Source organism: Alteromonas sp. R7, from assembly GCF_055755235.1.
Genome location: NZ_JBVTQX010000005.1, coordinates 230,687 through 346,029, shown reverse-complemented (window position 1 = coordinate 346,029; position 115,343 = coordinate 230,687). Strand labels below are relative to the sequence as shown.

Annotated in this window: 97 protein-coding genes and 1 pseudogene (2 of these 98 running past the window's edge); 63 read left to right on the top strand and 35 right to left on the bottom strand. The window is 45.4% G+C overall.

All coding sequences use genetic code 11. The features are described from left to right. From AC0J2X_RS10780 to AC0J2X_RS10760, 5 genes are all read left to right on the top strand, one after another. On the top strand, positions 1–178 hold the final stretch of the coding sequence (locus AC0J2X_RS10780; protein WP_069945142.1) for a cytochrome ubiquinol oxidase subunit I. Its footprint begins 1,403 nt before the window's first position; 178 of the gene's 1,581 nt are visible here — the last part of the coding sequence; its start codon lies off the left edge, out of view; its stop codon occupies positions 176–178. Next, positions 175–1,311, top strand: coding sequence for a cytochrome d ubiquinol oxidase subunit II (cydB, locus tag AC0J2X_RS10775; RefSeq protein ID WP_014951150.1), 1,137 nt, complete (start codon positions 175–177; stop codon positions 1,309–1,311). The genes AC0J2X_RS10780 and cydB overlap by 4 nt, the downstream gene beginning before the upstream one ends. Before the next feature lie 10 nt (positions 1,312–1,321). After that, a complete protein-coding gene (gene cydX / locus AC0J2X_RS10770) occupies positions 1,322–1,429 on the top strand; it encodes a cytochrome bd-I oxidase subunit CydX (RefSeq protein WP_061096111.1) in 108 nt (35 codons plus the stop codon). Between the two features lie 231 nt (positions 1,430–1,660). After that, entirely contained in the window at positions 1,661–3,538 is a 1,878-nt protein-coding gene (locus tag AC0J2X_RS10765) for an ATP-binding cassette domain-containing protein (protein ID WP_472996020.1), read from the top strand. Further along, positions 3,528–5,129, top strand: a complete 1,602-nt coding sequence (locus tag AC0J2X_RS10760) for an ATP-binding cassette domain-containing protein (protein ID WP_472996019.1) — start codon at positions 3,528–3,530, stop codon at positions 5,127–5,129. Before AC0J2X_RS10765 ends, AC0J2X_RS10760 begins: the two co-directional genes overlap by 11 nt. 6 nt (positions 5,130–5,135) lie before the next feature. Here AC0J2X_RS10760 and AC0J2X_RS10755 read toward each other — a convergent pair whose 3' ends face one another. From AC0J2X_RS10755 to AC0J2X_RS10745, 3 genes are read right to left on the bottom strand one after another with little or no spacing between them, the layout of a single operon-like run. Then, positions 5,136–6,704, bottom strand: coding sequence for a sugar porter family MFS transporter (locus AC0J2X_RS10755; RefSeq protein ID WP_334038749.1), 1,569 nt, complete (start codon positions 6,702–6,704; stop codon positions 5,136–5,138). Between the two features lies 1 nt (position 6,705). After that, positions 6,706–7,707 carry a LacI family DNA-binding transcriptional regulator gene (locus AC0J2X_RS10750; RefSeq protein WP_472996018.1) on the bottom strand — a complete coding sequence of 334 codons (1,002 nt, stop codon included), beginning with the start codon at positions 7,705–7,707 and terminating at the stop codon, positions 6,706–6,708. Positions 7,708–7,725: 18 nt separating this feature from the next. Next, positions 7,726–9,084 carry a GH1 family beta-glucosidase gene (locus AC0J2X_RS10745; protein WP_472996017.1) on the bottom strand — a complete coding sequence of 453 codons (1,359 nt, stop codon included), beginning with the start codon at positions 9,082–9,084 and terminating at the stop codon, positions 7,726–7,728. Between the two features lie 205 nt (positions 9,085–9,289). Here AC0J2X_RS10745 and AC0J2X_RS10740 point away from each other — a divergent pair, with 205 nt between their 5' ends. From AC0J2X_RS10740 to nhaC, 3 genes are all read left to right on the top strand, one after another. Next, positions 9,290–10,552 carry a sugar MFS transporter gene (locus tag AC0J2X_RS10740; protein WP_334038752.1) on the top strand — a complete coding sequence of 421 codons (1,263 nt, stop codon included), beginning with the start codon at positions 9,290–9,292 and terminating at the stop codon, positions 10,550–10,552. Positions 10,553–10,564: 12 nt separating this feature from the next. After that, on the top strand, positions 10,565–13,117 hold the full coding sequence (locus AC0J2X_RS10735; protein WP_334038753.1) for a glycoside hydrolase family 3 protein: 2,553 nt from the start codon (positions 10,565–10,567) through the stop codon (positions 13,115–13,117). 230 nt (positions 13,118–13,347) lie between these two features. Next, on the top strand, positions 13,348–14,835 hold the full coding sequence (gene nhaC / locus AC0J2X_RS10730; RefSeq protein WP_472996016.1) for a Na+/H+ antiporter NhaC: 1,488 nt from the start codon (positions 13,348–13,350) through the stop codon (positions 14,833–14,835). Between the two features lie 91 nt (positions 14,836–14,926). On the opposite strand, the gene AC0J2X_RS10725 is transcribed toward nhaC, so the two are convergent. After that, entirely contained in the window at positions 14,927–17,872 is a 2,946-nt protein-coding gene (locus AC0J2X_RS10725) for a TonB-dependent receptor (protein ID WP_472996015.1), read from the bottom strand. A 66-nt stretch (positions 17,873–17,938) separates the two neighbouring features. After that, positions 17,939–20,332 (bottom strand): glycoside hydrolase family 16 protein, encoded by a 2,394-nt coding sequence (locus tag AC0J2X_RS10720; protein WP_472996014.1) that lies wholly within the window; start codon positions 20,330–20,332, stop codon positions 17,939–17,941. Between the two features lie 75 nt (positions 20,333–20,407). Between AC0J2X_RS10720 and AC0J2X_RS10715 the strand changes: the two genes are divergently transcribed. Next, positions 20,408–23,413 carry a Tn3 family transposase gene (locus AC0J2X_RS10715; protein ID WP_088941599.1) on the top strand — a complete coding sequence of 1,002 codons (3,006 nt, stop codon included), beginning with the start codon at positions 20,408–20,410 and terminating at the stop codon, positions 23,411–23,413. A 26-nt stretch (positions 23,414–23,439) separates the two neighbouring features. Here AC0J2X_RS10715 and AC0J2X_RS10710 read toward each other — a convergent pair whose 3' ends face one another. Then, entirely contained in the window at positions 23,440–24,006 is a 567-nt protein-coding gene (locus AC0J2X_RS10710; RefSeq protein WP_015068652.1) for a recombinase family protein, read from the bottom strand. A 917-nt stretch (positions 24,007–24,923) separates the two neighbouring features. On the opposite strand from AC0J2X_RS10710, the gene AC0J2X_RS10705 reads away from it, so the two are divergent. From AC0J2X_RS10705 to AC0J2X_RS10690, 4 genes are read left to right on the top strand one after another with little or no spacing between them, the layout of a single operon-like run. Then, on the top strand, positions 24,924–25,676 hold the full coding sequence (locus AC0J2X_RS10705) for a Phenylacetic acid catabolic protein (RefSeq protein WP_015068650.1): 753 nt from the start codon (positions 24,924–24,926) through the stop codon (positions 25,674–25,676). A 23-nt stretch (positions 25,677–25,699) separates the two neighbouring features. Next, positions 25,700–26,833 (top strand): radical SAM protein, encoded by a 1,134-nt coding sequence (locus AC0J2X_RS10700; protein WP_015068649.1) that lies wholly within the window; start codon positions 25,700–25,702, stop codon positions 26,831–26,833. Continuing rightward, entirely contained in the window at positions 26,833–27,279 is a 447-nt protein-coding gene (locus AC0J2X_RS10695; RefSeq protein WP_015068648.1) for a MaoC family dehydratase, read from the top strand. Before AC0J2X_RS10700 ends, AC0J2X_RS10695 begins: the two co-directional genes overlap by 1 nt. 21 nt (positions 27,280–27,300) lie before the next feature. Then, positions 27,301–27,453, top strand: coding sequence for a hypothetical protein (locus AC0J2X_RS10690; RefSeq protein ID WP_020742482.1), 153 nt, complete (start codon positions 27,301–27,303; stop codon positions 27,451–27,453). A gap of 86 nt (positions 27,454–27,539) precedes the next feature. Here the strand turns inward: AC0J2X_RS10690 and AC0J2X_RS10685 are convergent, their stop codons facing one another. Both AC0J2X_RS10685 and AC0J2X_RS10680 read right to left on the bottom strand, forming a co-directional pair. Continuing rightward, the gene (locus AC0J2X_RS10685) at positions 27,540–27,809 is read right to left on the bottom strand and encodes a response regulator (RefSeq protein ID WP_015068647.1); all 270 of its coding nucleotides are present in this window, start codon (positions 27,807–27,809) and stop codon (positions 27,540–27,542) included. A gap of 243 nt (positions 27,810–28,052) precedes the next feature. Further along, positions 28,053–28,376, bottom strand: a pseudogene (locus AC0J2X_RS10680) (glycoside hydrolase family 16 protein); the annotation flags it as partial. Positions 28,377–28,770: 394 nt separating this feature from the next. Between AC0J2X_RS10680 and AC0J2X_RS10675 the strand changes: the two are divergent. Next, positions 28,771–29,766, top strand: coding sequence for a cation diffusion facilitator family transporter (locus AC0J2X_RS10675; RefSeq protein WP_472996013.1), 996 nt, complete (start codon positions 28,771–28,773; stop codon positions 29,764–29,766). A 122-nt stretch (positions 29,767–29,888) separates the two neighbouring features. On the opposite strand, the gene AC0J2X_RS10670 is transcribed toward AC0J2X_RS10675, so the two are convergent. The 4 genes from AC0J2X_RS10670 to AC0J2X_RS10655 form a co-directional block, all read right to left on the bottom strand. Further along, entirely contained in the window at positions 29,889–32,297 is a 2,409-nt protein-coding gene (locus AC0J2X_RS10670; RefSeq protein WP_014951136.1) for a TonB-dependent receptor, read from the bottom strand. 307 nt (positions 32,298–32,604) lie between these two features. Beyond that, positions 32,605–34,332 carry a solute:sodium symporter family transporter gene (locus AC0J2X_RS10665; protein WP_472996012.1) on the bottom strand — a complete coding sequence of 576 codons (1,728 nt, stop codon included), beginning with the start codon at positions 34,330–34,332 and terminating at the stop codon, positions 32,605–32,607. A 16-nt stretch (positions 34,333–34,348) separates the two neighbouring features. Further along, on the bottom strand, positions 34,349–36,415 hold the full coding sequence (locus tag AC0J2X_RS10660; RefSeq protein WP_472996011.1) for a glycoside hydrolase family 31 protein: 2,067 nt from the start codon (positions 36,413–36,415) through the stop codon (positions 34,349–34,351). A 116-nt stretch (positions 36,416–36,531) separates the two neighbouring features. Continuing rightward, entirely contained in the window at positions 36,532–37,284 is a 753-nt protein-coding gene (locus AC0J2X_RS10655; protein WP_014977677.1) for a TSUP family transporter, read from the bottom strand. Positions 37,285–37,383: 99 nt separating this feature from the next. Between AC0J2X_RS10655 and AC0J2X_RS10650 the strand changes: the two genes are divergently transcribed. The 9 genes from AC0J2X_RS10650 to AC0J2X_RS10610 all read left to right on the top strand — a co-directional run bounded on the left by AC0J2X_RS10650 (position 37,384) and on the right by AC0J2X_RS10610 (position 47,862). After that, positions 37,384–38,133: a GntR family transcriptional regulator gene (locus AC0J2X_RS10650; protein ID WP_014951132.1), complete on the top strand. Its 750-nt coding sequence runs from the start codon at positions 37,384–37,386 to the stop codon at positions 38,131–38,133. A 354-nt stretch (positions 38,134–38,487) separates the two neighbouring features. Continuing rightward, positions 38,488–39,441 carry an aldo/keto reductase gene (locus AC0J2X_RS10645; protein ID WP_472996010.1) on the top strand — a complete coding sequence of 318 codons (954 nt, stop codon included), beginning with the start codon at positions 38,488–38,490 and terminating at the stop codon, positions 39,439–39,441. 9 nt (positions 39,442–39,450) lie between these two features. Continuing rightward, on the top strand, positions 39,451–40,458 hold the full coding sequence (locus AC0J2X_RS10640) for a TauD/TfdA family dioxygenase (RefSeq protein WP_014951130.1): 1,008 nt from the start codon (positions 39,451–39,453) through the stop codon (positions 40,456–40,458). A gap of 6 nt (positions 40,459–40,464) precedes the next feature. Next, positions 40,465–41,469 (top strand): YeiH family protein, encoded by a 1,005-nt coding sequence (locus AC0J2X_RS10635; RefSeq protein WP_472996009.1) that lies wholly within the window; start codon positions 40,465–40,467, stop codon positions 41,467–41,469. Continuing rightward, complete coding sequence (locus AC0J2X_RS10630) at positions 41,469–42,848, top strand: sulfite oxidase (RefSeq protein ID WP_069945129.1); 1,380 nt, start codon at positions 41,469–41,471, stop codon at positions 42,846–42,848. The genes AC0J2X_RS10635 and AC0J2X_RS10630 overlap by 1 nt, the downstream gene beginning before the upstream one ends. A 44-nt stretch (positions 42,849–42,892) precedes the next feature. Then, entirely contained in the window at positions 42,893–43,294 is a 402-nt protein-coding gene (locus AC0J2X_RS10625; RefSeq protein WP_069945128.1) for a hypothetical protein, read from the top strand. A gap of 152 nt (positions 43,295–43,446) precedes the next feature. Beyond that, entirely contained in the window at positions 43,447–44,529 is a 1,083-nt protein-coding gene (locus AC0J2X_RS10620) for a methyl-accepting chemotaxis protein (RefSeq protein WP_014951126.1), read from the top strand. 87 nt (positions 44,530–44,616) lie between these two features. Then, on the top strand, positions 44,617–46,122 hold the full coding sequence (locus AC0J2X_RS10615) for a sensor histidine kinase (protein ID WP_069945259.1): 1,506 nt from the start codon (positions 44,617–44,619) through the stop codon (positions 46,120–46,122). 156 nt (positions 46,123–46,278) lie between these two features. Next, positions 46,279–47,862, top strand: a complete 1,584-nt coding sequence (locus tag AC0J2X_RS10610) for a methyl-accepting chemotaxis protein (RefSeq protein ID WP_039229218.1) — start codon at positions 46,279–46,281, stop codon at positions 47,860–47,862. 117 nt (positions 47,863–47,979) lie between these two features. Here AC0J2X_RS10610 and AC0J2X_RS10605 read toward each other — a convergent pair whose 3' ends face one another. The 3 genes from AC0J2X_RS10605 to AC0J2X_RS10595 form a co-directional block, all read right to left on the bottom strand. After that, a complete protein-coding gene (locus tag AC0J2X_RS10605; RefSeq protein WP_061096104.1) occupies positions 47,980–49,311 on the bottom strand; it encodes an ABC transporter permease in 1,332 nt (443 codons plus the stop codon). Continuing rightward, the gene (locus AC0J2X_RS10600) at positions 49,311–50,114 is read right to left on the bottom strand and encodes an ABC transporter ATP-binding protein (RefSeq protein ID WP_069945126.1); all 804 of its coding nucleotides are present in this window, start codon (positions 50,112–50,114) and stop codon (positions 49,311–49,313) included. Before AC0J2X_RS10600 ends, AC0J2X_RS10605 begins: the two co-directional genes overlap by 1 nt. Before the next feature lie 222 nt (positions 50,115–50,336). Next, the gene (locus AC0J2X_RS10595) at positions 50,337–50,624 is read right to left on the bottom strand and encodes a YebG family protein (protein WP_014951121.1); all 288 of its coding nucleotides are present in this window, start codon (positions 50,622–50,624) and stop codon (positions 50,337–50,339) included. 246 nt (positions 50,625–50,870) lie between these two features. Between AC0J2X_RS10595 and rpsF the strand changes: the two genes are divergently transcribed. From rpsF to AC0J2X_RS10560, 7 genes are all read left to right on the top strand, one after another. Further along, complete coding sequence (rpsF, locus tag AC0J2X_RS10590) at positions 50,871–51,272, top strand: 30S ribosomal protein S6 (protein WP_014951120.1); 402 nt, start codon at positions 50,871–50,873, stop codon at positions 51,270–51,272. Positions 51,273–51,283: 11 nt separating this feature from the next. Continuing rightward, positions 51,284–51,511: a 30S ribosomal protein S18 gene (gene rpsR / locus AC0J2X_RS10585; protein ID WP_012519954.1), complete on the top strand. Its 228-nt coding sequence runs from the start codon at positions 51,284–51,286 to the stop codon at positions 51,509–51,511. 26 nt (positions 51,512–51,537) lie between these two features. Beyond that, positions 51,538–51,990 (top strand): 50S ribosomal protein L9, encoded by a 453-nt coding sequence (rplI, locus tag AC0J2X_RS10580; protein WP_012519953.1) that lies wholly within the window; start codon positions 51,538–51,540, stop codon positions 51,988–51,990. 459 nt (positions 51,991–52,449) lie between these two features. Beyond that, positions 52,450–55,635: an efflux RND transporter permease subunit gene (locus AC0J2X_RS10575; RefSeq protein ID WP_069945125.1), complete on the top strand. Its 3,186-nt coding sequence runs from the start codon at positions 52,450–52,452 to the stop codon at positions 55,633–55,635. 13 nt (positions 55,636–55,648) lie between these two features. Beyond that, complete coding sequence (locus AC0J2X_RS10570; protein ID WP_069945124.1) at positions 55,649–56,737, top strand: efflux RND transporter periplasmic adaptor subunit; 1,089 nt, start codon at positions 55,649–55,651, stop codon at positions 56,735–56,737. Between the two features lie 96 nt (positions 56,738–56,833). Next, positions 56,834–58,879: a TonB-dependent receptor gene (locus tag AC0J2X_RS10565; protein WP_061096100.1), complete on the top strand. Its 2,046-nt coding sequence runs from the start codon at positions 56,834–56,836 to the stop codon at positions 58,877–58,879. Positions 58,880–58,892: 13 nt separating this feature from the next. Beyond that, positions 58,893–60,023 carry a PepSY-associated TM helix domain-containing protein gene (locus AC0J2X_RS10560; RefSeq protein ID WP_069945123.1) on the top strand — a complete coding sequence of 377 codons (1,131 nt, stop codon included), beginning with the start codon at positions 58,893–58,895 and terminating at the stop codon, positions 60,021–60,023. Here the strand turns inward: AC0J2X_RS10560 and AC0J2X_RS10555 are convergent. Further along, a complete protein-coding gene (locus tag AC0J2X_RS10555; RefSeq protein WP_069945122.1) occupies positions 60,001–61,431 on the bottom strand; it encodes a sensor histidine kinase in 1,431 nt (476 codons plus the stop codon). The two genes, AC0J2X_RS10560 and AC0J2X_RS10555, sit on opposite strands and share 23 nt — an antisense overlap. Beyond that, a complete protein-coding gene (locus tag AC0J2X_RS10550; RefSeq protein ID WP_014977663.1) occupies positions 61,428–62,117 on the bottom strand; it encodes a response regulator transcription factor in 690 nt (229 codons plus the stop codon). Before AC0J2X_RS10550 ends, AC0J2X_RS10555 begins: the two co-directional genes overlap by 4 nt. A gap of 289 nt (positions 62,118–62,406) precedes the next feature. Between AC0J2X_RS10550 and AC0J2X_RS10545 the strand changes: the two genes are divergently transcribed. Continuing rightward, entirely contained in the window at positions 62,407–63,519 is a 1,113-nt protein-coding gene (locus tag AC0J2X_RS10545) for an MBL fold metallo-hydrolase (protein ID WP_069945121.1), read from the top strand. A gap of 21 nt (positions 63,520–63,540) precedes the next feature. On the opposite strand, the gene AC0J2X_RS10540 is transcribed toward AC0J2X_RS10545, so the two are convergent. After that, positions 63,541–64,191, bottom strand: a complete 651-nt coding sequence (locus AC0J2X_RS10540) for an MOSC domain-containing protein (RefSeq protein ID WP_069945120.1) — start codon at positions 64,189–64,191, stop codon at positions 63,541–63,543. A 117-nt stretch (positions 64,192–64,308) separates the two neighbouring features. Between AC0J2X_RS10540 and AC0J2X_RS10535 the strand changes: the two genes are divergently transcribed. From AC0J2X_RS10535 to dnaB, 5 genes are all read left to right on the top strand, one after another. Beyond that, complete coding sequence (locus AC0J2X_RS10535) at positions 64,309–64,884, top strand: RNA polymerase sigma factor (RefSeq protein WP_014951111.1); 576 nt, start codon at positions 64,309–64,311, stop codon at positions 64,882–64,884. Beyond that, a complete protein-coding gene (locus AC0J2X_RS10530) occupies positions 64,877–65,389 on the top strand; it encodes a hypothetical protein (protein WP_069945119.1) in 513 nt (170 codons plus the stop codon). Before AC0J2X_RS10535 ends, AC0J2X_RS10530 begins: the two co-directional genes overlap by 8 nt. Positions 65,390–65,402: 13 nt before the next feature. Further along, a complete protein-coding gene (locus AC0J2X_RS10525) occupies positions 65,403–66,404 on the top strand; it encodes a DUF4097 family beta strand repeat-containing protein (protein WP_069945118.1) in 1,002 nt (333 codons plus the stop codon). Between the two features lie 254 nt (positions 66,405–66,658). Further along, entirely contained in the window at positions 66,659–67,129 is a 471-nt protein-coding gene (locus tag AC0J2X_RS10520; RefSeq protein WP_014951108.1) for a hypothetical protein, read from the top strand. Between the two features lie 115 nt (positions 67,130–67,244). Continuing rightward, positions 67,245–68,630, top strand: a complete 1,386-nt coding sequence (gene dnaB, locus AC0J2X_RS10515; RefSeq protein WP_014951107.1) for a replicative DNA helicase — start codon at positions 67,245–67,247, stop codon at positions 68,628–68,630. Between the two features lie 126 nt (positions 68,631–68,756). Here the strand turns inward: dnaB and AC0J2X_RS10510 are convergent, their stop codons facing one another. The 5 genes from AC0J2X_RS10510 to AC0J2X_RS10490 all read right to left on the bottom strand — a co-directional run bounded on the left by AC0J2X_RS10510 (position 68,757) and on the right by AC0J2X_RS10490 (position 71,909). Next, positions 68,757–69,953 carry an OmpA family protein gene (locus AC0J2X_RS10510; protein WP_014951106.1) on the bottom strand — a complete coding sequence of 399 codons (1,197 nt, stop codon included), beginning with the start codon at positions 69,951–69,953 and terminating at the stop codon, positions 68,757–68,759. A 101-nt stretch (positions 69,954–70,054) separates the two neighbouring features. Continuing rightward, positions 70,055–70,492, bottom strand: coding sequence for a secondary thiamine-phosphate synthase enzyme YjbQ (locus AC0J2X_RS10505; RefSeq protein ID WP_472996008.1), 438 nt, complete (start codon positions 70,490–70,492; stop codon positions 70,055–70,057). Next, positions 70,482–70,946, bottom strand: coding sequence for a chemotaxis protein CheX (locus AC0J2X_RS10500; RefSeq protein ID WP_014951104.1), 465 nt, complete (start codon positions 70,944–70,946; stop codon positions 70,482–70,484). The genes AC0J2X_RS10505 and AC0J2X_RS10500 overlap by 11 nt, the downstream gene beginning before the upstream one ends. After that, the gene (locus tag AC0J2X_RS10495; RefSeq protein WP_014951103.1) at positions 70,936–71,409 is read right to left on the bottom strand and encodes a transcriptional repressor; all 474 of its coding nucleotides are present in this window, start codon (positions 71,407–71,409) and stop codon (positions 70,936–70,938) included. Before AC0J2X_RS10495 ends, AC0J2X_RS10500 begins: the two co-directional genes overlap by 11 nt. Before the next feature lie 35 nt (positions 71,410–71,444). Further along, positions 71,445–71,909, bottom strand: a complete 465-nt coding sequence (locus tag AC0J2X_RS10490; protein WP_014951102.1) for an Rsd/AlgQ family anti-sigma factor — start codon at positions 71,907–71,909, stop codon at positions 71,445–71,447. A gap of 161 nt (positions 71,910–72,070) precedes the next feature. On the opposite strand from AC0J2X_RS10490, the gene nudC reads away from it, so the two are divergent. The 3 genes from nudC to AC0J2X_RS10475 all read left to right on the top strand — a co-directional run bounded on the left by nudC (position 72,071) and on the right by AC0J2X_RS10475 (position 74,911). Then, positions 72,071–72,904 carry an NAD(+) diphosphatase gene (gene nudC, locus AC0J2X_RS10485; protein WP_156087087.1) on the top strand — a complete coding sequence of 278 codons (834 nt, stop codon included), beginning with the start codon at positions 72,071–72,073 and terminating at the stop codon, positions 72,902–72,904. A 268-nt stretch (positions 72,905–73,172) separates the two neighbouring features. Next, positions 73,173–74,264 carry a uroporphyrinogen decarboxylase gene (gene hemE / locus AC0J2X_RS10480; protein ID WP_014951100.1) on the top strand — a complete coding sequence of 364 codons (1,092 nt, stop codon included), beginning with the start codon at positions 73,173–73,175 and terminating at the stop codon, positions 74,262–74,264. Between the two features lie 23 nt (positions 74,265–74,287). Then, complete coding sequence (locus AC0J2X_RS10475) at positions 74,288–74,911, top strand: hypothetical protein (protein WP_472996007.1); 624 nt, start codon at positions 74,288–74,290, stop codon at positions 74,909–74,911. Between the two features lie 62 nt (positions 74,912–74,973). Here AC0J2X_RS10475 and queG read toward each other — a convergent pair whose 3' ends face one another. Continuing rightward, positions 74,974–76,116: a tRNA epoxyqueuosine(34) reductase QueG gene (queG, locus tag AC0J2X_RS10470; RefSeq protein WP_014980562.1), complete on the bottom strand. Its 1,143-nt coding sequence runs from the start codon at positions 76,114–76,116 to the stop codon at positions 74,974–74,976. Between the two features lie 6 nt (positions 76,117–76,122). On the opposite strand from queG, the gene AC0J2X_RS10465 reads away from it, so the two are divergent. The 15 genes from AC0J2X_RS10465 to AC0J2X_RS10395 all read left to right on the top strand — a co-directional run bounded on the left by AC0J2X_RS10465 (position 76,123) and on the right by AC0J2X_RS10395 (position 94,214). Further along, positions 76,123–77,622: a bifunctional ADP-dependent NAD(P)H-hydrate dehydratase/NAD(P)H-hydrate epimerase gene (locus AC0J2X_RS10465; RefSeq protein ID WP_014977653.1), complete on the top strand. Its 1,500-nt coding sequence runs from the start codon at positions 76,123–76,125 to the stop codon at positions 77,620–77,622. Between the two features lie 74 nt (positions 77,623–77,696). Beyond that, positions 77,697–78,179, top strand: a complete 483-nt coding sequence (tsaE, locus tag AC0J2X_RS10460; protein WP_014951096.1) for a tRNA (adenosine(37)-N6)-threonylcarbamoyltransferase complex ATPase subunit type 1 TsaE — start codon at positions 77,697–77,699, stop codon at positions 78,177–78,179. Between the two features lie 85 nt (positions 78,180–78,264). Continuing rightward, the gene (locus AC0J2X_RS10455) at positions 78,265–79,614 is read left to right on the top strand and encodes an N-acetylmuramoyl-L-alanine amidase (protein ID WP_014951095.1); all 1,350 of its coding nucleotides are present in this window, start codon (positions 78,265–78,267) and stop codon (positions 79,612–79,614) included. Between the two features lie 94 nt (positions 79,615–79,708). Next, positions 79,709–81,568 carry a DNA mismatch repair endonuclease MutL gene (gene mutL / locus AC0J2X_RS10450; RefSeq protein ID WP_069945114.1) on the top strand — a complete coding sequence of 620 codons (1,860 nt, stop codon included), beginning with the start codon at positions 79,709–79,711 and terminating at the stop codon, positions 81,566–81,568. A 43-nt stretch (positions 81,569–81,611) separates the two neighbouring features. Next, positions 81,612–82,505 (top strand): tRNA (adenosine(37)-N6)-dimethylallyltransferase MiaA, encoded by an 894-nt coding sequence (gene miaA, locus AC0J2X_RS10445; RefSeq protein WP_051129072.1) that lies wholly within the window; start codon positions 81,612–81,614, stop codon positions 82,503–82,505. A gap of 78 nt (positions 82,506–82,583) precedes the next feature. Further along, entirely contained in the window at positions 82,584–82,832 is a 249-nt protein-coding gene (gene hfq / locus AC0J2X_RS10440) for an RNA chaperone Hfq (protein ID WP_472996006.1), read from the top strand. A 17-nt stretch (positions 82,833–82,849) separates the two neighbouring features. Further along, positions 82,850–84,139: a ribosome rescue GTPase HflX gene (hflX, locus tag AC0J2X_RS10435; RefSeq protein ID WP_014951091.1), complete on the top strand. Its 1,290-nt coding sequence runs from the start codon at positions 82,850–82,852 to the stop codon at positions 84,137–84,139. Positions 84,140–84,206: 67 nt separating this feature from the next. Next, positions 84,207–85,358: an FtsH protease activity modulator HflK gene (gene hflK, locus AC0J2X_RS10430; protein ID WP_014951090.1), complete on the top strand. Its 1,152-nt coding sequence runs from the start codon at positions 84,207–84,209 to the stop codon at positions 85,356–85,358. Between the two features lie 5 nt (positions 85,359–85,363). After that, the gene (gene hflC / locus AC0J2X_RS10425; RefSeq protein WP_014951089.1) at positions 85,364–86,245 is read left to right on the top strand and encodes a protease modulator HflC; all 882 of its coding nucleotides are present in this window, start codon (positions 85,364–85,366) and stop codon (positions 86,243–86,245) included. A gap of 295 nt (positions 86,246–86,540) precedes the next feature. Continuing rightward, positions 86,541–88,142, top strand: coding sequence for an AbgT family transporter (locus AC0J2X_RS10420; RefSeq protein ID WP_207198752.1), 1,602 nt, complete (start codon positions 86,541–86,543; stop codon positions 88,140–88,142). Positions 88,143–88,354: 212 nt separating this feature from the next. Then, the gene (hemH, locus tag AC0J2X_RS10415) at positions 88,355–89,434 is read left to right on the top strand and encodes a ferrochelatase (protein WP_014951087.1); all 1,080 of its coding nucleotides are present in this window, start codon (positions 88,355–88,357) and stop codon (positions 89,432–89,434) included. A 93-nt stretch (positions 89,435–89,527) separates the two neighbouring features. Continuing rightward, positions 89,528–89,929 (top strand): DUF4112 domain-containing protein, encoded by a 402-nt coding sequence (locus AC0J2X_RS10410; RefSeq protein ID WP_014977648.1) that lies wholly within the window; start codon positions 89,528–89,530, stop codon positions 89,927–89,929. Positions 89,930–90,071: 142 nt separating this feature from the next. After that, positions 90,072–90,956 carry a dioxygenase family protein gene (locus AC0J2X_RS10405; RefSeq protein ID WP_069945113.1) on the top strand — a complete coding sequence of 295 codons (885 nt, stop codon included), beginning with the start codon at positions 90,072–90,074 and terminating at the stop codon, positions 90,954–90,956. A 151-nt stretch (positions 90,957–91,107) separates the two neighbouring features. After that, the gene (locus AC0J2X_RS10400) at positions 91,108–92,748 is read left to right on the top strand and encodes an acetolactate synthase large subunit (protein WP_014951084.1); all 1,641 of its coding nucleotides are present in this window, start codon (positions 91,108–91,110) and stop codon (positions 92,746–92,748) included. A gap of 32 nt (positions 92,749–92,780) precedes the next feature. Then, the gene (locus AC0J2X_RS10395) at positions 92,781–94,214 is read left to right on the top strand and encodes an aldehyde dehydrogenase family protein (protein WP_014977646.1); all 1,434 of its coding nucleotides are present in this window, start codon (positions 92,781–92,783) and stop codon (positions 94,212–94,214) included. An 81-nt stretch (positions 94,215–94,295) separates the two neighbouring features. Here AC0J2X_RS10395 and AC0J2X_RS10390 read toward each other — a convergent pair whose 3' ends face one another. Then, positions 94,296–94,655: a DUF2237 family protein gene (locus tag AC0J2X_RS10390; protein ID WP_014951082.1), complete on the bottom strand. Its 360-nt coding sequence runs from the start codon at positions 94,653–94,655 to the stop codon at positions 94,296–94,298. 164 nt (positions 94,656–94,819) lie between these two features. On the opposite strand from AC0J2X_RS10390, the gene ubiG reads away from it, so the two are divergent. The 5 genes from ubiG to AC0J2X_RS10365 all read left to right on the top strand — a co-directional run bounded on the left by ubiG (position 94,820) and on the right by AC0J2X_RS10365 (position 99,266). Further along, a complete protein-coding gene (gene ubiG / locus AC0J2X_RS10385; protein ID WP_278711738.1) occupies positions 94,820–95,572 on the top strand; it encodes a bifunctional 2-polyprenyl-6-hydroxyphenol methylase/3-demethylubiquinol 3-O-methyltransferase UbiG in 753 nt (250 codons plus the stop codon). Between the two features lie 249 nt (positions 95,573–95,821). Continuing rightward, complete coding sequence (locus AC0J2X_RS10380) at positions 95,822–96,811, top strand: esterase/lipase family protein (RefSeq protein ID WP_278711739.1); 990 nt, start codon at positions 95,822–95,824, stop codon at positions 96,809–96,811. Continuing rightward, a complete protein-coding gene (locus tag AC0J2X_RS10375; RefSeq protein ID WP_278711740.1) occupies positions 96,811–97,809 on the top strand; it encodes a lipase secretion chaperone in 999 nt (332 codons plus the stop codon). Before AC0J2X_RS10380 ends, AC0J2X_RS10375 begins: the two co-directional genes overlap by 1 nt. A gap of 189 nt (positions 97,810–97,998) precedes the next feature. Further along, positions 97,999–98,607: a glutathione S-transferase family protein gene (locus AC0J2X_RS10370; RefSeq protein ID WP_278711741.1), complete on the top strand. Its 609-nt coding sequence runs from the start codon at positions 97,999–98,001 to the stop codon at positions 98,605–98,607. Beyond that, positions 98,607–99,266: a glutathione S-transferase family protein gene (locus AC0J2X_RS10365; protein WP_278711742.1), complete on the top strand. Its 660-nt coding sequence runs from the start codon at positions 98,607–98,609 to the stop codon at positions 99,264–99,266. Before AC0J2X_RS10370 ends, AC0J2X_RS10365 begins: the two co-directional genes overlap by 1 nt. Here AC0J2X_RS10365 and AC0J2X_RS10360 read toward each other — a convergent pair. Further along, positions 99,256–100,158: a LysR family transcriptional regulator gene (locus tag AC0J2X_RS10360; RefSeq protein ID WP_278711743.1), complete on the bottom strand. Its 903-nt coding sequence runs from the start codon at positions 100,156–100,158 to the stop codon at positions 99,256–99,258. The two genes, AC0J2X_RS10365 and AC0J2X_RS10360, sit on opposite strands and share 11 nt — an antisense overlap. A 118-nt stretch (positions 100,159–100,276) precedes the next feature. On the opposite strand from AC0J2X_RS10360, the gene AC0J2X_RS10355 reads away from it, so the two are divergent. Further along, a complete protein-coding gene (locus AC0J2X_RS10355) occupies positions 100,277–101,023 on the top strand; it encodes a hypothetical protein (RefSeq protein ID WP_278711744.1) in 747 nt (248 codons plus the stop codon). Positions 101,024–101,039: 16 nt separating this feature from the next. On the opposite strand, the gene AC0J2X_RS10350 is transcribed toward AC0J2X_RS10355, so the two are convergent. Both AC0J2X_RS10350 and AC0J2X_RS10345 read right to left on the bottom strand, forming a co-directional pair. After that, positions 101,040–101,945 carry a homocysteine S-methyltransferase family protein gene (locus AC0J2X_RS10350; protein WP_472996004.1) on the bottom strand — a complete coding sequence of 302 codons (906 nt, stop codon included), beginning with the start codon at positions 101,943–101,945 and terminating at the stop codon, positions 101,040–101,042. A gap of 48 nt (positions 101,946–101,993) precedes the next feature. Further along, positions 101,994–103,166, bottom strand: a complete 1,173-nt coding sequence (locus AC0J2X_RS10345) for an ROK family transcriptional regulator (protein WP_278711746.1) — start codon at positions 103,164–103,166, stop codon at positions 101,994–101,996. A 285-nt stretch (positions 103,167–103,451) separates the two neighbouring features. Between AC0J2X_RS10345 and AC0J2X_RS10340 the strand changes: the two genes are divergently transcribed. Next, positions 103,452–104,420 carry a carbohydrate kinase family protein gene (locus AC0J2X_RS10340; protein ID WP_014951072.1) on the top strand — a complete coding sequence of 323 codons (969 nt, stop codon included), beginning with the start codon at positions 103,452–103,454 and terminating at the stop codon, positions 104,418–104,420. Between the two features lie 101 nt (positions 104,421–104,521). On the opposite strand, the gene efpL is transcribed toward AC0J2X_RS10340, so the two are convergent. From efpL to AC0J2X_RS10315, 5 genes are all read right to left on the bottom strand, one after another. Beyond that, on the bottom strand, positions 104,522–105,097 hold the full coding sequence (gene efpL, locus AC0J2X_RS10335) for an elongation factor P-like protein EfpL (protein WP_278711747.1): 576 nt from the start codon (positions 105,095–105,097) through the stop codon (positions 104,522–104,524). 102 nt (positions 105,098–105,199) lie between these two features. Further along, positions 105,200–106,885 (bottom strand): cisplatin damage response ATP-dependent DNA ligase, encoded by a 1,686-nt coding sequence (locus tag AC0J2X_RS10330; RefSeq protein WP_278711748.1) that lies wholly within the window; start codon positions 106,883–106,885, stop codon positions 105,200–105,202. Beyond that, positions 106,885–107,901: a ligase-associated DNA damage response exonuclease gene (locus tag AC0J2X_RS10325; RefSeq protein ID WP_069945257.1), complete on the bottom strand. Its 1,017-nt coding sequence runs from the start codon at positions 107,899–107,901 to the stop codon at positions 106,885–106,887. The genes AC0J2X_RS10330 and AC0J2X_RS10325 overlap by 1 nt, the downstream gene beginning before the upstream one ends. Positions 107,902–108,175: 274 nt before the next feature. Further along, the gene (locus AC0J2X_RS10320; protein WP_232375966.1) at positions 108,176–109,117 is read right to left on the bottom strand and encodes a transporter substrate-binding domain-containing protein; all 942 of its coding nucleotides are present in this window, start codon (positions 109,115–109,117) and stop codon (positions 108,176–108,178) included. Between the two features lie 140 nt (positions 109,118–109,257). Continuing rightward, positions 109,258–110,436 carry a DUF418 domain-containing protein gene (locus tag AC0J2X_RS10315; protein ID WP_061486722.1) on the bottom strand — a complete coding sequence of 393 codons (1,179 nt, stop codon included), beginning with the start codon at positions 110,434–110,436 and terminating at the stop codon, positions 109,258–109,260. Between the two features lie 223 nt (positions 110,437–110,659). Here AC0J2X_RS10315 and AC0J2X_RS10310 point away from each other — a divergent pair, with 223 nt between their 5' ends. Together AC0J2X_RS10310 and pdeM are read left to right on the top strand one after the other, a co-directional pair. Beyond that, a complete protein-coding gene (locus AC0J2X_RS10310; protein ID WP_278711749.1) occupies positions 110,660–113,293 on the top strand; it encodes a ligase-associated DNA damage response DEXH box helicase in 2,634 nt (877 codons plus the stop codon). Between the two features lie 185 nt (positions 113,294–113,478). Next, positions 113,479–114,183: a ligase-associated DNA damage response endonuclease PdeM gene (gene pdeM / locus AC0J2X_RS10305; RefSeq protein ID WP_069945103.1), complete on the top strand. Its 705-nt coding sequence runs from the start codon at positions 113,479–113,481 to the stop codon at positions 114,181–114,183. Between the two features lie 144 nt (positions 114,184–114,327). On the opposite strand, the gene AC0J2X_RS10300 is transcribed toward pdeM, so the two are convergent. Next, the gene (locus AC0J2X_RS10300; RefSeq protein WP_039229281.1) at positions 114,328–115,221 is read right to left on the bottom strand and encodes a carbon-nitrogen hydrolase; all 894 of its coding nucleotides are present in this window, start codon (positions 115,219–115,221) and stop codon (positions 114,328–114,330) included. Then, a protein-coding gene (locus AC0J2X_RS10295) for an agmatine deiminase family protein (protein ID WP_069945102.1) crosses the window boundary here: on the bottom strand, positions 115,208–115,343 show its 3' end. Its footprint extends 929 nt past the window's final position; only the last 136 of its 1,065 coding nucleotides appear in the window; its start codon lies off the right edge, out of view; the stop codon is at positions 115,208–115,210. Before AC0J2X_RS10295 ends, AC0J2X_RS10300 begins: the two co-directional genes overlap by 14 nt.

The window sequence follows — 115,343 nt, the reverse complement described above, 5'->3', positions numbered from 1 at the left end:
CGTAAGCGACGTGGTAATAACCCTTGTAGCCTACAGTGCTTTCTACACCGGCATGTTCATTATTGGTTTTTACTTAATGAAGAAGTTTGCCAAAAAAGGGCCGATTCCCCCTGCAGATAAGCAGCCTGACACTGAATTTGATCTTATTGACCTTGATGAGCAAGGAGCAAAAGCATGATTGATTATGAATTACTAAGAGTCATTTGGTGGTGCTTGGTTGGCGTTCTGCTAATTGGCTTCGCGGTTACTGATGGCTTCGATTTGGGCGTTGGAGCTCTGCTCACGCTTATTGGTAAAAATGACAAAGAACGTCGCGTAATGATAAATACAGTAGGACCGCATTGGGATGGCAACCAAGTTTGGTTTATCACCGCAGGTGGCGCTATTTTCGCCGCGTGGCCGATGATTTACGCCACTGCGTTTTCTGGGTTTTACCTAGCATTGGCCCTTACCTTAATTGCCCTTTGGATGCGCCCGATAGGCTTTGACTACCGCAGTAAACTACCAAACCCTCAGTGGCGTAAAGCGTGGGATTGGGCGCTATTTGCTGGCGGTATTATCCCAGCCCTTATCTTTGGTGTGGCGTTTGGTAACCTGCTGTTGGGCGTACCGTTTGAAATGGACAGCACGCTTAAATCAACCTACACAGGCTCGTTCTTTGGCCTTTTAACACCGTTTGCGCTGGTGGCAGGATTGCTTTCTGTGGCTATGTTGCTGAATCACGGTGCAACCTGGCTACAAATGAAAACCGATGGCTTTATTGAAGTTCGCGCACGTGCAGTATCGGTTGTGTTAAGCCTGGCTGGTGTCACGCTATTTGTACTTGCAGGTCTTTGGGTAGCATTTGGATTAGATGGCTTCGTGATTACGTCGGCAGTCGACACTATTGCAACGTCAAATCCACTTAAGAAAGAGGTTGCCATTGAAGCTGGAGCTTGGATGAGCAACTACAGCAAATACCCCCTTATGATGGCAGCACCTGTGCTGGGTATTATTGCGGGTCTGGCCTGTGCGCTTTTCTCTAAGAAAGGTAATGCAGGCATGGCGTTTGTATCGAGCGCGCTATTTATCGCAGGCGTTATCTTAACGGCTGGCTTTTCTATGTTCCCATTCTTAATGCCAAGCATCACCATGCCAGAAGCGAGCTTAACCGTATGGGACGCTACGTCTAGCCATATGACGCTAAACGTAATGTTTATCGTTGCCTGCATCTTTGTGCCTATTGTACTTAGCTACACGGCCTATAGCTTTTACGTAATGCGCGGACGCATTAAAAACGAAGACCTCGACCAGTCTCACACCATTTATTAAGGAGAACGCTATGTGGTATTTCGCTTGGATTTTAGGAGTTTTGCTGGCGTGCTCTTTTGGCATTATCAACGCCATGTGGTTGGAGTCGACGGAAAATATGGATAGACCCGAAGACTAGGTGTTTTAAATAGCGCGGAGTTCATCCGTTTTCAAACACGCCGTAAACCCATCCATGGGGGCTCTTCAGCAGCGTCCCTGCTGCTGAAGGTTTGAAAACGGATGAACACCGCGCTATCAGTTTAATTGGCAGGTTCTTGCAGCCAGCCCACCACCACTTGGAAAAGAATGAAAAAGAAATGCGAGATTTGCTCTCGTTACTAAGTAACGAAAAAGATGAGTCAAAACCACAGTGATCAAAGAAAAAGTTCCCAACCGGCAAACGCTGAACGCGTGGTCCAATAAGATAGATAAGGCGCAGTCGCTTGGCTTGCGTACCTCTCTTACGGCCCAAGTAATGGTTAAGTGTTTGTCGCTTTTTTCTTTGATTATTGGGTTCTATTATTTTTCACATATTGCTCATGACTGGGTAGTAAACCAGACTCCTGCAACAGCGAGTGATGTCACAGGACTTGCCGTTTCTCTGGGAATGAGTTGGCTGCTTCAAGGCGCATTCAATGCCTTATCTAGTAGTGCAAGAATGCAGGTATTAAACAAGCTCGAACAGCACCTACAACACGTATTCATTGAGCGTCAATATGCGCTTATTCGACAGCACTCGGTTTACTATTGGCAAACGGTGTGGCTGCAGCACTTACAGGCTTTTGCTGACTGGGCACTTGAATATCGAGTGCAGCAATTGATTGCAGTTGTTGTCCCCTTGTTTGCTTTAGCCGTTATCTTTTATGTGAACCCCGTTATAGGGATTGGCCTATTACTAACATTACCTGTAGTGCCGCTTTTTATGATCATTGTGGGCAAGGGAGCCGCTGCCCTACATCGAAAGCATTTTATCGCCCTTGAACGTTTGGGAAGTTTATTTACTGATAGGTTAGCCGCGCTGCCGATGCTGGCAAATTATCAGGCGCATCAAAAACAAACAGCCCTGCTTAAAGATGCCAGTGAAAATTTGAATGCGCGTACTATGAAAGTAGTGAGCGTAGCGTTTTTGTCCAACAGCGTGCTCGACTTCTTCGCAACACTCGCGGTTGCACTTACGGCAGTATTTATTGGTTTTTCACTGTTAGGTGAATTGAGTATTGGGCCGGAAATAACGCTCCAGCAAGGCTTATGGATATTGCTGACTGTGCCATTGTTACTCAGTGAAATGAAAAAGTTGGGGCAGGTATACCATCAGAAGGCGCAAGCAGAAGCCGCCAAAGCTGAACTCGCGCCGTTATTCTCGCGCTTCACACAAAATCTTGATGGTAGTGCAATGAACCCGGTCAAAGCTGACACAACCCACCATTATTCATCAGAACACGAGGTATTGCTTGCGGCTAAAAACCTTAAGGTTTTTGACATAAACGCCCCGCAACCTCGCTTGCCGAGCGGTAAGGATAAATCGGCTGTTGATGATCCTCCTGCACTTTTGCACACTGAATCCCTTGCAGTATTAAAGGGCGATAAAATACTCATTAGCGGGCGCTCTGGTTCAGGTAAAACACTATTATTAGAAGCCTTAGGCGGTCAAAGACCTAGCACACATACATTCAGTGAACCGGTAATTTGGATTACCCAGCACCCCGTGATCACGCCAGGTACCGTGCGTGAAAATTTGTGCTTAAACGACACCTATACAGACGACGCGCTTATGAAAGCACTAGAAACAGTAGAACTTGACGCGTGGCTGTCGTTATTGCCTTGCGGGCTTGATACGGTAATGACTGATTATCCGCTGCTTTCAGGTGGAGAAGCGCAACGGCTGTCGCTAGCGAGAGCGCTGTTGCGCAAAGACGATATATGGTTACTAGACGAGCCTACAGCCCATTTGCCAGATTCCCAGCATGCAAGATTGGCACAGTTAATTGAACGTTTGGGTAGAGACAAAACACTGATTTGGGCTTCTCACAAAGCACTCCCTGCAAACTGGTTTAACCGCTTTTGGACGGTATCGCGAAGTACGAATGAACAAGACGCCATTTCCAACTCAATGTCAAAATCAGAGGCAGGGCTTAAAAGTAAAATAGGCGCAGTACAAGACGGGCACCTACAAGGCTGTAGCAGCGTGACGGAAACGAGCTTTAAGATGAATGCCAATCAAAAGGAACGTAGCCTTGATGAAAAGTAAACCGGCTTATCTCACGCTGCTGCTTGCTCTTTTACACGGTGTGGCAGGAATAACCATTCTTGTTATTTCTTCGTGGTTTATTGCTATCAGCGCTATTGCACCAATAGGTTTTAATTACGTTATTCCCGCGGTGGTTATTCGCGCGCTAGCACTACTTCGCATTGCTTCGGGATATGCAAGTATGTGGGTGGGTCATAACGATTTGCTTACCCGTATCGCAGAGGGTCGCTTGCTTGTATTCAGTCAACTTGAAAACAGTAAAATTACCGACAAAGCGTTCACCACAGAAGCATTAGCCCAGCATACCGAAACGCTTGCCAGTCGGTGGATTGCTTGGATAGCTCCGCTTTCTAACATCACATTTATATTCACTAACCTTTGCGTTGCTGCGGTATGGTTTGACCTTCCCGGCACCTCGTTTTTACTTACACTTTTTGTTATTTGGCTCATCATCGTTGTGCTGCAAGGCTTTAGTGGTTTAAACGTTGCGAAAAAAGCGACAAAGGAAAACAAAGTGTTTCGCCAAGAGTCAGCCTACTTTCTTAACTGCAGCGCTTTATGGCACTTAAATAAAGCAATGACAGATAAGCCAAAGGAAGAGGGTAGGCATGTGATCAATAGTGTGCCGAGTGCTGACAAAGTGTGGCGACAACAAACTACGCAGAAAGACAAAGCGCTACGCGCGAGCTGGTGGTTTCAAGGCGCGGCGTTTTTTGCGGTAGTGTTAGTTATGTCGGGCGCAGTTAGCCCAATATCTGACTTTTCGTATATGCCTATTGCTATTGTAGTGCCCATGATATTGATGGCTGCGCCTGATTGGGCTGGCGCGGCTTTTCACAGCATTACCAAGTTTGCACAGCACAAACAAAGCGCGAAGGCCCTTAAAAAGCTCAAAACCTCACCCATTAAAGTACTTGAACGCACCGAACTGCACCATTCACTCACGTTATCTGGCTATACTGCCAAAAATAGACGCTTACCTTTGGTCAATGCTACATTCCCAGCCACTGGCATCGTATGTATATCCGGGCCGTCAGGCTGTGGTAAGTCATCTTTGCTTCAGTCAATTGCGGGGGTTGTGCCTTCTACTGGACTTAAAGAAGTGGATGGCATGCGTATATCCGATGGCTTAATTAAAAACTGGCGCTATGTAGAACAAGAGCCAATAGTGCTTTCTGGCAGTGTCTCTTCAAATTTAGACCCTGCCGGAATGGGTATTCCCCTCGATGACATGACTAACCTGTTGGCTCAATTAGGGCTAGAGGCACTGTTGCCGTTGTCTATGTGGGTTGGCAAGGCGGGAAGGGCACTTTCTGGGGGAGAGCGTAAGCGACTAGCCTTAGCGCGCGCTATTTTATCTCACGCAAAAGTGTTGCTTGTTGATGAACCCTTCGAGGGCTTGGATGTAACTACTCAGCATAAAGTGTGTGAGGTATTAAATCGCTATGCTGCCAACCATCTCATCCTTGTTGCTTCTCACGTTACGCCAAGCGCGTTAAATGTATCATCAACACTACTATTAGAAGAGGCGAGAATGGATAACCTTTGTGCAGTCAGCACGCTATCAAGTAGCCTTAATATACAGGATTGACCTCAGCTAAGCGCAACGCTCAAACTCTTCTGTGATTTCCTCCAAGGTTCTTCCTTTTGTTTCTGGGAAGAGCTTGGCAACTAAGATCAGACTGACTAAGGCAAACCCGCCGTAGATTGCAAACGTGGCCGCGGCTCCCAAGTTAGCCAACTCCCAAGGAAAGATGACCTGGACAAGAAAGCTGGTGAGTGAATTCACCATACCCACTAATGAAATAGCCAAAGCACGGGTTTGATTCGGAAAAATTTCAGCAAGCATTGCCCACATCACAGGGCCAAGAGACATCGCAAACGAAGCAACAAACGCAATAATGCCAAACAACACTAAAGGCGCATTCATGTTAATACTGCTTGTAAGCAATGGTTGCTGGTAAGTATCGTATTCTTCGCTGGTTAGTGCGGTTTTAAGCGCGCGCTTAAACTCGACGTCTGAATAATAAGTATCGTTGGTTAATGATGTTAGCTTTATTGCCACACTCGGCGCATCTTGCTGTATTTCGTTTATGGCCGTTTGCTGTACTTGATATGTCGCCTGTTTAAAGCCATAGGTACAAATAGACATGCTGATCACTACGCCAGCTAAGCCAATCAGTAGCAGCGGTTTTCTTCCCCATTTATCAATAGTTAGCATAGCGACTACGGTAAATGCTACGTTAACCAAGCCAATCCATACAGCCTGCATAAATGCCGCATTGGTACCTACACCGCTTTGTTCAAAAATCGTGGGCGCGTAAAAAAAGATAACGTTAATGCCGGTAATTTGCTGAGCAATGGCAATAATAATGCCGACCATTAACGGAAATCGCATGGCCTTTGCCTTTAGAAAGCCCAGGCGTTCACGAAAAGGCCACGACTTTTCTTTAAGTGAGGACGCTATATCTTCAACAAGAGCGCTGGCTTGGGCTTTGTCGAATAAGCGGTTTATAACCTGTTCGGCTTCCTCGTGTTTGCCTTTGAGTACCAGCCACCTGGGGCTACGCGGAATAGTAAACAGGAAACCAAACCATAGTGCTGCGGGGATAACCTCCAAGCCCAGCATGTAGCGCCACAAATGCGTATCTATACCCCATTCAGCAACCCAACCTGCACCGCTGTTACTCAGCTGCAACAGGTAATAGTTGGTGAAATAGGATAGGGCGAAGCCAAATACAATGTTTAGCTGGTTCACCGACACCATTTTGCCTCGGTTTTCTGGTGCGCTTATTTCCGAAATATACAGCGGGGCAATGATCAGCGAACAAAAGGCAATGCCGCCAATAAAGCGAGAAAGCACTAATAGTTCGAAATTAGGGGCTAAGGCTGAGCCGACAGAAGAAAGCAGGTAAAGGAAAGCGACAAGAATAAGTGCTTTGCGCCTGCCAATAGCGTCGCTAACGCCGCCGGCAAATAGCATGGCTATTAGCGCGCCTAGTGTCGGTGAGCTTACGACGAAGCCTTGCTGCCAATCGCTTAGGTTAAATTCGGCATCGATAAAGCCATTGGCTCCTGCTATTACACTGGCATCGAAACCAAAAATAAACCCTCCAAGAGAGACAATGAGTGTGTAATACAGCGACGGAGACAGGGCTTTATTCATTTTATAATTTGCCTAATGTGTCCCTATTTACTACTTCGGGTTCAAATAAGTGCTCAATAGGAATAGGGCTTTTTATGTCATAAACATGTTGTAGCACCCAATAAGCAGCCATTTCTCCCATAGCGTGAATAGGGTTATTAATGGTAGTGAGTTTTGGATAAAGGTAGCGCGAAAACAGCACATTATCGAAACCGATTATGGAAAGCTGTGAAGGGATATCAAAACCCGCTTCTCTTGCGGCGGTCATTGCACCAGAGGCCATTTCGTCGTTAGCACATACCAAAGCTGTAAAATGAGGGAATGCCTTTTGAAGATGCTGCATACCCTCTTGGCCTGACGACTCATGAAAGTCGCCTTCAAAAACACTGTTTTCACTAAAGGTAACCCCTGCTTCCTGAAGGGCTCTTTTGTGACCTGCCAGACGATCGCTCGCATCTTTTTTAAATAGCGGGCCGCTGATGTACGCAATCTTTTTGTGGCCTGCATCAATAGCAGCTTTCGTTGCCATGTAGCCGCCTCTTTCGTTGTCCACAACAAAGCAGTTCTCGTCGAGAGCGTCCACTTTTCGGTTTATCACAACAACGGGGATTTTACTGTCTACTAATGTTTTTAAGTACTCATCAGATACCGCTTCAGCGTGCAGAATTAACGCATCGCAACGGCGGCTTTTTAAAAACTCAATAGCTTCGTGCTCGCGCTTTTCATCCACATGACCGGCGGTAATAATAACGTGCTTACCATTTTGTTTTAGCACATGTTCTACCGTACTCATCAGGTCGCCAAAGTAAGAGCCGTGAAGTTCTGATACGAGCAAACCTACGCTGTTAGTGCGATTTGACGCAAGAGATTGAGCAATGGCATTGGGTTGATATCCCAACGACGCCATAGCATCCTCTACTTTTTTGCGGGTGCGTTCACTTACCTTCGCGTTGCCATTCATAACGCGAGAAACGGTAGCTAACGAAACACCTGCGGCCTCTGATACTTGGTAAATTGTTGCCATACGGTTTGGTACTTGTCCTTATTTGATACCGGTAATGTACCCATTTATCCGGCTCTTAACCAGTTTTGAATAAGCCAAAGCACTTTGTTTTAGCGTACGTTTTTGGGTTTCGTAGTCGACATAAACTATGCCGAAACGCTTTGAATAGCCCAGTGCCCACTCAAAGTTGTCCATTAGGCTCCATGCAAAATATCCGCGTATGTCTACGCCTTTTTCTATTGCCTCATTTACCGCATTTAAATGTGTGTGAAAGTAGGTGGTACGCCCATTGTCCAACACTTCCCCATCTATGAGCTCATCATCCATTGCTGCTCCGTTTTCAGTAATATAAATAGGCGGTAAGTCGTAGCGTTGGTGCAAATCAACAAGCAGCTCGGTAAAGGCATCAGGAGTAATTTCCCAGCCCATTGCGGTTAATTCGGTTGTGGCTGGAGGCACAATTTCAAACCAACCGTTGCCATCGCTTTGATACACAGTGCGGGTGTAGTAATTAATGCCTAAGTAATCGATTGGTTGGCAAATAAGAGCCATATCACCGTCCAATATGTCAGGTTTTGCGTCGGCATCAAGCTTATCGATAATGTCAGGGTACTTACCTTCTATAATAGGCTTTAGATACCATTGATTGTGGTAGTCATCGGCGAGTTTGGCGGCGTGTATGTCTTCCTGTGAATCACTTTTTGTATGGCAGTTGCTAAAGTTAAGTACGATACCGTTTTGGCTTTTTGGGCAAATTCGGTTAAGCACCTTCAACGCTAAACCGTGAGCAAGCAATAAGTGATGCGCTGCCTTTCGACCATTTGCCATGCCTGTCTTTCCAGGTGCATGAATGCCTGCCTCATAACCCAAATAGGCTGAACAAAATGGCTCATTTAATGTCGCGTAGGAGTGGACTTTTTCGCCCAACGCGTTTGCTACGGCTTCAGCATATTTTTCGAATGCATAGGCTGTATTGCGATTAAGCCAGCCACCGTTGTCTTCAAGGTGTTGCGGTAAATCCCAGTGATAAAGCGTCACGAACACTTTCATGCCGCGCTTGATAACTTCATTGACTAAGTTTACGTAAAAGCGCATGCCCACTTCGTTTACGCTACCGTCCTGTTTCATCACTCGTGGCCACGAGATAGACAGTCTATAAGCGTCAACATCAAGAGAATCAATTAGCTCTACATCTTGTTTCCACAAATCTATGTGGTTACAGGCAATGTCACCATTAGTGGCATCAGTAATGGCATTTTTCTTTTCGCAGAACGTGTCCCAAATACAATCTAATCTTCCTTTTCTGTCTCCCTCTATTTGGAAACTTGATGTAGCCACACCAAACAAAAAGTCTTTCGACAACATCATTGAATTGGATGGAAGGTTAATTTCTTGCATCGTGGGTATGTCCTGACTATAACAATTTTTTCATATTAACCCTGCGCTAGACAGGGCAAATAACATCATATTTACATTGAATTCGATTACGCTTCGTGTAATTATCTCTTCAATGTAAGCGCTTACAAAATTGCTTGCAGTTAGATGTAAGCGCTTTCAAATGTAAATTTATCATTAAATAGAAAAATAGCAACAGAGGTTATTCGTGGACACACCAGTGCAGCCTAATATTTCAAGCGCCCAAGAGGCAGAGGCAAACGGTGGATACCGTTTTGCGCTTATCTCACTCACCACGCTGTTCTTCATGTGGGGTTTTATTACCTGTCTGAATGACATCCTTATTCCTTACTTAAAAGGTGCATTCAACCTTAGCTTCACACAAGCAATGCTGATTCAGTTTTGCTTTTTTAGTGCCTATTTCATTGTGTCACTGCCTGCAGGCATGGTGGTGTCGCGCATTGGTTACCAGAAAGGTATTGTACTTGGGCTCGCCATAGCCTGCGTGGGGTGCTTGCTGTTCTTCCCCGCTGCATCAAGTCAAATATACGGTATTTTTCTGTTAGCTCTTTTTGTCCTAGCGTCTGGAATCACTGTACTTCAGGTCTCTGCCAACCCTTATGTAACGGCGCTTGGTGACCCTAAAACTGCCTCGTCACGACTCACCATGACCCAAGCATTTAACGCTTTTGGTACGACTGTGGCTCCCTTCTTTGGCTCTTATCTTATTTACGGAGCAACGGGCGAGCACGGGGGCGGCACGCCAAGCGCATCAGACGTGCAAGTGCCTTACCTAATTCTTGCTGCGTCACTTTTTCTTCTGGCTCTTATTTTTATGTATTTAAAGCTGCCGAAGTTAAATCACACCAGCGCAAGCACTGGAGTGTTTAAAGGCGGAGCATGGCACCACAAGCACCTTGTTTTAGGCGCTGTTGGCATTTTTATGTACGTCGGCGCGGAAGTGGCTATTGGCAGCATGCTAGTGAATTATCTAGCGAGTCCGGCGGTTGGCGGATTAAGTGAGGCAGGGGCGGCCAAGCTACTTGCTTACTACTGGGGAGGCGCGATGGTAGGGCGCTTTATCGGTGCTGTGGTCATGCAAAAAATCTCGGGTGGCTACGTGCTGGCGTTTAACGCTTGTATGGCTATTGCGCTTATTTTGCTATCACTTTCAAGCACAGGAGACATCGCGCTATGGAGCATTTTGGGAGTAGGTTTGTTTAACTCAATCATGTTCCCTACCATTTTTAGTCTTGCACTTCACCAGCTAGGAAAAGACACCCCACAAGGTTCTGGCATTCTTTGTTTAGCCATAGTTGGCGGCGCCATTATTCCACTTCTACAGGGCATGCTGGCAGACACTATCGGCGTCACGCTGTCATTTTTACTACCCGCTTCTTGCTACCTTTACATTGCCTACTATGGCCTTGTAGGAAGTCGCGTATCTCACATTAATACCACTGAAAAGTAACGAGGATTAAGAATGCGAAAAAGTATAATCGCGAAAGTTGTTACCGGTGCATTGGTTGGCGTTTTAGTTAGTGCATGTTCTGCTGAAAAAGATGCTGCTTCAGTTGAAAGCGTTGAGCCGACGCCAAGCAAAGCGAGCGCTGTGTGGCCTAAGCTTGATATTGAAGTTAAATCAAACCCTGCTGTCGAAACCAAGGTTGAAGAAATTCTGTCTACCATGACTGTCGAGCAAAAGATTGCGCAGATGATCCAGCCTGAAATTCGCAATATCACGGTAGAAGATATGCGCAAATACGGATTTGGTTCTTATCTTAATGGCGGTGGTGCATTCCCTAATAACGACAAGCACGCCACACCAGAAGACTGGGTAGCGCTTGCAGAAAAGCTTTATCAAGCTTCCATTGACGACAGTTTGGATGGCTCGACAATTCCTACAATGTGGGGGACAGACGCTGTTCACGGTCATAACAATGTTATAGGTGCAACCTTGTTTCCTCACAACATTGGTCTAGGTGCTACGAACAACCCTGAACTGGTTGAGAAGATTGCACACATTACGGCTAAAGAGGTCATGGCGACGGGCATCGATTGGGTATTTGCGCCTACCGTTGCTGTGGTACGCGACGACCGATGGGGCAGAACCTACGAGAGCTATTCTGAAGACCCAGCCATTGTTAGAGAGTATGCCGCTTCAGTGGTTAAAGGTCTTCAAGGCGCAGCTGACAAAGACTTTTTAAGCGATCAGCGTGTAATTAGTACAGTTAAGCACTTTGTAGGTGACGGCGGTACGGTTGGCGGTGATGACCAAGGTGACAATGTTGCCAGCGAACAAGCGTTATTTGATATTCACGCCCAAGGCTATGTGGGCGGATTAACGGCGGGCGCACAGTCTGTTATGGCGTCGTTCAATAGCTGGAATGGCGAGAAACTTCATGGTCATAAGTACTTACTAACCGACGTACTTAAAGAGCAAATGGGCTTTGACGGGTTTGTAGTCGGTGACTGGAACGGTCATGGGCAAGTTAAAGGTTGCAACAACGAAGATTGTGCGCAGGCCATTAACGCAGGTTTGGATATTTTTATGGTGCCCAACGATTGGAAGGTGCTGTATGACAACACTCTTGCTCAAGTAAACGACGGCACCATCCCTATGTCGCGTATTGACGATGCGGTACGCCGAATTCTTCGAGTGAAAGTACGCGCTGGGCTTTTCGAAAAGCTAAGCCCGGCAAACCGCCCGTTATCTGGTGACCGTTCGCTTATAGGTAAGGCAGAGCATAGAGAAGTGGCGGCGCAAGCGGTGCGAGAGTCTCTGGTGCTGCTGAAAAATAAGAATAAAACTCTCCCGATTTCTGCAAGCAAACGCATACTGGTAGCGGGCGATGGTGCAGATAACATCGGCAAGCAATCTGGGGGGTGGAGCATCACGTGGCAAGGAACAAATAATACCAATGATGATTTCCCTGGCGGCAGCTCTATTTATGACGGTATTAAAGCGCATGTAGAAAATGCAGGTGGCAACGTACAGCTATCAGTTGACGGTAGCTTTGAAACTAAACCTGATGTAGCCATAGTGGTGTTCGGTGAAGAGCCTTATGCAGAAGGTCATGGCGATAGAGAAACCTTAATTTATCAACACGGTAGCAAGACGGATCTAGCGTTGCTCGAAAAATTGAAATCTCAGGGCATTCCCGTGGTGTCGGTATTTATCAGCGGCCGTCCGATGTGGGTTAATGCAGAGCTAAATGCATCTGATGCATTTGTTGCAGCTTGGCTTCCTGGCTCTGAAGGTGCAGCGGTGGCAGACGTTTTGTTTGGTGAGCAGGACTTTAAAGGCAAGCTGTCTTTCTCGTGGCCGTCAGAGCCTCAGCAGATCGTTAACAAGGGCGATGAAACCTATGAACCTTTGCTGCCTTATGGCTTCGGCTTAACGTACAGCGATGACAACGTGCTAAGCGATACCCTAAATACTGAAATTAGAGTCAGTACTGACAGCAACAAGCCGATGGAAATTCTAAAGGGCTCGGTTGAGGCACCTTGGGTATTATGGCTTTACTCTGGTGATGATTCTCTGGCAGTGAACGCTAGCACGCATACTGTTGGAGCAATTACTTATCGTACGGTTGATAAGGAAGTGCAGGAAGATGCGCGTAAAATCACTTTCGATGGCACTGAGTTCGCCGCTATGCGTTTTGCAAGCAAGAGCTTTTTCCGTGAAGATTTAAGTGCGCAACTACTTACGCATGGTGCCTTAAGCTTTAACGTTAGTCGTCACTCAGACATAAATGCACCTGTAACGGTAGGCATGAACTGTGAAGGCGAGGGAGACGCAGCAGGCAGCTGTTCAACTCAAATTGATATTAGCGAGCAGCTAAAGGCGATGCCAGCTGACACATGGACAAACATAAGTATTGACCTACAGTGCTTCGTTGATGAGGGTATCGATTTTACCGGCCTTGTTGTGCCGTTTGAGCTGGGAAGTTCAGGGAAGGCTAGCTTGAGTGTGGCAGATATTCAGTTTACCCCTGAGGCTGACAAATCGGCGAGTATAAGTTGCCAAAACTAAACAGTCAGTAGCTCTCAACGCTACTAGAAAAAACAACGCCGCCAACCTCAAAAACTGGCGGCTTTTTTATTTACACCGACCTTGAGCCTTCCGTTTATCGATCTATTATGCAGTTCATCCCGTAGCCAACCTGTAATATAAATAACAATCGTTGGTGAGATGAAAGTAGGTAAGACGTGTTTCCGTCCTGCATTCATTCTTGTAATTCGGGAAAATTACAGGGTAGTAAAATGACAGATGAACAGCGTGCAACACCAAGTCTCTTACTTGCGTTAACACCTGTTGTATTGACGCTTTTAATCCTCGGCACCCAGATATTTTACTTCGGCGTGTTTGAGCCTCATATACCGCTTGCCATTGGCATAGCATTAACAAGTTTTGTTGGTACTTATCTTGGTCTAACGTGGGAAGAAGTGCGGGCAGGAATCTTTAAAGTTATTCATGTTGCCTTGCCGTCGGTAAGTGTACTAATTGTTGTAGGGATAATCATAGGTATTTGGATAGCCAGCGGTACGGTACCCACCATTATTTACTATGGGTTAAAGACCCTGTCTCCCCAAATTTTTCTGGCCGCGGGTATGGTTATCTGTGCAGTCGTTTCAGTTTCTTTAGGTACAAGTTGGGGCAGTGTAGGCACCGTTGGTTTAGCATTAATGGGTATCGGTGAAGGATTCGATATCCCCATGTACTGGACGGCGGGAGCAGTAGTTTCAGGCGCCTTTTTTGGAGACAAGGTATCGCCGCTGTCGGATACCACAAACCTTGCTCCAGCGGTTACAGGTACCGATGTGTTTTCACATATCAAGAATATGATGGCAACGACAATCCCTGCCATGGTGCTCGCATTTCTGATTTACCTTGGCGTCGGCTTCTTCGTTATCGATGCTCAGAGCGTCTCATTTGCAAAAATTGCAGGTATCACCAGTGCATTAGAAGATAACTTTACCGTTACGGGGTGGGCGTTATTGCCAGCGCTTGTTGTTATGGGGTTAGCCTTAAAGAAAATTCCACCACTTCCTGCGTTATTTGCAGGAGCGGTTGTGGGAGGAGCTTTCGCCATGTTTATGCAAGGTCAGAGTCTGCAAGCCGTTTTCAATTATGCAAATAACGGATATGCCATCCAAACGAATATTGTTGAAATAGATAGTTTGCTTAATCGCGGCGGCGTTCAGTCAATGATGTGGACTATTTCATTGGTATTGATTGCGCTTGGTTTTGGTGGGGCGTTAGAAACGACAGGCTGCCTAAGAAGCATTATCAATGCAATAAAGAGTAAGGCGAAAACCTTTGCTGGTACACAGATAGCAGCGGTTGGTACGGCGTTTTCTACTAATCTGGTGGCTGGCGACCCGTACTTGTCGGTAGCCTTGCCGGGAAGAATGTATTCACCCGTTTATAGAGGCATGGGTTATTCCACGCTTAACCTGTCCCGTGGCATTGAAGAAGGGGGCACGTTAATGTCTCCGCTCATCCCTTGGAATGCCGGTGGTGCGTTTGTGATATCTGCTCTTGGCCTGGGTATTTCTGGCGCAAACTTAGAAAACCTGCTGTACATCCCTCTTGCCTTTGCTTGTTGGACGGCACCCCTAATAGGAATATTTTACGCCTACGTTGGTTGGTTCTCACCCAAAGCCACTAAAGCTGAAAAGGAAGAGTGGGAGTCTTCTGGCGCTGAAATAGCGAAATTTAATAAGGACGGAACGCCCGTTACCGAGTAATGTTGGATAAGCGATTTGTCGACGTTAAAACAATGCTATTTAATTACAAAAAAGGGCCTGAAAAGGCCCTTAGTATTATTGCTCTATCAACTTAGAAAGTATATCTAGCGCCAAGCGTGTAGCGAGGTCCGTATTGACGAGCAAATAAGAATTGCTCTTCAAATCGGCCGTAGCCACGCTCTGTTTCGTCGTTAATGTTTACGCCTTCTAGGAAGACAGTTAGATGCTCATTCACATCATAGTTGATGCTGGCATCAACTTGACCAAAGGTGTCGAACTGAGTTGCTGGGTTATCTGAAGAGCCTTGTGCTTGGCCTATACCCACAACATAGTCTGAGCGCCATGCATAGGTCACTTTCACAGAAAGGCCTTCTTTCTCATAAAACACTTGGAAGTTGGCCGAGTCACTGATACCTACTAGCGGGTCTTGCTCGTTCAGGTTGTAAGGATCGTATTCAACGTCACCGTCAACTAACGTTGCGTTGGCGCCGAAACCAAAACCAGTGTCGCCAAACGTGTGCTGTATAGCTAGCTCAATACCTTCAACCGTTTTTGAATCGCTGGAATTACCAGGCTGTGTGGTACGCCAGGTAATTAACGGGTCGTCCGCATTAGGGGTTACCACACCGTTTTCGTCAGCATAGCCGTTATCAATAAAGTAATTATAGATAGCGCTATCGGTGGCTTGCTCACCAGCTGCCGATAATGCGGTCACGGCTTCGTTCCAGCGAGGGCCTTGATAGATGTCGCGTAAACCTTCGAACTGCTGATCTTGACCTGTGGTTGTAATGTAGTTTTCAACCGACTTTCTGAATAAACCCACGGCAAGCATGCTCGACTCGTCGTAGTACCACTCAAATGAAAGATCTAAGTTAGTTGACTCGAACGGTAGCAAGCTGGTGTTACCCGCCGATGCGGTTCTCGCGCCAATTTTAGGGCTTCCACTGAATGCCAAGCCACCTTGTAGTAAGCCAATTGGCGCTCTGGTAATTGATTTACCCCAAGAGAAACGCGCAACAATGTCATCCGTCACATCTACTTTTACGTCGAACATGGGTAATAAAATGTCATATTCGCCAGTAAAGTCTTGCACCTGTAGCTCGTCTTCAAACTGTGTGATCCACTCAGAAGCTGCGACCCAATTTACCTGTACCGGAACGCGCACTTCCGCAGAGCTTGGTACTTCTGTTTCTTCGTAGCGTACACCAGCATTTATTTGCACGTAATAATCACCGACCTCGAAGTCCCACTCTGACTGAACATAAATAGAGTCGGTAATTTCCTCTACGTTACTGACAGAAGGTGCTCCGCTGAAGTAAGGGTCGATAGAGTAAGCGTTACTCTCGCCAACGACATCACCAGTAATGAAAGCAAGTTGACGGGCAATCGCTTCATCAAAATCATAGGTGTAGTAATAGCCTGGATTCATGCCTGCGCCGCCACCGTCAAAGGCGTCTAAGAAGCCAGAGGTGTCATGGCGAACAAACATACTGTCAGGAAAAATTTCGGTAAACGATGGGCTAAACCCTGGGCCACCGCGTAGTCCACTCCACGCACTAAAGCCGGATAGCGCTTGCTCTGTGCGAGCGTAACCAAAATCGATTTTTACAAGTGGAATCTCGAACGCTGAGTTGTACCAAGTGCCGTCTAGTTGAAGCTGCTCGATATCAGAGCGACCAGGCGAGTAAATGAACTGACTGAAGTTTGAGTCAATTTCACTAGGCAGAATTTCATTGGTGCCATTATTCCAGTTCACATAAACCTGCGGAATCTCACCTTCGCGGAAATCATAAACCTTTGAATCAAGTTGGTTTGAGCCTAAGATGATTTGGCCAGAGCTACCTAAGCCTTTATCGTAGCCGTTGTCTATTTCGTTGTACGAGTCGTGGTAATCAAGGCTGACGTGCCAGTCGTCGTTAATCATCCAGTCAAAGTTAACACCTAGCGAGCGGGCATCAACACGAGTGGTATTTCTACTAGCAGTAAATGAACCATCATCACCGCTAATGTCAGCGTACACCGCCGTACCATTCTCATCTAATTCATACGCATTAATGTTAGCGCCGAAGTTGTTCCATATTCCCCAACCCACGGAATTTGTGCCAGTTGTGGCGCGCGAAGCGGTATAGTCTACTGTCGCTGTAAAAGCATCAACCGGGCGGAATTGCAGTGTGACTTGTCCGTTCTGGCGCTCACGCTGAACATCATTGATGCCATAGTTCATATCTTTCGGGAAGAAAGCTACGTCGGTAATGTTCGTGCGGTTGTCTACCACATTCGCAGGGTCAAGATCAGGCAGAGCTGCATTTTCTTGAAGCTGCCACCCTTGGATATTTGCAGACTGCTGTTGAAAATCACGCTCTTGGTGCGAGAACGAAACACCAAAACCGAACATTTCATCCGCAAAAGTATTGCTATATACACCTGCAATTTCAGGCGTGAGGTCATCGCCTTCCTCAACAGAGGTGTCATGAATGCCTTTCACCGAGATTGTGGCATTTTGTCCCGGCTGAGACAGAGGCTTCATAGTAATAATATTTACTGTCGCGCCTAGACCGCCACTAGGATTTTCTGCGCGTGCAGTTTTTTGTAGTTCAAGCGTACTTACACCTTCAGAAGACAAATTCGCTAGGTCGAATGAGCGAGTGAATCCGGTGCCCGGCATTTGGCGTCCGTTTAGTGTAACCAAGTTAAATTCTGGTCCAAAACCACGCACAGTAATCTGACTACCTTCACCGTTATTTCGGCTGATAGTTACACCGGTAATACGCTGAAGTGCTTCCGCCAAGTTTGTGTCTGGAAATTTACCTAATTCCTCGGCAGAAATGGCATCTACAACGCCATTGGAACTGCGTTTCAAGTCCATGGAGCGGATCATACTGCCGCGAATACCGCTTACTTGGATAACTTCGACTTCATCTTCTGCCGGAGTAACGGCTTCTGATTCTTGCGCGTAAGAGGGAAAAGCTAGGGTAGAGCCCATCAACAAAGCCATTGATGTGGCAAGCTGGGTCTTTTTAAATGGTGTGTTTTTCATAATTGCCCTACTAATTCTTATCAATTGGTCACTGCCGCTTTAAAAGATAAAGCGGCATTTGCTTTGTTACTGTGCTGCTATTTCTACATTGTCGATGCGATAAACTGCACCTTCGCCTTGCCCCCATGCTGGGAACATCATGATGACGTTGATAGCGCTGATATCTAAGCCTGCGTCATATAGGGTTTGTAGTGGGAAAGTGTATGTTTGCCATTCACCTTCAACCGGATCAGCACCTTCCAAGCTGGCCGACATTGGAAGTTCAACAGCAGAAGAGACATTAATGGACTCTACTTTGAACAACCAAGGTGCAGAGGCGTCGTTAGGCATTGAACTCACTTTCATTTCAAACTTAATCGCGCCATTTGAAAGTAGTGATGAAGCATCGAATGATACGGTTTCATCAGCTAAGAAACCCATCACCGTTGGTGTGGCGCCAATGCGAAATTCTGCTACTGTGCCGTGTTCCGCGTCATCTACTTCTTCAGTTGGCGTGGAGCCACCACAACAATCCCAGATTGACCATTGTTCAGCTGCTGTATCAGCAAAGAGCGTGATGCCCGCACCTGACGCATCTTCGCTGCTATCAGGGTGGTAAAATTTCACATTGTCTAAGCGATAAACCGCGCCTTCACCTGTGCCCCAAGCTGGGAAAACCATAATGACGTCGATAGCACTCACGTCCAAACCACGTGCCTGCAATTCTGAAATGGTAAATGTGTAGGTTTGCCATTCACCTTCTACAGGCTCCTGACCCTCAACGCTATCAGAAAGTGGCAATTCAACAGCAGTAGATGCGTCATTAGACTCGATTTTGAATATCCAAGATGCTTCGGCGTTACTAGGCGCACTCACTACGCGCATATCAAATTGCAATAAGCCACCGTCGGTAAGTGCTGTTGCATCGAATGGGGTGTCACCGCCGCCAGATTCAGAGCGCGTGATAAAGCCCATTACAGTCGGTTCTGCGCCAATGCGGAATTCTGCAGTTAGACCGTGTTCTTCGTTGTCCATTTCTTCAGTAGGGGTAGAGCCACCACAGCAGTCCCACATAGGCCAGTTAGGGTTTTGCCCATCTTCGAAGATGACTAATTCTGGGTAGCTAGCTCCGCCTTCTTGCGAAATTTCTACGTTAGCCATGCGATACACTGCTCCATTGCCGGTGTCCCATGCAGGGAAAACCATGATGACATCGATAGCACTTGTATCTAAACCTGCTGCTGCAAGCGCGCTAAGTGGAAATTCGTAAGACTCCCACACACCTTGTTCAGGCGCAGCACCAGCGGTGTCTGCGGGTCCTACATAGCCGTCCATTAGTGGAAGTTCTGCGGCAGTTGACCCTTCAGAACTTTCAATCTTAAATAGCCAGTTAGTTGTCGCATTTGCAGGCAGCGATGTAACTTTCAGATCGAATTTAACACTGCCGGTTTCTTCCATTGGAGACGCATCAAACGGTGAAGCTTCACCTTCTGGGTCGGTAATGAATTGAGCTCGACTGATAAAGCCCATTACCGTAGGTGTTTCATTAATAGCAAATTCGAAAACCTGTCCTTGCTCGGCATCCTCTACGAGTGCTGGTGTTGACCCACCACAGCAGTCCCACGCAGGCCAGTTTGGATTAGGTGTTCCGTCGAAAATAGTAAGGTTTTGTGCAACACCGGTTGACGGTGGTGAAGGGATAGGCGCCTCGCCTTCCACTAATGCATCGTCTAGTGAGTTGTAACCTGGGCGAACAGTTTCACAGCCCTTGCCGGTGTCTGGGTTCGATGCACATTCGTACACTCGAACATAATCGACCTCGTAAGTCTGACCTTCGGAAAACGCTTCAGCATCAATGCCTGTTTCGTTTACGTTAGCGGGCCAGTCGCCACCTACTGCAAAGTTAAGGATAATGTAGAATTCTTGATCGAATGGCGCGTTGTCCCAGTGAGTGGTTAGCTCACCTGTGCCTTGCTCAAAGTATTCCGCATACCAGCCGCGGTGAGAAAGTCCAGTTGCGTCACCGTTTGCGTTATAACGAACTTCTGAACGACGCTGCGTAGCGTAAAGGTAATCGTCCATGTACCAGCGAATTTCGCCTTCTTGCCATTCAACGGCGTAGGTGTGAAAGTCGTCTGCTGGATTCGCTCCATCAGGAAGCGAGTAGGCTTTGCCTGAGCTATCGTTATTTGGCCATTCTTGACCATAGTGAAGGGTGCCGTGAATATGGCTTTCAGGATTGCCGTCAGCATCTAGTGCCTTAAGGTTTACGGCTTCCATGATGTCAATTTCGCCAGAACGAGGCCAGCCACCGTAAACCTCATCAGTAGGCATCATCCAAAACGCCGGCCAACTGCCTTGGCCCGAGGGTAATTTAGCACGCATTTCAATACGGCCGTATTTAAAGTCTGCTTTGTAGCGCGTGTTTAGACGGGCTGACGTGTAAGGCTTTTGCGCTCCTTCTTGGGGTTTTGCGCCCATCCCCTCGAAATCGGCATTAGGAATTAAAACATTGAGTCTGTTATGATTATGAAAAAATAATCAGGACTATATGCCATCGCTGCTGAACAAACAAAACGCATTCAAATACTCACGTCGTTTGAAGTCAAAGAACTTTATGCTCTCCCCAACTTTAGTCACTCCGACAGAGAAGACTACTTTTCACTCGACAAGGAAACTCAGAAACTGGTCAATACGTTGAGGCAAACAGAGACCAGAATCTATTTTATCCTCTTATTGGGTTATTTCAGATCCAGACCAATAATTTTCAATTTTACATTCTCAGATGTTGAACCTGACTTTAACTACGTTAAAGCAAAATATTTCAGCGATAAAAGCGTTCAAGATGAAGATATTCCACCGCGAACCAAAACAGCGTTAGTTAGAAAACTTCTGACTTATACAGGCTTCTCCGTTTACCAGAGCAAGAATGACAAGGCACCTTTACTCAAAAGGCTCAATGTCGTTGTTAAAATCAATCAAGAGCCAAGATATGTGTTTGATGAATGCATTGCTTACTTTGGACAAAACAGGATTGCGTTAGCTGGTTATACGACACTTCAAGATATCATATCGAGTGTACTTTCTAGTGAGCGTAGTCGCATTGAGTCTGTCCTGAACCAAAACCTAGGCAGTGATACAAAAGCTACGCTTCTTAGATTGCTTGATTCCAAAAGCACGTTCACAGATCTCGCTATGTTAAAGCGCATGGCGAAGGATTTTTCAGCCAGCCAAATATCACAAGAACTAAAGACGCATAAAATCATACGTGCGCTTTATCCAGAAATTAAGACACTGATTGCTGAATTAGAGCTGTCACCGAAAAACCTTGAATACTACGCGTCTTTAGTAAAACACAAGTCGGTTTATAAGTTAAAAAGACATGCTGATAGTCAAACCTTGTTATATCTTGTTTGTTATCTATTCTTCAGGTACCGCGAAACTAACGACAACCTCGTTTCTGCATTTATCTATCTCGTCCGAAAGCTTGCTGAAGGAGCAAAGAGTCACGCCAAACAGGGAGTTATCGAAGATATAAACATTGTCAGAACAAAATTGAAATCGGCTGGCAGTCTGCTGAATTACTTCATTGACAGCGATATTGACGATGCATTGACCTTTGGCGATGTACGCAAAAAAGCCTTTAAGTTGCTACCTGCTGAGAACATTAAATTGCTTAGCGAACATCTTGATAGCAATGATTTTGATGGGCGTAAATATGAGTGGCAATTTATTGATAAACAGTCAAGCAAGGTGAGTAAACTTCTACGCTCCTTGTTCATGGCCATAGACATTGAGTTTATCCATTTAAAAGATGATTTACATAATCAGTATGTAACGTTGCGCTCTGAACTCAGTGAATGCAAGGCTGTTAGAACCATCAACCTAGACTTGGTACCCAAAGGTGACCGAGGGTATTTGCAAGGAGAAGTTTCTAAGCAAATAGCTATTCGTTTTGAGTACTTCCTGTATCGTAAAGCAGAGCAACTATTTCAAAACAATAGCCTTACCGTAAAAGAGAGTGTCAATAATCGTAGTCTGAGTTCAGATTTAATCCAGCCAAAAGAATGGCAAAACAAAGACGATATTATTGAAAATACAGGGCTTGATAAACTATCAGCACCAATTAACCAAACCTTGGATGAGAAGCAGTATCAGCTTGAAGTGAAATTGAAAGAGGCTGGCACACATATATTCAGTGGTGACAACAAATACGTCGAAGTTATACCTGGTAAGTCAGAACTAAAATGGTCTATCCCAAATAGCCGCTGGCAACAAACGGTTGATAACCCTCTCTATAATCAAATTCAGCATATGGGTATTGTCGAGCTTATGCTGTTTGTTGACGAAAAAACTAATTACCTCAATGCTTTTACACATATCGCTACCACAAAACAAAAATCATCAGTAGACAAAGAAGATCTGGTTGCCTGCATACTCGCCAACGGTACGAATTACGGCCTATATAAAATGGCCAATATCTCCGACCGTTCGATGGGAAAGTTGCGCAGTGTTAATGATAGTTACATCAGATACGAGACGCTGAAAGAGTCTAATGATCAGATCTCTAATGCCATTGCTATCCTGCCAATATTTGCTTACTACCATATTGATGACAATCAGTTATTTTCAAGCATCGATGGTCAAAAATTCGAGTGTAGGATCAACACCTTTAAAGCCCGTTATTCATCCAAGTATTTTGCCAAAGGCAAAGGTGTCTCAGCGCTGACGTTAGTGTCAAATCATGTGCCAGTGAATACTCAAGTTATTGGCGCGAATGAATATGAAGGTCATTTTGCATTTGATTTGCTTTACAACAATACCTCTGAGATACAGCCAAATACGTTATCCACCGATAACCACGGCACGAATAACGTCAATTTCGCTATTTTAGATTTCTTTGGCTACACCTTTGCGCCTCGATACGCAAAAATGAAACGAGTGTTTTTTGACTTATTTGAAGTTACTGAAGAAGAAGGTGGCCGAATTCAGTTAAAGAAAGACGTTAACTATAAATTAGTGGCTGAAGAATGGGAAAACATTCAACATATCCTTTGTTCTCTTAGCCAAAAGACAACTACTCAAAGCACCATCATTAGAAAGCTCAGTAACGGCAAGAGTCGCACGTTGTCAGCTTTGCATGAGTATGATCGTCTAATTAAAGCGATTTACGTTTTGGAGTACGTTGATAGCTCAACACTACGCCATTATGTTCAGCAAGCGTTAAATAGAGGGGAAGCCTATCACCAGTTAAAACGAGCCATTACCTCAGTCAATGGTAATAGATTTCGTGGTGGTAACGATTATCAGGTGTCTCAATGGAATGATTGTGCGCGGCTCATTTCAAACTGTATTATCTATTATAATTCTGCCTTGTTATCAGCCTTTTTGAAGATCCAAGAAAGAAACGGTAGACAAGATGTGGTAGATATTATTTCTAAACTATCACCGGTTGCTTGGCAGCACATCAACTTGAACGGAGAGTATGCCTTTAACAAAAATCGTAAAGCGATTGATTTGGCAGGTTTGCTTAGTGGTGTGGAGCCTCTGCAAAGTGAATAATAGTTCAATGAGTTGCTTTCTTATAATCACATTGCTAAATAACGATAGAAAGTTGCTTTAGATATAGAAAGTGAATTACAAATAGACTCTATAGAAAGTGAATTATTTTGGTGCATCTGCTTTGCCATCTGGACTTTAGGGTTGTTGATACCGATTTTAGGTCTACCGCCATTCCGTCCTCGTGCTCTTGCAGCAGATAAACCAGCATTGGTCCGCTCTTGGATTAATCGTCTCTCAAATTGCGACAATGCACTAAATATATTGAACATCAACTCACCTGAAGCTGTTGTTGTATCAATAGCACCGTCCTGGATCGATTTGAATCCAATGTCTTTTTCAACTAATGACTCAATCAAATTGATCAAGTGAGACATTGAGCGGCCAAGACGATCTAATCGCCATACTATTAAAATGTCTCCAGATGACAATGTATCAAGACATTTATCTAATCCTGGTCGAGTTGATTTTGCTCCCGACGTTTTATCGGTAAAAATATGTTCAGGAGCACACCCGTTGTTCATTAACGCATCGATCTGTAGATTTAAGTCTTGATCAGATGTACTTACTCGAGCATACCCTATTTTGAGCCCCATAATCTTATTTACATGTTGAAAAATGACTTTATGAGACTATATTAAATGAGATGGGTTTATAAAACAAATAGAACCAATAAAATCAGACCGAGCGGAGAAAATACTTTTCACTCTCATAAAACGGTCGTTTTTTAATACTTTCTTGTTTGATGAATTTATTGATTTAGTATTAATTTAATTAGTTTCTTCATTGAGATACTGACGCTATCATTAACACAGCAGTAGGTGTAAATAGAGGAAGTTCAAACGTCGGCGTTGAACTAAAAGGTATTACCATTGCATAGACTTGAGAAAGAGTTGCTCGACTTAGTTCAATCCGATACGCGCATATTCAGGTTTATTGAACACTCGTCATTGGACGGTATGTGGCATTGGGACTTGGAGAACGCTGAACACTTTTTGGTCCATATTTTTCTTGGTCGAAAGATCGGATCTTGGAACAGGCAATTAGTTCAATTTCTTAAACCGAGTTCAGGTTAGTTAGACCGTCAAGTTCCTTTAGTAATCACGCGACTATACTTTAGGTATGGTCGTAGCTCGTGATATCAATTCCCAGCGTTAAGAACTTAGTTAATAACTTTATTACTTTCTGGCAAATTTTTTAAACAACGTCTTTACAAATTTGCAGATCATTTCTATGGTTATTTTGTGGTATGGACTTTCCAATTGGAAAGCCGTATGACGTTGTGTGGAACTCGCCTTGATTTTTTTGAGTTATTTTGTAGGTTCAAGTAAAACATGTGTTTGCTTTAAAGGTCCAGTTATCTGTTAGGCATTGATGTAACTCATTTTCTGCTGTCATGAACATTAGTAGCAATTTGAATTTCTGAAAAAGGTGGGCATCCTATAGACAGGACCTTACCAAGATTAACTTCGCATTTGTTCTTGGTAACTACTTTTCCAAAAAGGACTGTGAAATGCTACAAGAATCTATTGCTGTAAAAGATGTAAGCCCATTCCATATATCAACTCCATCAGAACTACTTGAAACACCTAAAGAATATCAAGATCTCGTTAAGAGGCAATTGACTGCCCATGCTGAAGGGGAACTTTCTGGAGCTGATGACTATGTAAAATTGTTTTACTTTTTGACAAATGACCCCTACGAGAAAGCAGTGTGCTGCGAATTAGCCAAGGATGAACTTGACCACTATCAAAGAGCTGCGGACATTTTATTAGATATTGGTATAGATACGTCATTTATGCTATCGCAAAACTTGAACGATAGAGCGTTCTACGCGACCGAAGCCGTAAAAAGTTGTCGAAATTGGGCTGAAAGAGCATTGATTTCGACTCTTGTAGAAGACGCTGTAATTGATGTCCTAGAGGAAATGGCTCAAAGTTCCTACAGGCCTATTGCTGACATGTGCCCTCATGTTTTAAAGGATGAAAAACTGCACGTTGGGCATGGATTCAGGATTACGAGGAGCATGTGTAAGACGAAAAATGGATTCAAGCAAATTCAAGAAGCTCTTATAAGAATGTGGCCAGTAACACTTGATACCTTTGGCAGAAGTGATTCCCCAAGGTCAGAATTGTACGTGAAATACGGGTTGAGGCAAAAGTCATATTCCGTTGCACGCAACGAATTTGCGGAAAAGGCCAGAAGAAAATTAGAAGCTCTTGGACTTCATGTACCAGACGATACTGCAAACAGAAAGTTTCTCTAATCTTATGCTAGAAGGATTTGCTTATGAAAGATGTTACCAAAAATGCAATATTTAAAAGGCTTAACGGTGACTTTGAATATTATGCTCGTTATCAACGGATTAAACAAATTAGTTCAAGAGTTAGAGTGTCAGAGTATTTAATCACTACAGCGTGCAATATAAGGTGTAAAGGTTGTTGGTTTTTTGAATATGACTTTGACAAAAGAACAAAAGATTTGTCCAAAAAGGATGAAATTAAAAAGTTTCTTATCTCTGAGAGGAATAGAGGTATCAATACTAGTCTGATTATAGGAGGCGAGCCTACGCTCCATCCCAAAAGACTCGAATTATTTGCTGAGATTATGGAGTTTAATAGCATATCAACCAATGGTCTTAAAGCTTTGCCCAAAGAAGGCTTTAAGGATTTTTCGGTTTTAATCTCTTTGTTTGGTGGTGGCTCTCTAGACGATGACCTGCGAGCGATCAAACCTAACGGAAACTCCTTTTCGGGTCTATTTGAGACTGCTCTTAAGAACTATAAATATGATCCGAGAGCCCATTTCATTTTTGCAGTGACTGAAGATGGAATTGCTCATATCGAAGAGACAGTGAGAAAAATATCGGAAAATGGAAATACAGTCTCAGTTAATTTTTATAGTAAGTATGGTACGAGCGATCCACTCCGGACCAAGTACGAAAAAAGATTACTTGATGAAATTTTGCGAGTCAGGGAGTTGTTTCCAGAGACACTCGCTAGCCACCCTTACTACATTGAAGCTATGGTAACAGGGAAAAGTCACTGGGGAGATTTTGGATATGATGTTTGCCCCAGTGTGAGTGTAGACCATCCACAAAATGCTGAAAGAATTAAGAACGGTAATGCTGTACTTCCAGGATTTAATGCCTACGCCTCAGACTGCAAAACGGTAAACTTTTGCTGCACTTCAGGACATTGCGAGGATTGTAGAGACAGCCAAGCTGTAATGAGTTGGATAATGATAAATCAAAAGAGATTCGTCAAAGATGAAAATCTACTCAAAATATGGATTGAGATTGCAGAGAGCTATTGGCATCAATTTGTATGGGCTCATGATTTCCGCTATTCCGCGCCATCATTGCAAACTAGCGAAAATCTTAATCTGAGAAATCAGCACCATCTTCTAAAGGAGGTTGGCTAATGCAATCTATGCAAAGCGTTCAGGAGCAGAAAGAATATTTGCCAGACGTAGGCTACATCATTGAGTCCCAATTACTCTTAAGTGAGAAGGAAGTAGTAGATGGAGCCAAGTTCATTGGCGATTTAAATCCTGTACATAATGACCCAGATAACGAACAAACAATTCGTCTTGGAGGGATTATTGCAAGTGGCAGCCATATCACTGCAGTATTTTCCGCTCTTCTTCCTACTCACTTCATGAAATTTGGTCCTATGCTTGGAGCTCACATGGATGTAAAGTTCACAGCACCGATAAAACCCAATACAATCTACACTATGAATTGGGTTGTACAGTCAAAGGAGTATAAAAAGAGTCTCGGCGGTACAATTTACGCCAATGCGGGTACTATTATCGATCCAGCTGGCAATGTGACAGTTAGAGCAAACGCAAGCATCATCCTCTACTAGAACTATTTAGAGGGGTGTTGATTGCTAACCCGAAAACGCCCCTCAAGTTTACTTGTTATTATTCGTTCTGAAAATTCAGATGCCGTTGAAGCAGCGATGACAAAGCATATCTGCGGCTCAACTACTGTCCATGCTGATGAAAATGCCGCTTATGATGTATTGAGTGCATACTAAAATAGTACCGACTAAACACACCAGTCAATTGATCTACATGTATCAACTCTCGATATGTTTCTAATTGTTTTGAAGTATTCAAGTGTTTAACAAGTCATTGTTGAAGAGTTGAGAGAGATAGTGGCTTCTTTAGGAAGTCGGTAGCGCTCAATACCATTGATGTCTGGTAAGTAAACATCTAGCACAATGATATCTGGTTTATACAATTGGCAAAACTTAACTGCACTTTTACCGTTTGCAACAATACGGATTTTCTTTAATGCTGTGAGGTTGTTTGATATAAGTTCAGAAGTAATGGCGTCATCTTCAACAATCAGAAGTTGACCTGCGAGTAGCTTATTTACATCTTTAGACATGTGGACACCTCACAACTTTGTCTACTAGTAGTAATAGTCTTGGCGATGTCTACCATTAGTCAAAAGACTATTTCACTGTACGCGCAGTTATTGCTTGAACAAGCATGAGGGTCATTCTCACAGCAGAAGCTTTTATCATTTTAGTTATCTATGCCTATTTTTAATTATTTGGCAGTTTTTCGAAGAATTCACAAAAAGCGCGTTCATTTGGCCGTCATCATTCTGATGCCGATTTCGAGGGGATGGGCGCAAAACCCCTTCTTCCGCGGGTAGAGCAACAATTTTTAGGCTACCGTCAGACACAAATGAATTGTCTTCGCTGTCGGTATAACACTGAGATTCATTATTGCCGCCACCGTCGCAGTTTACTTCGTGAGTCCAGTTGTCATCGTCAATACTGTTCCCATCGAATTCGTCGCTCCATACCAGCTCCCAGTCAGAAACGGGTGCCGCAGGATCAACAACGTCGATGTCTGTAGATGTGGTTGCTCCGCCTCCACAGCCAAATAGGGTTGCGACTGAGATCGCGGCAGCTATCCGCGAAAGTTGAGATGCTTTTTTCGTCATTGTTTTCAGCCCTGATCTAAAGAAATTGGGTTTTTATGTAGTGGCAAATGCCACGTAAAAAGCTTTTTGTAAGCGCTTACAATTTAGGTCAAATAAAAATGGCTGTTTGAAAGCGCTTACATTACATTAAGCGACTGACACATAAAGATCAATACTGTTCTCAAAAAATTAACATTTGGCTGTCGGTCTTATTTTTGTTGTTTTTCTTTTATTTCCAAATAAAACAATAATATAAGTTTGTATTGGGAGGTGGGTTAAAATTTAAAGATGCTTGTTTCACTCACTATTTACAAATTGTCTCAGGGGCTTGTTAATGATCTGTGCTCGATATTTTGTTCGCACCTGGGTACACATCACGTTAAGCTCAATATACGATCACATGTGAGTTGTTATTATGCATCACCACAATCACAGTACTACCGCCTCCAATCATCATAAAAGTCAGCATCACGGCCATCACCACGGTACGCATGCTGAAGCGCTAGGCACAGATTCCACACGCATTGGATGGGCGTTCTGGCTAAATTTCATCTTTACTATTATTGAATTCATCGGGGGTTGGCTTACTAACAGTGTCGCCATAATGGCAGATGCTGTTCACGATTTAGGAGACTCTCTATCCATAGGTCTGGCGTGGTGTTTAAGTAAGCTCGGGAATAAAGCATCTACCGAAAAGTATACGTATGGCTTCAAACGGCTAAGCCTTATGGGAGCTATGATCAACGGCGTTATCTTGGTGATTGGCTCAATTTGGGTGTTGTCTGAGGCCATCCCTCGTTTATCTAACCCCGAAATGCCCGTTACAGAGGGTATGATTGGATTAGCGATCCTCGGTATTGTCGTGAATGGATTTGCAGCTTATAAACTCCACGGCGGTCATTCGATGAATGAAAAGGTGCTTAACTGGCACTTAATTGAAGACACGATGGGGTGGGTAGCGGTACTGGTAGTAGCCATTGTGCTCCATTTTGTTGAATGGCCTATACTCGACCCAATTTTATCTATTGGTTTTACGCTATTTATTTTGGTCAATGTTGTTCGGTATGTTGTGCAGACCATGTCTTTGTTTCTACAGGGCGTACCTGACTTGGCTACAAGGAATGCTATTAGCAACACGCTTTTGAAAATCGAGCACGTTGAAGAAATTCACCATGTACATTTTTGGTCGCTTGACGGAGAGCAGCACGTGCTTACTGCACACGTGGTAATAAACTGTGCAATAGACAATGACAAACTGAGAGCACTCAAAAAGGAAGTTCACGAGCGTTTAGCCCCCTTTGAACTTGCTCATACCACGATAGAGTTTGAGTTGCCGGGTGAGCCATGTCGTGATGATAATGACCATTTACACGCCCACTCTCATGAACACCAGCACGAAGAGATAAATTAATACTATTATTTGGTCAAAGGCGTTTGTTTTGATTTTCAGGGACTAACAGTCTGTAGTTGTGCAAAAAAGAGGGGCGTTCACACGCCCCTTTCAACACACACGTTTTTTAATTTATAACGAGATTAAAACCTTGCTTTAAATGCTACGCCGTAATAGCGATCTGCATCGCGCGGTATTTGATAGCGGAAGTTGTCGCCGCTATATGTGGTCGCGTAGCTTTCATCAAGCAAGTTCTTCGCAATCAAAGATACGCGGAAGGCATCGTCTTTGAATGAGAAGCTAACGCTTGCGTTAAGCATGCTGTAGTCTGGTAACAATGAGTGAGGATTGAATTCACCCGTGTTGCCTGGCAAGTCAGAGTACTGTTCATCGGTATAGATGTAAGACGCGTTGTAGTAAACGTCAAAACCATGCTCTGTTTCCATGAAGTACTCCGCTGACAGCGAGTATTTCATGTCAGGTGAGAATGGTACATCCAAGCCCGAACGGTCGGTACACTCTGCTTCTTCAGGACAATTAAATCTATCGATCTCAGCCTTGGTGTACGCAGCGCCACCGATTAGCGTTAGGTTGTCGGTTGCGTTCCACATAAAGTCTACTTCAACGCCTTGGGTCGTCACATCACCAGCATTGGTAAGGCGCGTAATACATGCGCCGTCAGAACAATCAAAGTTGTTTGCTTGGAAGCCTTCAATGTCGGTGCTAAATAGCGCGATATTTAAAAGTAGATCGCGACTTGCGTACTTATAGCCAATTTCGTAAGCGTCAGATTCTTCCGCGCCAATAGGGCGTCCGTCATTCTCTGGATTGAAGTTATAGTAAACATTGAAACCAGGGCCTTTGTAGCCTTGGGAATAGGTTGCATAAACCATTTGATTTTGGTCGAGATCGTATTGAACACCAAGGCGGCCAGACAAATTGGTTTCATCTACCACACCTTCTGCATCGGTGTTCTCGGTCGCAGGGCGAACGCCCACACCGCGGCGTCCATATTCGTCGTTACTTATACGACGGTGAGTGTAAGACACTTCATCATCGGTATAGCGAAGACCGAAGATAAGGCGTAAGTCATCGCTTAAGTCGTAGGTGCCATCTCCGTAAACGGCCCAGTTATTAAACTCAGTGCTCATGAATGCCGTGGCAGACACAATGTCGTTGGCATTACATGTCACACCTAGTGAATTAGCGTAAGCGTCTAGGTCAGAAAGTGCGTCTGTCAGCGCGTCTCCAGACAGGTTATTCTGCGCATAGAATGTCAGTGCTTGGTCAAGTTGAAGGTTATTGTTTTGGCAACTTGCATCACGAGTGAAGTTACGCTCTGAATCCATGTTCCAGTAGAACATACCGGCTAAGAAGTTGAATGGGCCAGCTAGGTTTGATGCAACACGGAATTCTTGAGAAAACTGACTCCATTCTTGCTCACCTACGTCATGCAGCTGAAACGGCACTCCAAATACTGGCTGGTCGCTGTCGCCAGCAATAGACGTAAAATCACCTTCGCGGAATTCTGTATTTTCCCACGAGCGCTGGGCAGTGATCGACGTGAAGGTGTAGTCACCAATGGTTTTGTCCACTTGTACGGAGAAGGCCGAGTGGTCGTCAATAGTGCGAGATTCGAAGTCATGATCAATTTGACGCTGCTCTAAATCGATACCGTCGGCAATGGTCTCACTGTTGGGTGCTGCCTTTGAGTCGGGATTTCGACCGCTAGATACGCCTTCTAAATCAGCACAACAGTCGTCATCCGCGCTGTAAATTTCGCTAATGAACTTTACTTTTAAATCATTGGTTGGCTCGTAAACCACAACTGCACGGGCACCTTCACGGTCATAGCCGTTTACTTTTTCATTGTTGTAAACGTTGTCGATATAGCCGTCGAATTTACCTTGGAAGACGGTTAAGCTGGCTGAAAGGTCGTCGGTTAAGCCACCACTTACTGTGCCTTTTAAACGGTATTCGTTATCTTGATAAAACTCAGTAGAAAGACTGCCTGTGAGCTCCTGAGAAGGATCTTTTGTGGTGATGTTTACCACACCAGCAGAGGCGTTCTTGCCAAATAAAGTACCCTGTGGACCACGTAATACCTCAATTCGATCTACATCGTACAAATCGGCAAACGCTTGACCAGAACGCCCTAATACAACGCCATCTACCACCGTGGCTACGCTTGGCTCTGCGGCGATACTAAATGAAATTGTTCCAATACCACGAACGGTTAAGGCTGAATTTCGAGTTGTTGTCCCTTTGCGGAAGCTCACAGAAGGCACAAGCGCTTGTAGATTTTCAACATTGTTAGCAAAGGCAGATTCTATCTGGTCACCGCGTAACACTGATACAGCAACGGGCACATCGCTGATGCTTTGAACACGCTTTTGCGATGTAACGACAATTTGTTCAAATGATTTATCATCTTTTGAGGCGTCGACTTGCTCTGTATCTGCCTCTTGCGCAAATGCATTGGTGTGAAGTAGCAATCCAGATGTCATAGCAAGGGTTACCGCCTTGCTGATGAGTGATCTCTTTGTATTCATGTTGTTCTCCAGGGTGTTTCGCTTATCACGCCCTCACTTACACCTTGCTACCTTTATTCGGATACAAAAGCATTTGAGCAAGTAATCGGCGTTTCGTTTTTTATTCTGGCTGCGTAGGGTACAGCGCTACGCGTATTATTCTTTCAATAGCAAAATTCAATAGCGTAAAAATACGGTCTTCTATATAAAAGATATCTTGCATCTGATGTCTTATATAAGAGTGGTTAAGTTAAACAATTGTTAAGCCGTTTGCAAACGTTATGTTAATTTTTTTGTGTTTTTTCTATACAAAAATGATGAAGGAGAGTTAGGCGTGCTGAGAAGCAAGGCGCTTCAAGCCTTGCTCATACTTTACTCGCCACCATTTCAGACTTATACCGATTGCCACGAAACATGTTGCCCACAAGCCGACTAGTGCAGGGACAAACGCGTTGCTTAGTCCATTCACAAAGCCTATAGGAGAGAACATCAGGTAAAGCGTTGCGATAAGGCCAACAAGCACGATGGCGCAGGGAATGGCATAGCGCCATGGCGTCATATTGACTTCAGCCTTTGCAGTGAAATGCCATGGAGTAGTCATTGGGTAGAGCCTGCCTATAGTCAACATAATAGCCAATTCAATAGCGAACAAAATGGCGTAGATATGGATAAAGTTAATATCGACTTCCCATACGAACTTTAGCAGTCCATAGGCAATTACGTGGAAGATAATCGCGACTTTTGCCGCCAGCGCAGGAACGCGTTTTGTAAATAAGCCAACAAGCACAATAGTGATAACGGGAATATTGTAAAAGCCGGTAAATATGCGAATGATTTGCCACAATCCTTCAGGGGCAAACATAAGCAGCGGCGCCGTGATAAAAGAAAGCACAGCAATAACAATACTGGTGATCTTGGCAACGCGAATAAGCTTTTCGTCGCTCACTTTGTCTTTTTTGAAGGGTTTGTATACGTCTAAGCAAAATAGGGTGGCAGCACTGTTAAGCAGTGAATTAAAAGAGCTAAACACCGCACCAAGCAATACTGCTAAAAAGAAACCCGACAAATACTGTGGGAGTACATCTTTAACTAAATGAGGATAGGCAAGGTCGATAGTTTGAAGATTTTCGTCTTGATATAAGTGATAAGCAATCACGCCTGGTAACATCATCATAAAGGGCACAAGCACTTTAAAATAGCCAGAGAACAACACCCCTTTTTGGCCTTCAACCAGATTTTTAGCGCCTAAGGTTCGCTGAATTACGTATTGGTTAGTACCCCAGTAAAACAAATTGGCTAAAATCATACCCGTGAAAATAGTACCAAAAGGAACAGGGTCGTCGGAACCACCTATAGCATTGAGCTTTTCAGTTTCCGTTGTAGCAATAGTAGATAGACCTTGGCTAAAGCTGCCGTCGCCTAAGGCCACCAAGCCAAGGACGGGAACCAATAAACCCACAATTAAAAGGCCAACTCCATTAATCGTGTCTGATACGGCTACCGCTTTTAAACCACCGAAAATGGCATAGAGAGCGCCAATCGTACCGACTATGACGATGGTAAGTACCAGTCCCACCTCATAGCTTACGTTGAAAAGCCCGGGTACATCAAAAAGCCTAAGCACGGCAATAGAGCCAGAGTAAAGCACCGATGGAATGGTAACTAACGAATACCCCACCATAAACAAAACTACCGTCATTCTGCGAACGCTATCGTCGAAACGGTCGCGTAAAAACTCAGGTAGGGTGGAGAAAGCGCCCGCTAAGTAACGAGGCAAGAAAATAAGCGCCATAATAATGGTAGAAATACCAGCGGTAACTTCCCACGCCATGGCGCTTAAGTTATACCCAAAGGCAGAGCCATTTAATCCAATAAGCTGCTCTGCGGAAAGGTTGGTAAGGATCATGGACCCAGCAATAAAAGTGCCGGTCAACCCTCTTCCTGCAAGGAAGTAACCGTCTTGCGTGTTTACTTCCCCTTTTGTTTTCATGTAAGAAATAACGGCAACCAGTGCCATAAATGCCATGCATGACAATAGGGTAAGGGTGATATCCATGAACTGCTCCTATGCGCTACGCTGGCCAATGTGTGGTGTTCGACATATCCATATCGGTATGTTGAACATCTGGGCCCATTACAATGCGACTGCCTTTTTGGATGAACACCGCCACATCGTTAAGCGCAAGTATTTCTTCTCTGTATTGCTCACCCTGCACGACTTCTTCGGTACCAAAACGTATCCATTCACCTTTTGGTAAGTAGTATTTAATTTTTCCGCCGGGCACCACGCAAGGCACAACAAGTAGGTCATCACCGCACATAAATTGTTGTTCAAAACCGTGCGAAAGCGGCTGTTCAGGGAAGGCTAACGCCATGGCGCGCTGAACCGGAAGTCCTGTTTGTGATGCTTTTTCTGCGGTTTGCTTTAGGTATGGAATAAGCTTATATCTTAGCTTAAGGGCCTCAAATACTGCATTGGAAGCGGCATCGCCGTAGGACCAGGGTTCACGAGGGCCAATACCGTGCAATCGCATGTGGGCACTAAACACTGACGCTTGTGCCCATCTTACGTAAAGTTCTGCATCTCGGGTGTCTTTGTAAAACCCGCCTATATCGGTAGCGAAAAACGGCCCGCCTGACATCCCCCAGGACAAACTGCCACGAATACTTGCGGCTAGGCCATGCCAGTCGGCTTGCGGGTCGCCGCCCCATTGTGATGGGTAGCGCTGACTTCCTGTCCAAGCTGAACGGCTAAATAGGAAAGGACCTGTTTTACAGTAAGCTTCTGCGGCTTCGTAAACACAACGGTTGTAGAGCATACTGTAAACGTTATGTAGACGATTACCTGAATCACCGCTATACGACAGCATGTTGTCGTCTTCAAGTTGTTCGCCAAAATCGGCTTTTATCATGTCCACGCCAAGGTCAAATAAAGGCTTGTGCGAGGTTTTCCAAAATTCGTAAGCGTCTGGGTGGGTAAAGTCTAGAATACCCGAGTCTGGTAGTGGCGTAAGCACTTCGCCAAAAGGGCTTAAATCCCACTCATACCGGTAAGCTTCTCCGGTTCGTTTGTCTTTTATCAGCCAGCCTTTATCAGCGGCTTTTTTGTATAGCGGGTTTTTCACTGAAATCATGGGGTATTCCCACACACAGATTTTAAAACCTAACGCTTTAAGTTCATCGATAACTGGCTGTGGATCGGCGTAGCGCTTAGGGTCCCACTCAAAAGCAAAGCGGGTATCTGTGTCTTGCCATGCGCGGCCATCAAGGGTAATAACATCGCAAGGCATATTCTTTTCGCGCACTTCGCGGGCAACGGCGAGTAGTTCGTCGGCGTCTTTATAATACGCTTTAGAAAGAATGACGCCTAAGCTCCAGGTCGGCGGCGTAGGGGCAAAGCCGGTGAGCTCGCTGTAGGCTTTAAGACTTTGCGCTGGCGAGTCTTGATGGAACAAGAACATGTCGAGTACGTTATCTTCAACTAAGCACACGTAAGCTCGCTGTGACCAAAGTGCGTAGCCGACTCCATGGGTGACGGGGGCTGGAGTGTGCACAAATAAATTCCAGCCTTCAGGACTCCATGCGTAAGGTGTGTTTTTATAAGACTTTTCGGCGTTTACGCCTAAAGCGTCGTGGTTGTATGAGCGAATTAGCTGGCCGCGTTTATCAAGCTTGCCCCATTTCTCTCCAAGACCATAAACGGCTTCGTCGTAGCTAAGCTCTAAACTTACTAACCAACCTTTGTCGGTTTTAGCGAATGGCGGCAAGCGATGCTGACGTACAAAGTGGCCGTCGGTGGCGCTTTGCTGAACTAAAACGTCATTTTTATACAGCTTGAAATGAAGAGGTGCGGCAAAAACTTCTAATCGATAGTCGCCTGCTACCAGGGTGCTGTGAGACTGATCACCGGAAAGTACTAGCGATAGCCTTTCCGGCGCTTGAGTAAGCATACCAAAATCATCTGCTGCATTTACGTCACTTTGAATGCGTAAACCAAACTGACTAATACTTAGACTCAACTCACCATATTGGGTGGGGACAATAAGTGTCTTATCATCCGACAAAAAGGGCTGCTCAGTAATGTCAGCGGCTTTAATATCGTTCCATTCTGGCTCATTTACACAAAACGCGTTACTCATTTCTACATTACCCTTCATGTCTTATATAAGACATAAGTTAATGAAATGTAACTTGGGTGTCAATCTGCAATTAGAAAATTATGAAGATTTAGATCCGCGTTCACTATCAAGCCGTCTTATATACTGATATTTTGGACAATAAGGGTTACGCCACTTAATGCAAGCATGGTCAAGGCTAACAGTCGGACAGCGGCAGCGGACACGCGAGCAGCGAGAATTCGTCCTAATCGCGTGAAAATTAAAATGACGGGAATGGCGAAAACAGCAGACAGAAACACTTCTGTTGAAGGCAAAGTACCAAACGGTATTATGGCAAGGCGTATAAGTGAGGTAACACTAAATACGGCCAGCAGTGTTATTCTGATTTCATTTATTGGCCAGGTTTGTCGATAACACTGAAATACCACAGGTGGGCCAAAGGTAGAAAAAAGACCGCCTAGCAATCCACCTAGAGCGCCAGCGATAGAAAAGCCGTATGCGCGACCAGATGGCTGTGCCCGCTTTCTTTTTATTAATAAAAGGCCGCAGCAGCTGAGAATAGCCAAGCCGAGCAGTAAATTGAGCCAAGTTGCCATCCCAACAGACAGGTATTCCAATAATGCGTAGCCTACCGCCATGAATGGTATACCGCTAACCAGTATAATAGTGAAAGCACGTCTATTTATTTGCTCCGTGTTTTTCACTACTAAGCTGATGGAATTGAAAAGACTTAGAAAACTCACCATAAAGGTGGTCGCCGTAAGCGGCAAGATGCCGAATAACGTAAAGCTTGATACCACCATAAGGCCAAAACCAAACCCGCTTAAGGTCTGTAGCAGTGTCGCAAGCCCTAATAGCGCAAACATGGGAAGCAGTGTTTCCAAAAGCATCACGTGTAATTCCTGCAATGTATGTGATTTATATCAAAAGTGCGCTATAACTCTTGTGTATGATATAACAACAAAAATTAAGCGTTTAGGTTAGGGTTCATGTCTTCATCTCAATTCGATCACAAACTCAGCGGTCCAAGTCTTGCCTTTCAGCCACTGTATCAACAAGTCGCTGAATACATTAAGCAGCTTATTGTCGAGCGCCGTTGGCAACCAGGCGAGATGCTACCTAGTGAGTTTAAGCTTGCTGACGAATTCAATGTTAGCCAAGGAACCGTTCGCAAAGCGCTAACATTGCTGACAGATACCAAAATTGTAACCCGTCGTCAGGGGGTCGGTACATTTGTTTCTGAGCATACGGCACAAGATGCGCTGTTTCGTTTCTTTCCGCTACAAGCTGACGGAAAAGGTGCTGACCTACCCAAAGCTGAACTGTTAAGTAAAGAGCTGGTCGAGCCAATTGAAAGTGTCCAAACTGCACTATCAATTACCGCTAAGGACAAAGTAGTGAAGCTTAAGCGTAGACGAATTCTCGATAACGAATTTTGTATGCTTGAAACTATTTATTTACCGTCTAAGCGATTTCCTGACATCGAGAAGCGAGAAGATATTCCGCATACTCTGTATCATTTTTATCAAACGGATTATAACCAAACTGTATTTAAGACCCGTGACAGCATTAAAGCGGTTTTGGCCTCAAAAAGTGATGCAAAAAGCTTAGGTATCGAAAAAGGAATGCCGTTACTTATGGTTACGCGCGTCACTGAGTCTATTGACGGTAAACTCATTGAATATCGTGAAAGCAAATGTAGAACTGACCACTACCATTACCAAGTTGAACTTGATTAATCCTTTGCTATCAACGCCAAACTGTTCAACCACAACGTTTTAAACGTCCGTTCCTATCAAATTGTTTCTTACCGACTCTCGAACACCTAGCATAACAAGGTAACGCTTTACCTTGTTATGCCACCGCTAGACATCTCTTTTTATTGCACTCCAAACTTTTCATTAAGTTTGTTAACACTTTGTTGACATCGGTATATCTGTGTAATAACTTATATCTTATACAAGACTAAAGTTTGAAGCTAAAGTTATACAAGAGCATACTGCAAAAGTAAACCGCGGCTTTTTATCTTTGCAGTACGTTTAAGAAAAAGTCCGTACTAGCTTAAAGCAACGAATTCTAAGGTGAATGAAACAATGAATAAGATACCAGAGGTAGGTTTTGGTTTTTGGAAGGTCGATACTGCCATATGTGCGGAAACCACGTACCAAGCAATTAAGGCTGGCTATCGACACTTAGATTGTGCCGCTGATTACGGCAATGAAAAGGAAGTGGGTGAAGGCATTAAGCGAGCGATTGATGAAGGCTTATGCACCAGAGAAGATCTTTGGGTTACTTCTAAACTATGGAATACCTTTCACGCCCCTGAGCACGTGGGTCTTGCTTTAGAAAAAACCTTGTCAGACTTACAGTTAGATTATGTAGACTTATACCTGATCCATTTCCCGATAGCGCAGAAATTTGTGCCTATCGAGACCCGTTATCCACCAGAATGGTTTTACGAACCTGATGCTGCCGAGCCTAAAATGGAACTCGCGCCCGTACCTTTGCATAAGACATGGGAGGCAATGGAGTCGCTTGCCGATAGCGGAAAAGCAAAACAAATTGGTGTGTGTAATTACAACACCGGTTTGCTTAACGACCTGATGAGCTATGCGCGTATTAAGCCAGCCATGCTGCAAATTGAATCTCACCCGTACCTTACGCAAGAGCGATTAATTCGTTTGGCAAAAGACTATGGTCTGGAGGTAACGGCCTTCTCTCCGCTAGGTGCCTTATCTTATCTAGAGCTTGAAATGGCTGATCAGGCGGAATCAGTGCTTGAGCAAAGCGTAGTAAAAGCCGCGGCAGAAGCCCATGGTAAAACGCCAGCGCAGGTTGTCTTGCGTTGGGGAATTCAGCGCGGTAACGCCATCATTCCAAAAACGTCAAAAGTTGAGCGTATGAAAGAAAACCTCGCACTTTTTGACTTCTCACTCAGCGACAGTGAAATGCAGGCAATATCTGCATTGAACGTAAATCGCAGATTTAACGATCCAGGGCACTTCTGCGAAGCTGCCTTTAACCGTTTCCACCCTATTTACGACTAGGAGTTAGCTATGAAAAACGTCAATGACAGCTCTGCGGTAGCCTACGCAAGTGTACCTACTCAGCACAATTATAACGGCGGTGTGTTCCCTGAAATAGTCGTGAACAACGAGGGTTGTACAACGGTAGAAGAGACCGTTGCATTTGTAAAAGCAAATCAATCAGAGCTTGAAGCAAAACTTGCAAAGTCGGGAGCACTACTTTTCCGAGGGTTTCCAATTGATTCCGCAGAGACCTTTGACGTTTTCTCAGCAGGCTTCGGCTATCCTAACTTTACCTATCAGGAGTCGTTGTCTAATGCCGTGCGTATTAACTTTACTGAGCGCGTATTCACAGCAAATGAAGCGCCGAAAGACGTAGAAATTTTTCTACATCATGAAATGGCGCAGACGCCTATTTCACCAAGCAAGCTGTTTTTCTTTTGTAAGACTGCAGCGGATGAGGGGGGAGCAACGCCTTTGTGTCGCTCAGACAAATTGTTTGAAGCATTGAAAGAAGAAAATCCGGCGCTTGCTAAAGACTTTAAAGAGAAAGGCCTTAAATATACGACTACTATGCCAGCAGCCAATGATGCCAACTCTGGCCAAGGAAGAAGCTGGAAAAGCACGCTAAGCGTTGAGTCATTAGAAGAGGCAGAAGCTAAATTAAAAGAGTTAGGATACACCTGGCAATGGTTGGAGGATGGTAGTCTAAGAGCCATTACGCCTGTCTTACCTGCGGTTATCGAACTTAGTGATGGCTCAGAAGTGTTCTATAACCAGCTAATAGCTGCGTATATGGGATGGAAAGGCGTAAGGGAAAACCCGTCGTCGGCAATTACTTTTGGCGATGGAAGTGCAATTCCTAAAGCCGGTTTAGAGCGCGTTGCAGAACTGTCTGAAACTTACACCTTTGACTTAGAGTGGCAAGATGGTGACGTGGCTATTGTTGACAATTACCGTGCAATGCATGGCCGCCGCCCTTATTCTGGCGAGCGAAAGCGCGTAGTGCTTGTTGCGCTTGTGGCCTCAGAGCGATAAAAGAAAATGAACGATATAGCAGTAAAATGTAAAAATATTTGGCCCGGGCTGGGAATTGCAACCATTACCGGTATGGCGGCGCTCTTTTTGAGTGAGCATTACAACGCCCCTGCTATGTTGTTCGCATTACTTTTAGGTATGGCTGTATCGTTTTTGTATCAGAACGATACGCCCTGTGCGTGTGGTATCGATTTCACGGCAAGTACTCTTCTTCGCGCTGGAGTTGTTCTGCTTGGTCTACGCATTGCGCTAGGTGACTTAGCGGTACTTGGGTGGCAGACCGCTCTTATGCTGGCCGCTGCCATACTCACAACAATTATTGTCGGAGTGGGTCTCGCCAAATTACTCGGGTTACAAAAGCGTTTTGGTGCATTAACGGGAGGCTCAGTAGCCATTTGTGGTGCGTCTGCGGCTCTCGCCATTTCCACCATTCTTCCCAAGGGAGAAAACCACGAAAGAGACACGTTGCTGACGGTTATTGGCGTAACCGCTATGTCGACCATCGCCATGGTGCTCTACCCAATTGTGGCGGCGCAGTTGGGCATGAATGATATGGAAGCTGGCATTTTCTTAGGCGGCACTATTCACGATGTGGCGCAAGTTGTGGGGGCAGGTTACTCGGTGTCTGACAGTGCAGGCGACATGGCGACACTGACCAAGCTGGTACGAGTAGCCATGCTAATGCCAGTGGTACTCATTATGATGATTGCCATTAAACACTTTTACAAAGCCAAAAGTCAGGCTGACGGGGCGCAAGTGCCTAAAATGCCGATGTTTCTAGTTGGCTTTATTGTACTTATGTTACTCAACAGCTTTGTAACCCTACCCGAAGTAGTTATTGAGACGGGGACCCAGATATCACGCTTCTTCTTAGTCGTTTCAATTACGGCAATCGGTATGAAGTCTAACCTTGGTAAGTTAGCCGAAGTCGGTATGCTGCCAATTGTAATGATTGTGGCAGAAACGCTGTGGATTGCACTGCTTATATTGGGCTATTTGTTCGCAATATAGTGGGATTTTTTGCGCGATTTATCACAATTATTCTTAATGCACTCTTAATACACAAAGCACTCAATGACGAGGTGGTAGCAGTGAAAAAACATGGCCTTCACGAACTGTACGCTAAGGACCCTGTAAAGGCCGACGAACAGGTTTTTCAGCGAACTAGCAACGCGCTGACTCGGCGTGGCTTTATCAAAGGTCTGAAGTCTCTGTCTTTGCTACTTGGTGCTGAAGTCGTTTACGGTCAGTTCATGCCAGCAGGACTTATTCCCGCTGCATTTGCTCAGTCGAACACGCCTTTTTCTATCGAGGGAAAAGACGGGCTAACAATACTTAACGACCGGCCAATTAACGCTGAAACGCCAGCGCACTTACTTGATGATGCGGTTACGCCTGCCTCTCGATTTTTCGTAAGGAATAATGGTATTCCCCCGCAAAAGCCAGACGCGAGTACGTGGACGCTTACTATTGAAGGGGAGTCGGCCGAGCAGTCAAAAACCTTCACGTTGGAAGAGCTCAAAACTCAATTCAAACATTACTCATACCAACTAACGCTGGAATGCGGCGGTAATGGACGTGCCGAGTTCTCGCCAGCAGCGACGGGGAACCAATGGACTACCGGAGCTGTGGGATGCCCTAAATGGACAGGTGTAAGGCTTAAAGATGTACTCACGTCAGTGGGCGTAAAAGATAGCGCTGTTTACATTGGCTATTATGGTGATGACCAGCATTTAAGCCGTACACCGGGCAAAGCGGCTATTTCTCGCGGGGTGCCGATAAACAAAGCGATGGAAGATGAGTCGTTGATTGCATGGGCAATGAATGATGAACCTCTACCTTTAATGAATGGCTATCCGCTCCGACTGGTTTTTGGTGGTTGGCCAGCGTCTACGTCTGGCAAGTGGCTTAAGAAAATAGTGGTCAGAGACCGCGTGCATGACGGTGCAAAAATGCTGGGCAAAGCGTACCGACTCCCTTGTAAACCTGTTGCTCCGGGGGCGAAAGTAGCCGATGAAGATATGTGTATCATTGAAGCTATGCCTATTAAGTCACTCATTACTTTTCCACAGTCGGGCACTGATCATCCTTTGGCCAAGAAACTAAGCGTGCGCGGTCATGCATGGAGTGGCGAGGGTAAAGTGGCTGAAGTGTACACATCTATTGATTTCGGACAAACGTGGCAAATAGCAGAGCTCACGCTTCCCGTAAATAGACATGCATGGCAGCAATTCACTACAAAAATAGCTTTTCCTCAACAAGGTTATTTCGAAATATGGGCCAAAGCCGTAGATGAAAATGGAAAAGCACAACCTATGGTATTGCCGGGCTGGAATCCAAAAGGCTACTTAAACAATGCCTGCCATCGCATTGCTGTGCGGGTTGTGTAAAACACATGGTACCGAGTAACGTGTTTGAGATATGGAGCGCTCGCATGCGCCGTCTATTCGTTTTTGTTTCTATTATGGCAGGGTTAGTTAGCACACCACTGGTTGCGGCCATCAATGAAAGTAGCGATAAAAATAGCGGCTCAAGTATGCATTCCGCTGACGCCACGACTGTGTCTGTTGACCCCCAGTCAGGTCTTACTGTAGCGCCCGGCTATAATCTAGTGGTTGCACACTGTAGCGCATGCCATTCGCCTTCACTAATTACACAGAACGCAATGAGCAGAGAGAGATGGCTTGAAACTATTCGATGGATGCAAGACACGCAAAAGCTATGGCCATTAGGTGATGCGGAGCCCGCTATCCTAGACTATCTGACGTTGTGGTATGGTCCTAAAAAAGGCGCCCGTCGCCCGCCCCTAGAGCCGCATCTACTGCCACAAAAATAAAGCTCGTCTCAACCGAGCGTTTTATTTCATCAGTTTTTCAAGATTCCGCCGATACTCATAGCATAACGCTACTTCAGACTAATAGTTAAATGGTCTGGATATCTGTTAATCTGAACAAAATAACTCTATAAAAAACATATCGGTAACCACACATGTTTGTATCTCGCAGTAAATACGAAGAAAAAGAAGCGCAAGTACGTAAACTAGAAGCAAGAGTGCAAGAAGCCTTAGACAAAATTGACGTTTTAGAGGCAGAAAATAGTGAACTCATTAATGCCATTGAGGCTGCAAACGGTCAGCATGCATCGTCGAACGATTCCGTTGTAATGAAGTGCATTGTTGATGCAATGCGTCAATTAGAAGGTATTCGTGAAACGGTGTTGGCTACTTATCAACGTATCGATGCTGAGAACCAGTCTGTTGCTAATATTAATGAGTTGTTTAGTGATTCTGCGACTACATTAAGCAAAATTGTTACCGACATGAGCGGGCTTAATGTCCAAATGGGCAGCATGAGCGAACGTATATCGGGGCTATCAACAACAGCAGATAACATTAATAAATTTGTTACTACTATTACGAGTATTTCTGACCAAACTAACTTACTTGCGCTAAACGCTGCTATCGAAGCTGCGCGAGCAGGCGATGCAGGCCGCGGGTTTAGTGTTGTTGCTGATGAAGTACGTGCATTGGCGACAGAAACCAACAAATCAGCAACAGAAGTATCTGAGTTGGTGAACGGTATAATTCAGTCTACTTCCAAAGCGGTTTCAGGTGTCAATGAACTGCGCGGAAACAACGAGCAGCTAGAGACCGGCATTAATCAGCTAAATGGCAGCTACGAAGTTATGGTGCAACACTGTGACAGTATGAAGTCCACCATTAGCGAAGGCGCAATTGCTACGTTCATTCAAACAGTAAAATTGGATCATGTAGTGTGGAAGGCCGAGGTTTATGCAGTGCTGTGCGGCTACAGCAATAAATCTGTGGCGGACTTTGGCGATCATAAGAACTGCCGCCTTGGGCAGTGGTATAGTGACAATGCTAACAAAGCGATTGGCCAGACAACGGCATTCAGAGAGATTGAAGCGCCGCATGCAAAAGTGCATAGTAGCGGTATCGCTGCCGTTCTAGCTAAACAAAATGGCAACAATGCTGAGGCAGATGCTAAGCTTATGGAAATGGAACAAGCCAGTGAGAGAGTACTAACACTACTTGATAGGCTAGTTAATTAGCGCCCGTAGAGCCTTGCGGTTCAACTGGCCCTATTGAAAAGCGTGGCGCCCGAATTCATAGCGGCGCCCAAAACGGAGGGCTTTTTGGTGAGTGAAACATCGTATTCCACCGAACAAGAGCGCATTCTAGAGCTGGAAGCCCGCGTTAACTCTTTAGAACGACAGCTTAAACGTCAAAAAATAGCGCGTAAAAACGCAGAGTCTTTTCTTGAAACCTACTCACAAGATGCTTACTTAGCGAATCAAGCGCTAAGAAAAGCCTTAAAAGATTCAAAACAGCGGGAAAGGGAGTTGTTGTACCTTAACCGTGCCGCATCACAGCTTTCAAATGCTCAGCCGGGTAAGAGTTTTATATTTTCTGCGCTGGAATCGGCGGTCGAATTTAGCGGTGCCCATTGTGGAAAAGCATTTATTGTAGAAGGTGAAGCGCTAACGGTGGGGGATGATAGTCAGGTGCTATCTCACGAAAACGGATGGTATAGCTCTCCCGAGCTCGCCAAACTTCTCAAAGACGAAACCCCTCTGACACTGCGCGAGAGCTATTCCCACTGGTGCGTTAATGCAGTGCAGCGACCAGATACAAAAGAAGAAGCAAGGCTACTTCACTTTATGCATGAAATGGCAGACGGCGAATTCGCTTGGCTCGTGTTGCTTACCAAAGACGATCACTTAGAAGAAGAAACGCTACACGTTCTTGATACCACCAAACATTATCTAAACATTACGTCTCGTTACCAGAACAAAAAAACTGAGCTCACCAGTCGGCAAATAGAACTGAGTTCGGTTAAAAAAGACAGAGACTTTCTAGAAGAAAGGCTGGTTAGTGCAGACAAGATGGCGATGTTGGGGCAACTTGCTGCGGGTATAGCACACGAAATCAATAACCCTATCGGTTATGTTCGAAGCAATACGGTGGTTGCAAAAGAAATTTTTAGCGATTATCAACACGCGTTAGAAGAAATAGGCAAGCTTTGTCGCACTGCTGGTGGAGAGGTAGAGTCGCAGTTCGAGGCGCTGGAAAAACGCTTTTCACTACAAGAAAGTGCGAGCGAAATTACAGAGATGTTCAATGAATCTCACGAGGGCATTGAACGTATTATTGAAATTGTAAAAGCGCTGCGAAGTTTTTCGTATCCTGGTTCAGGAAAGCATACACAAATTAGTGCCATTGACGCCATGAACACGGTGATCAAGCTCACGAATAACCTGCACAGGTACAAAAACAAACTTAATGTAGAAGTACCCGATAAGGATGTCTATTTCCTTGGTAATGCAGGACAGATTCAGCAGGTGTTGGTTAACTTTGTGACCAATGCTATTTATGCAACGCCAGAAGGGAAGTCCATAACACTAAAAGTGCAGCAAGATGACAAAAGCGCCATGCTTATCGTAGAAGACGAGGGTATTGGTATGTCGAAAGAAACACTGGATAGAATATTCACGCCCTTTTTTACAACTAAACCACCCGGCGAGGGAACAGGGTTGGGAATGTCTATTTCCATGACTATTGTTGAAGAGCACAACGGAAAGATAAATATCACTAGCGAAGAAGGAAAGGGTACGCGCGTTACCGTTTTGTTACCTCTAGCCTAAAGTATAAATTGCTTTCCTAAATAGCTGATAGAATATAGAATTTCTCTAATTTTTTCTTCCTGCTAGACAGAATTTGTTTATGTTCTAGTCTTAGGAGGTAAGCAACATTTCCTACGATTAACGGATGATTGCTTTGCTACATGGAGAAAGCACCCAATGAGAAATAATCAGCCAGTTACCCAAAAAGAGTACAAGTTTCCCGCACATCATCGTCTTATTTCATCTACCGATAAGCGCGGTGTAATCCAGCATTGTAACAGCGCATTTGTAGAAGCAAGTGGCTTCAGTCGCGAAGAGCTCATTGGCAAAAATCACAACATTATCCGTCATCCAGATATGCCTGCTCCTGTCTTCAAAGAAATGTGGCGTACTTTGGAATCAGGGCAAAGCTGGATTGGGTTAGTCAAAAACAGAAGAAAAAATGGCGATCACTATTGGGTTTCGGCGTTTGTGACTCCCGTTTATGAAGGTAAGTCAGTAGTAGGCTACGAATCTGTTCGAGTGCCGGCGTTAAATGACGAAATAGCACGCGCATCTAGTGTTTACGCCAGAATGCAGGAAGGAAAATCTGCGGTATCACCGATGTCGCGACTGGGGCAAGGGCTAATGCACATGGCGCCAGCAATATTGTTAAGCGCCCTACTTGTTTTAGTACTCGCGTTTACCCATGGTTGGGCAGCGGCAGGCATTGCGCTGCTTGGAGCTGTAGTTTTAATGATTGCTCAAGAAACCAAGACAAGAAAAGACTGGGGCGCGCTGCTTTCTCTTAGCCCAGAAAGCTACGCTAATGAAACGGTGGCACAAACCTACTTCCCAGACCCCCCTCACATAAGCCAAGCCAAACTTGCACTGGGGTGTGAACTTGCCAGAAATCGCACGGCATTAACCCGAATTAAAGATGCGTCAGCGGGGCTCGAATCGATAGCTAACACCACGCATCAACAAGCAGAAAGCACCAGTGCCGCGGTTGTTCAGCAAAATCAAGCTACACAGCAAATTGCGTCTGCGGTAACGCAAATGAGTCAAGCGATTCAAGAAGTTGCCGAACGAGTAGAAAGTAACGCAAAGAGCGCAAGGACAGCGGCATCTAATGTAGAGACAGGCAACCAAAAAGCAGAACAAGCCATGCAGGCGATTGTCGCCTTACGCGAGGCGGTTGAGTCTATCTCTACCACAGTGACAGAGTTGGCTCAGTCAACCAGCGATATTGGCGAAGCGGCCAATATCATCTCGACCATCGCTGAGCAAACTAACCTGTTAGCGCTTAATGCTGCGATCGAAGCTGCAAGGGCTGGCGAACAAGGAAGAGGTTTTGCGGTTGTTGCCGATGAGGTTCGTACTTTAGCTTCGAAAACTCGCGAATCGACCGATAAAATCCACAACATCATTAATGAATTGGCTGAGCGTTCTGACCGCGCTGTTAGGGTATCGACGGAAGGGCTAGCTTCAGCTGAGCACGGCAGCGCTATAGTAGAAGAAACCCGAGGTGCATTGTTTGAAATTAACAATGCAGTAAAAGGTATCGCTGATGCCACGGTAGAGATGTCTTCAGCGGTAGAAGAACAAAGCACGGTGGCAGAGCATATTAACCAGCAGTTAGTAGAAGTCGCTGACGGCGCGTCTGAAACCCAGCGTTCATCTGAAGCATCGCTTGCAGCAAGTCACGATTTGCGCGCAACGGTTAATCAGGTTCACGAGCTAATATTGCGTTTCAGTACAGATAAGCGAGTGGGAGAGTAATACTCTCTCCAGCTCGCTTAAGCTCGATCCATTAAAAGACCTATTGCCTATTGGCGCATAGATGTGGGGCTAAATAAAAGCCTATAAAACCGGAAACAACGCTGTAGGCATGGGTATTTATGAGTTCGCGTTTAGTCCCGCGTGTAGGCCGCGTCTGTAGGCCGCCACAGCGGGGAATAGCGAAACCAAGTATGTGCACCCCAGTATCAGTAAAATGATAATAACACTGCTTTGTCCAAACAGTGGGCTGCTTAAAAACAACCCATAGGTACTGCTTAACCAAGGTTTTAGTGCGCTCATAAGCCCAGCTACCAAGCCTAAACTCAGTGCGGCACTCACAATCGTAAGCAGCATCGCTTCAATCTGTATGAGTAGCAGTAAGGTAAACGGTCCTGCGCCTATAGTTCGTAAAACGGCGATTTCTTGATAACGCTCTCTCATCGTTGCCAGCAGCATAGTCGCAAGCCCAATTAACGCGCAGATGACGATAAGACCGGAAAGGCCAAGCAATAGCGATTCAACATTTCCCATAATTTGCCAAAGTTCTGCGAGTGCCATGCCCGGTAGAATAGCCATTAGCGGCTCTTTTTTACTTTGATTAATTTGATACTGAAGCTGCAGTGCAGTTACCCGATGTTTAAGCCCCAGCATCACCACGGATACTGACTCAGGCGTAAACGCTTCGCTATTGTAAACTGCATGTTCTTTTGTATGCTCGTCATGCTCATGCTCATGCTCATGCTCATGTTCATGCTCATGCTCGTTCGCCTTGTCAGCAGATTTACGGCCTAACATTGAGGTGGGCGAATGTTTAGGTCCTGTGTGGGCTTCTTCAAGTCCCTGTAGGGTAACGTATACGGCTTTATCTACGGGCGTACCGGTTTTCTTAACTATGCCTGAGATAGTGAAAGGGTGATCGTCATGGTTGTTGAACGATACGCTACCCAGACCATGGGAAATAATAATCTTATCCCCTACCTTGTACCCCAATGATTTGGCGATATCTGCGCCAATAACGGTAGACAGTGGCTGCGTAAATGTCGAGCCTGCTGCCATTTCAAGTGATTGCATATCACCGTATTTAAAGTGGTCGAAAAAGCTGTTGGTCGTACCTACTACTCTAAAACCTCTGTGGGTATCACCCAAAGATAGTGGGATAAGCCACGATACCTGCTTGTTAGATTGAAGCGCCGCAATACTTTTATATTCAATACCTTTGGTGGGAGTGCCTATATTAAACACTGATGACAGGAGTAAATTAAGCTGTCCACTTGGTGCGCCAACAATAAGATCTACACCAGAAACGGTGCGCGTAAAACTGGTTTTAACTTGGGTGCGAATAATGTCCACGCACAAAAGTAAACTAATGCTGATGGTAATGCTTAAAAGTGTGAGGATTGCCGTTGTTTTCCTGCGCTTTAAGCTTTCAATAGCAATGGTACTTAGCATTACGCACGCTCCTGTGCTTTTGGGGCCTCATCGCCTCGCGTTTTTAAGTGGTTTGTACTTGGGCTTAATTCACTCATGCTGCAGTGGCGGTCGAAATAACTCTCCATGGCTTTATCGTGACTAACAAAAATCATGGTGCTTTCACCTGCAACGTCTTTTAGCAGCGACATAAAACTATCTCTGGCATCGGTATCTAGGGCAGAGGTAGGTTCATCGACAATTAATAATTGTGGGTCGTTAATCAGTGCTCTGGCAATGGCAACGCGCTGCTGCTGACCAATACTCAATGCGTCAGCTTTCGCATGCAGCACGTGAGAAGGCAGCTGTAGCTTGTCCAGTAAATGACGAAGCTTTGCGTCTGATGCTGTCTTGCTGACGTTTGTACTTGCAAAATACACCGCCGCATTAATGTTCTGTGCCACAGAAAGGTAGGGAATAAGATTAAATTGTTGAAAAACAACGCCGATACTGCGTGCTCTAAACTTGTCCCGCTGTCGGTTCGATAATGTGGAGAAAGGCTGCGCTAATAAGGCAATGTCGCCCTGAGTTGGAGTTAATGTTCCGCACAGCAAATTGAGCAATGTGCTCTTTCCGCTACCCGAAGGCCCTGAGAGAAAAACGTGCTCACCTTGCGAAACTTGCCACGCTTTAATGTCAATGATGGGGGGACTTTCTTTGGTGTACGAAAACTGTAAATTGCTAACTTCAATCGCTGTGTTGCGCTCTTTATTCACTGCGTTGTGCTCTTCAGACACTGCGTTGCGCTGGGAGTGAGTGCTATTTTTTTTATTGATGGTATTCACGCTAAACCCGACCTGTATTTACGTCTTATGTTCACATTAGCAAAAGCGACACGTCTGTTCACCCAGTTAAAAACCAGAGAAAACACATTGCCGCGTTGAGGTAATGTTATCAAATAACATTTTTGCGTATAGCTATGCTATCAGATCTCATCAGCCTAAAGCGGCAATTGCTCTTATTAATTGCTCATCATAACGACGCAAAAGAGAGGCGCGCCTAAATTATCAGCCGTTAGCTTGTAGCTTTACCACTTCTGCGCTTTCATCTTCTAATACGCTTTCTGCGGTAGCGCCTTTGAAAATCTTACTGATTTTATCTTTGTTTTTAGACAGCATGATGGTGAGCTCTTCCACTACGCTATCGTCTAGCTTGATGCCCTTCGCATGAATGTAGTCAGCAAGGTTATCTGCTGCATCGAGCATTTTGTCATACTGATCGGCTTCTTTTTTGTCGGTAGTTACCAATTTTTCTACCCCTTTGTGCGTAACAACATACTGTGTGGTAATGGCCATGGTAGGTCCCCTGTTTATTAAAGACACAAAAACTGTACAGTATTTTACTGTATAAATAAACAGTATTTTGATTAAATGTCTGAGCGTAGTGTTTGGGGAAAGGGCAAATGATTGCTCTAAAGGTGATTAATGCTTGTGCAATTAGTAACTGCTGCGTATAATGCGCGCCCTTACAGCCATCCCAATTCGTTCCTTGTCTCCATACAGTCGGCTGTACTGTCGAGGCTACAACCGTAAGGAGCTATAATGCGTCATTACGAAATCGTATTTATGGTTCACCCTGATCAGAGTGAACAAGTACCTGGTATGATCGAGCGTTATACCACAATCCTAAAGCAAGACGGTGGTCAGATTCATCGTTTAGAAGATTGGGGCCGTCGTCAACTGGCTTACCCAATTGAAAAGCTGCACAAAGCCCACTACGTACTAATCAATGCTGAAGCGTCTGCAGAAGCTGTTGATGAATTGGAAAATGCTTTCCGTTTCAACGACGTGATCCTACGTAACATGGTTATGCGCACTAAGACTGCTGTGACTGAGCCTTCTCCAATGATGAAAGAAGAGCCTCGTCGTGAGCGTCGTGACGATTCTGCTCCTCGCCAAGATCGCGCGGAAAAGAAAACTGAAACCACTGAAGACAACGCTTAAGGAGATCACCCATGGCTCGTTTTTTCAGACGTCGTAAGTTCTGCCGTTTCACTGCAGAAGGTGTGACTGAGATTGATTACAAAGATATCGCTACTCTTAAGAACTACATCACTGAGAGCGGTAAAATTGTCCCTAGCCGTATTACTGGTACAAGCGCAAAATATCAGCGTCAGCTGTCTTCTGCGATCAAGCGCGCACGTTTCCTTGCGTTGCTTCCGTACACTGATTCACACAAGTAATTTGGCGAATATAAGGGTTAGCTAAGATGAATATCATCCTACTAGATAAAATCGCCAACCTTGGCGGCCTGGGCGACCAAGTGACTGTTAAGTCTGGTTACGCTCGTAACTTCCTTTTCCCACAGGGTAAAGCGGTTCCTGCAACTAAAGACAACGTTGAAAAGTTCGAAGCACGTCGTGCTGAACTTGAAGCGAAAATTGCTGAGCAACTAGCTGCTGCTAACGCACGCGCTGAAAAAGTTGCTGAGCTTGCTGAAGTTACAATCGCAGCTCCTGCTGGTGACGAAGGTAAACTATTTGGCTCTGTTGGTACTCGTGACATCGCTGATGCAATCACTGCAGCTGGCGTTGAAGTACAAAAAGCAGAAGTTAAACTACCTACTGGTACTCTTCGTGAAACTGGTGAGTATGACATCGACTTACAACTTCACTCTGACGTTATCACTTCAATCAAAGTGATCATCATTGCTGAAGCGTAATCGCTGACGTATTTGAAAAAAGCCGCTCCTAGAGCGGCTTTTTTTTGCTCTAAATTTTTGTTCGATACTTAAAGAACAATACCAATCCGCATAGATGATTGCCCACCCAGAAGGTGCTGGTAAGTTTCCTAGCAAAGCGTGGGAATGTAGGAATGGCCGTTGCTTTTTAAATTCCCATAGTGATGCTTGCCAAACCTTCCCGAAGGGCGAGTTAAAAATATCCCTACCCTCACTCCACGTCGCGACGCCTAATTAACGGTGGGTGTAAGCAAATATGTCCAGCGCCGACAAATGGCGTATTTTTGAGGTCCACTCATCTGCGATAAATAACGTTTTTTAAACGGTGTTTAAACAAAATGTTAATAATCGCTGAAATTCTTAGTGTCATGGCTTTAAACTTTTTCTGTCATTCCTGCGACCTATAGTAAACCAAACAATAAAAAGCATAAGTGCCATATTATGGACATCACTAAGCAAGCAATAAAAAACGCGACTGGGGTAGGTATAGGAATAACACTGCTGGTATTTTTAGGGCTATATAGCCTGTTTAATTTACCTGTACAGCTGTTTCCTGACATTGAAAGACCGAATATTAACATCCAGACCTCGTGGCGCGCTGCGTCGCCCCAAGAAATTGAGTCGGAGATCATTGAACCTCAAGAGGAAGTGCTGCAAGGGATCCCTGGCCTTGAGTCGATGAATGCATGGGCAAACCAAGGTAATGCGTGGATTAATCTAGAGTTTGGTTTAGATACGGACATGCAGAAAACGCTCATTGAAGTGATTAGCCGCATGAATCGCGTACCGCCACTACCTCGCGATGCCTTGTCCCCTAATATTATGCTTGCTGGAAGTGGGGGAGACGCCCCCGCTTTGACCTACTTTTTTCTTCAGCGCCTTCCGGGCAATCCAAACGAAATTAATACCTATGTAACCTTTTTTACCGATGTCATTAAACCTCAGCTTGAGGCTATTCCAGGCGTGGCCAGAGCACGTATGGAAAGCGGGGTTGGCGGCGTTGAGGAGTTTCAAATTGTTTTCGACCCGTTTAAAGCGGCGCAGTTAGGCATTGACCTAACGGCAGTTGCCAACGAGTTGGGGCGTGCGAATGATATTTCAGGCGGCTTTGTCGATGTGGGCAGAAGACGCTATACCCTGCGTTTTGAAGGTCGCTACGAGCCTACGCAAATGGGTGAAATGATCCTTGAATGGCGAGACGGCAGCCCGATCACTTTAAATGACATTGCCGAAATTAAAATCACCCGCGCTGACGGTGCAAACTACAGTGTGCAAAACGGCAATCCGGCCATATCTATTCGCGTAGACAGACAAAACAACGCCAATGTTTTAGCTACCTTAGAAGCCGTAAAAGCAAAAGTTGCACAAATAAACGAACAGGACTTGGCCCCTGAACAGTTAGTAATGGCGCAAAGCTTCGATGCCTCAGTGTTTATCTATAGAGCGGTGCAGCTAGTTACCAGCAATTTATTTATAGGCGTGCTGCTTGCCATTGCCGTGCTTTGGCTCTTTATGCGCCAGCTGCGGGCAACGCTCATTGTGGCATTGGCCATTCCTATCTCACTACTTAGCACTTTTGTGGTGCTTCAACTTACCGGTCGCTCGCTCAATATCATTTCACTGGCAGGACTCGCCTTCGCGGTAGGTATGGTGCTAGATGCCGCTATTGTCGTGCTGGAAAACATTGTAAGAACGCGCAAGAGCGCCGAAGCCGAAATCGAAAATAAAGACCCAAATTCACAAACGCACATGGAGGATTGTGCCCATCGGGGAACGAAAGAAGTGTTTGGTGCCCTCATGGCGTCAACAGCCACCACCGTTGCTATTTTTATTCCCGTCATGTTTTTGGAAGATGTTGAAGGGCAATTGTTTGCTGACCTCGCTCTTACCATTGCCATTGCAGTGTGTATGTCGCTAGTGGTTGCGGTAACGGTATTGCCCGTCGTTGCCGCTAAATACCTTAATGGCAACATGCCAGCTGATAGCTTACAGCGGGTATGGGCTAAGATAACCCGCGCTATTATGTCGCTATCAAGTACGCCGCTTCGCCGCCTTGTATTAGTTCTAACACTCATGGGCGTGCCTATTACAGGTAGTGTTTTGCTTATGCCTTCCATGGATTATTTGCCGCCCGTAAAACGCGATGCCGTTGACGCCTTCTTAAGTTTGCCTGCGGGTGCCAGTGAAAACTTTATTAGTGAAGAAGTGATGCCAATTATCGTTGAGAGACTGCAGCCCTATATGGACGGAGAAAAGCAGCCAGCGCTGAAAAACTACTACATTATCACATGGCCAAATGGCGGAAATTTGGGTGTGCGCGCTAAAGATCAGTCTAAGGTCAAAGAGTTAGAAGCCATTGTTCGCGATGAAATTTTAAAGGATTTGCCGGATACACAGACCTTTTCACAACAAGGCAATTTGTTCGGCGGCTTTGGAAACGGTCGCTCAATCGACATTCATCTTCAAGGTACCGACCAAGCCATGCTCGGCATCGCTGCGCAAGCAGGTTTAGACAAATTGAGAGAAGTTTTCCCTAACGCTAATGCGCGTTCGAATCCTCCACTAGAGCAAGCTGAACCAGAGCTTCGCTTTTACCCTAATGACAGCAGAATGATGGAAGTCGGGTTAAATCGCGGCAGTATGGGGAACCTGGTACGTGCCATGGGTGATGGTATGTATGTGGGGGAGTACTTCGATGGCACCAAACGCATGAATATTATCTTTCGCTCAGCACCTTGGTTTACACCCGAAGACTTAAACAGCACGCCAGTCATGACGCCATCAGGCGAGGTGGTGCAATTAGGCGAACTGGTAGGTATTGAAAGAGCCGTAGGACCAAGCCGTATTCAGCGCATTGATGGTCGAAGAACCCTTACGCTAAACGTAAATCCGCCAGAGGGGATGAGTTTAGAAGAAGCCATGAAAGTGATTACCTCTGAGGTTGAACCTGCCATTATGGCCATGATGCCTACCGATGGCGCTATTAATTATGGTGGTAGCGCGGATAGCTTAAAAGGCGCTATTGCCTCGATGGCTGATAACTTTCTTTTTGCCATGGTGTTGCTACTGCTGTTAATGGCGGGGTTGTTTAAATCGTTAAAAGACAGCGTGCTGGTAGTACTTTCTATTCCGCTAGCCACGGTGGGCGGGGTGATTGCTATTCGTATCATGAACATCTTTACCTTCCAGCCCATGGACCTGTTAACCATGATTGGCTTCATTATTTTGCTAGGGCTTGTGGTGAACAATGCCATTTTACTCGTGCATCAGACTCGTATAGGAGAGCAAGAAGGGCTGACCCGTGATGACGCGGTAGAACAAGCCATCAAACTACGTTTACGGCCTATCTTTATGAGCACGCTGACTTCAATCTTTGGCATGCTGCCCCTGCTGTTGCTACCAGGTGCAGGCAGCGTTATTTACCGAGGTCTTGCGGCTGTTATTGTGGGAGGAATGACGGTGAGTACCATATTCACCTTGCTATTACTGCCTACCTTGCTGCGTATGACGGCTTCAAAGTCACCTGTAAATATACTCAAACCCCTGGCCGAGCGCATAGAGAGCACTGGCGCTTCGCCGACTACCTCATCCACCGCAAAACAAAATAAATACAACGATCATGTGTAAGGAAAAGACAACCATGAAAGCAACGACTTCTACTCTCGCCCTTAGTGTGTTTACCTTATTTGCAAGCTGTGTATCGTTGAGCGCACAAGCACAGGATAGCAATCAACCACCGCCGGTGCTGGTACAAATAGATGAAGCCAGAGAGCAAGCGATTTCACAACTTACCTGGGTTCCTGGAACGGTACTTAGCGTTATCGATGCGAACCTAGCCTCTGAGGTAGACGGTCGCATTACTTGGATGGCAGATGTAGGTGATGTGGTAAAAGCGGGGGAGCCTTTAGTTAAAGTCGACGATACTCGCTTAAGTATTACCCGCAATCAAAATGCCTCAAATATTGCCAGATGGCAGTCGCAGGTTGAACTGTTTACCAAACGTCTCGCGAGGTACAAAAACCTTCAGGCCAGTCAAAACACGTCCAGAGGTGAGTTAGAGGAAGTGGAAGCTGACTTAGAAAATGCTAAGCAGGAGTTAGCGCAAGCCAAATTGGATTTAGAATTCACCGAGTATCAGATAGCACAAAGCAGTATTCGTGCTCCCTTTACGGCTTTGGTGGTTGAAAGGCTGCAGTCGCCGGGCGAATACACTGGGGTAGGGCAAACCCTGCTTCGCGTGGTAAACCCTGATAGTGTTGAAGTTCAGGTGCGCGCACCGCTCAACGTATTACCCTATATTGCTAACGGCATGAGCGTAAGCGTTCACAATAACGTGAACCAAGTAGAAGAATCTATTCGTGCCATTGTACCGGTAGGCAACAGTACATCGCGCATGATGGAGCTACGAATTGCCATCAACCCCGGTGACTTTCCTATAGGCAGTGCAGTGCGCGTGGCGTTGCCTAGCAGCGATACTCATGATGGTGTCACCATACCCCGCGATGCACTGGTACTAAGAAAGTCGGGAACCTTTATCTATCAGCTCAATGAAAATAATGAAGCGGAGCAGGTTAAGGTGACAACCGGGGTGGGCATGGGCGATAGAATTGAAGTGTTTGGCGATGTGAACCCGAAGCGCTCGGTCGTGGTGAGAGGAGCTGAACGTCTGCGTGCAGGCCAGAAAGTACGTTACAACAATGAGCGTGAGTCTTTGACAGCGAAGAACTGAGAGAATTGTAACAAATGTAAAAGTGCTATCCATTTAGACTAAAGTTAATGAGAATGTTTCTTATTTGTAATTGTTGATTATCAAATGGAGACATCCTTGAAAAAGTTAGTTTTAGCCAGTGCAGTATGCACGCTATCCAGTCCGGTAGTATTTGCGCAATCCCTAGAAAACCAGAATGAAGAAACCAAGTCTATAGAGCGAGTTGCTGTGGTAGGCGCAGCAACTAACTTGAGCATTACTGCCGAGGATATTGAGCAGTTTCAGGCAAACGATTTAGCTGATGTTTTTAGAGAGTCTCCGTCGGTCAGCGTTGGCGGTTCAGTAGGTGTAGCGCAGAAAATCTTTATCCGTGGACTAGAAGATGCCTACCTGAATGTAACCGTAGATGGCGCGCAACAAACCTCAACCCTATTTCACCACATTGGCCGCGTAACGCTAGATCCCGATCTTTTGAAGCAAATCGATGTGCAGGCTGGTGCAGGTGAAGCAACCAGTGGCCCAGGTGCCATTGGTGGTTCAATCCGCTTTAAAACCAAAGATGCGCAAGATTTATTGAGAGGCGACGAACAATTTGGTGGTCGAGTAAAAGCGAGTTATTTCTCAAACGAAGGCACCCGATATAGCGGCAGCCTTTATGGAAAGCTAAGTGATTCATGGGGCTTGCTAGGTTATTACAGCACGGTTGACAGAGATAACTTTGAAGATGGCGACGGCAACGAAGTGCTGGGTACTGCCGCAGATCAAGATCTCATGTTCCTTAAAGCCAGTGGTTACATTGCGGATAATCAATACCTTTCAATAAGTGCAGAGCAGCGCGATGAAGAAGGTGAGTTTTCGGCAAGACCTAACTGGGTAGTACTAGAAGGTGCTCCACTTTATCCTAGTGAAGCAGAGCGTGATACCTACGTAGCGAACTACCGCTTTGACCACAGCGCATTGGTTTTCTTAGAAGCCACTGCATACCAAACATCATCATCGTTCCGCGGCGGCCGTTTCGATTTCTTGTCTGATATCGATACCTATGGTTTTGATATTAGAAACACCACCGACATTTCAAACCACGTATTCACCTACGGTATCGACTATCGTAAAGATGAGGTAGAAAGTGGCCCTGGCGTAGGTCCTGTGCAGAACGCAGAAGAAGGCAGCGTAATGGGTATTTACGCGCAAGCTCATAGCAATATCACACCAGAGTTGCTGTTGAGCTACGGTGTTCGTTATGACGACTTTGATTTTCAGCAACAAATCTTGATCGATGACTATTACGGCACACCCGTTACCGATGAGCCATCTGGACTAGACGACAATGAACTTAGCTTTAACGTCGGTCTTGAGTATCAGCTTACCGAAGCTTGGACCCTTGGTCTTGGTTACGCAGAAGCGGCGCGCGGTAAGCAAATTGGTGATGGTTTCACGCTTGACGAATACTTATATGATGGTGAGGACGTTCCCGTTGTTGCCAGTGACGTGGTGCCTGAAACTGTCACTAATATTGAAGCGTCAATCGAATACAGCGCGAATAACCTTAATGCACGCCTTAGCGCCTATGAATCTACTATTGATGATGTGCTATTTAGCGGTTATCAAGGAAACTCGGTATTTAATAATATCGGCGACCTAGAATCATCTGGCGTAGAGTTTAACCTTGCGTATCGCTGGGACTCTGTTGACGTGTACTTTGGGTTTTCAAGCGTAGATGTTGAATTGATGCCTCGTGAAGATCTGTACAGCGTACCCTATAACAGCATCGATATTAACGGATACGAGTTTGTTGGCTTAGGTAATAGTCGCGGTGATACGTGGGTACTTGGTGCAGATTACACCGTTACTGCAGACATTAGCGTTGGCTTTAACATCACTATGGTTGACGACATCAACATAGATACACTACATCAGGCCTTGGAAAACGGTTGGACCGACTCGCTTTATTCACTTAACAAAGCAGACTATACCCTAGTGGATATTTATGGCGAGTGGGAAGTCACAAACGACCTTCGCTTAAATCTGGCGGTAACGAACTTGTTTGATGAAGCGTATATCGACCATTCAAGTGTGGGTGACTACAGCGAAGTATTCCCAAGCGTTATTGGTCCGCAAGAAGCTGGACGAGATATTCGTTTGTCTGTGACTTACGATTTCTAAGCAACGCCTTTAGATGAACTTTTCCACGTTTAAAAGGTGGGTCTTTTGGGCCCACCTCTTTGCTGGCTTATTGGCCAGCATTGTCGTTTTCATTATGGCTTTTACCGGTGTATTACTCACTTACGAGCGCCAGTTCAAAGAGCTAAGTGAAATGGCTTATGCACAAACGATTGATATCGAAAAGTCGGTAATCTCGACTGAGCGGGTTGTATCAATACTTCGTGAAAAGCATCCTAACGAAGCGCATATTTTTGTTCGATGGGTCAATAGCGAGCGAGCGGCAATTCCCGCATGGGCCGGCGAACACAGCTATCTTATTCACCCCTATACCGGAGATATATTAAGAGAAGGAGAAGGGGTCGTTGAAGAAGCGTTTCATGTCATAACTGACCTGCATCGATATCTTTTAATGGAAGGGGATTACCAATTAATTGGCAAAACCATAACGGCTTATAGCAATCTTATTTTTATTTTTTTGCTGTTATCGGGAGTCATCATATGGTTGCCCAAACACATATCGAAAAAATCCTTAAAGCAGCAAATGTGGTTACGGCAAAAGTACACTAATAAACAGCACCGTCGCCGACATTGGCATTTTGTTTTTGGTATGTGGTCACTGCCTTTTTTAGTTGTGATTGGACTAACGGCTACCCTGTTTTATTTTGAGTGGGCAAACAAAGCATTGTATGGAATGTACGGTGAACAAGTCCCTACTCGCGAAAAGAAAGCTATGCCTGAGACGCTAGACGCCGACGTTGTCAGTTACGACACGCTATTTACCAAAGCTCAGCAACACGCCAATGAAAATGGCTATCAGGATTGGTATTCCATGTGGATGGAAATTGGCAAAAGTGAGGGTGTTGCACGGTTTTATATCGATAAAAGTATAGGGCACAGGCAAGAGTTAGCGTATTCACTGTATTTCGACACGGGAACCGGTGACATCACTAGGACACTGTACAAAACCGATTGGCCCAAAGGGAGTCAGGCTTGGGGTACTTCCCGCTTTTTGCACACGGGAGAATACTTTGGCTTTATAGGGCAGACCATTGCAGGGCTGGTAAGCTTGCTTTGCTGTATCTTAGTTTATACTGGCACACTACTCGGTGTGCAGAGACTTCTCAATTTGCGAAAGCAGCATTAAAAGACTTAGGCAGGGTAATGGTAACGACTAGCCCTGTTTGCTTTGTAGCACTAGCGTCTCTATGTAATGCGTTGTCTTTGATTAGTGCAGCGCGATTTATCGCCGAAATGTCGCCGCCCACAGCGGCAATTTGACGTTTCGCCAGTGCAAGCCCAAGACCAAAGCCAGAGCGCTTTGCGGCATGTACGTAGTTTTTGGCTGCCCGTGCCTTGTCTACTCTGAAAAAAGGTTCGAATATGGCGTCTAGCATTGATTCAGGGACGCCGGTGCCTTCGTCTGTAACCGTGATAACATAGTTATTATTATCGCTGGTCAGCGTTAAACTCACTTTGCTTTGCTCAGGGGTATGACGCAAAGCATTACGAATAATATTTTCTAACGCCTGCCCCAAAGCAAGCTGGCTGCTCTTTTCAATATTCGCGCATTCAGGTGTGTCGACATGCAAGGTTCTATCAGGGTATTCAAACCGCGCATCTTCACAAATAACATTGATAAGTTCTACCAAGTCAAAGTCATCGCTGTTCAATTGTGGCGATTCTGTATTTAGCCATGCAAAGGTTAGGGTATCTTCAACAAGCTCTCTCATCGTACTTGCTTCATAACGCAGGCGTGAAAGTGCTTGTTCACGATTAATGTCTTGCTCTACAAAGTCTATTGCCATATCAATGCGGGCAAGAGGCGTGCGAAGCTCGTGAGAGAGATCAGCAAGCAAACTTCTTTGATTATAAATGAGACTGCTGGTTCTTTGGGCCATCTTGTCGAACGTCTGGGCAAGCCCAGTAAGTTCGTCATTTCGCTTGGGCATTGCAGCCATTGCACGGGCTTCTAAATTGCCATTTGCGAAATCTTTTGTGGCATTTTCTAATTGCTTTAGTGGCGTCATTAGGTGTCGATACAGCATAAAACTCAACAGACTTAATATCACTAGAGGTAATGCGATTTGAAGCGTTAAGCGTGTGGCGAGCAATAACGAACCTGGGCGCATACGCTGTGGAAGTTGAATTAAAAAGTGCGTATTGTCATCGACGAAGGGGACTTCCATCACAGGGTTTTCAGAAAAGTACAAATGTATTTTCCATTCGGGGCTGCGGCCTATTTGAAATCGGTCAACAAACTCATCTAACATTTGGGTGTTAGCGAATGTGGTCATTTGGGAGTTAACTACGGCAAGCCACGTGTCCTCTGTTGTCTTCACTTCTTGCAAAAAAGCAGCTAACGCTTGTTCTCCATCCTCCAGGTAGATTTTCTCCGCTTCTTGACCATAGGAATAAAGGGTTTCTTGATGAGCTTTATCGATAAAACTCATGCTGGTCTCGGTATGATTGGTAAGCCACGCGATGGCCCAAAATAACAGAACAGTACCAACGGCAATAAATGCGCACAGTCGCCATAGCAGTTTATTTTTCACGAAAAGCGATATCCTTGGCCGTGGACAGTGGCAAGGCGTTCAGGGGGCATGCCAGTCTCAACGAGCTTTTTGCGTACTCTAGACAAATGCATATCTAAGCTTCGGTCGTACCTCGAAAAGGGTTTGTTAAGCACGCTGTGATAAAGAAATGCTTTGCTCAACGTTTCCCCTTTGTTATCTACTAACATCCAAAGAAGCTTAAATTGTATTGGCGTGAATTCGAGTAATCTTGAGTGGTATTTGGTAACTTGCTGAATGCGATTTAAATAAAGCACATCAACAATGATTTCCGACTTTTGCGTGCCTGAGTCGTTTAGTGTTTTGCTGCGTCGCAACAGTGCGTCGATGCGAAGCATCATTTCAGTAAAATTGAAGGGCTTGGGTAAGTAGTCATCTGCGCCCTTACGGTAGCCTTCAATCCTTTCTTGCTCGGCACCTGACGCGGTGATCATCATAACCGGTGTTTGCTTTATTTGCCTTAATTGGTTTAACAGCGACAAGCCGTTTAAAGAGGGAAGGCGTATGTCGAGTAACACAAGGTCAAAGTTCTCCTCAAGCACAGCTTGTAATCCAGCATTACCGTCACTTTCGTGGCGAGTGTCAAATCCTCGAGACTGCAACAGCTGTGTGATTTGTTCACTTAACGTCGCGTCATCTTCAACAATGAGTATTCGGGTTTTACGCATAATGGCTTCAGGAAAGAATTTTAAACATACTATTAATAATAGTTATCATTTGCAACTAATCGGTTTGTGACGATAAATGGGGCCGCTAACGCGCGCTTTTATATTGTTACAAATTTACTGTGGTGCTGATGGTTTCTCGCTTTACAATAACGGTTAACAGCTATCTTAGTGCTTGCGCTAAACTGCGGTGCTCTTGATGTCTGCACAATTGAGTAAATAAAGCATAGACGAAGCAGTCAACTAAGCGCTTTGCCTCCTAGGTTGGAGCTACAAGGACACGATCTTAAAAATGGTAATGAGTTTAAAGAAGTTAACGACGTTGTCGGCGTCGCTAGTAGTAGCAGGAAGTGTCGTTACTGGTTGCGCCAGCTCTAATCATGTTACTCAGATAGAAAGTGAAAATGCTGTAATCAAGCACGCCAATGAGCCTGGGTATGAGGACAGATTCAGCAATATTTACGACAGTTTTAAAGCATACCCCGTCACGTGCACTAATGATTGCTACCCAGCGTCTGCCGATATTGAATGTGAAAGTGACATGCAAAATTGTCAGTTCGTTGGCAACAACCCGACAGTGAACTCGCACACCGGCTTTAATGTCACCTGGTTAGGGCACGCAAGTTTTTTACTTAACACCGCAAGTGGTGAGCAAATACTTATTGACCCTGTGTTTGGGCAGTTTGATTGGCCCGTCAATTGGGCTTTTCGATTGGCGGAGGGGTTCAGCCGCAACGAACCCGCTGAGGTAGGTGAAGACAAACTCGCACAAACCGATGCTGTGGTTTATTCCCATATTCACTATGATCATTTCAATAAAGCCGATATTGCCGAATTAGGCACAAAGCCCGAATATCTTGTTCCGTTAGGTTTCGCAGAGCACTTCCCTAATAGAGGCTACACCATTAAAGAAATGGCGTGGTATACCAGCAAAAACGTAGGCAAAACCTCTATCCACTTCGTGCCGGCCCATCATTTCAGTAACCGAATTTGGGTGCCTTATTTGTACGAGGACGACAATGCGACACTGTGGGGTGGTTGGGTATTTGAGAGTGAAGGCAAAACATTGTTCTTTGCGGGGGATACGGGATATTCACCGCACTTCATGGATATTAAAGCGCGCTTTGGTGAAATAGATGTTTGCCTGTTACCTATAGCGTCTTATTTCAGCGAAACCTCACCTAAATGGTATCGCAAGGTACATACTACGCCAGAAGATGCCATTGTTGCGGCCCAAGACCTAGGCTGTAAAGCCGTAGTGCCTTGGGGCTATGGAAATGCCAGCTGGATGATGGGTGACAAGACGTCACATTCTGCGCTATTTCGTCTTATGAAAATGAAGAAGCAGCTAAACCCTGCAATGCCTTGGGTTATTTTGAATGAAGGTGAACAGGCGTCTTTTTAATTTAAGCTACGGATAAATGGCTTATTTATCCGCAATCTTATCCGCAATTTTTTGGCATTTTCCGCGCCATTCGTCATCAAGCGCCTCAAGATTCGCTAGCTTTTGGGCCAGGGCTTTGTCTGCTTTGGTATGGGCGCATTGCATTAGGGTGTGAACATTAACGGTATCGTCCTCACGGTGCAGTAGTGTTACTTCGTCGCCAACACTGATGGTTCCGGTTTTAATAACCCGGTAATACCAGCCAGTGATACCTCGTTCTCCGACAAATCTATCTAAATTGGGCACTTCGAAGCGTTGCGAGATTTTATTGCAAGGGGCACGGGGGGCGCTTACTTGCAGTTCTACCTCGCCGAACTTCCATATATCGCCGATATAAACGGTAGCATCGTCCATGCCCTCTACACTGATGTTTTCGCCAATGCTGCCCAGCGAAAAGTCGCCTTCAGGAAAATGCTTTCTTAATGTCAGATAGTTGGTCGGGTTGAACTGATGCAGCACTTTCTCCGGTCCACCGTGAAGCCGTTTGTTGGCCTGTTCGTCTTCATCGGTTCTGTCCATATGCACCGTTAACGCGTCGACGGGGACTTTAACAATACTGCTTGGTGCCCCACGAGGGCCTAGCGGCTGAGGTTTTCCAGCAAACAGAGCGTTAACAGAAAATGAGGTAGACATGGCATCTCCAAAAAATATTTTTGTGCATTTAAACCTTTCTACTATAGGGTACGACTAACCTTATAACACTAACAAGTGCTAATGCTAATCAGCACCACAAATAACAAAGAGAAAAGAATGGAACACACACAACAACGTGTTGTACACGCCAATGTGGTGTTTGGTAATAAAAGCGAAAATGAGCTGATATCTAAAGCGAAAAAGGGCGATAAGCAGGCGTTTCGGTCCCTTTACGATGAACATATTGGGCGAGTCTACGCGCTTTGTTACCGGCTTACAGGTGAAAAGGGAATGGCAGAAGATGCTTCGCAAGAAGTCTTTATTCAGCTATGGAAAAAATTGGGTAATTTTGATGGGCAAAGCCAATTTTCCACATGGTTACACAGTGTTACGGCAAACATTACCATCTCTTATATGCGCAAGCAGAAAGGGTGGGTGCAGCGCATGTTTAACTTGGAAAACAGCGGCATTAACGAGATGCCGGCTGAAGAAAACAGCACCGATGTGGATTTAGAAGCATTAGTTATTCGCTTACCCGAGCGAGCCAGAATGGTTTTTGTCCTCCATGCAATTGAAGGTTACAGGCATGAAGACATTGCCAGCATGTTGAACATGGCAGTGGGCTCAAGCAAAGCACAATTTTTCCGTGCTAAGCAATTATTGAAAGATTTTATGGGAGTCGATGATGAGTAATTTTGACGACAAGCTTGCTCAGCATATTTCTGGGATATCGAAAGAGAAGCAGCCAGAACGAGATTTGTGGCGAGGTATTGAACTCGGCATAACATCGCAGCAAGGCGACGCTTCACAAGACGACGCTTCATCATCTACGGTTACATCAAAACAGTGGATGGCAATAGCCGCAAGCGTTTGTTTAGTTACTGTATTGTGGTTCGCGGCTCCTTTTGCGTTTAAAGCTGATGAAAATCGAAGCGATGGCTATGCCCTGATTGACGCAATGAGTATGCAGCAACAACAACAAGTGAATAGTCTTCTTGCTAGTTATGAAAGTACAACGGCGCTAACTGAAGATTGGCAAGAGCAATTAAAAGAATTGGACGATGCTGCAGATGTTATTAAAGCGGCATTAAAGGACGATCCAGACAACTCAGCATTAATTAAAATGCTGCATCACGTATATCAACAGCAGATTGCCTTAATTGAGCGAGTGCACGCGCCAAAGTGGCAGCAAATTTAATAAGGGTTTAAAGATGAATATAAATACGAAAAGCACATTTTTGCACACGTTCATGGCACCTTTGGGGGCCAAGGTATTACTTACTACTGCGCTGCTAAGTATCGCTACTGCGGCGTTTGCAGGAGAAAAAGTAGATAAGACCATCGACACATCGTCTTCGCCGAAAGTGGACATTGAACACATCAACGGAAAAGCAGATATCCGAGTTTGGGATAAGTCTCAGGTTCGTGTCACCGGTGAACTGGGCGATCAAACTGAAGAGTTTATCTTTGAAAGACGTGGAGATGTCGTGGTTATACACGTTGAAGTCAAGCGCCACTCAAAGAGCTGGTTTAATAAAGGTAAAGATGGCGACGACCTTGTTATCTATATACCTTCAGCAAGCGACCTTCACTATACCGCGGTCAATGCTGATCTTATTGCAGAAGGTATAACAAAAGCAGTAGATGTTGAGGTGGTAAACGGCGACGTAACCCTTAAAAACATAGGTGAGCGGGTTGAAGTTGAGTCGGTTAATGGCGATATCGTGCTTGAGAATGTGAGAGGCCGTTTAGAGGCGGAAACAGTGAATGGCGAAATTGAAGCGTCACACTCAGGAAACACGCCAGTGAGCTTTGCGTCAGTTAATGGCAAGCTCGACATCACTTCCGATAGCCCAGACGTATCAGTAGAAACCGTCAACGGTCGAATCGATGTGTCTCTTCAAGCGGTAGACGTACTGCAAATCAATACGGTTAATGGAAGGACTTACGCAAGTTTAGGTCTTAATAAGAACGGTAGCGTAAAAGCGAATTCTGTAGGCGGTGCGATGGAATTTGTCTTTCAAGATGGCGTATCGGCACAATTTGATATTGAGACGCACGCTGGCGGCAACATTGTAAACAATATCAGTGATGAAAAGTCGCAAAAGCCTAAGTATGGCCCAGGTAGCTGGCTACGCTTTATCCACAACGGTGGGGCTGCAAATGTAGACATCTCTACGGTACACGGGCGAATTGAAATAGACCAAAAGTGAATAAGCTATAGGCAACACAATTGAAACTTTAGGTTGAAAAAATGAATTTAGTCCACATTTATTAATCAGACATGTGGTGATTAATGAAAAGCTGCGAGTGATCGCAGCTTTTTTTGTTTGGTCGCTAAAAATGTGTAGCTGAGCGTTTGTAAGTAACAAAAGTGCGTTTTAATGGCTCTTAGTTACAAGTTAGCGGACCTGCACGCTTCACCCACATCATCACATGGTTTGTTATTTTTTGATTGGAGGTTAAATTGAGTATTGTTGGACACGTCAAAAGGTTTTGGCGATTTCATAGTCTAATTATTGGTGCGTTTGGAATATGCGCATTTACGCTAGGCTGTGCTGTTCAGGAACCCGCTTATTACGAAGGTACTTGGGTGGTGACTAAGGCCTATAATGTAGGTGTTTCAGCTCACTCATCAATAGAGTCAGAAAAGTTCTTGGGTCGCTCGGTAACCTATGCTTCAGACTCGGCTAAACTCGATCAGGCATTCTGTGAGTCACCGGTGTATTCAACGAAAAATATCAGTAATCAAGATTTTTATGCTGCTTTTAAAGCCTCTCCATCATCGCTCGGCTTTAGCGACGACAAGATTACTGAAGTAAGTTTGTCGTGCCTTGATAATTCAGCAATCATGGGTTCTACACTCATTTTTCAGGAAGGTGGCAGCGCCTACACCTTGGTTGACGGTACGTTTTTAAAGCTGGAGAAAACGCTTTAAACGATGTTGTCTTTTTGCGCTTTCGCAACAAAATGACGACTTCCTTTGTTGAGTGATGGACGTTAAAAGCGCATAATATCCAACTGACTTTTGTGCATTGGAATAGGTTTCACTCGTGGCGTCTGCGTCTAAAAACGATAAGAATGTTGAAAAATTGAAGGTTCCACCTCATAGCATTGAGGCTGAGCAATCTGTTTTGGGCAGCATGCTTATTGACCCTGAAAGCTGGGACAAAGTCGCGGAGCTTGTTACCGATAACGATTTTTACAATCGCTCACACCAAATTATCTTTCGTGCTATCACTCGACTACTAAACAGTAGCCAGCCAATAGATCTTATAACAGTATCAGAAGAGCTGGAAAAGCATGATGAACTGGAAGATGCTGGTGGTTTTGCCTACTTAGGTGAACTTGCCAAAAACACGCCAAGTTCTGCGAACGTTGTGTCTTATGCGCAAATTATTAGTGAGCGCGCGATAACCCGAGAGCTTATTGGCGTGGCGCATGAAATAGCGGAAGTTGGGTACAACCCCGAAGGCCGTGACAGTGCAGACATTCTTGACCTGGCCGAAAGTAAAGTATTTGAAATTGCCGAACGAAGAACTGGTGAAAACGAAGGTCCTCGCGATGTCGAGTCTATCTTAGGGAAGACCATTGACCGTCTAGAAGAATTGGTGAAAACCAATAAAGACGTTACCGGTGTTACTACCGGCTTTACCGACCTAGACAAAATGACCAGTGGTATGCAGCCCTCTGACCTTATTATCGTGGCGGCTCGTCCATCGATGGGTAAGACTACTTTCGCCATGAACTTGATTGAAAACGCCATGATGGCAGAAGACAAACCTGTACTTGTTTTCAGTCTTGAGATGCCCTCAGAACAAATCATGATGCGTATGTTGGCGTCATTAAGCCGCGTTGACCAAACCAAAATTCGTACTGCGCAGCTGGATGATGAAGATTGGGCACGTATCTCCAACACCATGGCTATGCTCAAAGACAAAGATTGTTTGTTTGTTGATGATTCGTCAGGCCTTACACCAATGGACGTGCGAAGTCGCGCAAGAAAACTCGCTCGCGAACGAGGTGGAATCAGTCTCATCATGGTGGATTATCTTCAGTTGATGCGCGTACCTTCTCTTAGCGATAACCGAACATTGGAAATTGCAGAGATCTCTCGCTCACTGAAAGCATTGGCTAAAGAGCTTGAAGTGCCGGTAGTTGCCCTTTCACAGCTTAACCGTACGCTAGAACAACGCGCCGATAAACGTCCTGTAAACTCTGACCTTCGTGAGTCTGGCTCAATCGAGCAGGATGCCGACCTTATTATGTTTATTTATCGTGATGAGGTTTATCACGAAAACAGTGAGTATAAGGGCATTGCAGAGATTATTATTGGTAAACAGCGTAACGGCCCAATTGGTACCTGTCGACTTACGTTCCAAGGCCAATTCTCACGATTTGACAACTATGCAGGCCCTGCCATAGCCGACGAATATTAGCCCCTCTTATAGCGACTAAAGGCTTCGACTGCGGCCACGGTCTACATTTTAAGGGTTAACAAGTTAAAGTATTTCAGACACAAAAAAGGCGCCGTAAGGCGCCTTTTTCAATTCATATACACTGAATTACTTTTCTTCAGCTACTTTCACTGTGTCTTTAACTGTCACTGAAATGCGACGGTTAACACGGTGTGCTTCAGCATTCTTACCATTGTCTAGAAGCTGAGTTTCGCCGTAACCGATAGTCTCTAAACGAGAACCTTCGATACCGTACATGTCTACCATTACTTCTTTGAAGTTCGCAGCACGACGCTTAGAAAGGTCCATGTTGTAAGCTTCACTACCTGGTGCAGAAGTGTGACCTTCAATTACCGCAGTTGTTGAAGGATACTGCTTCATGAACTCAGCAAATTCAGAGATTTCTGGATCTTTTGGCATTTTAACTACAGCACTTTCGTTGTCGAATAGAACGCGTAGTGTGATTTCTACTGTCTCTTCGTCAAATACTGTACAACCTTTTGCATCAACTTTTACGCCAGCTGGTGTATCAGGGCACATATCTTTGCTGTCTACAACGCCGTCGTTGTCCGAATCTTTAATTGCACAGCCAGTTGCATCTACTTTAGTGCCAGCTGGAGTGTTAGGACACTGGTCAACGTTGTTTAGAACGCCATCGTTATCATCATCGATGCTACAACCATTTGCGTCAACACGAACACCCGCTGGTGTCATTGGGCACTGGTCTTTGCTGTCTACAACGCCATCGTTGTCGCTGTCTTTAGGTGCGGCAGGAGTGCCTTTACCAAATGGGATCGCGATACCAACTTTAACACTGTAGTCATTGTAATCTTCACCGAAGTCGTGATAAGCGGCGATTTCAGTAACAAGTTTAACATCTTCGTGGATGTCCCAGTGTTTACCGATACCGATGTTACCAAGCGTAGTTGATTCGCCTACTGCTTGACGCTTAACACCACCAAAAACGAACCATGCATCATTTGGCATGAAGTATAGTGCGTCAACACCAACCATTTCACCGCTTTCATCACCGCCGCCTGCATAATCAAGGTCTAGGGCTGTAAATTCAACACGAGCTGCCCAGCTTTGAGTAAAACGGAAACCGTATTCAAAAGCTACGCCACGACCATCGTCGTAAAGGCCGCCGTCAGTTAGATCTAACGGACGTGAGTCGTCAGTGTTGTAATACATGCCAGACAAACCAAACCAGTTTTTGTACTCTGGCTCAGAAGAGTCTTGTGCAAATGCATTAGTCGAAGAAATTACAGCAAGAGATAGCGCTGCCATTTTAAAGTGTTGTTTCATAGTCACATCCTGTTTAACGTTGAGTGATTATCGATTTTTGATAATTTTGTGTTGTGCTTAACGTTTAACGCTAGCACAAATTGTGCCATTTATAATATGGGTTAGGCTGCGATCCCTTGTAATGTGGCAATAATTGTTCGTCTTCCACCATGATCTCGGTGTTCGCCGAGCATGATACCCTGCCACGTGCCAAGTGCAAGCTTGCCTTGTTGGACAGGTATAGTAAGTTGACACCCTAGTATACTCGATTTTAAGTGAGCAGGCATATCATCTTTACCTTCATAAGTATGCCTGAAAAAAGAAAGCTCTTCTTTTACACTATGGTTGAAGAACGCTTCCATATCATGCCTCACTGTAGGGTAGGCATTTTCATTGATTGTCAAACTAGCGCTTGTATGCTGAAGCCATAGGTGCAAAAGGCCGACTTCAACATGACGAATACTGGGTATTGCAGATTCCACCTGCTGTGTTATCAGGTGAAATCCTCTCGGGTAGCTGTCGAGTGTAATTTTTTCAGACTGCCAGAAATTATTTGTCAAAACAGATTTCCAAATGCGCTAATCCTTCGTCGCACATGAAAGGAAGAATAATTTTAGCACCATCAACCTGGTGACTAATCGTATGTTGCTTTCCTGATACAACGATGGGTGTTGCCATTCCAAACTCGTAACCCCGCTCAGCAAGGTCTCGTTTTGCGTTACCGCAAATCATGTTGGTAACTTCGCCAACCATGTCGCCTACTTCTGCATCAAGCTTCTCAGGGCGCTCTCCAACCATTCTCTCCATTATGGTCAGGGCCAAAGACTCGTCAAAAGTAATAGACATCGAGCCGCGAACGTCAGGGCCCACCATGCCAATTAGCCCCGATACATCGCCTTTGGCGATATCACTTTGTTTGCGCTTGGGCTTGCCAGGGGTCAATTTAGTTTGAGCCATGGTTTCAAGCACGTTCAAAAGACCAGCAATAAACGGGTTCACAAAATCAGCATTCATGTACACTCTCCTGGGCAGCGTGATCTTCCGTTTGTTGACAATCGGCACATAATCCATGGGCCTCTATAGTTTGTTTCGATACTTTGAATCCGTGTTGCTTTGCTTGGCTATCAAGGGTCTCTTGAAGACCTTCAGATTGAATTTCAGCAACATCACCACAGCTGTCACAAATTAGAAACTGAACAGGGTGGTTACAACCAAAATGATAGCAGGCCACAAACGCATTGGTAGACTCTAAACGGTGAATAAACCCAAAATCGAGAAGAAAATCAAGGGCGCGATAGACTGTCGCAGGTTTGGCACTAGACTCTGTTTCTTTCAGTGAGTCGAGTAGTTCATAAGCACCCATAGGGCCGTGCTTTGAAACAAGAATTTCGTACACCTTTTCTCTAAGCGGTGTGAATCTGGCGCCGCGTTGCTCGCAATAAGCCCGTGCCTTATGAATAAGTGTGGTTTTGTTCATTGATGATAACCGTAAACTCGACTTTCATTGTTATATTAAAGCGTCACTTCTGGATCACGTTTTTTAGTGTGTACATGAGCTATTAACTCATCTTCCAAGGAGAAACGCTCTTCTAATGTCTCACCAAGCTTGGCTAGCGCTGAGTCAAATTCAGCTGCCTGCTCGGGCGTTACTGCTTGTGCAAACGTATCATTAAATGCGAGTGCTGCGTCAGTGGTTTTTGTCAATCTGGGGTAAAGTTTATCTCGTAGTGCAAGGCCTTCATTGTCGTTTTCAACCAACATATCGAAAACCTCAAAGTGTCCTACCGACAAATAATCGAGTAATGCGCTGCAAAAGTTGTCTATTTCATCTGGGTCAGGTAAACACTCGCTTCGCTTGTTAATACCTGCTAGTTCACAGAAAGAAACTAACAGTGCCTGTCTGTCCATTAACCAGCGGTCAATAACCTGGCTTTTCCCGCCCCATTTTGATTTAACGCTTTCTAACTGTTGCAACATTTTGATGTGTTACCCGTTTAGCGACAATAAGTTTCAGTATAACACTGTGCACTAGCGACACAAATTTTGCGCGAAAAAGTTCGTTTCAAAATGTATGGTGGCGATCTATACGCTCAGTATTTAGTGTAGTATGAAGCATTAAAGAACAGGAGTGATGTGCAATGATGATAAAGTTGGATGAGGCGAAACTAGCTGCTCAGCAAGCCCTGTGGGTAGTTTTTAGTCGCGGCAAAATTGTAGTACAAGAATCGTCTGAGTCTATCCCCATTGCTTATCTGAGTGATATTCCATTTTTAGCATCTTATGTCGATGAAATTCATCAACTTCCGCCGCTCAATGAGACGGCGCATAGAGACCTGCCCGTATACGTCGTTGATTTGGGCGCTGAGCATGTTGAGGAACCCGGTTGGGAACGGGTATCGCTTAGACAGCTTCTTTTTGCCGAATACGATATAGCCTTTTCCGTTATTGGGCGAGCCTGGCAATACATCCATTTCTTGCGTACTCATCAATTTTGCGGGCAATGTGGAGCCAAGACTGAACGCGTAGATTGGGAAATGGCAATGCATTGTCACCGCTGTCAACATCGCAGTTATCCAAGAGTGTCTCCCTGTATCATTGTTTCTATACATGACAGCGAAAAAATACTTTTGGCCAAAGGCGTTCGCCATCGAGAATCCAATATGTATTCAACTCTTGCAGGCTTTGTAGAAAGTGGTGAAAGTCTGGAGCAAGCGGTCCACAGAGAAGTTTTCGAAGAAGTAGGCGTTAAGGTTAAAAACTTGCGCTATTACAATAGTCAACCATGGCCATTTCCACATTCCTTAATGGTCGGGTTTATTGCCGAGTATGACGAAGGGGAAATTCGTTGTCAGGAGAACGAGATAGATGATGCGCAATGGTTTGATATAGATGCGCTGCCGACTATTCCACCGAAAGTGTCTATTGCGGGACAATTAATTGCTGAAACGGTGTCTCTGATCGGCGACAAATAAAAAACCCTGCCGAGGCAGGGTTTCAATAAGTTTAGCACGGTCCCATGTAGGGCTTCTTTTCTTTAACGGTTATAGTAATAGCAAACACTCACTTTAAGTGCAAGCGTCTTTTTAAAGTAATGTTCAAGTATTGTTTGTCTTTAATAATCGACACTACACCGATTTGTCGTTAAAACATTGATTTTTTAATACAGGTTTTAGCACACCTTAGTTAAGAATACTGGTATACTTTCGCGCTCAAATATCTTCAGTAATTTAGGTGAGTTATATGTCGCAAAATTTCCCCAGTGTTGATAAGCCCGCGTTAAAGAACGATCGTTACTTACGTGCGTTACTTAAGCAGCCGGTTGATGTCACACCTGTATGGATGATGCGACAAGCCGGGCGCTACCTCCCAGAGTACAAAGCGACTCGTGCAGTAGCAGGCGATTTTATGTCGTTGTGCAAGAATGCAGAACTTGCATGTGAGGTGACGCTACAACCTTTACGTCGTTTTCCTCTCGACGCTGCAATTCTCTTTTCGGATATTTTGACCATTCCAGATGCGATGGGCCTCGGTCTTTACTTTGAAACAGGTGAAGGCCCTCGCTTTAAAAATCCAATCACGTGTAAAGCGGATGTGGATAAAATCGGCCTTCCTGATCCAGAAGGTGAACTACAGTACGTAATGAATGCCGTTCGTACTATTCGCCGTGAGCTTAAAGGTGAAGTGCCATTAATTGGTTTTTCTGGAAGCCCTTGGACACTCGCGACTTACATGATTGAAGGTGGTTCAAGTAAAGCCTTTACCAAAATCAAGAAAATGGCATTTGCTGAGCCAGCAACGCTTCATGCGTTACTAGCAAAACTGGCTGATTCTGTTACTGAGTATTTAAATGCTCAAATCGCTGCGGGCGCGCAGTCAGTCATGGTATTTGATACTTGGGGGGGCGTGTTATCTCCTCGTGACTACAAAGAATTCTCGCTTCAGTACATGGAGCGCATTGTAAGTGGGCTGACCCGTGAAAATGAAGGCCGTAAAGTACCTGTTACCTTGTTCACCAAAAACGGTGGCATGTGGCTAGAATCGATTGCGGCGACAGGCTGCGACGCAGTAGGTTTAGACTGGACTATCGACATTAAAGAAGCGCGTGCGCGCATTGGCGATAAAGTTGCACTTCAAGGTAATATGGATCCATCAATGCTGTATGCTCAACCGCAAAGAATTGAGCAAGAAGTGGCGTCCATTCTAGAAGGTTACGGTGAAGGTAGCGGTCACGTATTTAATTTAGGTCACGGTATCCATCTAGACGTACCACCTGAAAATGCAGGTGTGTTCGTTAATGCGGTACATGAACTTAGTAAGCAATATCACAAGTAAGCGACTTCGATAAAGGAAGTAAAATGAAAACGTGGCTTGTGTTGTTGCTGATAGCGTTTGCATCGATAGCAGGGTATAAATTTTCTGGCTATCAACACCAACTCAGTGAATCCAATGCAGATAAAGAGCGACTAACCAATGTGTTAGCGCGCTCTCGTGCCACCGAAACGAGTGAGCTGAAAGTTATTAAGCCCGCCGCCAAGTTGGTTTCAAATGAAACAGGTGCGGTGCTCTTGGATACAAGCGTTACGAAAAACGGCGAGATGAATGTTGCCCCCGTTGCTGAGAATGTCCAAATCATGGCGCCAGAGGTTTTCTACACTAAAACCGAAGGCTCACTCAATACGTTTTTTGCGCTGCCGCCTAACAACGAGCGCTTTGTTTTAGACTCGGTAAAATGTGAGAACGGACATTGCGAAATAACGGGTGAGTATGACGGTTCTGAAACTGAGCTGTCGCGAGTTATTGAAGCATTGGAACAGGAACCGTGGTGGGAATTCGGCTCGCCTATCATAACCACGCAAGTGGCACAGCGAGGCCTCAAACTTAACGTTTCTTTCGCCGCATCCCATTCGCCAAATGCTCGTGTGCGTTATCGGAATAGCACTCAGGCCGATTTAAACAGTCAGCTTGCCTCAGCGGGTTAACCCCAAAACGTGTATATCGCCAATTGAATTCGCGGTATGCCTTATTCAAACGTGTACTGGCGTTAGGCGTCTCTTGGTAAACCTTTTTCAATTACGCGAATAAGCCGCGCTTGCTGCCTGTTTTTCGCATCAGACGCTTGTTGCTTCTCTTGCTGCCGCTTAAGAGCCCAATCAATATGTCTGTCCACCAAGTCACTCACGCTCCCTCGTCTTTCTTTCAAAAGCAGAATGCTTTGTTCATCATACGGAGCGTTTCCTAACGCAACGGCAATATTACGCTGCCACTTCTCAAAGCCAATCCGCCTGATGGGAGAGCCTTCCGTATTGCGTAAGAAGGTTTCTTCAGACCAGCCGAAAAGCGCATTGAGACTTTGGCCGTGAAGCACTTGTCGCGGGTGGAAATCTTCTTCACTGGTAACATCGGCAAAGCGATTCCAAGGGCAAACAAGTTGGCAATCGTCACAGCCATAAATGCGATTGCCCATCATGGGACGTAAATCTTCGGGAATATCTTTGTCTGATTCAATGGTGAGATAGGAAATACAGCGACGGGCATCTACTTTATAAGGCGCAACAATTGCATTGGTCGGGCAGATGGTTAGACACGCCGTGCAGGTGCCGCAACCCTCTTCAATTGGTGAGTCAGTGGGTAATGGCAAATTGATGAACAGCTCACCTAAGAAGAACCAAGAGCCGGCTTCTTTGTTGAGTGTCAGGCTGTGTTTCCCCGTCCAGCCAATACCCGCTTTTTCAGCAATAGCGTGTTCCAATACGGGGGCTGAGTCTACAAACGGGCGATATTGGGTATGCGCCAAGGATGCGGTGATTTTCTCTCCCAATTGCTTCAGACGTTTGCGCAGCACTTTGTGGTAGTCACGGCCCAATGCATAGCGGCTGATGTATCCTATTTCTGGCTTTTTTAAATGCTTAGCAAACGAGGCGTCAGGAGGTAAGTAGTTCATGCGAACGCTGATAACCCGTAATGTCCCTGGGACCAACTCATCAGGCCGGGCACGCTTCATCCCATGACTCTCCATAAAGGCCATGTCACCGTGATACCCATTGTCTAACCATTCCTGAAGGTGTGCCTCGTGCTGATGTAGATCAATATCGCTGATGCCAACCTGCTGAAAGCCTAGCGCTGTACCCCAAGCCTTGATATTGTTGGTTAATTCAACAAGGTCGATAGAACTAAATTCGGACATGTGCTCATGCTAGATACTCAATTAACGTCAAGTTTATCATACAAATTATTTCGGGCCGATCAGGTTAGGGAAAATGAAGGACAAGCCGCCGCGAATTCGGGCTGCGATATGTTCACGTTGATGCAACGAGCTGGTGATGTGGTGTTTAAGCAGTGTCTTGAGCTTATGCCAAACTCAGACGTTTACTTAGTGCTGGTGGGCCAAGGTAACAATGCGGGTGACGGCTACATTGCAGCAATAAACGCAAAACTTGCGGGCAAACAAGTGCATTTATGTGCGGTTGAGCCTGAACGTACGCTGGATGGTGATGCTGGCAAAGCACAGCAGCGCTGGCTCGATTCAGGAGGCAGTATCAATGGGTTTGACGCTGCGCTCCTCGAGAAGTCTGACGTAGTGATAGATGCGCTTCTTGGTACAGGTATTAATAGCTATATTCGCAATGAGTTTGCAGACATCATTGATGCGGTGAATGCGTCATCAACACCGGTTGTAAGCGTTGATGTGCCGTCAGGGCTTGATGCAAATACAGGACAGAGCCTGGGGCGATGTGTTCAGGCTGATATCACCGTTACTTTTGTGGGCATTAAGCCGGGGCTTGTTACTGGTGCGGGTAAACAATCGTGCGGTAAGTTAGTGTATGCGGACTTGGGTATCGGCAAAGCGTTCCAAGCATTAGCTAAAGCGAGCGCGACCATGCTAAATATCGACCACTTTAAAGGTATGGGGCCACGGGAGATTAACAGTCATAAAGGGACTTATGGTCGACTGTTGTGCATTGGCGGTAACCGCGGAACAGCAGGTGCCATTCGACTCGCCAGTGAAGCCGCGCTGAGAAGCGGTGCGGGCATGGTACGCGTGTATACCCATGAGTCGTCAGTCGTTCAGGTCAGTGCAGGCAGACCTGAACTCATGGTCACCGACTTTAATTTGGAAGATGCATTAGCTTGGGCAACCTGTGTGGTTATTGGACCGGGTCTTGGGCAAGATGAATGGGCAGAAAGCGCATTTGAAACCACCATGAAGCACTGTCAAAGCCAAAATAAGCCTGTGGTCATTGATGCTGACGCGCTAAATCTGTTGTGTCAGCAGTCAACCGCGTACACCTTGTCTGACAGTATTTTAACCCCTCACGCGGGCGAAGCTGCGCGTTTACTCGGTGTTTCTATTGATGATGTAGAAAGCGACCGTTTTAACTACGCAAGGCAGTGCTCACAGCGATACCATGCGGTCTGTGTACTAAAAGGGGCGGGCACGCTTATCGACAATGAAAAGAAAACCTGGGTTTGCCGTCACGGTAATCCAGGTATGGCTACCGCAGGAAGCGGTGATGTATTAAGCGGAATATTGGGCGCGTTGCTCGCGCAAGGCGTAGAAACAGATATTGCAGCGAAATATGGTGTAGTGCTTCATGCTAAGGCTGGCGATGATATTGCCCAACTGTATGGTCAACGTGGTATGATAGCGAGCGATTTGTTTGACGCAGTACGTGCGCTTATAAACCACTAGTTAGCGTGGTTTTGTCTTGAACGGGCAGGCATCTACTGTGTTATTCGGCTTTCTATTACTGTGGAATATTGTTGATGTCTTACCCGCATACCTCTTTTTTTGCTAATGAAGTAGATGATACTGCGCAGCTTGCCAGAGATTTAGCGCAGGCTGTTTCGAGTCAACTCCCTACCGATGCTGTTATTTATTTAAACGGCGACTTAGGTGCAGGGAAAACGACATTTAGCCGATATTTCATTCAATCTTTAGGTCATTCAGGTAGCGTTAAAAGTCCAACCTATACATTGGTTGAACCTTATGAGTTGGATGGCGTCAATATCTATCACTTCGACCTGTATCGCTTAGCCGACCCAGAAGAGTTAGAGTTCATGGGAATTCGCGATTACTTTGGTTCGGGCGCTATCGCGCTTATTGAATGGTCGGAAAAAGGGGGCGAATACTTGGCATCCCCAGACTTAGTGATTAGTATAAATATTACGCCATCGGGTAGGCAGTTTAATTTGGAAGCAAAAAGTGCCCACGGTGCGAAATTGCTTCAGCAATGCAAGCGCGTTTAGCGCAAATGCGAAATGAAAGAAAAACTGAATAAATAGCCGCTCCGGAGTTGACGAGAGCAGCATAACAATAACAGAAAGGCTAATTATGGTGCGCAGTATAGTTTCGGTATTATTATTGTGTTTCGTCGTGCAATTCGCACACGGTGCGCAAAATAACATCGACGGGGTTAGGATATGGCCGTCGCCGGACAATACGCGCGTTGTTTTCGATATGAAATCAGCGCCAGAGTTCACCTATTTTACACTTAAAAATCCGCTTCGGCTTGTCATCGATCTTAACAACACCAGCGACACCGCTAAGCTTTCTGGCATTGAAAACAGCGGTGATTTGATTAAAAAGCTGCGCTACTCCACACCGAAAAACAAATCATCTGCCAGAGTGGTTGTTGAGCTCAATAGAAATACCAAGCCTTCGTTATTTGCAGTAACCCCCGATGGTGCTTACGGACACAGGCTGGTTGTCGATTTACCAGATAGCGCGCCGAAGCCGTCGCCAACGTTATCAGCGTCGGCATCAACTGGCTCTGTCGTTATTGATGATTCTACCAGTGCCCGAGACCGAGACATTATCGTCGCCATCGACGCCGGGCATGGTGGACATGACCCAGGTTCAATCGGTCCGGCTGGTACCTATGAAAAGCACATCACCCTGAGTATCGCCAAAAAACTGGAAGACATGATAAACCGGGAGCGAGGTATGCGCGCCATCATGACTCGTGGCGATGATTATTATGTTTCTCCTAATCGACGTCCTGAAATTGCGCGGGAGAAAAAAGCCGATTTGCTTATTTCCATCCACGCCGATGCGTTTAGTCAGCCTCAACCGCGAGGTGGTTCGGTGTGGGTACTATCCATGCGAAGAGCAGACACTGAATTAGGCCGCTGGCTAGAGAAATCTGAACGTCACTCTGAATTACTCGGTGGTGCAGCTGAAGTGATCAATGATAAATCAAGCGAGCGATATCTTACTGAAACCATACTGGGTTTATCGATGGATCACAGCATGGCGACCAGCCACGATTTAGGTAATAAAGTGGTTGAAGAGCTAAAGCAGGTGACCAGTCTGCATAAAAGAAAACCACAAGCCGCCAGTTTTGCAGTTTTGACCGCGCCTGACATCCCCTCTATTTTGGTCGAAGTCGGTTTCATTTCTAATCCGCAAGAAGAGAAGAATCTGAACTGGTCTAAACATCGCGAACGCTTAGCGAATGCCATGTTTAATGCGACTAAGCGTTACTTCAAGCAAGTTCCCCCTGATGGTACACTGTGGGCACAAGAAAGGGCGAACAACCGAACGCACAAAGTAAGAAGCGGCGAGTCGCTCTCGTTATTAGCACAGCGTTACAATGTAAAAGTAAGCAGCATCAAAGCAGCGAATGATCTTTCAAGTGATGTTGTACGCGTAGGGCAGGTACTAAATATTCCGAGAACATAAACCAAGGTTTTGTTTCATCGGCTTTTTCAGCACTCATAGCACTTACATATCGTATCGCCACGAATCCATATAGTTAATATCATAGGGTAGTCCTTTGCCTATACAGCTTTTATCTCCCCAACTTGCAAACCAGATTGCCGCTGGTGAAGTGGTTGAGCGCCCCGCGTCTGTGGTTAAAGAATTACTAGAAAACAGCCTTGATGCTGGTGCCACCAAAATAGAAGTCGATATTGAAAAAGGTGGCCACAAACGCATTCGAATAAAAGACAATGGGTCAGGCATTGTCAAAAGTGAACTGCAGCTGGCATTAAGTCGCCATGCAACCAGCAAAATCACCACTCTGGATGACTTAGAACAAATTCTCTCTCTTGGCTTTCGTGGCGAAGCGCTGGCCAGTATTAGCTCGGTGAGCCGGTTAACTCTGACATCGCGCACTGAGTCTCAAGGTGAGGCGTGGCAGGCCTATTGTGAGGGTAGGGAAATGGCGGTAAATATCCAGCCAGCGGCCCACCCTGTTGGCACCACAATTGACGTGGCAGATCTGTTTTACAACACGCCAGCAAGACGTAAGTTTTTACGCACCGAAAAAACCGAATTTCAGCATATTGAAGAAGTCATAAAACGCATAGCACTGAGCTATCCCAAGGTTTCATTTGTTTTAAAACACAACGATAAAGTAGCAAAGCGCTTTATCGCCGACAAAGCAGGCAGTTTAGCCACCCGAATTGGCGCTGTGGTTGGACAAAAGTTTGTTCAAAACGCCGTACATATTAGTACCGAGTATGAAGGTCTTCACATTGATGCTTGGCTAGGTAATGAGGCCATGCTTCGCAGCAGCAATGATTGCCAGTTCAGTTTTGTTAACGGCAGAGGCATGCGAGATAAGCTTATTATGCACGCTATTCGCCAAGCGTACGAAAGCGTTTGGGGGGTGGTGGAGCAACCAAGCTTTGTGGTGTACTTAACGGTTAACCCTAAAGATGTGGATGTAAATGTTCATCCCGCCAAGCATGAGGTGAGGTTTCAACAAGGCAGATTGGTGCACGACTTTATCTGTAAAACCGTGAGTGATGCGCTGCATGCCATGACCGACGAACAGCCTTTATCAGGAATGGACGCAAGCCGTCCTTCGGGCTCAGATTTCATGTCTTCTCAGGTAGAGCACGATTACATTAGGCCTTTACAGAATCAAACGTCGGATAATGCACAGGCGTTCAACGAGTCTTCTCGTTACTCGACGGGGGGAGTCTCGCAAGGCGCGCCACAGTCTTATGGGCAATTTACAGGCAGTCCAAGAAATACATCCTCGGGAAGTGCCAGTGGTGGACGAAGTGGTGGCGCTGCACATAAGCAAAGTCGAGGGCCAAGTGCGGCATATCAGTCAAATTATAATGCGTTAATGACGCCAAATAGCGACATTATTAACAACAATGCAGACCCGATGCCCGTTGCAGAGCACGTTAATCTAACTTCCCAGTGTAGAATTTACCCAAAATCAGAAAAAATTTACCTTCTTTGTGCAACTAAAGTTGCAAGTATCTGGTTAAGCGAACTATTTTTAAAAGCGCAGCATGGACAACCGTTGTTAATGCCCGTTGCTGTTTCGCTCAATAATGTCAATGAGCAATTGGTTACACTGCTAAACGACGCGCATTTTGAAGTGAATAAAGTGGCTGGCAAATATCGGCTGCAACAGGTGCCGGCCGGCACCAGGCACTTGCCGTGGCTCAAGTGGTTTGAATACTTCTTATTAGTTGAACTAAATGATGAAGTAAATTCACTTGATGATGCCGTAAAATCATTGGTTTTGCCTGAACATGTTTTAGATGAAGAGACATCAAATGCGCTGTGGTACTGGTTGGATCAGCAGAGCGAAGTGAAACAATGGGAAATTATTGAGCAATTTGCTAAAGTGCGCCCCTTAAATTCAGTGCTAGATGTATGGGGAGAATAAGGTGTCCAATGGCATAAATTCTGCATTGCCAGTAATAGCAATTATGGGCCCCACGGCATCAGGCAAGACAGGCTTGGCGCTTGATATAGCGGCCAAGGTTGAAAGCGAAGTAATTAGTGTTGATTCAGCCCTTGTTTATAAAGGTATGGACATCGGCACTGCGAAGCCAACGCAGGAAGAGCAAGCAGGTGTAGTACATCATCTAATTGATATTATCGACCCTGCACAAAGCTATTCGGTGTCGCAATTTGTAAACGACACTAATGCGCTAATTGGCGATATTTTAGCGCGTGGCAAGGTGCCAATTTTGGCTGGAGGTACAATGATGTACTTTAATGCCTTGATAAATGGAATTTCGCCACTACCTAAGTCAGATGAAAAGATACGGGACGAAATAACACAGCAGGCACAACGCTTGGGTTGGTCTAAATTACACGATGAATTACGTGGTGTAGACCCAATTAGTGGTGAGAGAATTCACCCCAACGACCCACAGCGCATTACCCGTGCGCTGGAAGTGTATAGAAGTACCGGCAAGACGTTGACACATTGGCAACAACAAGAGGGTGAAAAGTGCCCTTATAACATTGCACAATTTGCCATAGCGCCCGCAGACAGGGCAGTGTTGCACGAACGTATAGCGACCCGCTTTGATTTGATGTTGGAGCAAGGGTTTGAGAATGAAGTAGTAAAGCTCTACGAACGCAGTGATCTTCATGAAGATTTGCCTTCTATTCGTTCGGTAGGGTACAGACAGATGTGGCAGTACCTAGACGGCCAATTGAGTTACGCAGAAATGCGTGAAAGAGGCATTATCGCTACAAGGCAGCTCGCCAAGCGTCAGCTCACGTGGTTACGGGGCTGGGAGCAGGTTACATGGCTAGACACATTTGCTAACGATAATTTGACTAAAATTACAGCGAAAGTCACACTTTAAATGTTTGAGTGTGGTATATATTAGACGTGCAGTGATAGTGAAATTCCTATCACGAATAATAAAAACTAAGGATATCAAATGGCTAAAGGGCAATCTTTACAAGACCCATTCTTGAACGCTTTGCGTAAGGAACGTATGCCAGTATCAATTTATCTGGTAAACGGTATTAAACTTCAGGGACAGGTTGAATCTTTCGACCAGTTCGTAATTTTACTGAAGAACACAGTAAGCCAAATGGTGTATAAGCACGCGATTTCTACTGTTGTTCCAGCACGCGCTATCACAATGCCTAGCGCAGGAGATTCTGAAAATACTAAAGGTGAATAATTTAAAAGGTAACGCGCTTGTTTGACCGTTATGAAGCCGGTGAACAGGCTGTACTTGTTCATGTTAATTTTTCCGACGAGAACAGTAAAGAAGACTTAAGTGAGCTTGAATTGCTTGTGTCTTCAGCAGGGGTTAATGCGGTAGAAGTTATTACGACTTCGCGCAGTGCGCCTCATGCTAAGTTTTTTGTTGGTTCAGGTAAGGCAGAGGAAATAGCAGCGGCAGTGAAAGCACACGATGCCAACGTTGTTATTTTCAACCACGCGCTTTCTCCTTCTCAGGAGCGTAATTTAGAAGCGGTGTGTAAATGCCGGGTGTTAGATAGAACGGGGCTAATTCTTGATATTTTTGCGCAGCGCGCAAGAACACATGAGGGTAAGCTTCAGGTCGAACTAGCCCAGTTGAGGCATATCTCAACTCGTCTCATCAGAGGATGGACCCACCTTGAGCGTCAAAAAGGTGGTATTGGTCTTCGCGGTCCAGGTGAGACACAGCTAGAAACTGACCGTCGACTACTTCGTGGTCGTATTAAAGCCATTCTTCGTCGTTTGGAAAAAGTGCAAAAGCAACGCGAGCAGGGTCGCCGCTCGCGCAAACGCGCTGAAATTCCAACGGTATCCTTAGTTGGCTATACGAATGCGGGAAAATCGACGCTGTTTAACACCATTACCGACTCACACGTTTACGCTGCCGATCAGCTGTTTGCAACGCTAGATCCCACGTTACGCAAAATCGATTTAAAAGACGTAGGGCCGGCTATTTTAGCCGACACGGTAGGTTTTATTCGTCATCTTCCCCACGACCTCGTTGCTGCGTTTAAAGCGACACTTCAAGAGACTCAAGAAGCAGATTTACTGCTCCATGTGGTTGATATTGCTGATGCAAAATATCGCGAAACCATGGATGAAGTTAATGATGTACTTGAAGAAATTGAAGCTGGAGAGATTCAACAATTACTAATCTGTAATAAGATTGATAAACTAGACGACGTTCAACCGCGTATAGAAAGAAACGACGAAGGCGTGCCTGTTAGAGTGTGGCTATCTGCACAAACAGGCGAAGGAACGGAATTATTGAGCCAGGCTTTAACCGAATGTTTAGGTAAAAGCATGGTGAATTACACATTAAAGATTCCGCCTGCACAAAGTCGATTGCGCGGCGTGTTGTACGAACTAAACTGTATTGCTAGTGAAGAATACGACAGTCAGGGAGACTGGGTAGTTGATGTAAGAATGCCCGCCGCTGACTGGAACAGACTTGAAAAACGTCTGGAAAACGGAATATCAGAGTATGTTGTGCGACATTAGTCAGTGCTAGTCACTGCATTGAGCATGCGAAATTCAAAAATATAACAGTAATCTATGGAGTATCAGCATGGCTTGGAATGAGCCGGGTGGCAATAATAACGACCCGTGGAAGAATCGCGGTGGGAAAGAGCAGGGTCCCCCAGATTTGGACGATGTTTTTAAGAACTTATTTGGTAAGTTTGGAAAGTCAGGTGGCAACGGTGGCGGCTCAGGCAAAAGCCTAGGTGGTATCGGCGCTGGTATTCTTGTAGGTTTACTTGTCGTAATTTGGTTCATTAGTGGTTTTTACACTATTCGTGAAGCAGAGCGTGGCGTAGTGCTTCGCTTCGGTGAGTATCACGAGCAGGTTGAGCCGGGTCTTCGTTGGGCGCCAACGTTCATTGACTCAGTAATCCCAGTTGATGTTCAGTCAATTCGCGACCAGTCATCTTCAGGCTCTATGCTTACAGAAGACGAAAACGTGGTAAGCGTTCAAATGGAAATGCAATTTCGCGTTGTAGACCCATATCGTTGGACGTTTGCCGTTGAAAGTCCTGAGCAGAGTTTAAGTCAGTCTCTTGATAGCGCTATTCGCTACGTAGTTGGCCACTCTAAAATGGACGACGTACTTACCGACGGCCGTGAAGTAACGCGTCAGCGTGTATGGGAAGAGCTTCAAGCGATCATTGAACCCTACAACATGGGCGTTTCCATTATCGATATGAACTTCCGTGATGCCCGCCCACCAGAGCAAGTTAAAGATGCATTTGATGATGCGATTGCTGCACAGGAAGATGAACAACGTTTTATTCGTGAAGCTGAAGCTTATGCGAGAGAGATTGAGCCACGTGCACGTGGTCAAGTAAATCGTATGAATGAAGAAGCGCAAGCCTATAAAGAGCGTGTAACGTTGGAAGCGCAGGGTGAAGTGGCACGTTTTGAAGAGCTGCTTCCACAATATGAGCGCGCACCTCAGGTTACTCGCGAACGTATCTATCTTGAAACCATGGAAGAAGTGTTGGGTAACACCAGCAAAATCATGGTTGATAGCAAAGGCGGAAACAACATGATGTACCTGCCTCTGGATAAAATTATGGAGCGTCAGCAGTCGTCGTCTAACGATCGCTCACGCAACACGCTAGAAAGCTTACAAACACCTGTAACTGATACTTCAGGCAGAAGCCGTAATTCGTCGCCAACCTCTGGTTTACGCGGTGACAGCTACAGAGAAGGGAGATAAGCATAATGAAGAATTTATTAATAGCAGCATTCGTTCTTCTTGTTTTGCTTGCATCAGGTTCTCTGTTTGCAGTTAAAGAGGGTGAGCGTGCCATTGTTATTCAATTTGGTAAGGTTCAGCGCGATGACGCGACCGGTGAAACTCGGGTTTTTGAGCCAGGTTTACACTTTAAACTTCCGTTTATTGACTCGGTACGCCATTTAGATGCGCGTATTCAAACGTTGGATGGAACGCCTGATCGCTTTGTAACAAGCGAGAAGAAAGACCTGATTGTTGACTCTTATGTTAAGTGGCGCATAGAAGACTTTGCACGTTACTACCTATCAACGGGTGGCAACAAGCTGCAAGCAGAAGCGCTACTGAAGCAAAAAGTAAACAACGGCCTACGTTCTGAGTTTGGTACTCGTACTATTGCACAAATCGTTTCTGGTGAGCGTTCAGCGCTTATGAACCAAGCAATGGAACAAGCTTCTACATCGTCTGACGAGCTAGGTATTGAAATTGTAGACGTACGCGTTAAGCAGATTAACTTACCCACTGAAGTGAGCAACTCTATCTTCCAGCGTATGCGCGCAGAGCGTGCCGCCGTAGCCCGTGAGCACCGTTCAGAAGGTCAAGAGCAAGCCGAAGTCATTAAGGCAAACATCGATGCTAAGGTAACGGTAATGCTTGCTGATGCTGAGCGTAATGCACGTCAACTTCGCGGTGAAGGTGATGCGATTGCGGCACAAATTTACGCTGACGCTTACTCAAAAAACGCTGATTTTTACAGCTTCCTGCGCAGTATGGACGCGTATAAGCAAAGCTTTAACAGCAAACAAGATGTCATGGTTATTGCACCAGACAGCGACTTCTTCAAGTATATGAACAAGTCAAACGGTAACTAAATAGCCGTAATTTGAAGCTTTAAAAACCAGTCTTTTTAGACTGGTTTTTTTACGCCTTTTGAAAGGCTAACGGTATGATATAGCGAGTTATATTTAATCTGTGTAGCCGGGCAATTTAGGAAAATGTACACTGACTTAACCCTTCATTTACCCTATCTACTGCCAAAATTTTACTAAATCGGGTAAAATACCGTCTGAATACTATTAAAACACGTCACTATTTATGTACAAGGTTGATGCCTTCCCAGCATTAACCTTGGTGTGGTAGACGTCAATAAACGACAGAGGGAAGATTTTGACAACGGAAAATACAAATACAGTGTCTGCCGATGATAGGGGCGGACAAGGTGGGTTATTCTCGCGATTTCTCACCACGGTGGAATGGTTAGGAAACCTGCTCCCACATCCAGTAACGCTGTTCGCTCTGCTTTCACTTTTCATTGTGTTACTTAGTGGGATACTTGGTTACTTTGACATTGCTGTAGCTGACCCTCGCCCAATAGGTGCAAAGGGGCGTGAAGAAGACGGTATGATTGAAGTCATATCGCTGATGAGCGCAGAAGGTTTGCAGCGAATAGTGACAGGCTTGGTTACCAATTTCACAGGCTTTGCGCCACTGGGTACCGTACTTGTTGCGCTTCTTGGTGTATCGGTAGCAGAACATTCTGGCCTGTTATCAGCAGCAATGCGCGCGTTGGTAATGAATGCCTCTAAACGTGCCGTGACCTTTGCTATCGTCTTCGCAGGTATCATTTCAAACACAGCATCAGAGCTTGGCTACGTGGTACTTATTCCACTGGCAGCGATGATTTTCCACTCGTTAGGTCGTCACCCGTTAGCGGGTCTGGCCGCCGCGTTTGCAGGTGTATCGGCTGGCTATAGCGCCAACCTACTGCTTGGAACTGTCGACCCACTGTTGTCGGGTATCACGGAAGCCGCTGCTCACATGATTGACCCCGACTATATGGTAGGCCCAGAAGTAAACTGGTACTTCATGTTCATCAGTACCTTCGTTGTAGCCACAATGGGAGCGTTGGTCACCGAAAAGGTTGTTGAGCCGAGACTCGGTAAATTTGACCCTGCTGATGCTTCCATAGATTTAGGCAAGCAATCAATGGACGCGCCTACGGATTTAGAAAAGAAAGGCTTGCGTTGGGCAGGTATATCGTTTGTTATTGTTTGCGCGATACTAGCGCTTACGGTAGTGCCAGAAAACGGTATATTGCGTCATCCAGAAACAGGTGAAGTAGCGGGCTCTCCGTTCCTTAAAGGCATTGTAGCATTCATATTTATCACCTTTGCTATTCCTGGCTTTGTTTACGGTAAAGTTACCAAGTCGATGAAGAACGACAAAGATGTTATTGATGCCATGTCTAAAAGCATGGGGGCAATGGGTCTTTACATTACGCTAGTATTCTTTGCTGCGCAGTTTGTTGCGTTTTTCAAATGGACAAACCTAGGCACAGTATTAGCCGTTAAAGGTGCTGCGTTGTTACAAGCGGCAGGGTTAGATGGCCCAGCGGTGTTTATTCTGTTCATTTTGATGTGTGGTGTAGTGAACCTGTCGCTAGGGAGTGCATCAGCGCAATGGGCGGTAACAGCACCTATTTTTGTGCCAATGCTCATGCTCATAGGTTACGCGCCTGAAGTGATTCAAGCTGCATACCGTATTGGTGATTCAGTCACAAACGTTATCGCACCTATGATGAGCTATTTCGGACTCATCTTGGCCATGGCTGCAAGGTACAAGAAAGACTTGGGAATGGGCACGCTCATTGCCATGATGCTGCCTTACTCAATGGTGTTTATCGTAGGTTGGACAATTTTGTTCTACATTTGGGTGTTCCTACTCGGTATGCCGGTAGGCCCGGGCGCAGCGACTTACTATCAGCCTTAAATAGATAGCTTTACGGGCTGCCACACGCATAATGCGGCAGCAAACTAAGAAAGCGGCATGTGTTTTTGAAAAGTATTTTCGAACACCTGTCGCTTTTTTAATGCCCAAAATCTATTAACGCAATCGCACTTTTTTGGCGTTATAGCAGATCATAATCTAAGGTAATTCAGTATAATACGGATATAGCGCAGTACTTCTCGGACTATGAATACATGAAATACAAATCGAACAAAGGTTTTACTCACGGGCAACCAGATAAAATTGGCGTACTGGTAACGAATTTGGGGACACCGGAAGCGCCAACTAAGCAGGCGTTACGCCCTTATTTGAAAGAGTTTCTTTCTGACCCGCGGGTTGTGGAAGTGCCTAAAGCGATTTGGTGGTTTGTATTAAATGGTATTATTCTAAACTTTCGCCCCAAGCGCTCGGCAGAGGCTTATTCCACCGTATGGACGGAAGAAGGCTCTCCACTTATGGCTATTACTAAAGCGCAAGCATCAGCTATTGCTGAACGCTGTAAAGCCCAATATGGCGATGACGTAATTGTCGACTTTGCCATGCGATACGGCAAGCCCGCCATAGGTGATACCATCGAGTCCATGTTGGAAAAAGGCGTACGCAAACTCGTCGTTTTACCGCTTTACCCTCAATACAGCGCGTCGACAACTGGCTCCACATTTGATGCTATCGCTAAGGATTTCACCTCTCGCCGTTGGCTCCCAGAACTTCGCTTCGTGAATCACTATCACGACCGCGATAATTTCATTACCGCGCTGGCGAACAAAGTAAAAGCGCATTGGGAAACCCATGGAAGGGCGGACAAGCTTATTTTGTCTTACCACGGTATTCCTAAGCGCTATTTAATGAATGGTGACCCCTATCACTGCGAGTGCCACAAAACGTCGCGCTTGCTTGCCGAGAAACTTGGCCTTTCACATGACGAATATATGACAACCTTCCAATCTCGTTTTGGTCGAGAAGAGTGGTTGAAACCGTATACAGATGAAACGTTAAAGTCTTTACCTGAAAAAGGGGTGAAATCTATTCAGGTTATGTGCCCTGGCTTCTCAGCCGATTGCTTGGAAACTATTGAAGAAATTGGTGAAGAGAATCGCGAGTACTTTATGGAAGCTGGTGGTGAGCGCTATGAATATATCGCGGCACTTAACAGTGACAAAGAACATATAGACGTGCTTTTTGACATAGTACAAGAAAACCTGCATGGGTGGACAGTACAGTCGGACAACGGTTTGCGCGCAGGCTTAGCAAGAGCGTTAGGCGCTGAAAAGTAGCGTTTGAAAAGCTGACAGTAAACGTTTCGAGGAAAACCAATAGGGAAATCACCCTTGGTGGCGCATTTATTATATTGAAAGGGAGATAAGGTCGTGGAAGGCAAAGCACCAAAGGCACTACTTAAAGCGCAAAAACTGGCGAACTTGCTGGATACTGCTGTAAAGCTCCCTTTTATCCCAATAAGAATAGGCTTGGATTCAATCGTGGGCCTTATCCCAGGAGCCGGTGACGCGCTGATGCTCTTCGTTTCACTTCGAATAGTTTGGCTGGGAAAATCATTGGGTATGCCCAAAGCGCTAATAGCTCAAATGGTAAAAAACTCAGCAATCGACTTTGGCTTAGGTTTTATTCCATTTGTTGGCGACATTGTGGATATATTCTATAAAGCCAATCAGAAAAATGTCCGTATTATGGAGCGCTGGTGGATAAGCGAAAATAAACATGAGGTAGATAAAGTAACACAGAAGGCACTATCCGAATGGAGTGCTGAATAACCTAGGTTTAGTTACCCAAATACCTGCGCTTTTTTCACTTTGCTTATTTACTGTGTAAAGCTACGTAAAGCTTGAGTAAATAAGAGAACCTTGTCCTTTAGCTAAATGTCTTTTTTGCAAAGACAACCAAGGGCAACGCACGATGACATCAAAAAAATTAACGGAAAAGCCGCTCAAGCGACGCCGCTTTATGAAAACAGCGGTGGGGCTTACATTGGCTCCTATTGCTATCGGGTTGTGGGGTTGTGGAGGTTCTAATTCCACCTCTACAAGTTCCACAGCATCTAACTCCTCATCTTCCAATAACGACACCGATTCAAATGCCGAACCTGAAGAAGATTTTGACGGTTGGGCAAGCGGTGGCACGTCAGCTATGACGTCAGACTTTCCAGACGATAGTTTATTTGACACTGCTTCTGTATGCAGTGTGGCTCTCACAGGTTCTCAAACGGAAGGCCCGTGCTATTTTCAAAGTGACTATCTTGACGACATCTCATATGAGCAAACAGGTTTGCCGATGATGTTGTGTCTTCAGTTAATTGATGAAGCGTGTAATCCCCTATCGGGTTATGAAATTGAAGTATGGCATTGCGATGTAGATGGCGTTTATTCAGGAGATACCAGTGATAGTGCCGATGCCAGCGGATTTAATTCGGCATTTTGCACGGGAAATGAAGTGGATGCATTAAGTGCGAAGTGGTTCAGAGCTATTGCGGTGACAGATGCTAGCGGAAGAATAAACCTAAAAAGCTGTTTTCCCGGCTGGTACAGCAGCCGAGCTATCCACATCCATTTTCGTATACGTCGCAACAATACTGATCAATTGGTTTCTCAATTTGGCTTTTCCGATAGCTTTTGCCAAGACATTTGTACCAATCATCCCGACTACAGTCACCGGGGTGAGCCAGACACGTTGCTGGGGCAAGATACAGTGTTTGGCAGTGACTACAATGAATATACATTTAGTGTGTCACAAAACGAAGATGGTTCTTTGCTCGCATACAAGCGCATAATAATCAGTGATTAGACTTCCTTTTTCTCTCCTATACACTATTTTTTAACATGCCCGTTAGCAACGGGCATTTTATTACGCACAGTAAACCCATTCGCAGCATTGTTTCGTAGCACAACTAATAAGAACTTTATTTTCTGCTCAAATTACAAGGAGCGTGCAGCACATGAAAGCGTCCGATTTATTTGTTAAAGCGTTAGAAGCAGAAGGCGTGGAATACGTCTTTGGTATCCCAGGTGAAGAAAACCTCGACTTACTTGAGTCGTTGCGCGAGTCCTCTATTAAACTGGTGCTGACGCGTCACGAGCAAGGTGCTGGTTTTATGGCTGCTACTTACGGCAGGCTTACCGGAAAAGTGGGAGTGTGCCTTTCGACCTTAGGACCTGGGGCCACTAATCTAGTTACTCCCGCGGCTTATGCTCAACTTGGCGCTATGCCAATGTTGATGATTACTGGGCAAAAGCCGATCAAAACCAGCAAGCAAGGTCGCTTTCAAGTTATCGACATCGTTGACATGATGCGGCCGATCACTAAATTCACCAACCAGATTGTGAGTGGCGATAGAATACCTTCTACTGTGCGAGAGGCATTTCGTCTAGCCCATGAAGAGCGCCCGGGCGCTGTACACATTGAACTACCGGAAGACATTGCCGCAGAACAAACCAGTGCCCAAATACTAACACCTAGCATGGCCCGTCGACCTATCGCCGAATACAAAGCAATTGCTGCTGCGGTTACTATGATTGAAGAAGCCCAGTCACCTTTGTTATTGATTGGCGCCGGAGCAAACAGAAAGCTAACAGCGAAAATGCTCAGGGAGTTTGTTGATAAAACCTGCATTCCATTTGTTACCACCCAAATGGGCAAAGGGGTACTAAACGAAAGCGACCCGCGCTTTGCAGGGAATACTGCTCTGTCTGACGGTGACTTTGTACACAGGGCAATAGAGCGTGCCGATCTTATTATCAACGTAGGCCACGATGTGGTAGAAAAGCCACCGTTCTTCATGCATCACAACGATAAAAAAGTGATTCATGTCAACTTTGATTCGGCTGCCGTAGACCCTGTTTACTTCCCGCAACTCGAAGTCGTTGGAGATATTGCTAACAGCATCTGGCAAATAAAAGAAGGCATTACTCCCCAAGACAGTTGGAAACTCGACTTCTACAAAGATGTGCATCAAGCCTATGTAGACCACCGTGCTGAAGCAGAAGACGATAATCGATTCCCTATCTTACCAGAACGTCTTGTACGCGATATTCGTAAAGTTATGCCTGATAACGGCATTGTTACGTTAGACAACGGCGTATATAAAATATGGTTTGCCCGAAATTACCCCGCATATCATCCGAATACCCTGCTTTTAGATAACGCACTGGCTTCAATGGGAGCCGGTTTGCCATCAGCTATAGCAGCCAAATTAGTGAAGCCTGATGTCCCTGTGGTAAGCGTATGCGGCGATGGCGGCTTTATGATGAATAGCCAAGAAATTGAGACTGCCGTTAGACTTAAGCTTGACCTTGTGGTGATCATCTTGCGCGACGATGCGTACGGAATGATCAAGTGGAAACAAGCAAACATGCAGTTCGATGAGTTTGGTTTAGATTATGGCAACCCCAACTTTGTTAAATACGCACAAAGTTACGGCGCGCAGGGCTGGAGAGTTGACGATGCGGATGTACTTATTCACTTGGTTGATAAGTGTTTGAACACAAAAGGCGTACATATTATCGATTGTCCAGTTGATTACAGTATGAATGACAAAACACTAAATCATACTATTAAAGAGCTTAGCGCCAAGCTTTAAGCCAAACGTAACAGAAAGGTAAGGAGTAAAAAATGTTGAAGGAAAGCTATCCCTATTATTTAGCGAGTGAGCCACATTATGCCAATACCGACTTGGACGTGACTAATAAATACACCGGAGAGGTAGCAACCAAGGTGGCGATGGCCGATGCGGATACCATCGATAAGGCCATTGCTGCAGCAGAAGAAGCGCAGCCTGCGATGGCCGCCATGGCTCCTTTCGAAAGACAAGCGGTGCTAGAGCACTGTGTGAAGCGCTTTACCGAAAGAGCCGATGAGTTGGCACAAGCGCTTTGTATAGAGGCTGGTAAGCCAATTAAAGACGCTAAGGGCGAAGTCAGCCGTCTTATCGATACCTTCAAAATAGCGGCAGAAGAATCAGTGCGTATTAACGGCGAGGTGGTGAATTTAGAAATCTCGGCGCGCGCCAAAGGTTATCAGGGCATGACCAAGAAGGTCCCCATAGGTCCATGTTCATTTATATCGCCGTTTAATTTTCCTCTGAATTTGGCTGCGCACAAGGTGGCTCCTGCAATCGCAGCAGGCTGTACCTTTGTACTTAAGCCTGCCTCGCGAACCCCTATTGGTGCGCTTATTATTGGTGAGGTATTAGCTGAAACCGACTTACCCAAAGGCGCATTTTCTATTCTACCCTGTAGCCGCGACGGCGCTGATTTATTCACTACTGATGAAAGACTAAAGCTGCTTAGCTTCACAGGTTCACCTGATGTGGGCTGGGCGCTTAAAGCAAAAGCAGGAAAGAAGCCGGTGGTATTGGAGCTTGGCGGTAACGCCGCATGTGTAGTTGATGAAGATGCCGATATTGAAGACGCCATCGACCGGGTAATTGTCGGAGCTTATTATCAATCAGGGCAAAGTTGTATAAGTGTTCAGCGCCTTTTAGTGCACAGCAAAATATACGATGAGTTTAAGTCGCGCTATGTGGAAAAAGTGAAAGCGTTAGTGTCTGGCGACCCGTCTAATGAAGACACCTTTATTGGCCCTATGATCTCAGAAGGCGAAGCAGAGCGCCTTCACGGCTGGATTGAAGAAGCAAAAGAGAAAGGTGCCACCATTCTATGCGGCGGAACACGAGACGGCGCCATGCTTGAGGCTACGGTAATGGAAAATGTACCAAAGGATTGTGATGCCAGTGCCGAAGAAGCGTTTGGCCCTCTATCTATTCTGGTGCCATTCGATGACTATGACGAAGCGCTTGAAGAAGTAAATAACAGCCGCTACGGACTTCAAGCAGGTGTGTTTACCCGCGATATATACAAAGCGCACAAAGCATGGGACGTGCTTGACGTTGGCGGTGTGGTCATTGGAGATGTACCTAGCTGGCGGGTGGACAACATGCCCTATGGTGGCGTGAAGGACTCAGGTCTAGGGCGCGAAGGTATTCGCTATGCGATTGAAGATATGTCTGAGACTCGACTTATGGTTATTCGTACTCCTCAGCAGTAAATTGAACTTCACTGCTCAATCAAGCAATGTTCGCGCAATAGTGCGAATATAAGCATTCGAGGGCGAGGCGGCAGGTTTAGATTAATCTGCCGCGTACTCTTCTAGCAGTGAAAGTGGAATAATATCTAACGCTTTTTCATGTGTGGCTTCCAAGCGTACTTTCGGCGCTACACCTGCCTCATAGGCTTGTAGCCAGCGAGCGGCACACAAACACCATCTGTCGCCTGCTAACAGGCCAGGAAATGTCATACTAGGCCACGGCGTGATGAGGTCGTTGCCTTGTCGTAGCGAAAATTGAAGAAATTCGTCAGTGACAACCGCGCATACGCTGTGATTACCCACATCAGCGTCTGGTACATAGCAAAATCCTTCTCGAGTAAATCCAGTATTTCCACAGCATAGCTGGAGTGGGCGTCCATAAACATTTTTTGCGTTCGCCAAAATCAGAACCCTCTTTTACAACGTATGGTTTAATAGGTATGTCTTATTCAAATCGCCAAGTAGCGAATTTAGGATGAATAGAACCTTATCTATCCACCTTATGACCCTGCTCGACAAGGGTCAACAATAAGCGCTACGGTAACTACGTTTTAAGGTAAAAAATCGTGCTCGATAAAAGCAAAAAAACAGGCGACAGTAACTTTTCTGAACAAGAGATTGCGCGCTTCGATGCGCTGGCTGACTCTTGGTGGGATCCAGAAGGCAAATACAAAACCGCGCTGGATTTTAATCGGGCAAGACTAAACGTTATAAAAGCACAAATAGAAAATCATTTCGGTCAGGGCAACTTGCCTCCCAATTATTCCGCCTTATCAGTGATAGATATTGGCAGTGGCGGTGGGCTAATAAGCGAACCGCTAGCAAAATTAGGCGCTCAAGTTACGGGAATAGATGCCAGTGCGGTGAGCGTAGAAGTGGCAAAGCGCCATGCTCAAAATATAGGAGTAAAGGTAGACTATCAGCATAAACTCTCAAGCGAGGTAGTAGAAGAAGGTCGGCAATATGATGTGGTAATTAACGCCGAAGTTGTTGAGCACGTGCCTGACCAGCAGCAGCTTATGCGCGAGTGCGCAAGTTTGGTTAAGCCGGGTGGCCTCCTGATTTTGGCGACGCTGAACCGCACGCTGAAAAGTTATGTTGTTGCCATAGTGGGAGCGGAATACGTAATGCGCTACTTACCAATAGGAACCCATGACTGGAAGAAATTTGTTAAGCCCTGCGAATTAAAACGCTGGATTGGAAATGAGTTTACCCTTAAGTATCAGGTCGGTATGAGGCTAAACCCACTTAAAGGAGAGTGGCTAACCACTTCGAGCCTAGCGGTAAACTACATTCAAGCATATTCCAAACATAAATAAGCGACTATAAGTGTTATTTATGTCCTGTATGTTTAGTGCAAATGGTATGGGTTAACATACTTCATACCTGACGCTATCTTTCTGAATTAACTGACTAATAGTAACTAACTCCGTCGAAAATTTACCTATACACAGTAAAAGCCTTTATTAAAGATTTCACACAAAGGTTGATCTTTACATAGTGTTTACATTATTATAACAAAGGTCTGACCACAGACCACATATAACCATAATTATGGGACACACTCGATGACACTATATAACCACTTACGCTCTATAAGAATACGCTCTACAAAACCATGGCTCGGTAAATTCGCCGTGTTATTAGCTTTGTTCAGTATGACATTAGGCTTGTCTGGCCAAGCCTACGCTGGCACCTACGCAAAAACCAAGCACCCTATTGTGTTAGTTCACGGTCTGTTTGGGTTCGAAGATATCTTATTTGTTGATTATTTCTATAAGGTACCGCACAAACTTAGCCGAAACGGCGCTGTTGTCTATATCGCAGAGGTCTCACCAGCAAACTCGACCGAAGTCCGCGGTGAACAGTTACTCGATTACATTGATGAAGTTCTGGCGCTATCAGGAGCTGACAAAGTGAATTTAATTGGACACAGTCACGGTGGTCCAACGGCACGTTACGCCGCAAGCGTTGCCCCAGATAAGGTTGCTTCGGTAAGTTCAGTTGCCGGCGTAAACTGGGGAAGCAAAGTGGCAGATGAACTACGAGACGCTTTTTCTGAAGGTTCAGTGGGCGAGGGTGCTGCGGGCGTTGTAGTTAATGCGTTCGCCAATATCATCGAGATTGCCTCTGGGTCAGATCCGCGAGACAAACCTACAGATTCAATCGCTGCGCTTAATTCATTGTCTACGTCTGGCTCTGTTGCTTTCAATCAAAAATATCCAGAAGGGATGCCTACTGCCTACTGCCGCAACGATGGAGAAATGCTGGCTGAAAATGGCGTGTACTATTTCTCGTGGAGCGGAGGCAGAACTTACACCAATGCACTTGATGTAGTTGACCCATTCTTAGCTATTACTGGCACCGCATTCAAAGAGCCAAACGATGGGCTAGTATCGACCTGTAGTTCTCATTTAGGCAAAGTACTTAAAGACAACTATAAAATGAACCACCTTGATGAAGTCAACCAGAGCTTTGGCATAACGCACTGGTTTGAAACCGACCCAGTTGACGTGTTTGTTCGTCAGGCTAACCGACTGAAAGGCTTAGGACTGTAGTGGAGAAGCGTCAATTACGCCGTGTTTTTCCAATACTAGGAGGGCTGCTCGCCCTCTTAGTATTCGGTGCTATTCTTTACAACCAGTTAGCGTCTGAATCCCAAACCTCTAATTCAGAAATTTTCAGTCAACGCTCATCCTTAGGTGAACAAGCGAAAGCCGGAGAATATGAGTTAGAAGGAGGCGGTGCAGTACATCAAGTAACTGATGTAGGTAGTCATCGGGATAGTGACTCTGATATTGCAGCTGATCTCATTCCCTTTGAACTCAATTACTCAACCAAAGACGCTTTCGATCGCTTCGTATTTGCACGCACCTCAGAAGTGCCGCAAGCAGTGAAACTTGCCTACACAACCCATGCTCATGAAGTATTCACACTCAGCACGCAAGGTGACGCAATCGACTTATTTGCCCGGTATGTCGATTACAAAGTAGCGCTGTCTTTGGTTGAATTGGACGTCGACCTTGCCAGTCACAGCTTGCAGGATGTGTCGTTTAAACTAGATGAGCGAGAGGAAATTAGACGAACTTACTTTAATAATACTGAATACCACTATCTGTTTAGTCAAGAAGCGCAGGTAGACGAGGCGGCGCTAGCACGTTTAAGTGTTGCCCAAGAAAACACCTTGTCCAGAGACGAGAGAAAGGCCCTTATCGTCGAGTCAATTAAAGTGGGAAACTCTGCCGAACGTGAAGCCTTCCAGCCCACGCTTAATATGCATCGAATAAACGAAATAAAAAACAACCACAGCACTATTAACGATCGCTATAACGCAGTGGCGGCTGAATTTGGTAGCGAAGTTGCAGAACGCTTTTCCAAAACATGGGCACAACAAGCTCAGTGGCAAAACAGAATTGCCGAATACAAAACATTCCGCGATAACTTGGTTCAGCAATCTCTTGATTCAAACGCAATAGAAAAAGCACTGCAAGAGTATCAATCTGCCCATTTTACTGACAATGAAATAAAGCGTCTTAAAGTACTCACAGCGCTGTAGCAGCATCTAGATAGAGCTGGTTCAAGACCTGCAACTGGTTAATTATCTGCGAAAAACACAGAGGTATAACCATAAAGGCGCTGAATAGTATGAGTCATATACAGAGTGATTTGAAAGCGTACTGCACAGTTACTAATCTTGGGTTATTACAATTCCTGACTAATCACCATAAGGCCCGTAATCATCATTATGAAAATCTACGAAACAAAGACTGCGCCCAACCCACGTCGAGTACGAATGTTTTTGGCTGAGAAGGGCATTGACGTTGACTACGTTCAGGTCGACATTCAAAAGGGTGAAAATCTAACTGCGGAAATGCGCGCGAAGAACCCGCTGGGAAAGATGCCTATTTTAGAGCTTGATGACGGCACCTGTATTGCCGAAACCGATGCCATTTGTACGTATTTTGAAGCACTGCAGCCAGAGCCACCGCTAATGGGAACAACGCCCGTTGAAAAAGCGACTATTTCTATGTGGCAACGACAAGTAGAGTTCGCGTTTATGATGCAAATTGGTATGTGTTTTCAACATACTACAGGCTACTTTAAAGATCGTATGACGCCGGTTCCTGAATTCGGTAAGGAAGCGGGTATTAATGCGTCGAAATATTTGAACATTTTAGAGCGTCGACTTGGTGTTAAAGAGTTTATTGCTGGTGACACCTTTTCTATTGCTGATATAACCGCGTTATGCGCTATGGATTTCGCCCGTGTGGTAAAAATTCGTATGACTGACGAGCATGTCAATCTGGCGCGCTGGTATGAGGCGGTAAGTAACAGAGAGAGTGCAAAAGCCTAATGATAGATTTATTCACCGCAGCCACACCGAACGGTTGGAAAGCGTCGGTAGCGCTTGAAGAAATGGGGCTTGAATACACCGCCCATGCCGTAAACCTGATGAAGGGAGAGCAGAAAACTCCTGAATTTTTGGCAATGAACCCCAATGGCCGCATTCCTGTAATTGTGGATAGAGAAGCCGACGGTCACATCGTGTTTGAGTCTGGCGCTATCATGATTTATCTCGCAGAAAAAAGCGGTATGTTTTTACCCTCCGACGCAAAGCGAAAAAGCCAGGTTTTACAGTGGGTCATGTTTCAGATGGGAGGCATAGGCCCAATGATGGGCCAAGCTAATGTGTTCCACCGTTACTTAGAAGAAAAAATTCCGGTGGCGATAGCACGTTATCAAAACGAAGTACGTCGCCTATTCACCGTGCTAGATGGGAGGCTAGAAAATCGAGAGTATTTGGTCGACGACTACAGTATTGCTGACATGGCGAACTGGTGTTGGGTGCGTACCTATGAATGGTCTGGTGTAAGCATAGAAGGGTTAGACAACTTAACCCGTTGGAAAAACAGTATTGAAGCGAGGCCAGCCGCACGGCGTGGAGTGGAAGTCCCTAATAAAATTGACAGAGAAGCACTGATCAAAGGGGCTAAAAATGTTGTTACGAAATAGCGCTTTTAACTGAGTCGACAAACCGGTTGAGCCATCCCGATGCCATGCTAGGTTTGTAAACAAGTTCGAAGTGCTCCGTATGATAAAAGTCATAACCTAATACATCGACGCTAGTAAGGTTATGGCTTTTTGCTATGAAGTCAGGCACGTAGGCCAAGGCCAGTCCTTGTCGAACAATAGATATCAGCGTGCCAAAATCATTACATCGATAGCGAATTGAGCGGGGCACTTTGTCGTCTCTCCATCCATCAGAACCGATGCCGCGTTTTATTCCACAAAAGGGCGAAACATCAGGGCAGGCGAATGCGTAACCGTACAAACTTTGACTTGTTAATGCGCCGTTCTTTGCTTCAGTTACCGCAGCGTGGTTTTCCGCTGCAGCGACCACATATGTAGACGAACCTAACGATATATGATGAAGCGAAGGGTCTTTCTCTCGTTCTTCCATCGCAAAAGAGGTGGCAATAGCGAGATCGCTTCCCCCTTTTGACACACTATCCAGCGCTTTACCTTCCCAACAAGCATTAATATTTACGTGAAAGTGAGTTTGTACAAAAGAGGGCTTGGAAAGCAACGTAGGTAAGTAGTATTGAAGCAATAGCGATGGGCCAGCAACAGTAACGTTGTATACCGCAGTACTTCCTCTAAACTCACTGAGCGCTTGATCGGCTTCGTGCACAAGATGAGTGGCATAAAGCAGAAATTTGTTACCCCGTTGGTTTAGTCGAATATGTTTACCTACTCGGTCAAATACTTGCACCTCCAATTTATGCTCTATGCGCTTTACTACTTTAGACAACGCGCCCGTGGTCACTGATAAATGCTGGGACGCCTTGTTCAAGTTCTCATATTGCGCAACAACAATAAATTTTCTTAAGTCTTCAATATCCATAAGTGCATCGCTATATTGCTTCCAATTGGGAATTAATTGAATCTTAATTGTAGCTTAACTGTATGTAAATTGAATGTCAGTATTGCCACAGTAGCCTTTCAAACATACTTGCCGCCTTATGAAATATCTCTTTCTTACTGCTTTATATATATTCGCGACTTTCATTAATACACCCGCCTCCAGTGCGAATGTCGTCGGCCGCGAGTTAGCGCCAGTTGCCACAACACACGCTACTCACGATAAAGTTGGATCTCACGGAATGGTAGTGTTTTCCGATGGTACCGATCTCTACGCTAGTCATCTGCCGCTATACTACTCGCCACACGATTATCAACTTATCTACAAGATAGACAGTTCATATAAAGCGCTAGTTCTTGAGTCTTTAGATCTGGATCACGCTGGCGCTTTTTCTCAGAGCAGCATGGTTACACTGTTGCCGGCTATTTTTGATTTAAATAAGCTCATTAATGGAGAGCAATTTTCTATTCCTGCGGAATTCTTTAAGAGGCACTTTGAACGAGGCGGCAATCAGTGGCTAAGTGAATCGAAACTGACATTCGTTGAGTTGCTGTTTAAACGTCGAGTGTCAAAACAGTATAAACGGCAACACGCCGATGTAGATGCCCCTAATGATCCGAGCGCTAATTCATGGTCAATCATTGAGCTTGGCGATAGTCAACTGTACGTTCATAGTATTGGTACACGCCCTTCTTATGATGCGTTAATACTCGTAAAAGGATGTAGCGAACCAGCGATAAAACCAACGGAAACGCATGTGCCTAGTGTGGAGCAGCTCAATGCGGCGTTTGCAGTATGCGACTTATACTCATTATTGTATTTCGAAACACAGGACTCTGCGCTGTAAAGCTAGCCACGTCTATTTAGTACTTTTCTTGACCAAAAACGTCGCTGATGGCTTTAATATGTTCAGGGCCGATACCACAGCAGCCCCCGATGATAGTTGCGCCAGCAGCCACCCAAGTCTTAACGTATTCAACATAGCGGGCGGGGGTTATATCGTCACGTATTTCGGAAAGTAGCGCGTTGGCCGCGTGCGTACGTTTTCTCTCAGAAAAGCTATTTGCATAAGCGCCAATATTAATCGAAGTATTTAAACTTCGCGTTATTGAAATAGCGTCTTCCATCTCTTCCGGCTGCGAACAATTGAAAAGCACGCTCTGTACTTTGCTCAATATTGGCGCTATCTCACTTAGCGGCTCACCTGAGCGCAATGTCACAGGCTCGTTAGATGTTTCTCGATTACTAACGGAAAATGACAGCCATAAAGGCAGTGTAGAGTGCTGTTTTATAAGTGATACCACGGCTTTAGCTTCTTCTACCGAGCTTGCAGTTTCAATCAACCAAACATCAACGTAGGGCTCCTGCGCTTTAATAAGCGGTGTGAGAATGTCGGCTACACGGGTTGCATCAAATAAATCTGGGCGGTAAGAACCAAAAGCCGGAGGAGCGCTACCCGCGACAAATCGCTTATTGTCACCATCGCTCTTTAGTGCGTTTACTGCGCCTCGAGCGAGTTCGGCCGCATTCTGAGCGAGAGTAAAAGCCTGCTCCCTAAATGTATTTTCCCCAATATGAAAAGGTACAAGCGCATAGGCGTTAGTGGTAATAACGCAGGCACCAGCTTCAAGAAAACGTTTGTGTACATCACTTACTAATTCAGGTGTTTGCATTAGTGCCAGTGCTGACCACTCTGGCTGCTTAAAGGGCGCACCTGTCTTTTTCAGCTCTCGCCCCATGCCGCCATCTAAAATTAAAATGTCATGCATTCCTTCTTTCATGCTGCCCAAAGCCAAACCTTTTGAGATGTTAGATGATTAGTAATAATTTGCCTGAAGGGCTAGGTTTGCACTTCCAATGGATTGCGCTTTTCTGCCTACAAGACCTTCGCTTATCTGTACCTGAGCAAGGCCACGCATATCAAGCGTCTCCATCGCGCTTTGCGTATGCGCGACCAATGCGTTTTTGACATCATCAGGAATTGCGCCATCTATGATTACGCCGTCTAGGTCTAACAAGCTCATTGCACATTGAGTCGCAAAGGCCAATCCTCTGGCGGTTTCGTTTAACCAGTCTTCTATTGAGCGCGTGTCACAAGACCAGTGGGATGGCGATTCATAAATATGCTGACCGTTATGCCCAGCGTCGTTTAGCTTTCTTTCCAGCAAATAAAGTGAAGACTGGGTTATTAGCTGGCTTTGTGTACTGCCATTGTAAAAGGGCAAAGAGCCAATGGCCCCAGCGTTGCCTGTTTTTCCATTAACTAACTGGTTATTGAGTACCAGGCCACCACCTAAGAATGTGCCCACAAAGATGTAAAGAAAACTATTGTAGTTTTGGGAATTACCGAAAGACATCTCTGCGCTGCACGCTGCTCCAGCATCATTTTTTATAAAAACAGGCAGTGATAATAAATCTTCCAACGCCGCTTGTGGGTTAAACTCTCTCCACTCTTCCAATTCAGTTTTTGGGGCTCCGGCTTCTTCTGCCCAACTCCAAATTTCGAAGGGCATAGCAACGCCTAAACCTCGGATTAGGCGCTGTTGGTCGGTATCCAAATTTTTAATGAGTACATTGAAAGCACGTTTTGCAAAGGTAAGCAGATTGCTTACGGTCGGGTAGGCAAACTTCTCGTGAAGTGTTGCTCTTACATTGCCTTTCAAGTCGAGTAACGTCATATCGAAACTTCGTCGACCTACTTTCAGCCCTATACCAAACGCGCCGTTTTCATTTAGACCAAACGGCACCTTGGGCTGGCCTACTCCGCCTTTGATTGGCTTTAGTCGCCTTACTAGGCCGTCAGCCTCTAGTTTTTTAATGATCACTGTCGCTGATTGTGCAGACAGCCCCGTTAACTGTGCTATTTCAGCTTTAGGCAATGAAGAACGTTGGCGAATTAGGGTAAGGATATCCCGTTCATTCGCTGAGCGGCTATCAAGCAATGTAGGTGCTTTTTGTGATGGCAGGTGAAAGGCCGATTCAGTATTCAATGTATTTACAATCTATCGTTTTAAGAAGCTAGAGTGTAATAACAACCTAGCCGTGTATCAAATTTAAGAAATGGTGTAGGTACTTGTTCAGACATAACTTTATTCGACAGTACTAGGTCAACCCTATCACACCCGTTGATTTTTGCGCAAAAGGTTAAATCAATTAGGTTGATTTAATTGATTCTTTCGACAATACTATGCCCCAATTAATTAACGATTCGTTAACCTTGCGCGAACTGTGCATAGGTAAGCTGCAATTTTTAAATTCTGTTAAGTGAGGCTGGTATGAAGATTTTATGTTTAGGTGAAGTGCTAATTGATATGTTAAGCCAAGGTGCTGCGCCCAAAGATGGCAACATACCAGCAATGAAACCTTTCCAGCCCTACGCGGGTGGTGCACCTGCTAATGTGGCAGTCGCTGTAGCTCAGCTAGGTGGTGAGAGTGCGATGGTCTCGAAAGTAGGTGACGATACTTTTGGCGCGTTTCTTAAAGAAATGCTAGAGCATTACAAAGTAAACACTGACTTCGTGTGGACTACACAAGAAGGTAATACGGCTCTGGCATTTGTAAACTTGGATGCAGACGGCGAACGCTCTTTTGATTTTTATGTTGATAATGCCGCGCATAAACACATTTCAGAGCAAGATTTGTCGACGATAGATTGTGATAAAAATACAGTGCTTCATTTTTGCTCAGGTTCTATTTCAGGCCCTGAACTTATTCCTGGTACCGAGTTTATTCTGAACAAGGCGAAGGAAAACGGCATGATGGTGTGTTTGGATATTAACTATCGCCCAGCGTTTTGGGATGACACGGCGAATGCGCCGTCACGTATAGATGAAGCTGCAAAGAAAGTGTCTGTTTTAAAGGCTAGCCGAGAAGAACTCGCAGAGCTATATGGCGAAGAAAATGCTGATACAAAGGTTCAGCAGTGGTTAGATAGTGGCGTTAAAGTGGTGCTAGTCACCGATGGTGGTGAGCCCATTCACTATATTACCAAGTCCTTCAGCGGCACGTTAGCGTCACCTAAAATGGATGTAAAAGACACGACGGCAGCGGGTGACTCTTTTATTGGTGGCTTCTTATATTTCCTATCTACAAAAGTGAAAAGCGCTGATGACTTCGACGCGTGGGCGGAGAACTTCGAGAATGTAAGCGAAGCTACGGAATTTGCTATCCGCTGTGGTGCTTACACGGTAACGCAGTATGGTGCGTTTAGCGCATTGCCAACGCAGGCTAATATCGCTAAATAAGTATCGATTATCTTAAGATAAACAAAAGGGTTCAAAATGAACCCTTTTTTCTTCAATCGCTGCGCACCGGCAAAGGTGGCGTCAGCTGATGTATTGGAGGCTTAGTGCTTATCTGCTCTGCTTTGGAACTTACGCTCTTCAGTATTAACCTTAATCCATTCGCCAGTGCTGATGTATTCAGGCACCTGTACAACCAGTCCGGTTGAAAGCGTGGCAGGCTTGGTTCGAGACGTAGCAGAGGCGCCTTTAATAGATGGGTCTGTCTCAACAACTTCAAGCTCTACGCTCATTGGCAAATCTAGCGCTACTGGCACTTCACTTACGATAACCACCTGAATACCGTCGGTGTCTTCATTAATGAATAGCGCCTCATTTTCAATACTTTCTTTGTTCAAGTGATAAGGCGTGTAGTCTTCCTTATCCATAAAAATGTATTCGTCACCATCAACATAAGAAAACATTGCCGGACGACGAATTAAATCAGCCATATCTAATGTGTCTGAGTCTTTAAATGTTTCGTCGTACTTAGCATCTGTGACGACGTCATACATGCGCATGCGATAAATGCTGCCACCTGCACGACCTTGGGGTACAGAACGTTCTATGTCTCTAACTATGCAGGTCTTACCGTCAAATACCACGGTGTTATTCTTTTTGATTTCACTAGCCTTAGGCATGGCGATTTCCTATTTTTGTTCTCTTCAGGCAATCCGCCCGAGGTCATCTGTAAAACTTCATTTTCAGCGATTTTTTCTTACTTAGGAAGTATTTTTACGTGGTTAGTTTTCGATTAACGCTTTAACGTTGGTTAGCGTGTCAGCTTCGGCGGCGGGTTTATCCCAACGAATACGGTGAATGCGAGGGAAGCGCAGCGCTACCCCCGATTTATGTCTTGAGGAAGGGTGAACCGCGTCGAAAGCCACTTCTAACACCAGATCTTTCTTTACCTCCCGCACAGGGCCAAAGCGTCCCACTGCATTGCGCCGTACCCAGTTGTCTAGCTTCTTAAGTTCTTCGTCGGTAAATCCAGAATATGCTTTTCCTATTGGCAGAAGCTGGTCGTCTTCCCATGCACCGAACGTGTAATCGGAATAGAAGCTCGATCGTTTCCCGTGCCCTCGCTGCGCGTACATCATTACCGCATCAACCACCAGCGGGTCGCGCTTCCACTTGAACCATTGCCCTTTGGGACGGCCGGGGATGTACTTGCTATCTAAGCGCTTTATCATCAACCCTTCCACCGCGCGATTTTGACAAACGCGGGCATGAAGTTCACGAAGGCTTTTAGGAGAGCTCGCAGAAAGGGTTTCCGATAAAAACAAGCGCTCGCTTTTGTTATGGTTAAACCATTCGTGGAGCGCCTGGCGACGTTCCTTCAACGTTTTCTCAGTTAAATCTTTGCCATCTAGCACCAAGGCATCGTAGACAATAAGTCCAACAGGTGAAGACGCTTGCAGTGCTTTACTTGGCTTTTTTTTGTTGAGGCGTTGCTGAAGTGCATTGAATGTGTCGACATTCGGCTGTGAAGCCATAGCGTCATAAGCGTCGCCTTTTATGTTATGAATAACCAGTAGTTCACCGTCTAGCACCATATTTCCTTTTACCGTTTCAAGTAGGTCGGGAAAAGAATGGCTAATGTCATCTCCTGTGCGTGAGAAAAGCGCCTTATCCGGCGTCTCTTCATCTGTTGTTTGCCCTTTTTTGTTATCGTTCTGGTCTTTTCTTGTGGCGCATTTACTGGCAATAGGCTCCGATTTAACAGCAAGCTGAACACGAATACCGTCGTACTTGTTTTCAATTTGCCACGTGTTTTCCGTAAAAGCATCAATATCGCTGTCCTCAATAGGGTGGGAGAGCATCACGGGGTGGAAAGTAACTGCATTTTCAATGTCAGGTTTGTCAGCTTTGCCTTCTAGCCAAGCAAGCATGTCGGTGTAGGGTGGTGTAACCGCGTGCCACAGCGTTTCAATTTCTTTGATATCTTTATTGCCATAATCGGCCAGTATTTGTTTAATGGAGCGAGCCGACACGCCTATGCGCAATCCGCGGGTGCCAAGTTTCAATAAAGCCCAGCGCTGTGCAGGGGTCATTATCGTCAGGTAGTTGGCTAGCGTTTCCGACACCTTCTGTTTACTCACAGACGCAAAGGTTTCTACGACTTCAGTAAGACTTGGAAGATTATCCGTAGGTTCACTGTAAGGCCATAAATGCGCCACGGTTTCGCTAACCTCTCCCACATAATCGTAGCTCATTGCAAAAAGTGCAGAGTCAGTGTGTTCGGTAATGAGCTTTTTCACAGTGTTACGCTTAAAAAAATCGAATCGCAACGTACCGGCCATAGCGGCTATAGCCCAGCCACGATCAGGGTCAGGTGTGTTGGCAATGTAATCAGCAATGAGTTGCGCTTTGGCTTTGTTTCCCGACGTGTAATAAAGTTGCTCAAGCAAATTACTAAATGTTTTCATTAGTCGCCTCCTTGCTCTTCTTCATCGTAGCCGACAAGCGATAATGCCCTAGCTTTGAACCCCATTTTTTCAGCTTGATACATTAACGCGTCCTCTCTACCGTGGGTCACCCATACTTCTTTGGGATTCACTTCTTCAATGGTTTGTAATAATTCTGGCCAATCGCAGTGATCGGAAATAATAAGCGGTAGTTCGGCATTTCTTTGCTTCGCACGGGCGCGAATTTGCATCCAGCCAGACGCCATAACAGGGCGCACATTGGGTAAGCTTCTCGACCACCTGTCGGCCAATGCCGAGGGGGGCGCTAATACAATCTCACCTGCCAGTGCTTTTTTATCTGCGACGTCGGATACAGGAATTAAAGCGCCTAGACTTATTCCAAGCTGTTCATATAAATCGCATAGCTTTAGCTGCGCACCATGTAAGTAGATGGGCTTTTCGTACCCCGCTTCACGTAGCGCTAAAATAACCCTCTGGCATTTCCCAAGGGCATACGCACCAACAAGGTGGCATCGTTCGGGAAAAACACGTAACGAGTGAAGGAGCTTATCTATTTCGTGCTCTATAGGTGGATGTTTAAATACAGGAAGGCCAAAAGTGGCCTCGGTAATCAATACATCGCAAGGGACAACTTCAAACGGCGGGCAGGTAGGATCGTGGCGACGTTTGTAGTCGCCGGAAACTACAACGCGATAACCTGCATATTCGATAAGAATTTGAGTAGAGCCTAAAATGTGTCCGGCGGGGAAAAAAGTGACCGCAACGTCATTAAATGTCACTGACTTACCTAGCGTTATGGCGTGTTGGTGTGTTGCCATTTCATCGCCGTAGCGGGTTTTCATAATGGCCAGTGTTTCTGCGCTGGCATAGACACTGTGGTGGCCTGCGCGAGCATGATCAGCGTGTCCGTGAGTGACCAGTGCTGTGGCCACTTCATTCATCGGGTCAATATAGAATTCACCCGGCTCGCAATACAGGCCAGTGTCGTCAGCTTTAAGCCATGTTGATGGATGCACTACACATAATTTCCACGAAATAAACAATGCTCTTACTACGTAGTGAGTACCTAAAATCGACCATTTGATATTCGTTCGTTGAGGATTTTTTCGAACTGTAAAGCGCTTAAGCACTTTGTTTGTCGCAGTAGATATGGACTTGGATACAGCTTCGGAAGAGGCACTTTAAAAGTCTCTCACATTACATGTGCGGTTGAATCAATGGAATACTTTCCTTGATGAGAAGTAACACTGATAAGGATGCTGTAGTCTTATAACGTGCTATTCGAGCTACCTATTGTACAACCTCAAGTTGTTGGGCTTCTGATGCTGTTGCCTCGAGCGTCGCTTCGGAGAGGTGTGGATTATTAAGTTTGAGTACGGTTCTCTCTGAAAGCTTCAGCGCTTTTTCAATATCTTTAAAACTAATGTACTTTTCAAATAACGCGGCGAAGCTTCCGTCTTGTCGAGCAATATTTAATCCCCGTTCTATGCGCTGCGCTAATTCAGGTTTCGATTGTGAAACGAAGAAGAACATGTAAGACGGGTAATACAATAAAACTGAAGGCTCTATGATAATGTCTGGGTCGTTTAGTGATTTCGCCTCTACCACCGCCTCATGAGCCGCACGTGGAAAGTAATCAATTCTACCAGCCTTTAAAAGCTCAATGATAATGTCGTAATTACTGGTTCCTAACGTAGTAAATCCGTTGTGCTCTAGAATCTGAAAATCGGGCCAGTCGTGACCTTGACCTGCAATAAATCGCTTTAGGTCAGGCGCGCTACGAACATTGTTAAACTCACGTAGAGTACTTTGGCGGATCAAAGAGACGCGATAGCCCATGATTCCGTTCAATAGAGGAACCCGCACCGGAATGGCTTGCTGTTCACGTAGTTTTGACGTCACTGTCCAAAAAACGTCAATTCCCCCTTCTTGGTTTAGTTGGCGCAGAACGCGTTCTTGCACCAAATTGCCGCTACTCTCTACGAGATATGTTGGTTTAATAGGGTCTTCTGTTTTGCTAAGCGCTAATTTAAGTAATGCAGAGTAATAGGCATGAGAGGCATAGTCGAGCTCACTACTTTCGACTATCTTAACTTCGTAACTGCTAGGGGGGAGCTGTGATGTTTGCGCACTGTCCAACACACTTCCAAAAGCTTGTTGACAGAAAAGGTGCCGAATTATCATCACCGCTACTATTGAAAATAGCCCTACTCGACGTTGATTTTGTATCATGCCTATTTACCTCAATGGCTAAGGAAAAGCCATTGGACCTGCTAACCTTTAACATTGAGTAAAGCTTAGCAGGCCTACTTATTTAGGTTACGTTTACCGTTCAGTATAGACACAATTTTCAAGATGCAAGCGACATGGCCTCAGGTGAGCTGCTCTACTTCATCATGTTTCAATTTTTGCTTTTTGTGAAAACTGCGCAAATACATTTTTCGCCATAGGGCTTCAAAGGGACCTTGGTTGAAGTGCTTAGTAATGGCGTTCGCCAAAATAACTTGTACTGCGGTAAAGGTAATGGTGACCAGAAGCAAATCAAGCAACGTTACGCTGTAAATAAAGTTTGGAAAATAAGCGGGCATGACGATGCGAAATAGCACAGCGAGTGCTATTGATTGGGTTAGGTAGAGCGTGAACGCAACTTTGCCGCAGTTTATAAGCGACTGATACCACCACGTCGAAGTATGTCTTATGTTTATCAATAGGTGAGCGTATACCAAAGCACAGAAAATGGCTGGAATGCTAGTGAACATGGGAATCACATCTAATGTTACCTGTTCGAATAAAAATTGCGGAAGTGCAGTAATGATGGATGTGACGATAGCAACCAATACTAACTTCTTAAATATCAGTGACGAGAAGCCGTGATTGAAAAAGCCTGCCCTATACAAATAAGCGCCAAACATCATAAGCCCCATAGACTGCCACAGCATAGTGAATGGCGCGACAATAACCGTAGACAGCATAAATGACGCTTGAATACCAAGTTGCGTTAAATAGCCGCTTTGCCACAAGGCGACTTCTTCGTTAAATGTTTCACTGGGTCGCGTTGGCAGTTCAGCCCCCATGTCGAACACAAACGCCATGACGAGCCCACCAACTAACATAATTGCGCTTCCCACAATAAGGTAATGAATACTTTTCTTTTTGAGTTCATCTTGAGGGAGCGTGAAGTGTTTTAAAATAAAAAATGCGCACAGGCTGTAATAAAGCAAAATGTCGCCGCTGAAAATAAATACGCCATGCAGTAGCCCAAATACAAACAGCCACTTAAGTCTGGCTTGTGAGAAATCTAAAAAATGGTGTCCGCGCTTTTCGCAGGACTCAAATTGAATTGCCAGACCTGCACCGAACAGCAAGCAGAACAGAGAACGAAATCGTCCATCCAAAAACAGCGTGTTAAAAAGTGAAATAACCGTGTCTGATAATAGCGGCTCTTCAAAAAATGCATAGTTAGCGTAACCGTTTTGGTGAAACGTAATGTTCATGAATAAGATGCCAAGAATGGCTAAACCTCTAACGGCGTCTATTGAATGAATTCGCATGTACGGTCCTTGTAAGAAAATCGCTAATTCGTGAAGCATAAGAAGGTCAAAAACTCTGCGCTGAAGTTTACGCTAAGAAAATGCATAAGGTCGAAGTGAAAAATGTATCTAAACATTAAACGCGCTGAGGATGATTACATTGTGCATCTATCGTAAGGCGTGACAAGTAAACCTAACCAAGGTTTTGCCGTATAAGTGCTAAAAGTATTAACAAGAACCATCAATGACTCCACTTCCTTCAGTCTTTGCCCATTGGTTTGAACAAAAAGGCTGGCAACTACGCGATTATCAACACACCATGCTGGTGGAGAAAGACCAGCATGACTGTACATTATTGATTGCGCCAACCGGCGCTGGCAAAACCCTGTCTGGCTTTTTACCTAGCCTAATCGAACTTGCTGAGATGTCGAAAAACAGCGAACTTGCAGAGACATTTGGTATGAGCGAGCTTGCTGAGGCATTCGGTACGAGTGAACTTGCAGAGATGTCGGAAAACGGGGAGCTTGTTAAGGAGACCGGAACCAGTGAACAAGCCGAAACAAAAGCAATAAACAAACAGGCAACAAAAGGAAAAGAAAAGGATGGGTTCAACGGCCTACATACCCTTTACATATCGCCGCTGAAAGCACTCACGCAAGATATTCATCGTAATTTGTTACAGCCCATTGAAGAGATGGCGCTGCCGATAACGGCAGAAACACGTACTGGCGACACGCCTTCTCATAAGCGCCAGCGTCAACGTAAAAAGCCGCCAAACATACTGCTTACCACACCAGAATCGCTCATGCTGATGTTGAGCTACGCCGATGCCGATAAGCTTTTTGGCAAGCTTAAACGCGTGATCATCGACGAAACGCACAGTTTAATGGCCAACAAGCGCGGAGACTTTCTTTCACTCGCCCTCGCGCGGTTAAGCGTTCTATCACCGCATTGTAAGCGTATTGGCTTATCAGCCACCGTCGCTTTTCCCGAAACGCTAGGTGCGTGGCTGGCTGGCAGTGACGGTGTAGCTAATATTGTAAAAGTGAAAGCGGGTGAAAAACCTAAGGTGGAAATGCTGCACTCTAAAGCGCGCATGCCTTTTGGCGGCTTTATGGCTCGCTACGCCATCGATGATATTTATCAGGCTATTGAAAACGCCAAAACCACGCTGGTTTTTGTGAATACGCGAGCTCAGTCAGAGCTGTTGTTTCAAATGTTGTGGGAGGCAAACAAGGCTGCGCTGCCCATTGCGCTTTATCACGGCAGCTTGAGCAAAGAGCAGCGTCGTAAGACCGAAGCCATGATGGCAAGCGGCATGCTGAGGGCAATTGTATGTACGTCGGCCTTGGAGTTAGGTATCGACTGGGGTGATGTAGACAAGGTCATACAAGTTGGCGCACCTAAAGGTGTAAGCAGGCTGCTGCAAAGGATAGGGCGAGCAAACCACAGGCTCGACGAGCCAAGTGAAGCGTTGCTCGTACCGGCAAACCGTTTTGAAGCGCTGGAATGTCAGGCGGCGATCTCCGCTATTGAAAAAGGGGAGCTAGACGGGGAAAGCCCACAGCCAGGGGCACTGGACATTGTCCCGCAATTTATATTGAACTGCTTGTGTAGTAGGGCTGATAGCCCAGATACCTTGTATAAAGAGATACTTACCGCCACGCCATACCAAGGGCTCGATAGAGATGATTTCGACAAACTATGGCAATTTACCCAAGACGGGGGCAGTGCGCTTAATGCGTATGAAAGATATCAGCGGCTGACGAAAAACGACGATGGCACTTACTCGCCAGCGAATCGGCGGGTTATTCAACGGCACAGACAAAATATCGGCACAATCGTTGAAGCGGGTCGGCTTAAAGTAAAGCGTATACGAAGAGGAAATCAGGGCAAGATAATTGGTGAAGTAGAAGAGTATTTCGCTCAGCAGTTAACGCCCGGAGACACCTTCTATTTTGCAGGAGAAGTATTGCGTTTTGAGGCTATTCGCGACATGCAACTACACGCTAAGCCTGCAAAAGCAAAAGAGCCGAAAATACCAAGCTATGCGGGTGGCCAAATGCCGCTATCTACCTATTTGGCGGAAGGGGTACGGGCAATTTTGGCTACTCAGAAATCATGGAGAGCACTGCCTGCACAGGTACAAGAGTGGCTTAAACTTCAACAGGCGTTTTCTCAATTGCCTAGTCCTGACAACGTGCTTGTAGAACAATTTCCGTTTAGACAGGCGCACTATACCTTGTACTACACCTTCGACGGACGCAAAGCGAACCAAACCTTAGGTATGTTGCTAACGCGACGAATGGAAAAAATGGGCATTAAGCCTTTAAGCTTCAGCGTGACCGATTACGGATTATCGGTGGCTTCAGTAAACGCCATCACACAAGGGCAGCTCCAGCAGCTATTCCAACCAGATATTTTAGGGGACGAGTTAGAAGACTGGATGTTGCAGGCACCTATGCTTAAGCGCTCGTTCAGGCAAGTGGCGGTGGTGAGTGGGCTCACTGAACAGCGCTATCACGCCAGCCAAAAAACCATGAAGCAGGTCACGTTCTCCACGGACCTTATTTACGATACGTTGCGTGAACACGACCGCGACCATATCTTACTTAAAGTAGCTCGGGCCGATGCAGAACGTGAGCTACTTGATTTACGGCGACTCGCTAATTTACTTATCCGCTATGTAGATTCAGCGACATTAGTGAATCTTGAAAAGCCGTCGCCCATGGCCATTCCAATAGTGCTGGATGTGCGTAGTGAACAAGTGAAAGGCGCTGGCGCACAGGCTATCATCGAGCAAGCTAATTTATATGCCGAAGCTGAAACCATGTTAGATGAAGTGCGCGCATTGTTATCAGGGGCTAGCGTTGAATAACGTGAAGATAAACACGACCTTTAGGCTTCGCTTTCATATCTTGGCGATGCACTTCACGCCTGATACCTTGCTCAACTAACTAGAGCGGTCAGAATGCGGAGGCTACGAAGCGTAGTCCCGCAAAATTAACGAGCGGTTTCAAACCGATAATAAAAAATCACAAACGAAGAGCAAAAGAGGAAATTTTGGCAATAACTGACGCGTGGCTAACCGAAAAAGTAAGCCAGCGCCACATCACTATCACAAAATATGCAGACTACTTGTGGCTGTTAGACGCGCGCGGTGTGGCGTATTTACCCGCATGCGATTGGCTTGTAGTGTCTGATCTCCACTTAGAAAAAGGCAGTTATTTACGCAGTTATGCGAACCCGTTGCCGAGCTTGGATTCCACCGCTACGTTAACGCGATTAGAGAGCATCATCGATGATTACAAGCCACTGCGAGTAATCAGCTTAGGTGACAGCTTTCACGACAAACACAGCATGTCGCGCATGACCACTGAGGACCGTCAGCACTTATGTAGGCTTGTTGACAATGTGAACGAGTGGATGTGGGTAGAAGGTAATCATGACCCAGATTTACCCGACGGCATACCGGGTACGCCGTGTTTTGAAATAGTGTTAGATAATATGGTATTCAGGCACGAAGTAGAAACGAGTGAAACTCGTGCTCAGGTTATTGGCCATTATCACCCCAAAAAGCGCACAACCATTACTCGCCGCCGTTACTCAGGCAAATGCTTTACTAACAACGAAAATGTATTTGTGATGCCAGCCTTTGGTCAGTTCACTGGTGGGCTGGATATAGATGAAGAGGTAATGCTAACGCTTCTGCCCAAACGCTCACGACAGGTATTCATGCTCTACGACAAGATTATATTTAAAGTATGAACCACCAAAATGGGGTCAGAGTACATTTCCACCGCGGCAGAATTAAAAAAGGGGTCAGAGTACATTTTGTGACATAGATTTGTCTCGGAAAATGTACACTGACCCCATTGTTTCAAATAATGTACTCTGACCCCATTATTCGGGTTAGTCGCGCCAGCGCTTGGTTAGTTCGTCGTAGGCGTCTATGCGGCGGTCGCGGAAGTAAGGCCAAATGCGCTTCACCTGTTCGGTACGTTCCATATCAAGCTCTACGGTTAGCGTGGTTTCACCTTCAGCTTCGGCTTTGGCCAAAATCTCACCTTGCGGGCCTGCTACAAAGCTTTGTCCCCAGAACTGAATACCTGGATCACCTTCAACAGGTGACGCTTCAAATCCAGTGCGGTTTGCCACGATAACCGGTACTGAGTTTGCCACAGCGTGAGAGCGCTGAATGGTTTCCCATGCACCATGCTGACGGGTACGTTCTTCTTCTGTGTCAGTTAAATCCCAGCCGATTGCGGTAGGGTAGAACAACAAGTCCGCACCTGCCATCGCCATTAGGCGCGCCGCTTCTGGATACCACTGGTCCCAACACACCAATACGCCAAGTTTACCTACGCTGGTTTCAATAGGCGTGAAGCCCATATCGCCCGGTGTGAAGTAAAACTTCTCGTAAAAGCCTGGGTCATCAGGAATATGCATTTTACGATATTTGCCCGCAATTTCTTTACTGCGGTCGAACACGACTGCGGTGTTGTGATACAAACCTGAACCGCGCTTTTCAAATAAAGATGTCACCAACACGATATTGTGTTTTTCGGCTAGTTCACCAAAAAATTCTGTCGCAGGTCCAGGAATTGGTTCAGCCAAATCAAAGGCGTCAGTATCTTCTTGCTGGCAAAAATACAGGGTGCTGTGTAGTTCTTGAAGCAAAATACACTCGCATCCTTCAGCGGCTAATTTGGCAATTTGCTCGGCACTTTTATTCCAGTTCGTTGCTTTATCGTTATCGGCAACGGCCTGTTGTACCAGACCCACTTTTAGCTTAGCTGGGCGCATGTAATGACACTCCTTTCTTTAAGGTGGTGATAATCGAATCTTTTAATGTATTTGTGGGAACCTGCATGGAAATGCAATGCAAGCTGCCGTATTGTCTTACGAGTACACTGCAATCGATTGGT

Bases quoted from the DNA above. Each gene is read 5' to 3' on its own strand.
- AC0J2X_RS10315 (WP_061486722.1), bottom strand. From the start codon at position 110,436: ATGCGAATTCATTCAATAGACGCCGTTAGAGGTTTAGCCATTCTTGGC.
- AC0J2X_RS10760 (WP_472996019.1), top strand. From the start codon at position 3,528: ATGAAAAGTAAACCGGCTTATCTCACGCTGCTGCTTGCTCTTTTACAC.
- rplI (WP_012519953.1), top strand. From the start codon at position 51,538: ATGAATATCATCCTACTAGATAAAATCGCCAACCTTGGCGGCCTGGGC.
- AC0J2X_RS10625 (WP_069945128.1), top strand. From the start codon at position 42,893: ATGCGCCGTCTATTCGTTTTTGTTTCTATTATGGCAGGGTTAGTTAGC.
- AC0J2X_RS10750 (WP_472996018.1), bottom strand. From the start codon at position 7,707: ATGGCAACAATTTACCAAGTATCAGAGGCCGCAGGTGTTTCGTTAGCT.
- AC0J2X_RS10650 (WP_014951132.1), top strand. From the start codon at position 37,384: ATGTCTTCATCTCAATTCGATCACAAACTCAGCGGTCCAAGTCTTGCC.
- AC0J2X_RS10645 (WP_472996010.1), top strand. From the start codon at position 38,488: ATGAATAAGATACCAGAGGTAGGTTTTGGTTTTTGGAAGGTCGATACT.
- AC0J2X_RS10605 (WP_061096104.1), bottom strand. From the start codon at position 49,311: ATGCTAAGTACCATTGCTATTGAAAGCTTAAAGCGCAGGAAAACAACG.
- AC0J2X_RS10610 (WP_039229218.1), top strand. From the start codon at position 46,279: ATGAGAAATAATCAGCCAGTTACCCAAAAAGAGTACAAGTTTCCCGCA.
- AC0J2X_RS10490 (WP_014951102.1), bottom strand. From the start codon at position 71,909: ATGTTGCAACAGTTAGAAAGCGTTAAATCAAAATGGGGCGGGAAAAGC.
- rpsR (WP_012519954.1), top strand. From the start codon at position 51,284: ATGGCTCGTTTTTTCAGACGTCGTAAGTTCTGCCGTTTCACTGCAGAA.
- AC0J2X_RS10725 (WP_472996015.1), bottom strand. From the start codon at position 17,872: ATGAAAAACACACCATTTAAAAAGACCCAGCTTGCCACATCAATGGCT.
- nhaC (WP_472996016.1), top strand. From the start codon at position 13,348: ATGACAGATGAACAGCGTGCAACACCAAGTCTCTTACTTGCGTTAACA.
- AC0J2X_RS10300 (WP_039229281.1), bottom strand. From the start codon at position 115,221: ATGCGCCCAGCTAAGCTAAAAGTGGGTCTGGTACAACAGGCCGTTGCC.
- AC0J2X_RS10570 (WP_069945124.1), top strand. From the start codon at position 55,649: ATGAAAGCAACGACTTCTACTCTCGCCCTTAGTGTGTTTACCTTATTT.
- AC0J2X_RS10710 (WP_015068652.1), bottom strand. From the start codon at position 24,006: ATGGGGCTCAAAATAGGGTATGCTCGAGTAAGTACATCTGATCAAGAC.
- AC0J2X_RS10635 (WP_472996009.1), top strand. From the start codon at position 40,465: ATGAACGATATAGCAGTAAAATGTAAAAATATTTGGCCCGGGCTGGGA.
- AC0J2X_RS10370 (WP_278711741.1), top strand. From the start codon at position 97,999: ATGAAAATCTACGAAACAAAGACTGCGCCCAACCCACGTCGAGTACGA.
- AC0J2X_RS10495 (WP_014951103.1), bottom strand. From the start codon at position 71,409: ATGAACAAAACCACACTTATTCATAAGGCACGGGCTTATTGCGAGCAA.
- hemH (WP_014951087.1), top strand. From the start codon at position 88,355: ATGAAATACAAATCGAACAAAGGTTTTACTCACGGGCAACCAGATAAA.
- hemE (WP_014951100.1), top strand. From the start codon at position 73,173: ATGTCGCAAAATTTCCCCAGTGTTGATAAGCCCGCGTTAAAGAACGAT.
- AC0J2X_RS10660 (WP_472996011.1), bottom strand. From the start codon at position 36,415: ATGAGTAACGCGTTTTGTGTAAATGAGCCAGAATGGAACGATATTAAA.
- AC0J2X_RS10655 (WP_014977677.1), bottom strand. From the start codon at position 37,284: ATGCTTTTGGAAACACTGCTTCCCATGTTTGCGCTATTAGGGCTTGCG.
- AC0J2X_RS10465 (WP_014977653.1), top strand. From the start codon at position 76,123: ATGCTAGATACTCAATTAACGTCAAGTTTATCATACAAATTATTTCGG.
- AC0J2X_RS10355 (WP_278711744.1), top strand. From the start codon at position 100,277: ATGAAATATCTCTTTCTTACTGCTTTATATATATTCGCGACTTTCATT.
- AC0J2X_RS10320 (WP_232375966.1), bottom strand. From the start codon at position 109,117: ATGATACAAAATCAACGTCGAGTAGGGCTATTTTCAATAGTAGCGGTG.
- cydX (WP_061096111.1), top strand. From the start codon at position 1,322: ATGTGGTATTTCGCTTGGATTTTAGGAGTTTTGCTGGCGTGCTCTTTT.
- AC0J2X_RS10550 (WP_014977663.1), bottom strand. From the start codon at position 62,117: ATGCGTAAAACCCGAATACTCATTGTTGAAGATGACGCGACGTTAAGT.
- AC0J2X_RS10720 (WP_472996014.1), bottom strand. From the start codon at position 20,332: ATGGGCGCAAAACCCCAAGAAGGAGCGCAAAAGCCTTACACGTCAGCC.
- AC0J2X_RS10755 (WP_334038749.1), bottom strand. From the start codon at position 6,704: ATGAATAAAGCCCTGTCTCCGTCGCTGTATTACACACTCATTGTCTCT.
- AC0J2X_RS10705 (WP_015068650.1), top strand. From the start codon at position 24,924: ATGCTACAAGAATCTATTGCTGTAAAAGATGTAAGCCCATTCCATATA.
- AC0J2X_RS10535 (WP_014951111.1), top strand. From the start codon at position 64,309: ATGGAACACACACAACAACGTGTTGTACACGCCAATGTGGTGTTTGGT.
- AC0J2X_RS10540 (WP_069945120.1), bottom strand. From the start codon at position 64,191: ATGTCTACCTCATTTTCTGTTAACGCTCTGTTTGCTGGAAAACCTCAG.
- AC0J2X_RS10545 (WP_069945121.1), top strand. From the start codon at position 62,407: ATGGTAATGAGTTTAAAGAAGTTAACGACGTTGTCGGCGTCGCTAGTA.
- AC0J2X_RS10735 (WP_334038753.1), top strand. From the start codon at position 10,565: ATGCGAAAAAGTATAATCGCGAAAGTTGTTACCGGTGCATTGGTTGGC.
- AC0J2X_RS10475 (WP_472996007.1), top strand. From the start codon at position 74,288: ATGAAAACGTGGCTTGTGTTGTTGCTGATAGCGTTTGCATCGATAGCA.
- hfq (WP_472996006.1), top strand. From the start codon at position 82,584: ATGGCTAAAGGGCAATCTTTACAAGACCCATTCTTGAACGCTTTGCGT.
- AC0J2X_RS10405 (WP_069945113.1), top strand. From the start codon at position 90,072: ATGACATCAAAAAAATTAACGGAAAAGCCGCTCAAGCGACGCCGCTTT.
- efpL (WP_278711747.1), bottom strand. From the start codon at position 105,097: ATGCCTAAGGCTAGTGAAATCAAAAAGAATAACACCGTGGTATTTGAC.
- nudC (WP_156087087.1), top strand. From the start codon at position 72,071: ATGATGATAAAGTTGGATGAGGCGAAACTAGCTGCTCAGCAAGCCCTG.
- AC0J2X_RS10330 (WP_278711748.1), bottom strand. From the start codon at position 106,885: ATGAAAACATTTAGTAATTTGCTTGAGCAACTTTATTACACGTCGGGA.
- AC0J2X_RS10665 (WP_472996012.1), bottom strand. From the start codon at position 34,332: ATGGATATCACCCTTACCCTATTGTCATGCATGGCATTTATGGCACTG.
- AC0J2X_RS10670 (WP_014951136.1), bottom strand. From the start codon at position 32,297: ATGAATACAAAGAGATCACTCATCAGCAAGGCGGTAACCCTTGCTATG.
- AC0J2X_RS10395 (WP_014977646.1), top strand. From the start codon at position 92,781: ATGTTGAAGGAAAGCTATCCCTATTATTTAGCGAGTGAGCCACATTAT.
- AC0J2X_RS10575 (WP_069945125.1), top strand. From the start codon at position 52,450: ATGGACATCACTAAGCAAGCAATAAAAAACGCGACTGGGGTAGGTATA.
- AC0J2X_RS10380 (WP_278711739.1), top strand. From the start codon at position 95,822: ATGACACTATATAACCACTTACGCTCTATAAGAATACGCTCTACAAAA.
- AC0J2X_RS10745 (WP_472996017.1), bottom strand. From the start codon at position 9,084: ATGCAAGAAATTAACCTTCCATCCAATTCAATGATGTTGTCGAAAGAC.
- hflC (WP_014951089.1), top strand. From the start codon at position 85,364: ATGAAGAATTTATTAATAGCAGCATTCGTTCTTCTTGTTTTGCTTGCA.
- AC0J2X_RS10640 (WP_014951130.1), top strand. From the start codon at position 39,451: ATGAAAAACGTCAATGACAGCTCTGCGGTAGCCTACGCAAGTGTACCT.
- AC0J2X_RS10525 (WP_069945118.1), top strand. From the start codon at position 65,403: ATGAATATAAATACGAAAAGCACATTTTTGCACACGTTCATGGCACCT.
- hflK (WP_014951090.1), top strand. From the start codon at position 84,207: ATGGCTTGGAATGAGCCGGGTGGCAATAATAACGACCCGTGGAAGAAT.
- AC0J2X_RS10350 (WP_472996004.1), bottom strand. From the start codon at position 101,945: ATGCATGACATTTTAATTTTAGATGGCGGCATGGGGCGAGAGCTGAAA.
- AC0J2X_RS10530 (WP_069945119.1), top strand. From the start codon at position 64,877: ATGAGTAATTTTGACGACAAGCTTGCTCAGCATATTTCTGGGATATCG.
- AC0J2X_RS10685 (WP_015068647.1), bottom strand. From the start codon at position 27,809: ATGTCTAAAGATGTAAATAAGCTACTCGCAGGTCAACTTCTGATTGTT.
- AC0J2X_RS10620 (WP_014951126.1), top strand. From the start codon at position 43,447: ATGTTTGTATCTCGCAGTAAATACGAAGAAAAAGAAGCGCAAGTACGT.
- cydB (WP_014951150.1), top strand. From the start codon at position 175: ATGATTGATTATGAATTACTAAGAGTCATTTGGTGGTGCTTGGTTGGC.
- AC0J2X_RS10500 (WP_014951104.1), bottom strand. From the start codon at position 70,946: ATGAATGCTGATTTTGTGAACCCGTTTATTGCTGGTCTTTTGAACGTG.
- queG (WP_014980562.1), bottom strand. From the start codon at position 76,116: ATGTCCGAATTTAGTTCTATCGACCTTGTTGAATTAACCAACAATATC.
- AC0J2X_RS10310 (WP_278711749.1), top strand. From the start codon at position 110,660: ATGACTCCACTTCCTTCAGTCTTTGCCCATTGGTTTGAACAAAAAGGC.
- AC0J2X_RS10455 (WP_014951095.1), top strand. From the start codon at position 78,265: ATGGTGCGCAGTATAGTTTCGGTATTATTATTGTGTTTCGTCGTGCAA.
- AC0J2X_RS10365 (WP_278711742.1), top strand. From the start codon at position 98,607: ATGATAGATTTATTCACCGCAGCCACACCGAACGGTTGGAAAGCGTCG.
- AC0J2X_RS10340 (WP_014951072.1), top strand. From the start codon at position 103,452: ATGAAGATTTTATGTTTAGGTGAAGTGCTAATTGATATGTTAAGCCAA.
- rpsF (WP_014951120.1), top strand. From the start codon at position 50,871: ATGCGTCATTACGAAATCGTATTTATGGTTCACCCTGATCAGAGTGAA.
- AC0J2X_RS10675 (WP_472996013.1), top strand. From the start codon at position 28,771: ATGCATCACCACAATCACAGTACTACCGCCTCCAATCATCATAAAAGT.
- miaA (WP_051129072.1), top strand. From the start codon at position 81,612: ATGGGCCCCACGGCATCAGGCAAGACAGGCTTGGCGCTTGATATAGCG.
- AC0J2X_RS10560 (WP_069945123.1), top strand. From the start codon at position 58,893: ATGAACTTTTCCACGTTTAAAAGGTGGGTCTTTTGGGCCCACCTCTTT.
- tsaE (WP_014951096.1), top strand. From the start codon at position 77,697: ATGTCTTACCCGCATACCTCTTTTTTTGCTAATGAAGTAGATGATACT.
- AC0J2X_RS10360 (WP_278711743.1), bottom strand. From the start codon at position 100,158: ATGGATATTGAAGACTTAAGAAAATTTATTGTTGTTGCGCAATATGAG.
- AC0J2X_RS10595 (WP_014951121.1), bottom strand. From the start codon at position 50,624: ATGGCCATTACCACACAGTATGTTGTTACGCACAAAGGGGTAGAAAAA.
- AC0J2X_RS10695 (WP_015068648.1), top strand. From the start codon at position 26,833: ATGCAATCTATGCAAAGCGTTCAGGAGCAGAAAGAATATTTGCCAGAC.
- AC0J2X_RS10700 (WP_015068649.1), top strand. From the start codon at position 25,700: ATGAAAGATGTTACCAAAAATGCAATATTTAAAAGGCTTAACGGTGAC.
- AC0J2X_RS10510 (WP_014951106.1), bottom strand. From the start codon at position 69,953: ATGAAACAACACTTTAAAATGGCAGCGCTATCTCTTGCTGTAATTTCT.
- AC0J2X_RS10400 (WP_014951084.1), top strand. From the start codon at position 91,108: ATGAAAGCGTCCGATTTATTTGTTAAAGCGTTAGAAGCAGAAGGCGTG.